Genomic DNA, 114,184 nt, shown 5'->3' with positions numbered 1-114,184 from the left:
GACGGGTTACACGGAAGAGGAACTGCTGGAGTTGCAGTTCCAGGACATAGTTGTTCCGGAGAAGCTGGCCCGGACTGCCGCCGCGTTCAAACGGGCGGCGACGGGTGAACCCCAGCATTACGAGTCTGCCCACCTGCGCAGGGACGGCCGCCGCGTGGATATCGCAGTGACCAACATGCCTATCGTCGTCGCCGGAGCCGTGGTTGGTGTATACGGGGTCGCGGAGGACATCGGCGAGCGCCGCCGGGCGGACGAAGCTCTGCGGGAAAGCGAACGGTACTACCGCAAGATCCTGGAAGAGATTGCCGAGGGCTATTTCGAGACCGACCTGGCCGGCAACATGGTTTTTGCCAACGATGCACTTTGCGGACTCTTTGGCGGTTCCCGCGACGAGGTCCTGACGCTGACTACCAAGGATTTTTGCGCGCCTGCCGAGGGCGACAGGATAGCGCGGCATTTCAGCAGGATACGCGCCGGCGGAGCTCCGGACCCTGGCTTTGAATGGACGCTGATACGCAAGGATGGTGAACGGCGCGTGGTGTCCACGTCTGCCTCGTTGATCCAGGACGCGGATGGAGAGCCGGCCGGTTTTCGGGGCATCACCCGCGATGTCACCGAACGCAGCCGCGCCCAGGAAGCGTTGAGGCGCAGCGAAGAGCGGTACCGCCTGGCCATGCGGGCTACCCAGGAGGTCCTATGGGACAGTGACCTGGAAACCGGCAGGACCGTGTGGCATGGCGCGGTCCGGTCGATGTTCGGAATTGTCGGACAGACCTTCGTGCAAGCTGGCGAATGGTGGGAGTCGAGACTCCACCCGGACGACAAGCATTCCCTCCTTGACTCCGTGGCCAGGCTATTTGGCTCCAAGGATGAGATGTGGAGCAGGGAGTACCGGTTCCGCCGCCAGGACGGCAGTTACATGGATGTCTTTGCCAGAGGGCATGTGGTCCGGAACCAGTCCGGCCAGGCCATCCGCTTTGTCGGGTCGATGATGGATATCAGTGCACAGAAACGCAGCGAGGCGGAGCTCGAACGGTTGGCCTTCATTGATCCGTTGACCGGCCTGGCGAACCGGAGCCGGCTGCTTGCGCAGCTTGATGACGCCTTGGCCAAAGCACACAGCTCGGGCAGTGCCGTGGCGGTCTTCTTCCTGGATCTGGACCGGTTCAAGCTCATCAATGACGGAATGGGGCATGCAGCAGGGGACAGCCTGCTCGCCCAGTTCGGCGCCCGGCTCACCGCAGTCATCCGGACCCAGGATGTTGCCTCGCGCTTCGCCGGGGACGAGTTTGTGGTCGTCTGCAGCGACACGGATGAGGAGAACGCCCGGAAAATAGCGGACAGGATAGCCTCGGCTGTCCAGGAGCCCTTTACCATCCAAGGTAACGAGTTGTTTGTCTCAGTGAGCATCGGAATCGTCCTCTCGGAGCCGGGCGACACAGCAGACTCCCTCCTCCACCGCTCCGACGCTGCCATGTACCACTCCAAGGCTGACGGGAAAGGGGCGGCGTTCCTGTTTGACGAGAAGATGCAGCACCAGGCCCTTGAGGTCATCAACATTGAGTCCCAGCTTTCCCGTGCCATAGAACGGAACGAACTGGAACTGTACTACCAGCCGGTCCTTGACCTGGAGGACTTCAGGCCGATCGGCCTTGAAGCCCTGGTCCGCTGGAACCGGCCAGGCGTTGGGATGGTGACTGCCGGGGAGTTTATCCCCATCGCGGAGAAGTCCGGGCTGATTCTCCGAATCGGCGCCTGGGTGCTGCAGGAGGCTCTGCAGCAGGCCCGAATCTGGCGTCAGTCGCTCCCCGGGGCGGAGGGTCTCGCCATCGGGGTGAATATCTCCGCCAGACAATTGCAGGACCCCTCGATCTTCGACGAAGTCCAGAAGGCAATAGCCGCAGTAGGAATCCAGCCGGACGCCGTCGTGCTTGAAATTACCGAGTCCGAACTGGTCGGTGACCTGGATGGCTCCGTCCAGGTCCTGGAGCGGCTGCGGAAACTGGGGGTGGGAATAGCTGTGGATGACTTCGGAACGGGATATTCCGCCCTCAGCTACCTCAGCCGCATTCCGGCCAACGTCATCAAAATCGACCGGTCTTTCATCAGGCCGCTGGGACGGGAAGGCGCTGCACGCGCACGCGCCCTCGTCGCCGCCATCATTTCCATGGCTGCCGCGCTGGACCTGGTAGTGGTAGCCGAGGGTGTTGAAACTGACGGCCAGGCGGCCGAGGTAGCAGGACTGAACGCTCGGCTGGGCCAGGGCTACCACTGGTGCCGGCCCCTTCCCGGCGCCGCAATCGAGGAGTGGCTGCGTACGCAGTACGCCTGGGTAGCCGCGGAGCGTGCACAGGGCCGTGACTGCCTTAGATTTGCTTCAGCGCCTGTTCAAGATCGCCGATAAGGTCGCTCACGTCCTCAAGGCCCACGGACAACCGGACCACTCCGTCAGTCAGCCCGATGGCCGCGCGTCCCTCCGGACCCATCGCGCGGTGCGTGGTGGTGGCAGGGTGCGTGATGAGCGACTTTGCGTCGCCCAGGTTGTTGGAAATGTCAATGATGCGCAGCCCGTCCAGCAGGGCGAACGCCGCGTCCTTGCCCGTCCGGCCGGCGCCCGCTGCCAGTTCGAACGTCAGCACTGTCCCTCCGGCCCGCATCTGCCTGGCCGCCAATTCGTACTGGGGATGTGATTTCAGCAGCGGGTACTTGACCCACTGGACTGCAGGCTGTTCCTCCAGCCACTTTGCCAGCCGCAGTGCTGTGGAGGAAGAGTGGTTCACCCTTAGTGCCATGGTCTCCAGGCCCTTGGTCAGCACCCAGGCGTTGAACGCCGACAGTGCGGGGCCGGTGTGCCGCATCAGCTGCTTCACGGGCCCCTCGATGAACTCCTTGGTGCCCAGGATCGCTCCGCCCAGCACCCGGCCCTGCCCGTCGATGTGCTTGGTGCCCGAGTAGACGATGACGTCGGCGCCCAGGCCGCCGCAGCGCTGCAGCAGGGGCGTGGCAAAGACATTGTCGACGACGACCGCGGCCCCGGCGGCATGCGCCAGGTCGCTGACCGCAGCAATGTCCACGATTTCCTGCATCGGGTTGGACGGGGATTCAAAGAAGACGGCAGTAGTGGGCTGCGACAGGGCCTCGCGCCACTGGTCCAGGTCCGGGCCGTCCACGAACACCGTCTCCACACCCCACCGGGGCAGGATTTCGTTGAGAATCACGAAGCAGGACCCGAACAGGGAACGGGCGGCAACCACGCGGTCACCGGCAGCCAGCAGGGCACCCAGGGCGGTGAATACCGCGGACATGCCGGACGCCGTCGCAAAGCACGCCTCGGTTCCCTCGAGGAGGCGCAGCCGTTCCTGGAAGGTGGCCACAGACGGGTTGCCGTAGCGGGAGTACACGAACCGCTCGTCTTCGCCGGTGAATGCGCGCTCGGCGGCGGCGGCGGATTCGTAGACGAAGCCGGAGTTCAGGAAGACGGCCTCGGACGTTTCCTGGAAGTTGGTGCGGTCCAGGCCGCCGCGGACAGCCTGGGTGTCAGCGCTCCAGGTGGCGGCATCCGGGTTGAACGTCACTCGGAGATCCCCAGGTTGGTGGGCAGGCCGCTGTTCTTCCAGCCGTTGACCGTCCGCTCACCGTGCCGGTCAGGGACGCCCTCGAACCCTTCAAGGATGTTGTACGACGTGAAACCGGCCTGCGTGGCAGCGATGGCGGCCGAGATGGAACGCTGGCCGGAGCGGCACAGGAAGAGCAACTCGGCGTGGGGGTCCTCCGGCGCCTGGCTCCGCAGGTCATTGATGAAGTCAGGGTTGGGAATCCCGCCGGGAAAGGTCCACTGGATGAACAGCGGGTCGTTGTCCGTGGCGTTCGTGTCCGGGATGCCGATGTGCGCCCATTCGCCTTCGGTGCGTACATCCACCAAGATGGCGCCCTGCTCCAGTTTGGCCCAGGCCTCGTGCGGCGTGAGGTCGCCTGCGTAGCTCACGCGTGTCCCTCGCCGTCGAACTCGAGGTCCGGAGATTCCAGGTCTTCGACGGCGGTGGCCACGGCGGCGTCTGCGGAGGCGATGGCGGACGGCAGGATCAGGGCCTGCGCCACGATGACTCCCGTGCCGTTGAACGTGGCCGCCGGGCTGCCGTGCAGGACGTAGCCCTCGGAGAGGGCGGTCGAAATACGCTCACAGAAGGCGCGGTCATCGGGGCCCGTAATCAGGCGGTAGGACAGTTTTTCTTCAGGGGCGGATGCGTCAGACACGACAGAACTCCTTCTCTCACGCTTGCAGCTCGAATGGGTCGATATGCCGAGTATTCACCTGAGGCACCCCGCCGCGAAAGGGAGGGTTGCCGACCGGCCAGTCAGGGCTTGGCGCCGGTTCTCATTACTCCCCCAAAACGTAACATCCGGGGCGCACCCCGGCACCGCCGTCGTCGTCATGTTCCGTAACTGAAATGTGCGCGCCGGCAAGGAAGACAGGGATCCCGCGTCTGCGGCGTGGCGGCGGAGCAGACGTGACGCATCCCATATACTGCAGCCTGCATGGCCTCTGGTAAGGTAACGCTAACCTTCCTTTTGTGTTCGTTTCGTGCGGCTTCGGCCGTTTCTTTCAGGAGTGCCTCCTCATGCATCGACCCAAGCTTCTTGCTGCCTGCGCCGCGTTGACGGTGTCCGCTTTGGCCTTGAGCGGCTGCGGCGTGCTGGGCATCGGCAAGGAGCCGGCGGACCTGCAGATCTATTCGGCCCGCCATTACGACCTTGAGGGCGCGTTCGGCGAGTTCACCAAGGAGACCGGCATTTCCGTCGAGTTCATCACCGGCGATGACGCGGAGCTGCTGGAGCGGGTCAAGGCCGAAGGAAAAGACACCCCCGCGGATATCTTCATGACCGTTGACGCGGGCAACTTGTGGAACGCCGGGCGGCAGGACGTGCTTGCCAGCGTTAAGTCGCCCGCCCTTGAACAGGCCGTACCGGCCGACCTGCGGGACCCCGACGGAAAGTGGTTCGGCCTCGCGATGCGCGCCCGCACCATCACCTACAACCCGGAGAAGGTGGATCCGGCCGAATTCGATACCAAAGACACCTACGCCGGCCTGGCCGACGCTAAGTGGAAGGGTCGCCTGTGCATGCGCGACGCCACCTCTTCCTACACCCAGTCACTGGTTGCCGGCCTGATCGACCTCCACGGCAAGGAAAAAGCCCTTGAGATCGTCAAGGGCTGGGTGGCGAACGACGTGGACATCATGAGCAACGACGTCCTGCTGCTCGAGGCGATCGACGCCGGCGCGTGCGACGTTGGCATTAACAACCACTACTACCTGGCCCGCAAGCTGGAATCAGACCCCAACTTCGGCGTTGACCTGTTCTGGGCCAGCCAGGCGGGTGCGGGAACTCACGTGAACATCTCCGGTGCGGGCGTGGTGGGGAACTCGGACAATCCTGAAAAGGCCCAGCAGCTCATTGAATGGCTGGCAACCAAGGGGCAGAATGCCTTCGTGGACGCGAACCACGAGTTCCCCGTGAACCCGTCCACCAAGCCCGAGCCGCTGATCGCAGGCTTCGGCGACTTCAAGCGCATGCCCCTGAACGCCGAGGCTTACGGCGACCTGAATGCCGAGGCCACCGAGCTGCTCGCCGAAGCGGGATATAAGTGAGCCGACCGGCTGTCCTGACCGCATCTGCCGCGCCGGCCAGGCGGCGGATGCTCGCCGGAAACGGGCGGCCGCTCTGGTCCGCGCTCGTCCTGCTGGTGGCCGCCCTGGTGGCAACGCCCGTTGTAGCCGTCCTCGTGGACGGTATCGGCACGCTGGGCAGCGGGACCGTGCCGCGCGACCTCGGCGCAATGGTGCTCACCACCGTGCTGCTGATGGTCGGCGTCGGTGCCGGAACGCTGCTGGTGGGGGGCGGACTCGCCTGGCTGGTCACCGCCTACACCTTTCCGCTCCGCAACGTCCTTTCCTGGGCCCTGGTGCTTCCGCTTGCGATGCCCGCCTACATCCTGGGCTTCGTGTTCCTTTCCACCTTCGACGTCGGCGGTCCGGTACAGGCCTTGCTGCGGTCAGTCTTCGGCCCCGGCGCCTGGCTTCCTGAGGTGCGGTCCCTGCCGGGCGCGATCCTGGTGATGTCGCTGACGCTCTACCCCTACGTCTACCTCCTGGCCCGCACGGCGTTCAGCGAGCAGGGTGCCGCCACCTACGATGCTGCCCGCACCCTGGGCGCCAGCCGTGGCCGGACCCTCTGGCGCGTCCTGGCGCCGCTCGCCCGGCCGTCCCTTGCCGCTGCCCTGGCGCTGGTGATGATGGAAACCCTCACGGACTTCGCCACCGTCCAGTACTTCAACGTCCAGACGGTCTCGGTGGGCGTGTACCTGGTGTGGAAGGGAAGCTTCGATTTCCATGCCGCCACCCAGCTCTCCGTCCTGGTCCTCCTCTTCGCCGTGGCGGTGCTCGCCGCTGAGCGCCTGTTCCGCGGCCGGTCCCGGTTCCACCAGAAAGCCGGCAGGGGAGAAGGGCTCCAGCCACGGAAACTGTCCGGCTGGGCCGGGTGGGCCGCAATGCTCGCGGGCGTGGCTGTCCTCTCCGCGGGCTTCCTGCTTCCCCTTGCCCGGCTGGCCGCCTGGGCGGTTGGCGAGGCCGTGTCGTCCGCCGCAGGACCGATGCTTGACCCGCGTTTCCAGGGCTACCTGCTGAACAGCATGGTGGTGGCGGCGATTGCGGCCCTGGCGTGTGCGGCCCTTGCCTTGGCCATCGGACACAGCGTGCGCCTGGGCGGCGGACGGGTGGTTGTTTCGGCAGCGCAGGCCACCACTTTCGGCTACGCCGTTCCCGGAGCCGTGATCGGCATCGGCGTCCTCATCGCCTTCGCCAAGCTCGACGAACTCGTGGAAGCTGCCGGCGTGCCCGGCGGTACCGGGCTGCTGGTGACCGGCTCGGTGGCCGGCATCCTTGCCGCGTACGTGGTCCGTTTCCTGGGGCCCGCCTACCAGGCCGTGGACGCGAGCTTCGCCAAGATCTCACCAGCCTTGACGGCGTCCGCGTTGAGCCTCGGCGCCACTCCGGGACGGCTGCTGGCCCGGATACACCTCCCCCTGGCCCGCCGCGGAGCGGCCGTGGCCGCCGCCCTCGTGGCCATCGACGCGGTTAAGGAACTGCCGATCGTCCTGCTCCTGAGGCCGTTCGGATTCACCACCGTTTCGGTGTGGGTGTATGAGCTGGCCCGCGAGAACTTCTGGGAAAAGGCGGCCCTGCCAGCCCTGGGCATCGTGGCCGTCGCCATCATTCCGGTGTATTTCCTCTTCCGGCGGACTGCCGGCCTGCGTACCGGGGCGGGGGCATCATGAGCAGTCTGACGAACAGCGCTATCGCCAACGGAACACCCTCCCTGGAGCTTGCGGGCGTCAGCATGAGTTACGGCAAGGTCGCCGCTGCGGCGTCCATTGACCTGACAGTGGCGCCCGGCGAGCTGGTCAGCGTCATCGGACCCTCAGGGTGTGGAAAATCCACCATGCTTCGGCTCATCGCCGGGCTGGAACGGCCCGATGCCGGCACCATCACCATTGCCGGCGAGACCGTTGCCGACCGGCGCCGGTTCCTGGAGCCGGAACACCGCCGCGTAGGCCTGGTGTTCCAGGAGCATGCGCTCTTCCCCAACATGACCGTGACCAAGAACGTCGCCTTCGGGCTGAACCGCATGCCTGCCGCGGAGCGCCGGAAGCGGGTTGCCGAGGTGCTGGACATCGTCCGCCTGGGGCACCTGGCCGGACGCTACCCGCACGAGCTTTCCGGCGGAGAACAACAGCGAGTGGCGCTGGCGCGCGCCCTGGCGCCCCGCCCCGCCGTCGTACTCTTGGATGAGCCGTTCTCCAGCCTGGACGAAACGCTCCGCGGCCGCGTGCGAGCCGACATCGTCACTGCGCTGCAGGAGAGCGGAACCACGGGCCTGTTCGTCACCCACGACCAGACCGAGGCGCTGTCCGTGGGGCAGCGCGTGGTGGTGATGCGCGCCGGAGCCATCGAGCAGAGCGACGTACCGGAGAAGGTCTTTGAACAGCCGGCCACGCGCTTTGTGGCTTCCTTCATGGGTGATGCCGACTTCCTTCCAGCTCATGTCCACAACGCGCTGCTGACCTGCGAGATCGGCGTCGTCTCCACCGTTCCCGGCTGGGGCGGGTGCGATGTCGACGTCGACGTGGTGCTGCGGCCCCACGAAGTGGCGCTCAGCCTTGATCCGGCCGGTACCGCCGAAGTGATATCGCTGGAATACAGGGGGGCGTTCGTCCTCCACCACGTCCGGCTGGCCTCCGGCCGCACCCTGCGCTCCTGGCAGCCGCACCAGGTGCGCCACGCCCCGGGCACCCGGGTCCAGGTTTCCGTCACTGCGGGAACGACGCCGACCCTCCTGGTCGGTGACCACGCGGTCACCGGTCCGCCGGCCGGCTCAGCCCGCTCCGCACAGCGGCCGCCGGCGCCTTCCCCTGCCACAACCCTGAGGTAATTTCCGTGACCATCGCACCACCCACCAGGCGCCTTGAGGCGTCGGCCCCCGCCGTTCCGTTTGCTGCGCAACTTGCCCGGTTCGGAAACCGGCCCGCGGTGCTCGCCGGCAAGGACACGCTCAGTTACGCGCAGCTGGCTGCACGCGTCCATGAGACCGCGGAACGGCTTGGCCCGGTGCGGCGGCTGGTGCTGCTGGCCGCGACGAACGGCGTCGATTCCCTGGTGGCGTACCTTGCCGCGCTGGCCGGCGGGCACCCCCTGGTGCTGGTGCCCGGTGACAACCCCGCAGCTGTGGAATCCATCAGGGCAGCGTTCGATCCCGACGTCGTAATGGGCGACGGCGGCGGGGACGGTGCCCCGCGCATCACGGAAGTCCGCACCGAAACCCGGCACCTGCTGCATCCCGACCTTGCCCTGATGCTCAGCACTTCCGGGTCAACCGGTTCACCCAAGCTGGTCCGGCTCTCGCACCGCAATGTCCAGGCAAACGCCGAGTCCATCGGCGAATACCTCCGGCTCAGTGCCGGTGACCGCGCCGCGACCACGCTGCCGATGTCCTACTGCTACGGCCTCTCGGTGATCAACAGCCACCTCGCTGTGGGAGCTTCGCTGGTCCTGACCGACCTTTCCGTGGTGGACCCGTGCTTCTGGGAAGTGTTCACCCGCACCGAAGCGACGGCCTTCGCCGCGGTGCCGTACACGTTCGAGCTGCTGGAGCGGATCGGATTCCAGGACATGGACCTTCCGCACCTCCGCTACGTCACCCAGGCCGGCGGGCGCCTCGCCCCTGAGCTGGTGCAGCGCTACGCCCGGCTAGGCCGGGAGCGGGGGTGGGAGCTGTTCGTCATGTACGGGCAAACAGAAGCGACCGCCCGGATGGCCTACCTGCCGCCGGAGCTCGCCGCAGAAAGCCCGGCGCGCATTGGCGTGCCGATACCCGGCGGGAAGTTCCGCATCGACCCCGTGGACGGGCTTGAGGACGGGGAACTGGTGTATACCGGACCCAACGTGATGCTGGGATATGCCGAGTCGCCTGCGGACCTGGCGGAAGGGCGAACCATCACTGAGCTGCGCACCGGCGACTTGGGCCGACGGCACCCGGACGGGCTGTACGAAGTAACGGGCCGGCGCAGCCGGTTCCTCAAGATCGCGGGGCTGCGGATCGACCTCGGCCGGGTGGAGCAGATCCTGGCTGACCTGGGCGTGCAGGCCTCCAGCGCCGGCACCGACGGCCAGCTGGTGGTGGCGCTGCAGGGCACCCACGACCCGGACCTGCTGCGTAAGATGCTGGCGGGAAGCCTGGGCATTCCGCGTGGATCCGTGCAGATGTTCTCCGTGGCGGAACTGCCGCGGCTGGCAAGCGGCAAGCCGGACTATCAGGCCGTGCTGGCCCTTGCGGCCCCGGCCCCGTCACCGGCAACGGATGAGCGCCCGGTCAAGGCCGAAGGTCCGCAGGACGTGCGGCGGATCATGGCGGAGCAGCTGGAGCTCGAGACCGTGCAGGCGGACAGCACGTTTGTTTCCTTGGGCGGGGACTCCCTGTCCTACGTGGCTACCTCAGTCCGGCTGGAAAAAGCCCTGGGCACCCTGCCATCCGACTGGCACCTCCGAACTGTCGCCGAACTGGAACAGGTGTCGCCGCCTCCCAAGCCGCGCAGGAAGCTGACGGCACGCATCGAGTCCAGCATCGTCCTGCGCGCGGTTGCCATTATCTTCATCATCAGCACCCACATCGGCCTGTTCCACTGGGAAGGGACCGCCCACGTGCTTCTCGCCGTTGCGGGCTATAACTTTGCCCGCTTCCAGCTTGGAGGGGAGCGGGCCCGTCGGCTCCGACGCCAGGCGGCGAGCCTGGCCCGGATCGTGGTACCCAGCATGGCGTTCATCGCCTTCGGCTATGTGGTCACCGACCACTACAGCGTGGCGAACATCTTCCTGCTGAACGCCTTAATCGGGCCGCAGGAAGTGACCACCGAATGGCACTTCTGGTTCGTGGAGGTCCTGACTTACCTTCTTGTCTGCATGACGGCCCTGCTGGCCGTCCCCGCCGTGAGCCGACTGGAACGGCGATTCCCGCTGGCGTTCCCGCTGGGTTTGACGGCTGCCGGGCTGCTGGGCAGGTCTGAAATCGTAGACCTTGGCGTGCCGAACACCGGCCCTGCCCTGTGGCTGTTCGCACTGGGGTGGACCGTCGCCCGGGCCCGGACGGTGCCGCACCGCCTGCTGGCGTCGGCCATTGCAGTGCTGTGCGTTCCGGGATTCTTCTACGGCGACCTCGTGCGCGAGGCCACGCTGCTGACCGGAATCCTGGTCCTCATCTGGGTGCGGACACTGCCGGTCCCGAAGGGCCTGCAGAAGGTCACCGTCCTGCTGGCCAGCGCCTCGCTGTACATCTACCTCACGCACTGGCTGGTGTTCCCCTACTTTGTTGCCCTGCACCCGTCCGTTGCCGTCGTCGCATCCCTCGTGGCCGGCGTCGGATACTGGGCCCTGGTCAGCTGGGTGCTGGGACTGAAGCGGCGCCGCACCCGCTCTGGCGTGGGCGCCCTTCAGGCCAGCCGCTCCTAGACCAGCCCCGGCGAGCTGGCGAGGATGTAATCCGCCGCGGCGGGCCCTTTCATGCTCAATCCGGCATGGTCCGGGTTGAGCCGCTGTTTCATGGCCGCCCAGAACGTGGTTTCCGGGCGGGGAGCTCTCTGGTTGATGAAACACCAGCTGGTGTACAGCCCGTAAAGGCGGTCACAGTCCACGGCAGACTCTGCGTCAGGGTCGAGGTGGGTGGCTTCCTGGAGGAAGAGATCAAACTGCGAATGTGCCATCACGGCTTCCCATCGCTAAGTGCGCGGTGCCGCCGTTCGGCTACAGCAGCGGACTCCCATGCCATGCACAAGTGCTTGGGAGCGTTGGGCGGCGCCATCGAGGAAGTCGGTGGACCGCTAAGCGATAGTTCGCTTGTCTACGATGTAGACTTTACCTGTAGACCAACCAAATAGGCAAGCGTCTGGACTATTACCCAGCGGCGCCCAGCCGAACCAATGGACGGAACAGTCAATGGCATCCCCGAAGAGCCCGGGCGCGCGAACGCGGACCGGCAAAGCTCCACTGACAAGGGATCTGGTCCTCAGCACAGCGCTGGAGATCGTGGATTCGGAGGGCCTGGACGCGCTCACCATGCGGCGCCTGGGCCTGGCGCTGGACCGGGACCCCATGAGCCTGTACCGCCATGCCGAAAACCGGGCCGCCCTTCTGGACGGTGTTTCGGAGCTGGTGCTGAATGAACTTTCCATTCACCCGGAAGATCCGGACTGGAAGACTCAGCTGCGCCATATTGCGCACGGCTTGCGGGCATTGGCACTGCAGCATCCGAACGTAGTTCCGCTCCTGGTGACCAGGCCGCTGTCCACTCCGCTGGGCCTCAGGCCGCTGGGAACATTGCGCCCGCTCGAGCAGATCCTCTCCCTGCTGGTGGGGGCCGGCTTTGCTCCGGACGACGCCCTCCACGTGTACCGCGCCTACTACGGCCTTCTGTACGGCCACATCCTCAACGAACTGCAGGAGTTCGTGGTGGACCCGGAGGAGAACGAGGTTCTCCTCCGGCTGGGGCTGCACCGCCTGCCGGCCAGGGAGTTCCCCCGGCTGCGCGCGCTGGCCCCCGCGCTGGCTGAATACGACGGCGCCGCCGAGCTCGACCAGGGCCTGACCATCCTGCTGTCCGGGCTGGAAGCACACCTGTCCCGGCAGTCGGAGGGCGTAGTGACCGCTTCCTGAAGGGTCGGACTACCGGGGGCTACTCGAACGAAGCCCTGCGGGGGTCCGAAGTCCGGGTGTTCCAGACATCCGGGCGGTTGACTTTGAAGCGCCGGCCGGTGAGGGTCCGGGCACTGAGCTGGACGTAGTTGTCCTTTTCGCCGGGCTGCCACGGCTCCAGCCGTTCTGCGTCCACCGCGTCCTTTTCCGCCTGGTCCTGCATCAGCGCCGTGTCACCGCGTGCCACCACGCTCCACGCCATCTCGGACTGCGGATCGTAGCCGTCGATCTCCAGGGCAGCCGGACGCTCCGTCATTGCACTCCAGAGCTTGGTGCCGCCGGCGGTCCGGAACACGATGCTCCGGCGGTGGAGCACATAGTTCACCGGAAAGATCTCCGGGTGGCCGTCCACCACGATGGCGATCCGGCCAACGGTGTCGTTGGCCAGCAGGTCCCAGCACTCGTCGAACGACAGCTGGTCGGTCCGGGGCGCGTCAGCGTTCATGGTCCCACCATACGGGGACCTGGCCCCGTCCCGAACGTGTTCTTAATCAATTCCTGCGAAGAGGGTGCTCAGCTCCGCGGTCAGTTCCTTCTGCAGGGCGGGGGTGCCGATTTCCTTGCCATCGATCCTGTTGACCGGCGCGAGGAGGCGCACGCTGGAGATCAGCCACACCGCGTCCGCGTCCAGGAGATCCTGCGGCTCCAGGGGACCATAGCCGAGTTCCCAGCCTGCCGCCCTGGCGGCGCCGAAAAGGGCGCCCTGGGAGGTGCCTGCGAGGATGCCACTGTCCAGCTGTGGGGTCACCAGCCGCTTGATCCGCGTGCCGTCGTCGGACTTTTCCACATGCGCCAGAAGCACCGTGGACGTGGGCCCCTCAAGCACCCGACCATCGGAGGAGACGAAGATGACGTCGTCAGCGCCCTGCTTGCGTGCGTATCGGAGGGCGGCCATGTTGACCGCGTAGGAGAGGGTCTTGGCGCCAAGGAGAAGCCACGGGGCACGTTCGCCCACTTCGCTGTCGTAGCCGCGCTCCAGGAGGATCACGTCCAGGCCCGTCTCGCGCTGCCGGCGGCCCAGGCTGCCGGCGGGGGACACCTGGACCCAGGCCGTGGGGCCGTCGCTGCCCTCCACACCGCGAGTGACCACCAGTTTCACCACCCGTTCGTCCCCGGACGAATCTGTGGCGGGGTTCTGGTGGAGGTGCTCCGACAGGGCCGTGTCGATGGCACGCCGCCACGCATCCTGGTCCGGGATCACCAGGTCCAGGGCCTCCGCGGAACCGCCCAAACGGTTCAGGTGCGCCTGCATCTTCCGGACCGAGCCGTCCACCGCCAGCATGGTTTCGAAGATTCCGTCGCCGCGGGTGGCGCCCTGGTCCGTGACCATCAGCTGCGGTTTCGCGGCGTCGGCCAGGCGGCCGTCCGGGAAGGAAGGATCAAGGAAGACGAGAACCACGGGAGCTGGAGAGGTCATGGCTCCAGCTTAGTGCCGCGCGCGCCGGATAAGCTGGGCGCAGCGCCCCGGCAGGAAACCGTCCGCCGGGAGCTCGTGTCCCGGGGGTTGTTCGCTTGTTGTGGCCGTTTTCGCTTGCCGGCACCGCGCCGATGTGGGTTGTGGTAGTACTTGCTGCCGCTGACCTGTTGATCAGGGTGCTTGCCGTGGGAATCATCCCCGGCAACCGGCGCCCTACCACGGCCATGGCCTGGCTGTTGGGCATCTTCTTCGTGCCGTTTGTGGGCCTTCTCCTGTTCCTGCTGTTCGGCAATTTCCAGCTCTCCAGTCGACGCCGCCAGCAGCAGGAGCTCGTCAACGACAGGGTCCGGGCCGGCATTTCGGCGATCGCGGACGCGGAGAGCCACTACCCGGGCCCCGAATGGGTCATTTCCGCTGCCGAGCTTAACCGCCGCCTGGGTTCGCTGCCGATGGTGGACGGGAACTCGGTGGACCTGATCCCGGGTTATCCGGACTCCATCCTGGCCATGACCGAGGCCGTGCGGAAGGCGAAGAAGTTCGTCAACGCGGAGTTCTACATCATGAGCACGGATCATGTTACCGACGACCTGCTCACGGCACTGGAGGAAGCTGCCGAACGCGGCGTGGAAGTCCGGGTGCTTTTCGACCACATCGGCACGTTGCGCGTCAAGGGCTACCGGAAACTCCTCAAGAGGCTGCGGGCGGGGAAGATCCAATGGAAAAGGATGCTTCCGCTGCTGCCGATCCACGGCCAGTGGCGTCGGCCCGACCTGCGGAACCACCGCAAGATCATGGTGGTGGACGGGGAGATAGCGTTTACGGGTTCCCAGAACCTGATCGAGCCCTCGTACAACAATCCGCGCCACCGGAAGGCCGGCCGCGAGTGGGTGGAGCTGATGGCGTGCCTGCGGGGCCCGATTGTCACCACCCTCAACGTCGTCTTCGCAACCGACTGGCTGAGCGAGACGGACGAGTCCCTGGAACATCAACTGCAGCTTCCGGGGAACCCCGAACCCGGGCACGTGACAGCGCAGGTGGTGCCCAGCGGTCCCGGATTCATTACCGAAAACAACTTGCGCCTTTTCAACACCCTGATCTACTCTGCGCAGCACCGCATCTCCATCTGCAGTCCATACTTTGTGCCGGACGATTCCCTGCTTTATGCCATCACCACCGCCGCCCAGCGGGGGGTGGACGTTGAGCTGTTCGTCTCCGAAAAGGGCGATCAATTCCTGGTCCACCACGCCCAGCGCTCCTACTACGAGGCGCTGCTCGAGGCGGGCGTCCGGATTTATCTCTACAAGGCACCGTTCGTGCTGCACGCGAAGCATTTCACCATCGACGATGAGGTGGCGGTCCTCGGGTCAAGCAACATGGACATGCGCTCCTTCTCGCTGAACCTCGAGGTTTCCGTAATGCTGCTTGGGGAGAAGATCGTGGACAAGATGCGGGCCGTCGAGGACACCTACCGGGACATCTCGCACGAACTCAAGCTCGCCGACTGGCTCAACCGGCCGCTGGCAGCACGGTACATCGACAACGTGGCCCGCCTCACCGCAACGGTCCAGTAGCCGCGGAGGGTTCAGTCCCGGGGGAAGTCTGAGCCCAGCGTGGAGAGGACGCCGTAGGCCTTGGTGCGGATTTCGTCGTATTCGTCGTCGGGAATGGAATCGGCCGTGATGGCGCCGCCGACGCCGAGGGACAGTTCCACTGGCCCCTCGCCGGGGTGGCTGATCACCAGGGTGCGGATCGCCACGGCGAGGTCCGTTGCCCCGTTCAATGAAAAGTAGCCGATCGCGCCCGAATATATTCCGCGCGGGCCATCCTCCAAGCTGTCCAGGATCGCCATGGTGCTGATCTTGGGCGCGCCGGTCATGGAGCCGGCGGGGAAGCACGCCGCCACGGCCTCGGCACGCGACGATCCAGGCAGCAGGCGGGCGTCGATGGTGCTGACCATCTGGTGTACGGTGGCGTAGCTTTCGATGGCGCACAGCCGGCTCACCGTCATGGTCCCGGGCACCGCGAAGTGGCTGAGGTCGTTGCGCAGCAGGTCAACGATCATGATGTTCTCGGCCCGGTCCTTCACCGACGTCGCCAGGTCGGTGCGCAACCAGGCATCCTCCTCCGGGTCGGCGGCCCTGCGGCGGGTGCCCTTGATGGGCTCCGCGCGCATCCCGCCGTCGGCAGCGATCTTCAGGAACCGCTCGGGCGATGTGCTGGCAACGGTCAAGCCACCGAGCCGCAGGTAACTGGCGAAGGGCGCCGGATTCCGATGGCGAAGGGCCAAGTAAGTCGCCCAGGGGTCGAACCCGCCGGCCGGGACCGCAGCAGTGAGCGTGGTGGTCAGGCAGACCTCATAGGAATTGCCCTCCGCGATCTGCGCTTGCGCTGCCCCGATCTTCCGCCGGTACTCCACGCCGCTGTCACGGCTGCGGAACGCGGGGGCAGGGCGCACGACGGCGGTGCCGGCGCCGGCTTCGGGAGGCAGGCCCGGGGCCCTGCCCCCTTCCAGGGAGTCATCAACCGCAGCCCTGGCTCGTGCGAACCAGGCATCCGCCTCCGGCTCGTCCAGTGCAAGCAGCCACACAGCGCCCGCGGTATGGTCAAGGACTATTGCGCGCCCAGCGAAGATCAGCGCAGCGTCCGGTGTGGGCGATTCGACGTCAGAGCCGCCGGTCTCCCGTTTCAGCTCGTATCCCAGGGTGCCCAGCCAGCCCAGCGTGAATCCGCAGGAGTAGTCCTCTGGAACAGTCACGGAGGGGGTGCCCCAGACCGTGTTGAGCCAGCGGAAGAACGGGCCGGTAACCTGCGCTGTGGCGGACCCGGAGCTCACCCGGGTCGCCCCGGAACTGTGGGTGGCCGACTGGCCGAACGCGCCGCCGTCGTCCGCCATGATGCTGAAGCGGCTGCGCCCGGCGGTACCCCCTTCGCCCCCTTCGGCGGACAATTCCCCCACGCGTTCCGCGGGGAATTGTCCGTCCTGGGGGGAGTGCTGGGAGCTGTCCAGCCAGACTGCCTGCGGGGAACCACCGTAAAGGGTGTGGAACAGGGCAGGGGCGTCCGGCCTGCACTCCAGTCGCTCGGCGCGGAGGGTGTAGGCGTGGCGGGCTGCCACTTCGGGGGCGAGCACCGTGGACAGCGCGGGCAGATGGGGGAGGAGGTGCAGTACGTCGGCGGGAGCCCCGCCGTCGGCCAGGTTATGGACGCACAGGTCGGCGTGGTCGGGAACGGGGTCGGCAGCGAGCCAAGCGGACTCCTGGGCCGCCCACTGGTCCCAGAACGGTTCATAGGTGCTGCCGTCGCGGTCCAGGGCCCGGGTGCGCCGGACGTCGTCCGGTGACTCGGCCCAGATCACCGCGCCCAGGAAGGGGCGGGCCGCGGCGGCCGCGGCCCCCACCCCCTCCACGATGACGATCTCGGCGGGAAGGGTGACCCGGGCGGGGCCGTCGTAATGGTTCTCCCAGTCCCAGCTGGTCCAAGTGGCAGCCTCGCCCCTGCTCAGCGGCTCCAGCACTGTGGCCACATACCGTTCGATGCCGGCGGCCAGGCCGTTCCAGCCCGGATAGATGTCCTCCAGGTGGAACAGTGATACCTTGTGGTGGGCACGGAGCCGGACCGCAAGCTCGACGGCGAGAGTAGTCTTCCCTGCGCCTGAACGCCCGTCGATAGCAACGATGACGGGGGCTGGGCTCATGGATTAGAGCGTACCGCTATCCCTGGCGCGCTTTCATCCGGGGGTTCTTCTTGTTGATGACGAATGTGCGTCCGCGCCGGCGGACAATCTGGGCGCCCGGGATCTTCTTCAGTGCCCGCAGTGAATTCCTGACCTTCATGGTGTCTCCTTGTAGTGGGTGGTTCTTGCGTGTTCAGCTGGCAGACGCCAGACCGAACGGATCCTGCAGTTCATGGCCCGAGGCCAGTTCCTCGTCCGTCAGCTGGCAGTGCAGCAGGAGTTCCGCGAACTCCGCCGGGTCAAGATCCTCGCCAGTGGCTTCGATGACAGTGCCGGCGTCCAGCCTTCCCCTGGCGGGGAGGACGGTTCCTACGTTTTCCAGCCACACCCGCGGGCCGATGCCTTGGATGGCGATCCGGCACTCCGGAGCCGATGCCACCCACAGATGGCCTCGCAGCACGCAGCAGCCCTCGGCCAGCGTGCCCAGGGCGAGGCGGAACCGGCCCGGATGCAGCGGCCGCTCCGCTGACTGCCTGACCGTGATAAACGGCGACGGCGTCGCGGCGGGTCCGTCAAGGCCAGGAGCGATGCGGATGTGCGGGGCGAGTTCGCGGATCAGGTGCAGGCCCCGTTCGCGGCCTGCCGGATGGGCGGGGACGATATCCGGCTCGGCCAGCACAACGAGGTCCGCGGACTCAAGTTCACCAACGAGGAATTCCCCGGGCGTGCGTTCGTCATCAGCCACCGGCGTGAATCCGGATTCGTAAAGGGTGTGCGAGTCCCAGATGTGGTCCTCCAAGGCGTCCGGCGCGCACGCGAGCATCTTTTCGTAGGTAATCGCTGTGCCCGTGGTCCGGTCGAGGCCGCGCTTGAGGGCAGTGACGGCCACCGTTCCGGGGACCGCCGGGGGCAGGCCAATGATGATCGTGCCGCCGGCGCCGGCAGCGAGGCGTTCGACGGCGGGTACCAGGTCCAGGCGGACAGCGCAGCTAAGGCAGCCGTGCTCAAGCAGGGTTTCCTCCCGCTCTACGAGGGTCCCGTTCCCAAAGACGCGGCGGATGACGACGCCGTTCTCCAAGAGGTCGTGCAGGATCACCAGGGAATTGGGGTGCCTTGCGGCCAGGTCTTCACAGGCCTGCTGGCGGCAGAGGGCGTCCAGGGAACCGACGACGATGAGGTGCATGCCGCCAGATTAGTTGAGAATGATTCTCAACTGCAAATTGATTCCCCGAGGGCGGCCGTCCGGACATGGTCAATAAGGCCGGGAATGGCGGCGTGGATCTGATGCCAGACGGCGTCGAAGTCGGCGTGGCCGCCGTACCAGGGGTCCTCGATGCCTTGGTCCAGCCGGTCGCGGCCGTCCATCGCGGGGTCGAAGCTTCGCAGCATGCGGACCTTGTCCAGCGACTCCTGGTCGGGGGCCGCTTCACTGAGCCAGGCGTAGTGGTCGATATCCAAGGCGAGGATGAGGTCACGGTCCCTGAACCACTGCGGTTCCCATTTTCTGGCCACATGGCCGGCCGAGAGGATTTGGGTGGCCGCGAGGCGGCGCGCTGCCCGCGGGTCGATGGGGCGGCCGGACTCGTATCCAGTGGTGCCGGCGGAATCCACAACCACCGCCCCGTCCAGCCCCTCGCGTTTCAAGGCCTCCCTGAGCATGAGCTCCACCATGGGGGACCGGCAGATGTTCCCGGTGCAGACGGCGATAACGCGGTATGGGCTCGACGCTGAGTTCATGACACTAAGCATGCGCGCATATCAGGGCCTTGGCTACCCGCAATTCATGTGGATTGACAGTTTTGTAAAGATGGGTGACTTAGGGCCAAGCGGGGTAGGACTCAGGGTTGGACCCGCTCCGCACGCCCGCACTCCCCTCCTGAGGCCTCAGTGCATGAGGGCGAGCAGGACTCCCACGGCTACGAAGAGGACGCCAAATACGCGGTTGAGTATCTGCTGGCCCCGCTCGTTTTGGGTGAGGCGCTGGAAGGAACGTGCTGCGGCGGCGAAGAAGAACCACATGACCAGGATGTCGATGGCCACCACGGTGGCCGTAAGAACCGCGTACTGCGGAAGCAGTGGCTGTTCGGCCCGGATGAACTGCGGCATGAAGGCGAGGAAAAAGACGATCGCCTTGGGGTTGAGCAGGTTTACCCACAGCCCGCGCCGGAAAATCGACCAGGCCGGCTCGTTGCGCAGGGCGGTGGCCTGTTCTTCTGCGACGGTGGGCTTTGCGAGGAACTGCCTGATGCCGAGGTAGACGAGGTAGGCGGCCCCGGCGTAACGGATCACGTTGAAGGCCACCGGTGAGCTGGCCACCAGGACCCCTACGCCCAGGGCCACGACCAGCACGTGGATGACCAGCGCGGCCTGTTGTCCCAAAATGCCCCAGATGGAGCGTCGGAACCCGGCATTGAGCGAGTTGCTCATGGTGTTGATGGCCCCTGCTCCAGGGGTGAAGCTGATCAGGGCGCCGGCGCCCGCAAGGGTGAGCCACAGGGAGAATTGCACCCCATAATCTTACGCGCCGACGGGCGGCGTTCCCCGGCGCTAAGCCCTTGCAATGACCTCACCGTTGGGAATCAGGAACCAGCCGTCGTCCGTGGAGCCCCAGCGGTGCCAGCCGGCGGAGATCCTGGCCAGGTCCGCCGGGTTGGCGAAACCATATTCCAGGGCCTGTTCCGCGAAGGCGGAGTGCAGCACCCGCTCGCCCCACACGCGCGCCTGCCAGCGGCGCTGTTGCCCGGTGGCGTACAGCCAGTTGCTGCTGGTGGGCGCGACGTCGGTGAATCCTGCTGCCTGGGCCCAGCTGACCAGCCGCCGCCCGGCGTCGGGCTCTGCTCCGTTCCGGCGCGCGATGCGCTGGTAAAGCTCCATCCACTCGTCCAGCTCCGGGATGGCGGGGTACCAGCTCATGCCGTGGAAATCGGCGTCGCGCACGGCGACGATGCCGCCCGGCTTCGCCACCCGGCGCATCTCGCGGAGGGCTTCCACCGGGTCGGTCAGGTGCTGCAGGACCTGGTGGGCGTGCACGACGTCGAACGTGTCGTCGTCGAACTCCAGGTCGTAAATGTTGCCGGTGACGAACTCAACGTTGGAAACTTCCCGTTCCCCGGCGAGCGCCTTGGCCTGCGCGATGATGTCAGGCGACCGGTCCAGCCCGGTGACCGTCCCCGGGGCAACCAGCCCCGCGAAGTCGCAGGTGATGCTCCCGGGTCCGCAGCCGACGTCGAGCATGTCCGTGCCCGGCTGCAGGTGGCGGAGTACGAAGGCGGCGGAATTTTCCGCCGTCCGGGCGGCATGGGCGCGGACCACGGATTCATGGTGGCCGTGCGTGTAGACATCGTCTTCGGGCTGCTGCGCACTCATAGCCAAACGCTACTCCTCCCGGGCGGCTACCGTCGCTTCCACCATGGCGGCCATGAAGCGCGCCGCCACCTCGAGCTCCTCCGGCGTGAAGGCCGCCAGTGCCTCCCCCATGTGGCGCGAGAGCGGGGCGAAGATGGCGTTGCCGTCCTGGTATGCCTTGGGTGTCATCTTCAATTCGACCTGGCGACGGTCGGTGCTGCCTCGCTCGCGGACCACGTGCCCGGACTGGTCCAGCCGGTCGATCAGGGCAGTTGTGGCAGGTGAGCTGAGATCGAGTTCCTTGCGGAGTACGCCGGGCGTGACTACGGCACCCCGGGCGGTGTGGCGCATGATCACCGCCAGGGCGTTGAGGTCGGTCCGGTGCATGTCCTTCCGCCCGCCGGCGGCATCCACGTACCGGTTGGCCTCCAGCGTGAATTCCTGCAGGAGGAGGACCAGGGGATGCGGTCCCTCGGTGGGTACCGTTCCGCTCACGCGCACCTCCTCTTGTGGTCAATAGTCCGAAGGGATCCTACCGCTCCCAAGTCCGCGCCAAATAAATCTAGTCTGTCACTTATCTCCATGGTGGAGATAATCTATGATGAGTCAAACATCCACCGGCCGGGGAAGGCAGCATGAAAGCGAAGCACGCAGGCTCACCATCAAACAAGGCGCCCTTCTGGCTGCGCTGGCTTGTCCCCACGGTTCTCATCCTTACGTGGCTCACGCTCGCGGGAATCGGCGGGCCCACCTTCGGCAGGCTTGAGGAGGTCTCTTCCAACGACCAGGCGTCCTTCCTGCCGGCCAGTGCCGAGGCGACCGCGGCCCAGGACTGGCAAGCCAAATTCCGGGACGCCGATGAGGTCCCGGCCGTCATCGTCATCGAAAGCCCGGAACGCTTCGCCCCGCCTCAGCTGCGCGAAGCCGCCGCGCTGAAAACAGAGCTCGAAGGCCTGGAGCTGGGCAGCGCCGTCATCGGACCCATCCCTTCCGAAGACGGGGAAGCGGTGCAGTTCATCGTTCCAATCAGCGAATCCCTCGAACTTGAGGAGGCCGTCCAGGAACTGCGGGACACCACTTCCGCGGGTACGCCGGAGGGTATGCAGTCGTACGTGACGGGCCCGGCCGGCCTCGCCGCGGACCTCACCGGCGCCTTCGCCGGCATCGACGGGCTCCTGCTCCTGGTGGCGCTGGCGGCAGTGCTGGTGATCCTCCTGATCGTCTACCGCTCCATCCTGCTGCCGGTCATGGTCCTGCTGACCTCCGTGTTCGCACTCTGCGCCGCCATCCTGCTGGTGTTCGGCATGGCCAAGGCGGGCTGGATCCAGCTCAACGGCCAGAGCCAGGGCATCCTCTCCATCCTCGTGATCGGCGCCGCCACGGACTACGCGCTCCTTTACGTGGCGCGGTTCCGCGAAGCGCTCACCCACACCACCGACCGCACGGCCGCCGCGCTCACCGCGTGGCGGGCATCCTTCGAGCCCATCCTGGCCTCCGGCGCCACCGTGATCATCGCCCTCCTGTGCCTCCTCTTCTCCGACTTGAACTCCAACAAGGCGCTCGGTCCCGTGGCTGCGGCCGGCATCCTCTGCGCCTTGTTCGCCGCGCTGACCCTCCTCCCCGCCCTGATGGCGCTCTCCGGGCGGGCCGCCTTCTGGCCCTTCCGCCCCAAGCTATTGCCCGACGACGAACGCGAACCCGAGCTGGTCACCGGACTTGAGGGGCAAAAGGGTCTGTGGCGGGCCACCGGGTCGCTGGTCCGGCGCCGGCCGCGAACCGTGTGGGTCGCCTCGGTCCTGCTGCTGCTTGTCGCGTCCGCCGGAGTTTTCCAGCTCAAGGCCAACGGCGTCCCACAGACCGACGTCATCCTCTCGGCCTCGACTGCGGTGGACGGCCAGGATGCGTTGGCGCGACATTTCGACGCCGGCAGCGGCAGCCCCGCCGTCGTGGTTGCGGACGAGGGCAAAGCGCGGGAGGTGCTGGAGGCAGTCAAGGCGGCCGACGGCGTCGGCGACGCTTACCTGCTGGCTGAGGGCAGCGTCCCCATCACCGGAGCCCCCGGGACTCCCAGCGCCCCGGACGTCCGGGACGGGAAGGTACTGATCAACGCCACGCTGGACGCCGCCGCCGACTCCCTCGAGGCCGAAGAGGCCGTCAAGGCCCTGCGCGCCGACGTGAGGGCGGAGGACCCCGGCGCCCTGGTGGGCGGCGTGACGGCCATCGCGCTGGACACCAACACCACGGCGCAGCGTGACCTGGTGATCATCATCCCGATCGTGCTGGTGGTCATCCTCTTCATCCTGATGCTGCTGCTCCGGTCTGTCATCGCGCCGGTGCTGTTGGTGCTCTCCGTGGTCCTCTCCTACGCGGCGGCGTTGGGGGTGGCGGCGTTCGTGTTCAACAACATCCTGGGCTTCCCGGGCGCGGACGCCACCGTACCGCTGTTCGGGTTCGTCTTCCTGGTGGCCCTGGGCGTGGACTACAACATCTTCCTGATGAGCCGGGTCCGCGAGGAATCCCTGAAGCACGGCACGCGTCCGGGCATCCTGCGCGGACTGGGCGTTACCGGGGGCGTCATCACCTCCGCCGGCGTGGTCCTGGCGGCAACGTTTGCCGCGCTCGGCGTCATCCCCATCATGTTCCTGGTCCAGCTGGCATTCATCGTGGCCTTCGGCGTGCTCCTGGACACCGTGCTGGTGCGCTCGCTCTTGGTGCCCGCGCTTGCCTACGACATCGGACCGACCATCTGGTGGCCGGGAAAGCTGGCCCGGGAGGGGCTCCGGCATCCCCGCGAACCGTTCTCCAATGGCGAAACCGGGACGCCGGCGTCGTTCGCGGACGCCGGGGAAATCCGCTAAACGGCGCGGAAGTCCGGCAGCGCGGGGCGGACCCGAATACAAAGTTGAGTCACCTTCGCTCAACTTCGGATTGACATCGATGACGCCCTGAGTAAAGTTGAGTGCAGAACGCTCAATCATGCGGGCGCCAGCAAGTTTCCAAGGAAAGAAGGAAGCAACACATGTCACGTGCAGTAGGTATCGACCTCGGAACCACCAACTCCGTCGTCTCCGTTCTCGAAGGTGGCGAGCCCACCGTTATTGCCAACGCCGAGGGTGGCCGCACCACGCCGTCCGTCGTTGCGTTCTCCAAGTCCGGCGAAGTCCTGGTGGGCGAAATCGCCAAGCGCCAGGCCGTCAACAACATCGACCGCACCATCGCCTCCGTCAAGCGCCACATGGGCACCGACTGGACCAAGGCCATCGATGACAAGAAGTACACCCCGCAGGAAATCTCCGCGCGTATCCTCATGAAGCTGAAGAACGACGCCGAGTCGTACCTGGGCGAAAAGGTCACCGACGCGGTGATCACCGTCCCCGCCTACTTCAACGACGCCGAGCGCCAGGCCACGAAGGAAGCCGGCGAAATCGCAGGCCTGAACGTCCTGCGCATCGTCAACGAGCCCACGGCAGCAGCTCTCGCCTACGGCCTGGACAAGGGCAAGGAAGATGAACTCATCCTGGTCTTCGACCTCGGTGGCGGCACCTTCGACGTCTCCCTGCTGGAAGTCGGCAAGGACGAAGACAACTTCTCCACCATCCAGGTCCGCGCCACCGCCGGTGATAACCGCCTCGGCGGCGACGACTGGGACCAGCGCGTCGTTGATTACCTGCTCAACCAGCTGAAGGTCAAGGGCATCGACCTGTCGAAGGACAAGATCGCCCTGCAGCGCCTCCGCGAAGCTGCCGAGCAGGCGAAGAAGGAACTGTCCTCCTCCACCAGCACCAACGTCTCGCTCCAGTACCTCTCCGTCACCCCCGACGGCCCGGTCCACCTGGACGAGCAGCTGACCCGCGCCAAGTTCCAGGACCTCACCAAGGATCTGCTGGAGCGCACCAAGAAGCCGTTCCACGACGTCATCAAGGAAGCCGGCATCAAGCTCTCCGACATTAACCACATCGTGCTGGTCGGTGGCTCCACCCGTATGCCTGCCGTCTACGACCTGGTCAAGGAACTGGCCGGCGGCAAGGAGCCGAACAAGGGCGTGAACCCGGACGAGGTTGTGGCCGTTGGTGCAGCCCTGCAGGCCGGCGTGCTGAAGGGTGAGCGCAAGGACGTCCTGCTGATCGACGTCACCCCGCTGTCCCTCGGCATCGAAACCAAGGGCGGCGTGATGACGCACCTGATCGAGCGCAACACGGCCATCCCGACCAAGCGGTCCGAGACCTTCACCACGGCTGACGACAACCAGCCGTCCGTGGCCATCCAGGTCTTCCAGGGCGAGCGCGAGTTCACCCGCGATAACAAGCCGCTGGGTACGTTCGAGCTGACCGGCATCGCGCCGGCTCCGCGCGGCGTCCCGCAGGTCGAGGTCACCTTCGACATCGACGCCAACGGCATCGTCCACGTCTCCGCGAAGGACAAGGGCACCGGCAAGGAACAGTCCATGACCATCACCGGCGGCACCGCGCTCTCCAAGGAAGACATTGACCGCATGGTCCGTGACGCCGAGGAGCACGCAGCCGAGGACAAGGCCCGCCGCGAAGCGACCGACACCCGCAACTCCGCAGAGCAGCTCGCCTACTCCGTGGACAAGCTGATCGCCGACAACGCCGACAAGCTGCCCGAGGAGGTCAAGACCGAGGTCCAGGCCGACGTCGACGCCCTGAAGAAGGCCCTGGAAGGCACCGACGACGCCGAGGTCAAGACCGCGTTCGAGAAGCTGCAGGCTTCCCAGACCAAGCTCGGCGAGGCCATCTACGCCCAGGCTGGTTCCCCGGACGGCGCCACCGGTGCTGCGGGTGCCGAAGGTGCCCCCGCCGGCGAGAAGGCTGACGAGGACATCGTTGACGCTGAAATCATCGACGAAGACGAAGCGAAGAAGTAGCCATGCCGCACCACGGTAACGAGGAAGAGCACAACTCATCCGAGCACCACGGCGGCGCCGGCCACCAGGAACCGGTGATCCGGGACAACCGCAAGGTTGACCCGGTCACCGGCCAGGCACGGCACCCGGAGGCGCAGGCTTCCGGTCAGGAAAGCAAGGATTCCGACGGCGACGCGCTCGCCCAGGCCGAGGAGATCCTTAACGGCGTGGACGTGCCGGCTGAGGAATCCGTGGCCCAGGGTGCGGCGGCAGCGGGAAGCGCCGAGGCGGCTGAGCTTCGGAACGACCTCCTCCGCCTCCAGGCCGAGTACGTCAACTACCGCAAGCGTGTTGAGCGTGACCGGGCCGTGGCAGGGGAGATGGCCGTCATCGGCGTCCTGAACTCCCTGCTCCCGGTCCTGGACGATGTTGACGCCGCCCGGCAGCACGGCGACCTGGCCGACGGCCCCTTCGCCGCGATCGCCGCCAAGCTGGAGAACGCGTTGAAGACCTACGGCCTGGTCCGCATCGACCAGACCGGCGTGGAGTTCGATCCCACGATCCACGAGGCACTGATCCAGCAGCCCGGCGAGGACATTGAGGTTGATACCGTCAGCCAGGTGCTCCGCTCCGGCTACAAGTCAGGCGAACGCGTCCTCCGCGCGGCCCAGGTCATCGTCGCGGTCCCCGCGTAGCATTACCCCACGCGAGATGGCAGTTCGCGGCAGTGTTGGGCAACCGCATTGCTGTGAACTGCCATCTCGGCAAAGATTCTTGAAAGGAAACGCCATTGGCTAGCCAGGATTGGGTGGACAAGGACTTTTACAAGATCCTTGGTGTCGCCAAGGACGCTTCCGACGCCGACATCAAGAAGGCCTACCGGAAGCTGGCCCGCGAGCACCACCCTGACACCAACGCCGGCAACACGGCTTCCGAGAAGAAGTTCAAGGACATCTCGGAGGCCTACTCTGTGTTGTCGGATCCGGAGGAGCGCCAGCAGTACGACGCTATCCGTGCCATGGGCGGCGGCGCCCGGTTCGCTCCGGGCGGTGCCGGTGCAGCCAACGGCGGCTTCGAGGACATGTTCGGCGGGCTCTTCACGGGCAACACCGGACGCCATGCGGGCGGCTTCAACCCGGCCGGCGGCGGCATTCCGCCCGAGTTCGCGGACCTGTTCGGCGGCTTCGGCGGCGCTGGCGGTTACCAGCGCGCCCCGCAGCGGGGCGCGGACCGGACGGCATCCACCACCATCTCCTTCGCCGGGTCCATCCGCGGCACCACCATCGGGCTGCGCGAACCGAACGGCGAGGTCATCGACGTCCGCGTGCCGGCCGGCATCAAGGACGGCCAGAAGATCCGCGTCCGCGGCAAGGGCCAGCCCAGCCCCGCGGGCAACGGCGACCTGATGGTTGCGGTGTCCGTGAAGCCCCACGATTTTTACACGCGCGACGGCGACAACCTCCGCATCCACGTCCCGGTCACCTTCCCGGAGGCTGCTATGGGCGCCGACATCGAAGTGCCCACCATCGACGGCGACAAGGTGCGGGTGCGCGTTCCGGCGGGAACGCCGTCGGGTCGAACGCTGCGGGTGAAGGGCAAAGGGGTGAAGACGTCGAAGGGGACCGGCGACCTGCTGGTGACCATCGACGTCGCCGTTCCCAAGAACCTGAACAAGGATGCCGAAGCCGCCGTCAAGGCGTTTGCCGAGGCCACCGCGGACGCAGATGTCCGAGAGGGCCTGGCCGCCAAGGCCCGTCTGTAACGGGTGGTCATTGCCGTGGACATCAACGCTGATCAGCCAATCTTCGTGATTTCGGTGGCGGCCGAGCTTGCGGATATGCATCCCCAAACGCTCCGGCAGTACGACCGGATGGGGATCGTTTCTCCGCGCCGCGCGCCGGGGAAGTCGCGGCGCTACTCGCAGCGGGACGTCAACATGCTCCGCGAGGTGCAGCGGCTGTCCCAGGAAGGTGTGTCCCTGGAGGGGATCAAGCGCATCCTGGAACTTGAAAACCAGGTGGCCGCACTCCGCAGCCGGGTGTCCGAGCTGACGGAAGAGCTGGCCCGGCGTCCTCAGTCGATCGACTCGCGCATCTTCGCAGCGGGCGCCGCTGGTGACGTGGTGAGCCTGGCCCGCGGCCAGCGCCCGCGTCCCCGTTCGCAGGCCGTGGTGGTCTGGCGGCCGCGCGCACTGGGACAGTAGGCATCCAAGTACTCGGCCGGCCTTCGCGGCGGGAAACTAGAGTACCCGGTACTGGTGACGGTCCAACCCCCAAAACCTTGAATTGAACCACCTGCTGGATCAGCAGCAGGCGGTTTCAAGGTTCTGGGGGTTTTTCCATGTTTGGTTCTCACTGCAAGGCCCGGCGATGAGCCCGGGAATGGAATCGGTGGCGGCGATCAGCGCGTCCCTTCCGGGTCTGGTCATCCTGTCCCTGGGGCAGGCCATGGTGGTGGTGTGCGTCTGCTTCGACATGGTGCGTGCACTGTCCGTGCCAGGGTCCCACAGCCGTTACGTGGCCAGCACCGTTTTCCGCACCCTGGCGGTGCCGTCCGTCATCTCGCTGGCCGTCAGCGTGCTGGTGGATCTGGTGATGGCCTCCATGTCGGGAGTGGGGATGGCCATGTTCGTCCTGGTGGCCATCATTTTCCGTCTGCACCACGACAAGGACGAAGACAACTGGTGGAAGGGCAAGGGCAAGAAACTCGCCCGTTGGGCCCGCCGCCGCTTCGCAGGACGTGTGTCCGGCCGGGCAGTCGCCGCCCCTGCCCTGGGGTAGGGGGCAGGACAGGGTCCTGGGAGAGGGTCCCTGGATAGGCCGGAGCGGCGGACAGCCTGCTAGCCGTTGATGACCTGCGGGACGCCGAGCGTCGTAGGTTTCCAACGGATACTCCACTTCGAGTAGGCGGTGCGCCAGCCGGATGGCCTGGCAGGTTGCTCTTCAGTGTTGCGCGCGGGCGGACGAAGTTCTTGTGTTTCGGTGCAGGACCCTTGACACTGAGGGCGCCAGATTCAGTAACCCTCTACAGCACCACAGACAGGCGGCGGAGATTGACCCATCACCATCACAGTTCCAAGGCGGAATCCGCGGGATCGGCCGGCGTACGGGGTGACGGGTCATTCGCCGGCCGGCTTCACGCCATGTGGCATTCCATTGCCGGGGTGGTGGGCCTGGTGATGGGGCTGCTCCCGCATGTGCTGCACCATGTGGGGCTGCTTGCCGGGACAGCCTTGGTGGCAGGGTCCGGCGGAACCGCACTGTTTGGGGCACTGGGGTTGATTGCCTCTATTCCCGTGCTGCTCCGGCTCTACCGCAGGTTCGGCAGCTGGATCGCGCCGGCCATTGGCCTGCTCGTGTTCGCCGCGATGTTCTCCCTTTCGGCCTTCGTCATCGGCCCGGCAGTCAGCGGCACGGGCAGGGACGTGGGGCCGTCCCCCGCGCCCACTGCCGACCACACCGACAACCACACGGGCGGCCATTGAGCCAACGGCCGCGGCGGCGGGCCGTTGGGCCCTACCGGGACGGTCTGCATCCGGCGACAGTGGATTCATGGCGGACCTTTGGCTTATGGCGCGCGTGTTGTTCCTGCGCGCCGCCTGGAAGCCGCGGGACCACTGGGATGCCGGGCGGATTTCGGAACACCAGGAGGGGTCCCTGCGGAGGCTGCGTGCGGCAGCCTATGCCGGCTCGGAGTTTTACCGGCGGCACCATGCCGGACTGCAAAACGCCCCTTTGGACCAGCTGCCGCCGGTCACCAAAGCCGACCTCATGGAGAACTTCGACCAGGCGGTCACCGCCCCGGGACTGAAGCTGGCCGACGTCGAAAACCACCTGCGCGCACTGACCGACGGCGGGGGCGATCCGGGAAAGCCCTGGCGGGGACGGTGGTGGGCGGCCGCAACCGCCGGAACCACCGGGCGGCGGGGAACCTTCGTCTGGAACCGGTCCGAATGGGCAACAGTCCTGGCTTCCTACGCCAGGGCGAATGACTGGGCGGGCATCGCCGCGGGCCCGGTGCGGCCGCTGAGGATGGCACTGGTCAGCTCCCGCGTGCCAACCCATCAGTCCGCTGGGGTCGGGGCATCGTTCCCCTCCCGCCTGGTCCCGACCCTGAGGCTGGATGTCACGGCACCCATGGCCGAGTCCGTGGCGGCGCTCAACAGCTTCCAGCCGAGGATACTGGTCGGGTACGCCTCGGCCCTCCAGCCACTGGCGGCCGAGCAGCTCGCAGGACGCCTCCGCATCGCACCGGAAGGCGTCATGTCCGCCTCCGAAGTCCTCAGCGGGCCGGCGGCGTCAGAGATGCGTGAAGCCTGGGGCAGTGCGCCGTTCGACGTGTACGCCGCAACGGAAACGGCGGGTATTGCTTCGCCGTGCGCCCATCGCAAGCGTCATGTCTACGAGGACCTTGTCATTGTTGAATCCGTGGACGCAAACGGTACTGCGGTGGAGCCGGGGACCACCGGGGCGAAGCTGCTGGCCACAGTGCTGTTCTCCCGGACCCTGCCCCTCATACGCTACGAGCTGTCCGACACCGTCAGGCTCGGCGGCCGCGGCTGCCCGTGCGGGCGCTCCTTCCGACTGCTCCAGGGCGTCGAAGGCCGCCTCGAAGACGTCCTTCAGCTGCCGGGCAGGACCGGCGCGGTCAGGGTTCACCCCATCATCTTCCACCACGCGCTGGACACCGTTGCCACCTCCGGCTGGCAGGTCATCCAGGAGCCCTCCCGCCTGCGGATCCTGGTAGCGGGCATCAAGCCCGGCCTGTCCGCCGACGGGATCCGCACGGCCGTTGCTGTTGCCCTTGCAGAGGCCGGCGCCGCGGAAATTCCCCTGGACGTCCAGCTGGTGGACCGGCTGGAGCGGACCCCGCTGGGCAAAGCGCCCTACGTGCGGAGGCTGCCCAGCGGCTGATCCGGGCTTCCGCCATGGGCGTTCAGTAGCTGGGGCGCGGGTCGCCGTCGGCCGGTTTGACGTCGGCTTTGGGGATGAACCGGGCGGCGAGGGCTTCGGAGCCCCGCGCGAGGAGCGCGACGTCGGCGCCCACCAGGATGAAATCCGCACCGTTGGCGAGGTAATGCTCCGCCGTGGCCGGGTTAAAGGCGTTGACGCCCGCGGGTTTGCCGGCCGCCTTCGCCGCTTCGAGGCAGCGTTCGACGGCGGCGCGGACCTCGGGGTGTTCCTGCTGTCCCAGCAGGCCCATCGAAGCGGCGAGGTCGGAGGGGCCGATGAAGATCGCGTCCACGCCGTCCACCTTCAGGATGTCCTGGACCGCGTCCACGGCGGCGGTGGATTCGATCTGGACAGTGACGCTGATGGTCTCGTTGGCGCGCGCCAGGTAGTCCGGCACCCGGTTCCAGCGGGCGGCGCGGGCCAGGGCCGAACCCACGCCGCGCACGCCGTGGGGCGGGTAGCGGGTGGCGGCCACCGCGGCCTCGGCTTCGGCCAGCGAGTTGACCATGGGGATCAGGAGGTTCTGGACGCCCAGGTCCAGGTACTGCTTGATGATTACGGTGTCGTTGACCGGCGGCCGGACCATGGCGTGGACCGGATAGCCGTGGATGGCCTGGAGCTGGGCAAGGATGGAATCCAGGCCGTTCGGGGAGTGCTCCGCGTCCACCAGGAGCCAGTCCAGGCCAGACCCGGCGCAGAGCTCGGCGATCAGCGGGCTGCCGGAGCACACCCACATGCCGGCCAGCGGCCGTTTGGTTCCGGCCAGCGCGGACCGGAAGGTGTCCTCTATTCGAAGTGGCATGTCACAACTCCCAGGGGTCCGTAGTCGGCGTGGACGGTATCACCCTTGTAGACCCAGGTGGGACGGGTGAAGGAACCGGCCAGGATGATGTCCCCGGCCTTCAGGGAGTCGCCGTGCGCGGCGATCTTGTTCGCGAGCCAGTGCACGCCGTTGGCCGGGTGGTCCAGGACACCGGCCGCGACACCTGTTTCCTCGACGGTCTGGTTCTTGTAGAGGATGGCCGAGACCCAACGGAGGTCCACGGCGTCCGGTTTGACCGGGTTGCCGCCGATCACCATGGCTCCCATCGCGGCGTTGTCCGAGATGGTGTCGACGATGGTGCGGCCTTCCATTTCGATCCTGGAGTCCAGGATCTCGAGGGCCGGAACCACGTAGTCGGTGGCCTTCAGGACATCGAAAATCGTGGCGCCGGGGCCTTTGATGCCGTCCTTCAGCACGAACGCCAGCTCCACCTCCACCCGCGGGTGGGTGTAGCGGTCCCATTCCACTGAGCAGCCGGTTTCGAGCACCATGTCATCAAAGATGGCGCCGTAGTCCGGTTCGGTGATGCCCGTGGCGGCCTGCATGGCCTTGGACGTGAGGCCGATCTTGCGCCCCACCAGGGTTCGGCCGGCCTCTTCGTTGCGGCGGCGCCACAGCCGCTGGACCGCGTAGGAGTCCTCCACCGTCATGTCCGGGTAGCGGGCAGTCAGGCGGGGCACGGGGGTGCGGGTCCGGCCGGCTTCGACCAGTTCGTCCGCGATGGCCTCAATCGTCTTGGCATCCAGCATGGCTACAGCTGCGCCCCCAGCTTGAACCCTTCAGGCTGCGCACCCTCGTCCGGCTTGCGGGTGTAGGAGAAGCCGTCGGCGCCTACGGTCACAGCCATTTCGGAAGCGTCGGTGCGCTCGATGACCGGCTGCGGGTTGCCGTCCAGGTCCAGGACCAGGGAGGCTTCGGTGTACCAGGAGGGGACCACGGGGTTCCCCCACCAGTCGCGGCGCTGGTTGTCGTGGACATCCCAGGTGATGGTGGGGTTATCCGGGTCGCCGGTGTAGTAGTCCTGGGTGTAGATCTCGATGCGGTGGCCGTCCGGGTCCAGAATGTAGAGGTAGAACGCGTTGGACACGCCGTGCCGGCCGGGACCGCGTTCGATCCGGTCGCTGATGCGCAGCGCGCCCATCTTGTCGCAGATCTGAATGATGTTGTGCTTCTCGTGCGTGGCGAACGCGACATGGTGCATGCGCGGGCCGTTGCCGCCGGTGAGGGCGGTGTCGTGGACCGTCTGCTTGCGGTGCATCCACGCGGCGTACGTGACGCCGTCGGAATCCTTGATGTCCTCGGAGACGCGGAAGCCCAAATCCTCCAAGTAGGCGCGGCCGCGCGGGACGTCCGGGGTGACCTGGTTGAAGTGGTCCAGGCGGACCAGCTCACCGGCGGAGTAGAGGTCATAGCGCTGGGTGAGCCGCTCCACGTGCTCCACGTCGTAGAAGAATTCGTACGGGAAGCCCAGCGGGTCCTCCACCCGGACGGAGTCGCCCACGCCCTTGGTAAAGCCTTCCTTGCGGCGCTCCACCCGGCAGCCGAGCTCCTTGTAGTAGGCCTCGGCGGCGTCCACCTCGGCCGGGGACTTCACCCGGTAGGCGAAGGCCGCGACGGCGGCGATGGGTCCCTTGCGCAGTACCAGGTTGTGGTGGATGAATTCCTCGAGGGACCGCAGGTAGATCGCGTTCTCGTCTTCCTCGGTAACGTGCAGGCCCAGGACGTCCACGTAGAACTCGCGGGACCTGGCGAGGTCGGTGACCACGATCTCCATGTAGGCGCAGCGGACGATGTCCGGGGCCGGGACCGTGGGGGTGGGAACGAAGTTGGTCATTGGATTCTCTCTTCTTTGAAAGGGGCTTGGTCAGGCGCCGAATTTGGGGGTATGTACGGAACCGAGGGTGATGTGCACGGCCTGCTGGTCCGTGTAGAAGTCGATGGAGCGGTAGCCGCCCTCGTGGCCCAGGCCGGAAGCCTTGACGCCTCCGAACGGGGTGCGCAGGTCGCGGACGTTGTGGCTGTTCAGCCACACCATCCCGGCCTCCACGTTCTGCGAGAAGTTGTGGGCCCGGGTGAGGTTCTGGGTCCAGATGTAGGCGGCCAGTCCGTATTTGGTGTTGTTGGCCAGGGCGAGGGCTTCGTCGTCGTTCTCGAACGGGGTGATGGCGACGACGGGTCCGAAGATCTCTTCCTGGAAGATGCGGGCGTCGGGGGCGACGTCGGCGAACACAGTAGGTGCGATGTAGTTGCCTTCGGGCAGGTGGTCGGGTCGGCCGCCGCCGGCCAGGAGCCGGCCTTCGGTTTTGCCGATCTCCACGTAGGATGCGACCTTCTCGTAGTGCTCCGGGTGGACCAGGGCGCCCACCTGGGTCTTCGGATCGTGGGGATCGCCCACCACGATGTTCCTGGCGCGGGCGGCGTACTTTTCGCAGAACTCGTCGTAGATCGCGCGCTCCACCAGGATGCGGGAGCCTGCCGTGCAGCGCTCGCCGTTGAGGGAGAAGACACCGAACAGGGCCGAGTCGATCGCGGCGTCCAGGTCGGCGTCGGCGAACACGACGCAGGGGGACTTGCCGCCGAGCTCCATGGAGAGGCCCTTGAGGTTGGCGGCCGCGTTCCGGAAAATTGTCTGGCCGGTGGTGGTCTCGCCGGTGAAGGAGATCAGCGGAACGTCCGGGTGCTTGACCAGGGCGTCGCCGGCTTCCTCGCCCAGGCCGTTGACCAGGTTGAAGACGCCGTCGGGCAGGCCCGCTTCCTTGAAGATGGTGGCCCACAGCGAGGCGGACAGCGGCGTGAACTCGGCCGGCTTCAGCACCACGGTGTTGCCGGTGGCCAGCGCGGGGGCGAGCTTCCAGGACTCGAGCATGAACGGCGTGTTCCACGGGGTGATCAGTCCCGCCACGCCGATTGGCTTGCGGTTCACGTAGTTGATCTGCGAGCCGGGGACCTTCATGGCGTCGTCGAACTGGGCCACGATCAGGTCCGCGAAGAAGCGGAAGTTCTCCGCGGCCCGCAGCGCCTGGCCCTTGGCCTGGGTGATCGGCAGGCCGGTATCGAAGGTTTCCAGTTCCGCGAGGCGGGCTTCCTGGGCTTCGACGGCGTCGGCAATTCTGTTCAGGACGCGGGCCCGCTCGCGGGGCTTCATCTTCGGCCACGGGCCGCTCACGAAAGCTTCGCGGGCGGCGGCCACGGCCAGGTCGATGTCCTCTTTCTGGCCGGCCGCGGCGGTGGCGTAGGTGCGGTTGGACACAGGATCCAGGACGTCGAAGGTCTTCCCGCCCACGGAGTCAACGAACTCGCCGTTGATGTAGTGCTGGATATGGGCGGGCAGGTCCTGGGGCACGTAGTGCTGGGTGGTTTCTGTCGAGGTCGTCATCGTTGAAGTCCTTACTGGTGCTTGGCTTGGGCGAGGTAGGTGTCCAGGGTGGTGGCGCGGTGCCGGCGGGCGGCCTGCTCGATCCGGTCCGCGGGGGCTCCGGTCTCAATCAGCCGGAGCAGTTCTTCGTGCTCCTCGACCGAATCCCGTGCCCTGCCCGGAACAAACCGGAACGTTGAGGACCGCAGCGCAGCGAGCCGGTTCCAGCCGCGGTGCACCAGATCGAGGATGTGCGGGTTGGGGCAGTGTTCAAACAGCACACTGTGGAAGTCCTGGTTCAGCTGGGTGAACCGAACGGGGTCGAAGTGGTCCAGGCATTCACGCATCTCCTCGTTTACCGCGCGGGCCCGGGCGATGGCCACGGCATCGATCAGGGGAGCGGACAGCGCGGTGGCCGCCCCCTCCACGATGCTGAGGGTCTGCATGGTGTACAGGTATTCTGTGGGGTCGATCCCTGCAACGGTGGCCCCGACATTGCGTTCGAACGTCACCAGGCCCTCGGCTTCCAGCCGGCGGATCGCTTCGCGGACGGGGACCACGCTGAAGCCCAGGTCTTTGGCAATGGAGCCGAGCACCAGCCGGTAGCCGGGGGTGTAGGTGCCTTCCACGATGCGGGCCTTCACGGCCTGGTAGGCCTGTTCGGACTTGCTGCCGGCTGACGTGCCGCCGGCGGCGCCTGCGGAAGCGGCCGCGCCCGGGGAAACCAGGGCGGATTCAGTCACTGGCCTGCCTCCCATTCCTTGTACCGGGCCTGCCATTCGGCGTTCATCGGGTAGAGGCCCTCCACGCTGTGGCCCTGCTTGACCATCTCGAAGATGAAGGTTTCCTCCTTCTCCTGCTGGATGCAGTCGTCAACGAGTTCTTCGGCGACAGCCGGCGGGATCACCAGGATGCCGTCGGAGTCGGCCACAATGATGTCTCCGGGCTGGACCGTGGCGCCGCCGCAGGCGATGGTGATGTCCGTGTCCCACGGGACGTGGCGCCGGCCGAGCACGGCCGGGTGCGGGTTGGCGAAGTAGGTGGGCATGTCCAGGCCCGCGACGGCCGAGTAGTCGCGGACGCCACCGTCGGTGATGATCGCGGCGGCGCCGCGGACCTGGGCGCGCAGGGCCAGGATGTCGCCCACGGTGCCGGTCCCCTTTTCACCGCGGGCCTCCATGACCAGGATTTCGCCTTCGTTCACGGAATCGATGGCGCGCTTCTGGGCGTTGAAGCCGCCGCCGTGCGTCTTGAACAGGTCTTCGCGGTTGGGGACGTAACGGAGGGTCCGGGCCAGGCCCACCACGCGGCGGTCCGGGCGGGTGGCCTGCAGCCCGTCGATGCTGACGTTGTTCAGCCCGCGCTTGCGCAGCTGGGAGGAGAGGGTGGCGGTGGCCACGGACTCAAGCTTGGCTTTCAGTTTGGGGGACAGGGAACGCACGACGGCGGCGCCTGCCCCGGGCGCGGATCCCGCCTCGGCGGGCAGGCCGGCAGCTTCCCGGGAACCGTACGCTTCCTCCCGCTGGGTGTCATCCACCCTGGGCTGGGCGCCAAAGTCCGCGAACGCCGTGGTGCCTTCCGTGACGGTGGTGGCCAGCCGGCCGGTGGTGAGCGGCGCGCCGCCGTCTGCTCCCGCCGTCGTACTTACCTCAACTTCGACGACGTCCCCGGGCTGCGCCACGGACGCGCCGGCGGGGGTACCGGTGAGGATGATGTCGCCTTCCTCAAGGGTTAGCAGCTGGGAGAGGTCCGCAACCAGCCGGGCGAACGGGAAAAGGAGGTCTTCGGTGGTGTCATCCTGGACGATTTCGCCGTTGAGCCAGGTGCGGATGCGCAGCAGGGAGGGGTCGACGGCGTCTGCCGGGATCAGTGCTGTGCCAACAGGGGTGAACCCGTCGCCGCCCTTGGAACGGAGGTTGGATCCCTTGTCCGCGTAGCGCAGGTCGTAGACGCCGAAGTCGTTGCTGGCCGTGACCGCGGCGACGTGGCTCCAGGCGTCCTCGAGGCTCACACGGCGGGCTGCCTTGCCGATGACCAGGGCGACCTCGCCCTCGAAGCCGAGAAGCTCGCACCCTGCCGGGCGCTCCACCGTGCCGCCGGTGAGGGCGAGGGAGCTGGACGGCTTGAGGAAGTAGGAGGGCTGGGCCGGGGTCCGGCCGCGCTGGGCGGCTCGGCTGGGGTAGTTGATGTGGACCGCGATGACCTTGCGCGCTGCTGCCAAGGTGTCGCCGTTGACCTGCTCCAAAACCGTCTCCTCATCAGGTACGAAATCGTATACGATCACTATCACGCATCGCCGATGGCCCGTCAACCCCTGCTGATGCGCTAATTCCGGGGGTTTCCGAAGGCACTTGTCGCCCGCATCACATCCGGCGTACAGTGGAAAACTACCCCCTGAATTTCAAATATCGAACCTTCCGTTCTGATATCGAACAAGTGCCGCCACAACGAAGTGAGGAAAAGCCTGTGCAGTTCCACCACCACGGCTATGTATCCGGCGACCCGCGCATCAAGCCTGCCGCCGGCGTCGGACTTAACCGCCCTGAAGAGCTTCCTGACGAGGTGGATGTGCTGATCGTCGGCACGGGCCCGGCCGGCATGCTCGCCGCCGCGCAGCTCGCCCAGTTCCCCAACATCACCACCCGCATCGTGGAACGCCGTCCCGGACGGCTCGCCATCGGCCAGGCAGACGGCATCCAGGCGCGCAGCGTGGAAACGTTCCAGGCCTTCGGGTTCGCCGAGCGGATCATCGCCGAGGCCTACCGCATCACGGAGATGGCGTTCTGGAAGCCGGACCCGGCCAACCACGCCAACATCGTCCGCGCCGCCCGTGCAGTGGATGACGAAATGGGCATCAGCGAGTTCCCGCACCTGATCGTGAACCAGGCCCGGGTGCTGGACTACTTCGCCGAGTGCATGGCGAACGCCCCCACCCGGATGAAGCCGGACTACGGTTACGATTTCCAGGGCCTGGAGGTTGCGTCCGACGGTGAGTACCCCGTAACTGTTCGGCTGCTCCGCACCGCCGGGCCGGACGAGGGCCACGAGCGCGTTGTCCGCGCCAAGTACGTGATAGGGGCCGACGGCGCCCGGAGCAAGGTCCGCCAGTCCATCGGCTGCACCCTCGCCGGCGACCAGGCAAACCACGCGTGGGGCGTCATGGACGTCCTGGCCGTCACGGACTTCCCGGACATCCGCACCAAGTGCGCCATCCAGGGCGCCGAGGGCAGCATTCTCCTGATTCCGCGGGAGGGCGGCCACCTGTTCCGGATGTACGTGGACCTGGGCGAGGTGGACCCTGCCAGTCACCACGCGGTGCGGAACACCTCGATCGAGCAGATCATCGCCAAGGCGAACGCCATCATCCACCCGTACACCCTTGAGGTGCGGAACGTGGCGTGGAGCAGCGTGTACGAGGTGGGGCACCGGCTGACGGACAGGTTCGACGACGTCCTGCCGGAGGACCGCGGCACCCGCACCCCGCGGGTGTTCATCACCGGCGACGCCTGCCACACCCACAGCGCCAAGGCCGGCCAGGGCATGAACGTCTCCATGCAGGACGGGTTCAACATCGCCTGGAAGCTGGGCCACGTCCTGGAGGGCCGCAGCCCGGAAGGCCTCCTCTCCACCTACTCCGAGGAGCGCCAGGTGGTGGCCCGAAACCTGATCGACTTCGACAAGGAATGGTCCTCCATGATGGCCAAGAAGCCGGAGGAGTTCGACGATCCCTCGGAGCTGGAAGACTTCTACGTCCGCACCGCGGAGTTCCCTGCCGGCTTCATGACCCAGTACGCGCCCTCCCTGGTGATGGGTACGGACGCCCATCAGGACCTGGCGACCGGCTTCCCCGTGGGCAAGCGCTTCAAGTCCGCCCAGGTGGTCCGCGTATGCGACACCAACCCGATGCACCTGGGGCACCACGCCACGGCGGACGGCCGCTGGCGGATCTATGCGTTCGCGGACGCCGCACTGCCGGGAACAGGCTCAGCCACCGACAAATTTGCCGAGTGGCTCGCGAACTCGGCGGATTCGCCGCTGGCCGCGACGCCGTCGGACGCTGATCCTGACGCATGGTTCGACGCCAAGGTGATCTACCAGCAGGACCACCCGAGCATCGACATCAACGCTGTTCCGTCGGTGTTCAAACCGTCCGTGGGCCCGTTCAAGCTGACCGACTACGAGAAGGTGTACGGCGTCGATCCCAAGGCGGACATCTTCGACGAACGCGGACTGGACCGGGGCGGCGTGGTGGTGGTGGTCCGCCCGGACCAGTACGTGGCGAACGTCCTGCCGCTAACTGCCACGGCGGAGCTCGGTGCGTTCTTCGCGCCGCTGCTGGCGGGCCGCCACCTCCCCGTCAGCTAGTTCGGAGCCTTAGCGGCGGGCGGTGCGGTAGTCCGCTGCCGGGTACACGCCCAGGATCCGCACCTCGGTGGTGAAGAAGTCCAGCTCCTCGAGGGCCAGCTTCAACGGCAGGTCCTCGGGGTGGCCTTCGACGTCGGCCATGAACATGGTGGCCGCGAATTCGTTGCCTACCATGTAGCTCTCCAGCCGCGTCATGTTCACGCCGTTCGTGGCGAACCCGCCCAGCGCCTTGTACAGGGCCGAGGGAACGTTGCGGACGCGGAACACAAAGCTCGTGACTGCCGGTCCGGGAAGTTCAGCCCGGGCCGGCAGTTCCTTTTCCCGGGCCAGGACCACGAACCGGGTGGTGTTGGACGGATCGTCCTCCACCCGGGACGCGAGGACTTCGAGGCCGTAGATCTGCGCGGCGAACGGCGGAGCGAGGGAGAGTTTGCGGGGATCGTTCCACTCGGCGACCTCGCGCGCGGAGCCCGCGGTGTCGCCGGCGATGACGGGTTTGAGGCCGTGCTCGCGGATGAGCTTCCGGCACTGCCCCAGGGCGTGGATGTGGCTGTGCACCTCGGTGGCACCCCCGATGGTGCTGCCCGGGATGCCCAGCAGGTCGAAGTGGATGGGCAGGAAGTACTCGCCGACGATCTGCAGGTTGGACTGCGGCAGGAGGAGATGGATGTCCGCCACCCGTCCCGCGATCGAGTTCTCGATGGGGATCATGCCCAGCTCGGCCTCGCCACTGGACACCAGTTCAAAGGCGTCCTCGAAGCTGGCGCACGGGACGCTTTCCATGTCCGGAAACATCTGCCGGCACGCGATATTGGAGTTGGCGCCGGGCTCGCCCTGGTATGCAATCTTGGAGGCCATGGTCCGTATGGTTTCACGCTCCCGCCCTGCCCGCCCAACTGAGTAGCGCTATGTGCCGTTTTCGGGGTTCAAAACGGCACGTAGCGCGACCTAGTGGGGATGGGGGAGGTCAGAGGGGAGTGACGCGCAGCCAGACCGACTGCCGGGGCAGCAGGGTGATGCCCTCGTCCAGGTGCAGCGCGGCTTCGGAGAGCAGGTCGACGGCGGCAGGCGAGAATCCAGCGAAGGTTTCCGCGGGCAGGGCCTCGGGGGAGTCGCTGAAGTTGGCCAGGACCAGTACCGTGCTGCTTTCTCCGGGCCGCTGGTAGGCGAGGACGGCGCGGTCGCCGGTGTGGAAGTCCACCAGCCGGGTTCCCGCCAGCTCCGGCGTGGCCGCCCGCACGGCGATCATCCGCTTAAGCCCGGCGAAAACCGCACCCTCGGGCGTGGCAGGGTCGCTGCGACGGGCGTAGTGGCGCGCCGGATAGTGGGGCCGGTGCACCCAGCGGCTGTCGGCGTCGTGCCCTTCCTCCATGGCGTAGTTGTAATCGTTGAGCTGTGCCACCTCATCGCCCAGGTACAGCAGCGGGATGCCGCCGGTGCTGAAAGGCACGGAATGGGCCAGGAGGATCCGTTCCACCGCCTCAGCCGGGTTGACCTCCATGCCGCAGAGGGACGCCGTCGTGCCTGAAATGCGGCAGTCCCCGGTCTTGGGGTTGTCCTGGAACGGGACGCCGCGGGCGAAGCTGCCCGGGAAGCGGTTGACGTAGAAGGAGTTCAGGAAGCGGCGGTGGTCGAACCCATTGATCCCGAGCTCGGCCGCGTCCTCGTCCGCAAAGGTCCAGCCGATGTCGTCGTGGCTGCGGACGTAGTTCACCCAGGCAGTGCCATCGGGGATGTTGTGCCGCCGCTCCAGGGCCTGGGCCAGCAAGGAAACATCGCGGGTGGCCAGGGATTCCCAGATCAGCGCCATCTGGAGGGGGTTGTAGGAAAGCTGGCATTCGGCGGGATCGATGTAGCGCGCCACCTCGTCCGGGTGCACGATGGCCTCGGACTTGAACAGCAGCGACGGCGCCGCCAGCCGGCACACCGAGTTGAAGGCCTGCAGCAGCGAGTGGGCCTCGGGCAGGTTCTCGCAGGTGGTCCCGAGCTGCTTCCAGATGAAAGCCACCGCGTCCATGCGCAGGATGTCCACGCCCTGGTTGGCAAGAAAGAGCATCTCGCCCGCCATGGCGCGGAAGACGTCAGGGTTGGAGTAGTTCAGGTCCCACTGGTAGGTGTGGAAGGTGGCCCAGACCCAGCGCCCGTCCGGCATCTGGATGAACGAGCCGGGGTGGTTCTCCGGGAAGATCTCCCGGACGTTCTCCTCGAAGGCGTCCGGCATGGTGCGGTCGGGGAAGATCCAGTAGTAGTCGCTGTATTCGGGGTCGCCGGCCGCCGCCTTTTGCGCCCAGTCGTGCTCATCGGAGGTGTGGTTGAAGATGAAGTCCACCACCAGGCTGATGCCGTTCCGCCGGAGTTCGGCGGCCAGCGACTTGAGCTGCTCCATGGTTCCCAGCTTCGGGTTGACCTGCCGGTAGCTGGAGACGGCATAGCCGCCGTCCGAGTGCGGTTCGGGGGCCAGGAACAGCGGCATGAGGTGCAGGTAGGTCAGCCCCAGCTCCTTGAAGTAAGGAATGCGGGCGCGGACCCCCTCCAGGCTTTCGGCGTAGCGGTCCACGTAGCAGACGCCGCCAAGCATGGCGTTGGACTGGAACCAGCCGGTGTTGGTTTCCCGCTCCGTGTCCAGGGCTTTGAGGTCCGCGGAGCGCTCCTGCCAGGACCGGGCGCTCTGGACCACCAGCGCCGCGAGCTGGTCCAGCCAGTCCTGCCGCGACCCGTACAGGGAGTGGAACAGCCCGCGCAGGGTGGGGAAGTGCTGGTCCAGGCGGCGGCGGAAGTCCGGGTCCGGGGTCAGGCCTTCCGCGCCGTCCAGGGCGGCCAGGACGTGCTGCTGCGAGTTGTCATCCACGCTGACGGATTCGTGCATGGCTCTGGACCTTTCCGGCGCGCCGGCGGGTCCGGCGGAAACCTGTACCGGCAGTATTTCACGCCGCGTCAGAGGCTGGGCCAGAGCCGATTGTCATATCCAACAGCGCCCACCGGGGAGGGGGCGGGAGGCCGGTTCAGAGCACGCTGCGGATGGCCTCTTCGAAGCTGGTCACGTGCTCCAGGGCGAGCGTTGCCGCCCGGTCCGCCTGCCCGTCGGCGATTGCTTCCAGCAGGGCCACGTGCTCGGCGACGTGCCCGGCCACGGACGGGACCTTTTCCAGGACCATGCACCAGATCCGGGTGGCGAGGTTGTCGTAGCGGATCAGGACGTCCTCGAGGTGCGTGTTGGCAGCGGCCCGGTAGATCAGGCGGTGTACCTCGATGTCGTAGCGCATGAGCTCGTACGGGTCGTCGCCCTCCTGCATCCGGGCGATGGCGGCGGCGGTATCGCGCAGTTCCGCGCGCAGCGCGGGGGTGGCCAGCTTCGCGGCGCGTCGGGCCGCCAGGGGTTCCAGCGCCTCCCGTAGTTCGGAGACGTCCGCGAGTTCGGTGATGTCGACGACGGTGGCGAACGTTCCGCGGCGCGGGTACGAGATCACGAGGTGGTCGGTTTCCAGCCTCTTGAGTGCCTCGCGCAGCGGCGTCCGCCCAATGCCCAATTCGGTGGCCAGCTTGCCGTCGTTGATGGCCTCGCCGGGCCGGATCTCCAGCATGATGAGCCGGTCCCGCAGGGTGCGATAGGCCTGCTCGGACAGGGAGAGCTCCGGGCTTTCCGTCAGCTGGTGCCCAGTCGCCAGGCTCATGTGCGTCTCCCAAAAATTGTCTGTTGACGGTGGCGTGATCTACAACATACTATTGCGTCAGTTCTAATATATCAGTCGCAGATCAGTTGTTGATCAGCTTCCGGAAAAAGCTTCTGTAAGGAGAAACATGCAGAACGTACTCAACGCCCCGCTCGCAACGGTGGACGCCGACGTCGCCGCCGCCGTTGCGCAGGAACTGCACCGCCAGCAGTCCACGCTGGAAATGATCGCCTCGGAAAACTTCGCCCCGTCCGCCGTCATGGAGGCCCAGGGCTCGGTCCTGACCAACAAGTACGCCGAGGGCTACCCCGGCAAGCGCTACTACGGCGGCTGCGAGCACGTGGACGTGGTGGAGCAGCTCGCCATCGACCGCGTGAAGGCCCTGTTCGGCGCGGAATTCGCCAACGTGCAGCCGCACTCCGGCGCGCAGGCCAACGCCGCCGCCATGTTCGCCCTGCTGAACCCGGGCGACACCATCCTGGGGCTCTCCCTGGCCCACGGCGGCCACCTCACCCACGGTATGAAGATCAACTTCTCCGGCAAGCTCTACAACGTGGTCCCGTACCACGTCCGCGAGGAAGACCTCCGGATCGATATGGCAGAGGTGGAGGCTCTGGCACTGGAGCACAAGCCCAAGCTGATCGTTGCCGGCTGGTCCGCCTACTCCCGCCAGCTGGACTTCGCCGAATTCCGCCGGATCGCAGACCTCGTCGGTGCCTACCTGATGGTGGACATGGCCCACTTCGCCGGCCTGGTGGCAGCAGGGCTGCACCCCAACCCCGTCCCGTTCGCGGACGTGGTGACCACCACCACCCACAAGACCCTGGGTGGTCCCCGCGGCGGCGTCATCCTGGCGAAGGAGGAATACGCCAGGAAGATCAACAGTGCCGTCTTCCCCGGCCAGCAGGGCGGCCCGCTGGAACACGTCATTGCCGCCAAGGCTGTGGCCTTCAAACTCGCAGGCACTCCCGAATTCGCCGAACGCCAGGCACGCGTCCTGCAGGGTGCGCAGCTGCTGGCCGAACGCCTCCTGCAGCCGGACGTCCAGGCTGCCGGCATCTCCGTGGTCAACGGCGGCACCGATGTGCACCTGGTCCTGGTGGACCTGCGCCACTCCGAGCTTGACGGACAGCAGGGCGAGGACGTCCTGCACCGCATCGGCATCACCGTCAACCGCAACGCCGTCCCCTTCGACCCGCGCCCGCCGATGGTCTCCTCCGGCCTCCGCGTCGGAACCCCGGCGCTCGCCACCCGCGGCTTCGGCCCCGCCGAATTCACCGAGGTGGCGGACATCATCGCGACGGCGTTGATCGCCTCCGCCGGCAACGGCACCAGCGGCGCCGGAATCCTCCCGGAGGACACCGCCGCCGAACTCCGCGCCCGCGTCACGGCCCTGGCCGAACGCTTCCCCCTGTACCCGCACCTCAGTGACGACGCCACCCTGGCCGCCGCCGAAGCAGACCTGATTGGAGCCGCCCAGTGAGCGCACCGCACCTTCCTGAGCACCCGGAGTTCCTCTGGCGGAACCCGGAACCCAAGTCCTCCTACGACGCAGTGATTGTCGGCGGTGGCGGACACGGCCTGGCCACCGCCTACTTCCTGGCCAAGAACCACGGCATGACCAACATCGCCGTCCTGGAAAAGGGCTGGCTGGCCGGCGGAAACATGGCACGGAACACCACCATCATCCGCTCCAACTACCTTTGGGACGAGAGTGCGGCCATCTACGAGCACGCCCTCAAGCTCTGGGAAATCCTGCCCGAGGAACTCGAATACGACTTTCTCTTCAGCCAGCGCGGCGTGATGAACCTGGCCCACACCCTGGGCGACGTACGCGAGAGCGTGCGCCGCGTTGGTGCCAACAAGCTCAACGGCGTGGACGCGGAATGGCTGGACCCCAAGCAGGTCAAGGAACTCTGCCCCATCCTGAACATCAGCGACAACATCCGCTACCCCGTCATGGGGGCCACCTACCAGCCGCGCGCGGGCATCGCCAAGCACGACCACGTGGCCTGGGCCTTCGCGCGCAAGTGCGACGAGATGGGCGTGGACATCATCCAGAACTGCGAAGTCACCGGGTTCATCAAGGACGGCAACCGCGTCACCGGCGTCAAGACCAACCGCGGCACGATCAACACCGAAAAGGTTGGCCTCTGCGCCGCCGGCCACAGCTCGGTGCTGGCAGAGATGGCGGGCTTCGAACTGCCCATCCAGTCCCACCCGCTGCAGGCGCTGGTCTCCGAGCTCCACGAGCCGGTCCACCCCACGGTGGTCATGTCCAACCACGTGCACGTTTACGTTTCCCAGGCCCACAAGGGCGAACTGGTCATGGGCGCCGGAGTGGACTCCTATAACGGTTATGGCCAGCGCGGCTCGTTCCACGTGATCGAGCAGCAGATGGCAGCCGCCGTCGAGCTCTTCCCCATTTTCGCCCGTGCGCACGTGCTCCGGACTTGGGGCGGCATCGTGGACACCACGCTGGACGCCTCCCCGATCGTCGGCACCACTCCGGTGGACAACATGTTCGTGAACTGCGGCTGGGGCACCGGCGGATTCAAGGGAACCCCCGCGGCCGGCATGACCTTCGCCTACACCATCGCCACCGGAACCCCGCACAAGCTGAACCAGCCGTTCTCGCTGGAGCGCTTCGAGACCGGCGCCCTCATCGACGAACACGGCGCCGCCGCCGTCGCCCACTAGTCGGCACCAGAAAAGGACAACGCACATGCTGCTGATCTCATGCCCCAACTGCGGCCCCCGGGATGAAACCGAATTCCACTACGGCGGCCAGGCCCACGTGGCCTACCCGGAAAATCCCAACGAACTGAACGACACGGAGTGGTCCCGGTACCTCTTCTACCGCGCGAACCCGAAGGGCACCTTCGCCGAGCGCTGGGTCCACAGCACCGGCTGCCGCCAGTGGTTCAACATGCTGCGCGACACCGCCAGCTACGACATCAAGGCCGTGTACCGCATGGGCACGCCCCGCCCCGACGCCGGCGATTCCCGCCTGGACACCACCCCCGCAGCCCCGGAAGGAGCAACCAAGTGACTTCCCAGAACGCCCGCCTGACCACCGGCGGCCGCATCGACCGCACCATCTCCTGGCGTTTCACCGTTGACGGCGAGGAATTCACCGGCCACCCCGGCGACACGCTGGCCTCCGCACTGCTGGCCAACGGCCACATCGCCGCCGGCAACTCCCTCTACGAGGACCGCCCCCGCGGCATCATGTCCGCCGGTGTGGAAGAGTCCAACGCCATGGTTAAGGTGTCCGCACGCTTCCCGGGCCACGTGGCCGAATCCATGCTCCCCGCCACCACCGTTTCCCTGGTGGACGGGCTCGACGCTGAACTGCTCAGCGGACTGGGCAAGCTTGACCCGGCCGAGGATCACGCCGAGTACGACAAGAAGTACGTCCACACGGATGTCCTGGTGGTAGGCGGCGGCCCCGCCGGCCTGGCCGCTGCCCGCGAAGCTGTCCGCACCGGCGCCCGCGTCATGCTGCTGGATGACCAGCCCGAACTTGGGGGCTCCCTGCTTTCCGGTTCCACCGCCGCGGACCTGGCCGAGACCATCGAAGGCAAGCCGGCGCTGGAATGGGTGGCCGACGTAGAGGCTGAACTGGTTTCCACCGAAGAGTGCACGGTCCTGAACCGCACCACCGCCTTTGGTGCCTACGACGCCAACTACATCATCGCCGTCCAGAGCCGCACCGACCACCTGACCAGCCCCGCCGCTCCCGGGGTCTCCCGCCAGCGGATTTGGCACATCCGTGCCAACCAGGTGGTCCTCGCTCCCGGCGCGCACGAGCGCCCGCTGGTGTTCGAGAACAACGACCGGCCCGGCATCATGCTCGCCTCCGCCGTCCGTACCTACCTGAACCGCTATGCAGTGGCGGCCGGGCAGCGCGTAGTCATCAGCACCACCAACGACAGCGCCTACGCCCTGGCCGCCGACCTTCGCGCCGCCGGGGTCAAGATTGCCGCCGTGGTGGATGCCCGTCCGCAGCTCACCGACGTGGCTGCCGCTGCCGTCGAAGCAGGCACGCGGGTGCTGATCGGCAGCGCCGTGGCCAACACCTCAGCAGACGCGGGGCGGCTGGACGGCGTCACCGTCCGCAGCATCAACGACGACGGCGAGCTCACCTCGGGCGTCGAACGGATCGCCTGCGACCTGCTGGCCGTCTCGGGTGGCTGGAGCCCGCTGGTGCACCTGCACTCCCAGCGCCAGGGCAAGCTGCGCTGGGACGAGGACCTCGCCGCGTTCGTGCCGAGCACCGTCGTCCCCAACCAGCAGACCATCGGCTCCGGCCGCGGCTCGTTCGGGACCGCCGACTGCCTCGCGGAGGGAATCTCCGCCGGCGCAAAGGCGGCCATCGCTGCCGGGTTCGCATCCGCCGTCGTACCTTCCCCGCTGGGCGAGCCGAAGGCCTCCGCCCCAACCCGCCAGCTGTGGCTGGTGCCCGGCGAAACCGGCACGCCGGACGACTGGCACCACCACTTCGTGGACTTCCAGCGCGACCAGTCCGTGGCGGACGTCCTGCGTTCCACCGGCGCCGGCATGCGCTCGGTGGAACACATTAAGCGCTACACCTCCATCAGCACCGCCAACGACCAGGGCAAGACCTCCGGCGTCAACGCGATCGGCGTGATCGCCGCGGCCCTCCGCACGGCAGGTGAAGCATCCCGGGGCATCGGCGAGATCGGCACCACCACCTACCGCGCGCCGTTCACCCCCGTGGCCTTCGCGGCACTGGCAGGACGCCAGCGCGGGGAGCTCTTCGACCCGGCCCGCATCACCTCCATCCACCCCTGGCACGTTGCCAAGGGCGCCCTGTTCGAGGACGTGGGGCAGTGGAAGCGGCCCTGGTACTACCCGCAGGCCGGCGAAGACATGGACGCGGCCGTGCTGCGCGAATGCGCCGCGGTCCGTGAATCGGTCGGCTTCATGGACGCCACCACGCTGGGCAAGATCGAGATCCGCGGCAAGGATGCGGGGGAGTTCCTGAACCGGATGTACACCAACGCGTTCAAGAAGCTCGCCCCCGGCTCCGCCCGTTACGGGGTTATGTGCCTGGCTGATGGCATGATCTTCGACGACGGCGTGACCCTCCGGCTGGACGAGGACACCTTCTTCATGACCACCACCACCGGCGGCGCCGCCAAGGTGCTGGACCACCTCGAGGAATGGCTGCAGACCGAGTGGCCCGAACTCGACGTGCACTGCACCTCGGTGACGGAACAGTGGAACACCATTGCCGTCGTCGGGCCCAAGTCCCGCGAGGTCCTCGCCAAAGTGGCGCCGGAACTGGCTGCCGACGGCGGACTGGACGCAGAAGCGTTCCCGTTCATGACCTTTCGCGAAACCACGCTGGCTTCGGGGGTCCGCGCCCGGATCTGCCGGATCTCGTTCTCCGGTGAGCTGGCCTACGAAATCAACGTTCCGGCCTGGTATGGGCTCAACACCTGGGAGGCGGTGGCCGCGGCAGGTGCCGAGTTCAACATCACCCCGTACGGCACCGAAACCATGCATGTGCTCCGCGCCGAAAAGGGCTACCCGATCGTGGGGCAGGACACCGACGGCACCGTCACGCCGCAGGATGCCGGCATGGAGTGGATCGTCTCCAAGGCCAAGGACTTCCTGGGCAAGCGCTCCTACTCCCGGGTGGATGCTCAACGTGAAGACCGCAAGCACCTGGTGAGCGTCCTTCCCGTGGACGGCTCGCTCCGCCTGCCGGAAGGCACCCAGCTGGTGGAAAAGGGACGCTCCACCAACCCGGCCTACGGGCCGGTACCGATGGAAGGCTTCGTCACCTCCAGCTACCACAGCGCAGCACTGGGCCGGTCGTTCGGCCTGGCCCTGATCAAGAACGGCCGCAACCGCATCGGCGAGACCCTCGTGGCCGCCGCCGGCGACCAGCTGGTTGACGTTGTCGTCGCAGAAACCGTGCTTTTTGACCCCGAAGGGACCCGCAAAGATGGCTGAGACAGCAGCATCCCCCACTGCCCCGCAGGACTCGGCAGACAAGAACCTGGCCGCCCGTGTGAGCCCCGCCGCCAGCCTGAAGGACGCCTTCACGGCAGGATCCCTGGCCGGAACCGTGGAACTCACGGAACTGCCATACCTGACCATGGTGGGCCTCCGGGCCGACGTCCGCAGTGACACCGCGCAGCGGCTGGCCGCCGTTACCGGCGGGCTGCCCGGCGGCTCCGGTTCCGTGGTGGTCCACGGTGACACTTCGGTGCTCTGGCTGGGGCCGGCCGAGTTCCTGGTGGTGGCGCCCGCCGAAGTCCACGAATCCCTGGGCGGGAACCTCCTCCCGGCCCTCCGGGAAGCCCTGGGCGGGGACTCAGGCCAGGTGGTGGACCTCTCCGCCAACCGCACCACGTTCGAACTGACCGGCCCCCGGGCCCGGGCCGTGCTGGAAAAGGGCTGCTCGCTGGACCTGCACCCGCGGGTCTTCAAGGCAGGCACCGCCTTCTCGACGGAGGTTGCGAAGATCCCGGTGGTCCTGTGGAAGACCGGTGAGGAGACGTACCGCATCTTCCCCCGGGCTTCGTTCGCCGAGTTTTTGGGCCGCTGGCTCCTGGACGCCATGCGGGAGTACGCCTCACCCGAGGTTCCCTGATGGCGCTGAGCGTCCTTGATCTGTTCTCTGTCGGCATCGGGCCCTCCTCCTCACACACGGTGGGCCCGATGCGGGCGGCGAAGCTCTTCGCGGACGGCCTCAAGGCGGACGGCCTGCTGGCCGCCACGGCGAGGGTCCAGTCGGAGCTGTTCGGCTCCCTGGGTGCTACCGGACGGGGACACGGCTCGGACAAGGCCGTGGTCCTCGGGCTGCAGGGGCTGGAACCGGAAACTGTGAACACCTTCACGGCCGATGACCAGGTGGCAGCCGCAGCCCTGGACGCCGAACTCCATATCGCCGCCACCCACCGGGTGGACTTCAACTGGGAAGAGGATGTGGTGCTCCATCGGCGCAAGTCCCTCCCGGCGCACCCGAACGGCATGACCTTCCGGGCGCTGGACCACGCCGGAGCCGTACTGAGCGAGCGGAGCTTTTACTCCATCGGCGGCGGCTTCGTGGTGGACGGAGACGCGGAAGGGGCGGACAAGGTAGTGGCCGATGACACCGTGCTGCCCTATCCCTTCTCCACGGCGGACGAACTGCTGGAGGTGTGCCGCCGCGAAGGCATGTCCATTTCGGACGTCATGCTGGCCAACGAACTCACCTGGCGCAGTGAAGCGGAACTCCGCAAGGAGCTGCTGGGGCTCTGGGCCGTAATGCGCCAGTGCGTGGAGAACGGCTGCAACGCGGAAGGCATCCTGCCCGGCGGCCTGAAAGTGACCCGGCGCGCACCCGCGCTGTTCCGCACCCTGACGGCCTCGGCCGCCACAGCCGAAGCCGCGGCAGCATCGCCGTCGCCCGTTAAAGCGCCGGCCGATCCGCTGCTGGCGATGGAATGGGTGAACCTGTTCGCGCTCGCGGTCAACGAGGAAAACGCCGCCGGCGGGCGGATTGTCACCGCGCCCACCAACGGCGCGGCCGGGATCGTGCCTGCCGTGCTGCACTACTACGTGAAGTTTGTCCCGGGGGCGGACGACGACGGCGTGATCCGCTTCCTGCTGGCGGCAGCCGCCGTCGGAATACTTTTCAAGACGAACGCCTCCATCTCCGGCGCCGAAGTGGGCTGCCAGGGTGAGGTGGGCTCGGCCTGTTCGATGGCTGCGGCCGGGCTCTGTGAAGTGCTCGGCGGGACGCCCGGTCAGGTGGAGAACGCCGCCGAGGTGGGCATCGAGCACAACCTGGGCCTGACCTGCGATCCGGTGGGCGGGCTGGTGCAGATTCCCTGCATCGAGCGGAACGCGATTGCCAGCGTGAAGGCCATCAACGCGGCCCGGCTGGCCCTGCACGGGGACGGCAGCCACAAGGTCTCGCTGGACAAGGCCATTAAGACCATGCGTGACACCGGAGCCGACATGAAAACCAAGTACAAGGAAACCTCCCGAGGAGGACTCGCCGTGAATGTGATCGAGTGCTGAACCATGACCGCCACTGAAACCCACATCCCCGCACCCCAAGCCCTCACCACCGTGGAGCACGTCCTCACGCTGGACTGCCCGGAAGGCCCGGGCATCGTGCATGCCGTTTCCGGCTTCCTGCTGGAACACGGCTGCGACATCATCGACAACAAACAGTTCGGTGAGCGGTCCGAAGGGCACTTCTTCATGCGGGTGCATTTCGCGTCTGAAGGGGATGAGTCCACGCTCGAGGTCCTGCGGGACTCGTTCGCCCCCGTGGCCGAGAAGTTCGGCATGCGGTGGCAGCTGGAACGCCAGGGATCCAAGCGCCGCGTTCTGATCATGGTGTCCAAGTTCGGGCACTGCCTCAACGACCTGCTGTTCCGCGCCCGGATCGGCGAGCTGCCCGTGGACGTCGTGGCCGTGGTCTCCAACCACCGGGACCACCAGGCCCTGGTGGAGTGGCACGGCATCCCGTTCCACCACGTGCCGGTCACCGCCGAAACGAAACCGGCGGCGGAAGCTGCACTGATGGCACTGGTGGACGGGCTGGACGTTGAGCTGGTGGTGCTGGCGCGCTACATGCAGGTGCTCAGCGACGACCTGACCCGCAAGCTGGACGGACGGGCCATCAACATCCACCACTCGTTCCTGCCCAGCTTCAAGGGTGCCAAGCCGTACCACCAGGCCTACGCCCGCGGCGTGAAGACCGTCGGCGCCACGGCCCACTATGTCAATGCGGAACTCGACGAGGGGCCGATCATCTCGCAGCAGGTGGTGGACGTGGACCACACCTACGGTCCCGAGGACCTGGTGGCCGCGGGCCGCGACACCGAATGCAAGGCCCTCTCCAACGCTGTGAAGTGGCACTGCGAGGGACGCGTCATCCTCCACGGCAACCGGACCGTGGTGCTGCGGTAAGTTGCCGGACACGCAAAGGGACTGCGGCTACGGAAATGGTCCGGGGACACGTGGATCCACGCGTCCCCGGACCGTTTGCGCGTCCGGTTACGAAAGCTGACGCTGCGGGCGTCGGCCTGGCTACTGCCCGGCGAGCTGATCCAGGACCGCGAACGGGTTCTGGGCCCCGCCATTCGCTGCTACCACGATCCTGCGGTCCAGGACATGGCTGCCGCCGGCCGGGATCTCCACCTGGAACTTGCTCATGATCCAGTTACGGAGACCGTACCCGCTGAAGGATCCGCTGTCAGCCGTGTAGACCAGGCCGTACGTCTGCTGGTCCGCGCCCGTTCCGGCTTGGCCGATCCACCGGCCGTTGGGCTCGTAGCTGGCGGCGGTGCCCGTGTCGATGACCGGGTGGCCCGCCACGCCGCTGCGCTGCCCCGCGCCGTCGTAATCCATGGCGTCACCCACCCAAAGGGCGAGTGCGGCGGGGGAGGTGTTCCGGAATTCGGTTTTTGCCGTGATCCACGGGTCCTCCGCATTGGCTGAGTAGGTGGTGGTCACCGTGAGGCCCGGATGTTCGGCCGAGGTGCCCGATGCGCGGACGACAGCCCGTTCACCGGTGTTCTCGACGATCTCCACCGACTCCGTACGAACCTGGGTCTGCGCCCAGGCGTTTCCGCCGGTTGGTTCCGAGGATGTCACGTACGGCAGGTTGATCCAGTCCAGCTGGTCGGGCTGCCCCGTGAGGGCCATGTCCAGTGGCTTGCCCGTGGTCGACTGGTCCAGCTGGGGATCGTTGAAGACCTTGGAGATGGCGAGGGCCAGCTTCTTGTTCTCGATCACGATGTCCTGGACGCCGCCCTCAACGAGGCCGCCGGCCAGTCGTTTCCCTGTGCTGGCGTCCACGCTGACCGGGCGCAGTTCGAGGTCGACGGTGGGGGATTGCCCCGCAGCCACCTGGATCTCCCGGGTGGCCGTGGCGGAGCCGAGCCGTGCCGCCTGCACCGTGTACGTTCCCGGCCCCTGTTCAAGGCCGAGCTGGTAGGTCCCGTCAGACGCCGTGGTGGTGGTGCCCGCCAAGGCGCCGTCCTGCATCAGCTGGACACCAACGCCCGACGCCGGAGCTCCGCTGGCAGCGTCGGTCACAGTTCCCGAAACGGAGGACCAGCGCGCGGCGGCGGTCCCGCCGGGCGTGAAGGCGTACAGGTTGCCGTCCAAGGCCCCTGCCACGACAGTATTGCCGCTCACCGCAGGGCCCGCGGCTACCCAGGTCCCGATATTGTGCTGCCAGAGCGGTTGTCCCGTCCGGGAGTCCAGTGCGTAGAAGTTGCCGTTGTTGGCGCCGACGAAGAGGGTTTCACCGCTCAGCGCTGGAGAGGTATGCACGCCGCCGCGGTACTTCTCTCCGGGCAACAGACGATCCCACAGCACCGCGCCGGTGGTGGCATCCAGCGCGGTGACAGCGCCGGAGGGGAAGCCCATGTAGATGGTGTTCCCGGCAATGGTGGGAGCCGCCGGTGTGGCGTTGCCGTTCACCAGGGACGGGTGCTGGCTCCTGTAGGTCCAGAGGGTCTGGCCCGTAGCGCCGTCCCGGGCAATGATTCCGTTGCCGGAGCCGATGTAGACGCGGCCGTTGCCTGCAGACGGAATTCCGTCCTGCCATCCGCCCAGCGTGGCGGCGCCGGTCCACAGCGCCTTCCCGGTGGCCAGATCGTAGGCCATGACGCGGTCCGCCGTTTGGTTGCCCACATACACGCGGCCGTCAGCCACTGCGGGCGTCCCGTCGCTCATGGTGCTGCCGCTCATCGGCGAAGCCCATACGCGGTTGCCGGTCTTCACGTCCAGCGCGATCAACAGCCCCTGCTTCGCCTCACCGTGGCGGGTCTGGTAGGGGTAGAGGACCTTGCCGTCGGCCACGGTGACGCCGTAGTAGCCGTAGGTGCGCTGGTTGTAGTTTTCGGGTGCGGGCTCGGGATTGTGCTGCCACCTCAGCTGCCCGGAGGCAGCGTCGACGGCAAAGAGGCTGCCGCGGAGCGTGGGAACGAAAACGAGGCCATCGGACACGGCGATGCTTCCGTGCACCGATGACGGCACCTCATAGGTCCAAAGCTGCTTGCCCGTGGCCTGGTCCACTGCGTGGACGGCGCTGTTGCCGTCCCCGTTTTCGTCACGGGTCCCGGCGTACACCACGCCGTTGACGATGGCGGGTGAACCTGTCAGGAAGGTCCCTTCCGTCCGGTAGGACCACGCGAGCCGCTGTCCGGCATCGATGCGGTCTGCCGCCACGCCTGTGTGCCCCTGGTCGCCATGGTGCTGCGACCAGTCCGCACCCTTCACCGGGATGATCGCCTTGTCGGCAGTGAAGGTGAAGGTTGAGGTCTTGGTCCAGGACGCGCCGGTGGCGTCTGTGGCCCGTACCTCGACCGTGTGCTTGCCGGGCTTCCTCAGGTCACCCTGCAGTTCGGAGTGCCAGGTGAAATGGCCGGTCGCCGCCAGCGGGCGCCAGTTGCCGCCGTCGAGCCTGAACTCAGCCTTCACCGGGGCATCCGTCGTGTCATAGGCGTTGGCCTGGATTCCCGGGAATCTGTCCAGCGGGATGCTGCTGCCGTCCGCCGGGCTGGTGATGGTGAGGTTCTTTTCCGCACCATACATGCGGAAGGGGTTCTCGAAGGACTCGTCCGTCATGGAAACGTAGCGGAAACCGCGGGGCGAGTTATCGATGGAGTACGAGCTCGACGTCGTCTGGATGTGCTTCGCCGTGCCCGCGAAGGCACTGTCCGGCTCGACGTCGTTGGAGTGTTCATGGCCCACGAGGATGAGCTGCGCCTTGTACTGCTCCAGCAGGGCGCCGTACTGGTCGTAGATGTTCTGCGAGCCGAAGGGAACGTTCATCGGCTGGTGGGTCAGAACCACCAGCTCCTTGTCCCCGACGTTCTTCGCCAGGTCTTCCTTTGCCCACGCGAGCTGCTCGTCGAAGGGTGCGCTGCCGTTGTTTTCCAGCACGATGAAGTGGCGGTTCCCGTAGTCGAAGGAATACCACTCCGGGCCCACATGGTTCCGGTAGTTGTTGATGCGGTTGGCGTACCCCGTTCCGGCGGAGTATTCATGGTTGCCGACGGCGGGCCACACCGGAACCTTGGACAGGGATGTTGCCGCCTTGAACGCTTTGAATTCCGCGTCCGTTGCGTTATTCGTGAGGTCACCGCTGACCTGGATGAAGCCAACGTCCTGACCGGTGGCGTTGATTTCCTGGATCTGCTCCGGCAGATCGGCATTGACGTGGGGATCGGCGATGTTGCCGAAGGTGAAGTTGCTGCGCGCCGCGTCCGCGTCCTTCGTCAGGGCGAAGTCGGCGGTTTTCTGCTCGTCGGCAGCAAGCGTGCCGAGGTTGCGGTAGAAGTGGGGCGCCATGAATTCGTCGGTGCCCACGGAGTATCCGGCGGGCTGGCTGACGAACACCAGGTCAGTGTTCCGGCGCTCGGTACGCGTTTCCAGGCTGTAGCGGCCATCGGCGTCCGTCACCACGATGGTGGCACCGTCCGATACCGAGACGCCGGGGAGAACAGGCTCGCCGGGGTCGAAGGCGTCGTTTCCGTTGCGGTCCTCGAAGACCGTACCGGAAACCATGGCGGTGGCTGGATTAAGGGCTTCGTCGACGGCGGAGCTCACCGGGGCGGCGACGACCAGGCCGCCAAGAGCGGCTGTGCCGGCATACAGGGCCAGCCGCAGGCGGCGCGTGCCGGAACCCGTGCGGGGACAGGGCGCCGGGGGTGTGGGTTTCATGCGAGTAAGAACCTTTCAATGAACCAGAAGAGGCCAACAGCTGCGACCGTGGCGGTCGCCCCACGCAGCGCCGGAGCAGACCATCTGGCCCGACGTACGAGCAGGATCAGGGGAAACGCAACGAGGAGCAGGAGGGCCTGGCCTGCCTCGATGCCGATGTTGAAGCTGATCAGGGACGTGACCAGGCTCCAGCTGAACTCATCGGTGACACGGAGGGAACCGGCGAACCCCAGCCCGTGCAGCAGGCCGAAGACAAACACCGCCGGCAGCCTTCGCCGTGTGGCACCCAGCAGGTTTTCGGCGGCGACGAATGCTATCGACAACGCAATCAGCGGCTCTACGACTTCGGCCGGAACGCGGATCCACCCGAGGAGGGCGCTGATCAGGGTGATGCTGTGCGCCAGTGTGAACATGGAGACCACCCCGAGCAGGCTCCGCACGTTCGCGGCGCCCAGGGCCAGCGCGACGACGAACAGCACGTGGTCCAGGCCGGACAGGATATGTTCTACGCCCATGGTGCCGAACCGCGCAGCTGCCGCTGCCGCTGACCCCTCGCCGATGGCGAGTTCAGCGTTGCTGCCATCCAGGACGGCCTGCCCTTCGACGCCGCCCAGGCGGTAGTCCACGATGTTTGAGTGGTCGTCCGCCACCGCATCCGTTTCCCGGAAGACACCGTATTTAAGCAGGTAGGAACCAGCCGTGGCGCCGCAGCTGTACTCCAGTTTCAGTTCGGCGTACGGGACGCCGTCCCGGCTTCTGATGTCGGTGCCGGCCAGCTCCCCCTGGCATGCCGCGCCGTCGAGGAAGAGGGTTATCCGGTTGGTCAGGTAGGCCTGGAGATTGCCGCTGCCTGCGGCCAGGGCAGCCTTTTGGCGAGGCGCATCGCTGGCGGAGACCGCATCCGGGCCGAGGTCGACTGCGCGCGCCAGCATCCCGAATTCGAGGCTGAGATCGTAGGAAACTGAGGGTCCGTCGGCGGTGATGCGTGAGTACCCCGTTGAGTCCCGGACGTGGGCCGACGCGGGAAGGACCCCGGCCCCCAGGAAAGCAACGATCAACAAAAGGAGTCCGGCGCTTTGGCGCAGCAGCGGCAGGGGTGACACGGGGATGCTCAATTCGCGGGGCAGGGTGATGGGTATGCCCAGTCCATACCTGTTGGTTGACCGGCCTGCGAATAGCGGGTGAACTCCAGGGAACCGGCCACGAAAGCATGGCCGCGTCTATTCCCCGAACGGGCCTACTCCTTGAACAGCGCGGCGCCGACTTTCCCCACCTTTGAAGGAGGACGACGGCGTGTCCCGGCGACACGCCGTCGTTCTTCACCTCTTGGGGCTGAAAGGTGGGGAAAGCGCCCCGACCTTCATTGCTGGTCCTGTTCCTGGAGTTCTCCTTCTTCAATGCCGGGTACAACACCCTGACCAACGTCTACCCGGGCGAGGTGCTGCCCACAAAGATCCGCGGCATCGGAACGGGTTTTGCCGCCGCAGTCAGCCGTGTGGGGGCAGGCATCGGCACATTCCTGCTGCCGGTCTCCATGGAGAACCTCGGTCCCGGCCCGACGATGCTCATGGCTGCCGGCGTGGCCTTCGCGGGGGCCGCGCTCTCGCAGTGGCTTGCCCCGGAGACCAAGGGCAAGTCACTGACTGAGGCCGCCGCGGGGTATGCGCGCTGACCCACGCCTGCTGCATTTTCGACGCCCATATGTGGTCCCGACCGGGATAACCGCAGGCGCACCTCATATCTGGGGTGCGCCTGCCGCGTTGCGCCTCGGAAATGAATATGCGCGTCGAAACCGCCGCGACTGCGCTGACGGACAACAACTGATCGCTGGCGGACAAGAGCCTTCGGGGACCCGCTGCCAAGCTGGATTCCACAGAGATTCCCCGCTCATGACTGGTGGCGGAGCTGCAGAGCTGTTGCTGGTGATCGCGCTGGAACTGGCCACCGGCCTGCTCGCTGCCACGCTGCTGGCACGGCTGCGGCGGCTGCCCGGCCCCGGGTGAGATTTTCGACGCGCATAATCATTTCCGACCGGGACCGGCATTGGCGCACCTCATATCTGGGGCGCGCCGGCGCATATGCGCATCGAAAACCAGTTTGCGCGTCGAAAACGCGCCGCGCGAAAACCGCCCTACTCCTTGAACAGCCCCGCCAGGTCCTCGGCTGTGATCGATCCGCCGGCCAGGGCATCGCCCTCCATCACGTCCGCGAACAGCTGCGACTTCCGGGCCTTCAGGGCCATGACCTTCTCTTCGATGGTGTCCTTGGCCACGAGCCGGTACACCATGACGTTCCGGGCCTGCCCGATCCGGTGTGTCCGGTCCACGGCCTGCGCCTCGGAAGCCGGGTTCCACCAGGGGTCCAGCAGGAAGACGTAGTCCGCCTCGGTCAGGTTCAGCCCGAACCCGCCGGCCTTCAACGAAATAAGGAACACCGGCGCGGTACCGTTCTTGAACTCGCTGACCACGTCGGCGCGGTTTCGGGTGCTGCCGTCCAGGTAGCAGTACTCCACGTTCTCGGCGTCCAGCCGTTCGCGGACCTTGCCCAAAAACCCGGTGAACTGGCTGAAGATGAGGGCGCGGTGCCCCTCCGCCACCAGGTCCTCGAGCTGCTCGAACAGCACGTCCAGCTTGGAGGACCGCACGGCAGCCAGGGACGGATCCACCAGGGACACGTCCAGGCTCAGCTGCCGCAGCAGGGTCAGCGACTGGAAAATCGTGAACCGGTTCTTGTTCACGTCCTCGATCAGGCCCAGGATCTTCTGCCGTTCCCGCTGCAGGTGCGTCTGGTACACCTTCTGGTGCCGCGGGTTCAGCACTACCTCCAGGATCTGTTCCTGCTTGGGCGGCAGGTCCTTGATCACCTGGTCCTTGGTGCGGCGCATCATCAGGGGACGGACCCGACGGCGCAGCTTCTCCAGCTGGGCCTTGTCGCCGTTCTTTTCCACCGGCTTCTGGTAGTACTCGGCGAACCGTTTGGGGCTGGCGAACAGGCCGGGTGCCACGATGGAGGTCAGCGCCCAGAACTCCATCAGGTTGTTCTCCAGCGGGGTGCCGGTGATGGCCAGCTTGAAGGCGGCCGGGAGTTTCCGGGCGCACTGGTACGCCTTGGACTGGTGGTTCTTCACGAACTGCGCCTCGTCCAGCACGAGCCCGGACCAGGTGCGGGAAGCGTAGGCGTCGTAGTCGATGCGGAACAGGGCGTAGGAGGTGATGACGACGTCCGCCCCCTCCAGCGCCTCCGCTACGTCCTGCCCGTTCTTCGCGAACGTCTCGCCCACCGTTCGCACCGTCAGGCCCGGGGCGAATCTCGCAGTTTCCGCGGCCCAGTTCCCCACCACGCTGGTGGGGGCCACCACCAGGAAAGGCGCGACGGCGGCCGGCCGGGAGGCGGGCAAAGGCACCGTGGCGGCGGCAGCAGCGCCGTCGGCCGCGGCGCTGCTGGCCGCTTCAGCGAGTTCCTTCGCCGCGCACATCAGGGCGAGTGCCTGCACCGTCTTACCCAGGCCCATGTCGTCGGCGAGGACGCCGCCCAGGCTGTGCCGGTACAGGAACGTGAGCCAGTTGAAGCCCTCCAGCTGGTACGGGCGCAGTTCAGCGTTCAAGGAAGAAGGCAGCGGCAGCCCGTCCACGCCGCCCTCCAGCAGTCCGCCCACGGCCGAACGCCACGCAGCGGCCTGCTCGTCCACGATCCCCAGCTGCGCCAGCTCGTCCCACAGCCCGGCCTGGAACCGGCTGATCTGCAGCGGCGCGTCCTTGTTGTCCTGCAGGGACCGGGCTTCCTCAATCAGTGCCCGCAGCTGGTGCAGCTCCGGCAGGTCCAGCGAGAAGTAGGCTCCGCTGGGCAGCAGCATCTTGGTCTGGCCGGCAGCCAGCGCGGAGAACACCGCAGCGAAGGAGACCGGCTCGCCTTCGAGGGAAATCTGGATGCCCAGGTCGAACCAGTCCCGCTGCTCGGTGGCTTTGGTGGAAATCGAGACCACGGGCGCTTCCTCGGCCTCGCGGTAGTCCGCGATCTCGCCGGTGGTGTCAATGTCCACGTCGGGCGCCCGGCGCAGCTGCGGCAGCACCTCTTCGGTGAACGCGAGCGTGTCCAGGCCGGTGAGCTCGGCGGTGGCCGCCAGCCGGGGCGTGCCCCAACCGCCCGTGGCCGATTCCGCCAGCGCCGGCACCGTCTCCCATGGCCGCCCGACGCCCTCCAGGATGCGGGCCTCAGCGGCGTCGTCCCGGTAGCCGGGGTCGCCGGGGTGGCGCCAGAGCGGCTGGGCGGTCACCAGGCTGCCCGACTTGTAATGCCATTCCCAGTGCAACCGGACCCGGTGGTCCGCCCCGTAGTTGGCCAGCAGGGACAGCGTGGGGACGGCCAGCGCGGGCAGATCCACGGACTCGTCCCGCGCCGTGACCCGGGCCGTCTGCTTCAGCTTGGGGTAGAAGCCGGTGAGGAAACGCGATTCGTCCTTGGCCGGGATGTGCAGCGTGCTGCCGGCGGTCACGAACGCCAGCAGTTCCTCGCTCAGGCCCTCTTCCAGTGGAGCCAGGGTGATGACGTCCGCATCGCCCGCGCCGGGCAGTGCGTCGCCGGCGCCGGTATAGAAAATGCCGTGCGCGGGGCGGCCGATCGTCCCCACCGCACCGGGGCTGACCTCGGCTCCCTCCACGGTGATGGTGGGCGCGAGCTCCAGCCCGCCGTCCTCGGCCGCCTGCCCGGTACTTTCCGCAGCAGGTGCGCCGTAGCGCCCCAGATTAAGCCCGACGGCGGCGGGGGACTCAACGAGCCGCACCGGTTCGGTGCCGCGTGAGTGAATCAGTGCGAGCCCGATCTTTTTGGCCTCCGCCAGCAGCCGCCACATGTCCTTGCCGGCATACGAATTAAGGCCGAGCCACACCAGGCCGGATGGGTTGTAGGTCCGGCTGCTGGACGTGCTGAACCCGGCCAGGAAGTCCTGCAGCCAGCGGACATGCTCCTCGTTGCAGTCGCGCCTGAAGCCCATATAGCTGAGCGTGTTCCACGAGACGTCGCCGCGGATCCACTTGCCGCGGGCACCCATGATTACCGGCCGGGCCTTGAGCTGGCGGACGCTGCGGAGCGGGTCCCGGCGGCCTGTGTAGGAAAAGTGCGGCGCCGGCTCCTCCACTTCGAACTGGAGCGCCAGCGGTGTGCCGCCAGACTTCTGCGCCGGGTCGGTGCGCGAGATCAGCGGGCTGAGGGCCTGCTCCCAGTCGGCGAGGGCGGCCGCCGGTCCGCGGGAGAGCTGCGGCGCCATGCCGGGGGAGAGCAGCTGGACGCGGATGGCCGGGTTGTCCTCGGCCGCGAACAGTAGGGCGGCGACGTGCTTGCAGTCCTTCCGGACCGGGCAGCTGCAAACGCCCACCGTGCAGCTCCAGCCTCCACCGCGGCGGACGAGCTTGGCCGTGGTGGAGTAGGGCACTTCCGCGCCGCCCCGGACCTTGCCGAGCATGAGCCCGGTGCCGGCGTCGAACGATATCCCGGACACACGACTTCCCATGGCATAAGCCAGCCCGGCCGCCAGGGAGCGGTCGTTGATGGCTGGAGTCTGGATTGCCAGGGCCGCACTCTCGTCCGGTTGGGATGGCATGGGGGAGCTACTTTCAGCAGGCCGCGGCGGGGCCGGGTCCGGTGGGTGGTTATCTGATCCATCTTAGTTCCGGCACGGGACGGCGCCGAACCGGAAGACCGGCCCGAACCGGAAGACCGGCCCGGACCCCCTGGTCCGGCCGCGGCACCCAAGGCGGCAGGCCGCCGTCGGCCGTTCCCTGCACTTTGCGGCCCTGAAAACTTCGCTTGACGTTCACTTCCTCCTCGGCGGACCCGATGCCTGCCGCACGTAGCGTGAAAAGCGTTCCCCAGCCTCCACAACAAGAACAGTGAGGATCCCATGATCACCACCCCGCAGCCCGTCGTCCTGACCAGCACCAGCATTGATGGCACCGATGAGGAGGTGGTGGAGTCGAACGTCAGCGTCGTCGACGCCATGCACACCGCCCTGCTCCGCCCGGAGGAGATGTCGCCCGTCGCCATCCGCAGCTACTACGTGGACTTCTACCTCACGCAGGCGCTGGAGGGCGGCTTCGCGCAGTACGTCTTCATGAGCCTGGACCGTGAACGCACCGACGCCCTCATCCGCGAAGGCATGGCCGGCATGGGTGCCGCCGCCCACCTGGACCTGTTCAACCGTGCCGCCGCCGCGTTTGACGCCCTCTCCGAAGACGACAGCGAACACTACCTGGACGGCGCCCTGGACGACATGGCGGAAACCCCCGAAGCCGTCCTCCAAATGGAAGAGCTCGACGGCGAGTTCGAGGAACTGCTGGAGCGCGAGAACATCACCGCCCTCAACGCTGCATGGCTGCGCGGCCAGGGCGACCTGCTGGTCCTCAACGACGAGGACGTGGCCGGACACATCGAACAGCTCGTGGCCCAGATTCCGGATCTGCCCGAGCGCCAGGCGCAGGCCGACGCAGAAGCGCTCGCCGACGCCCCCGACTTCGAGGTCATCATCCGCGAACTCTGCGACATCGCCGGCTACAGCCTCGAGAAGATCACCATGGGCGACCCCAACTACCTGCATGAGGGCGAGAAGACCCTCGCCTGGCACTTCAGCACCGACCACGGCGACTTCCTCATGGTCGAGGAAGAGGACGAGGCGTTCATGATCAACCCGGAAACCCTGGAGATCGTGGCGGCCGTGGAGTTCGAGGAAGAGGACGAGTTCGAGGCCACTGAGCTGGCACACTCCTAGCGGACCCGGCGCTGGCTCAGCTGTTTTGAGCCAGCGCCTCGGCCAGGACGGCGAGGAGTTCGTCGTCCACCTGGTCCGGGGAAGTCAGCCGGACCCGCAGCGTGAACGGGTCGTCAGCCCTGGTCCGTACCCGTTCCAGCCGTCCGCCCACCGTGGCGTCGAGCCGCAGGTTCACATCCACGGCGCTGTTGGTGGTGCGGGTGACCTGCGCGAACTTCCGACGGGGCCCCTGGAGTGAGACGTAGCCCTTGCGCAGCTGGACCGCCACGCCGTCGGTGGCTGTGGCCCAGGCGAGGAGGGCATCGGCGATGGGACGCAGGTGCGGGTGCGCGGCGTACTGCCCGTCCAGCAGTTCATCCGCGTCGCGCAGCATGAACTCCGGGTAACCGAACATCTCCCACGACACCGCATACTGCGCATAGCCCGTTACGCCGAAACCGTCACGCAACCACTCGCGGAGCCCGGCGTCGTCCTCAATTCCGGCCGCGTGTGCCTGCTCCACCCAGTACCGCACGTCCTGTCCTGTCTTTCGGAGCAGGAGCTCCTGGTTGCTGGCCACCATGGACTGCCAGGTGCCGGCGTTCTTGGGGGTGCTCATGGACCGATCGTAGCGGCCGGAAAAAGAATTTCGGCAGGCGCGTAACTTTTCCGGCAGCCCGGGCGATGTAGGAAGTGATGGGCCCGCCGGGCGGGCCCGATCGGACCAGTCTTCTACGCAATCTGGAGTTCCTTTATGTCTTTCTTCACTGTTCTCGCCACCAGCAAGGTCGCCGCCGGAGTCCTGGCTGCAGGCACCCTGGCCGTCGGCGGAACCGGCGTTGCTGCCGCTTCCGGTGTCCTCCCGGGCCAGGCCCAGCAGACCGCCCACGAGGTTTTCGGCGCTCCGGCCCCGGAGCTGGCGGAGGCCGCTGAGGCGCAGTCCGGCCTTGCCGCCGAGGGTTCCGCTGACGCCGAGGCTGCCGGGAACGCCGAGGTTTCGGACAGCAAGGTGGCCGCTCAGGCTTCCGCTTCCGGCGAGGGTGCGGGCGCTGTTGACGCCGCCGGCGCCGCTGCGCTGGGCCTCTGCACCGCGTACACCAGCGGTGGCCTGAACGCCTCCTCCGAAGGCTTCTCCTCGCTGGTGATCGCCGCTGAAGGCGAAGCCAACATCGAGAGCTTCTGCACCGAGGTCGCTGCCCAGGTCGACGCAGCGGCCGAGGCCCGCGGTGAGGCTGCAGGTTCGGGCGCCGTCGAGGTAGAGCTGCCCGAGGCCCCTGAAGCACCGGCTGCCCCTGCCGTTCCCGGCGTTGACGGTGAGCCCGCAGTTCCGGCCGTGCCCGCTGTTCCTGCCGCAAGCGGCGACGCCGTGGAGTCTGCCGCAGTTTCCGTTCGCTAAGCGGACTTAGCTAGTCTGGACGACTGGCTCACCTGCGGGGCCGGCCCGGAGCCGGCCCCGCAGGCAACCCGCCGCCTTCCGGAAGGAACCGCTGGTGCTGGACACTTTGGCCCAGGAAGAGACCGACATATACGACAACGCAGCCGGGACGGATCCGGCCGCGCTCTTCGCTGTTGCCTACCGGTCCTTCGCCGGGCCGGTGCTCGGCTACCTGAAAGCCCGCGGTGTGGACGACCCCGAAGCGGTCACCCAGGACGTCTTCATGGCGTTCTACCCGATGGTCGAGGACCTCACGGGAGGGCTGCCGGGGGCGAGATCGCTGCTCTTTTCCATCGCCCACGCGCGCCTCGTGGACCATTACCGGCGCGTTGACCGGCGGCCACGGCTCAGTCCGTACCATCCGCAGGACGACCACCGGACCTCGCCCTCGGCCGAGGAACAGGCCGTGGAGCTCGACGGCGGCGCAGCGGACCTGTTGCGGGGGCTCAGCACGGAACACCAGGAAGTGCTGGCACTGCGGGTCGTGGCGGACCTGTCCATCGAGCAGGTGGCCGGCATCATGGGCAAGAGCACCGGAGCCATCAAGCAGCTCCAGCGCCGGGCCCTCCAGAACCTCAAAGAACAAACGCTGACCAATAAGACGCTGACAAATTCAACGCTGACCAGAAACCGGGCGAACCATGAGTGACACCGCAGGAAACCGCCGCGACGGCGTGGTGGACCAGCTGCTGCTGGAGGCCGGGCTGGATGACGACTCCCAGCTGCGCCCCGCGCTGCTGGAGCTCCGCGCCCTGGCGGGCACCGCGCCTGAGCCCTCTGCCGCCATTGCCGCACTGATGGCCGGGCACGCGACGCAGGAGCGCACCGTTTCTGGCGGGCCTTCCAACGAAGGCCGGCCCGCCGCCGTCGTCCGCTCCGCAGCGGCCGGGGGCGGACCGCACGCAGACGAACTCGCCGCGCGCCGCCGATTCAAGCGCCGCGCCACCCTGACTGCACTGTCCGTTGCCGTTTCGCTGACTGCCGGGGGCGCCGTGGCCGCCGCGTCGGACCAGGGAATCCGCCAGTCCATCAGCGACCTGAACGTGGCAGTAACGTCCTTCGTGACCGGCGGCAGCCCGGCGGACGACGTGGCAGGCGGCCCCGGCAACCAGGACGCACCGCTTCCCGCAGGTCCCGCACCGTCGCCGGCGGCCACGTCCGCCGCGCCCGACGGCGGCACCTCCTCGGCACCGGCCGTCCCGGGAGCCTCCGGAACAGCACCCGCAAGGGAACCCGGCAACGGGAGGGCAGACGGCTCGCCGGGGCGGATCCTGCCGTCCGAGCTCCCCGGCGGTCTGACCGGCGGAGTGGAGCAGCCGCCGCGGGTTCCGGTGCAGGGATCCCCGGACGTTCCCCTGCCGGACGAGCTTCCGGATCCCCCGCTGCCCTAAGCTTCCTGCTAGTCCATCCGGGCCAAGCGGGCCCGGACCATCATGTACACGCCGTAGCAGACCAGCCCTGCGCCCACGGCTGCGAGCAGGTAGACGCCGAAAGGCTGGTCGCGGAGGGCGCGAAGCCCGCCGTCCAGGCCGGTCGAGTCCTCGGGGTGCGCCTGCAGCGTAGCCACGACGATGAGCAGGCCGGCCAGCAGCAGGACGATGCCCTTGGCCACGTAGCCGGTGACGCCAAGGATCCGGACGGCCTTCCGGACCCGCGGGTCGGACGGCATCACCAGGTGCTTCTCGAAGGATTTACGCAGGCCGCGGATGCCATAGACCACGCCGGCGACGGCGATGCCTGCACCGATCAGGACCAGCAGTGCCACCCCGCCGGGTGCCTGCACCATCCTGATGGTGAAGTCCGAGGCGCTGCGCTGGTTGTCTGCGCCGGAGCCGGTTCCCATCGCGAACGAAAGCAGCGTCAGGGCAAGACCAGCGTAGACCACCGCCTGTGCGGCGGCCTTGCCTTTTCTAGCTGCCTTCTTCTTGCCCGGGAGGCTGTTGTAGTCGAAAACCGCGTCGCCCGCCTGCCAGAGCGCCAGCGCGGCGCAGGCAACGAAGCTGGCCCAGAGCAGGAACGGGCCGGCCGGCTGGGTGGACAGCTCCGCCACCGCGCCGCTGAAATCCGCGTTACCGGTGCCGCCCATCGCCAGCCGGATGGCTATCGCCCCCACCAGCAGGTGCAGGATCCCGCTGGCGGCGAACCCTGCCCTCGCCAGCATTTCCACGGTCCGCGAGTTCGTCACGTTCTCCGCCGCATTGGCGGCCTGCCTCAGTTCTCTTTTGATGACTAATCCTTTACGCAAAGCGCATGATGCGCGGGTGCCCGTTTCCCCCACCCAAGGCCCATCGTGCCACTACTGTCCTGCGAAGGACAGCAGGCGTGGAATCAGCGCCGGCGGTAGCAGAGGTCGAAGATCAGCCGGCCGGCCTCGTGCGCCTTGGCCTCGAAGCTGGTGCGGATCCGGCCCTCGAAGCGGGGCGCCCAGCCGCCGGTTTCGTCGATGCCCTCGTTCGGGCCCGTGTGCTCGGTGCTGACGGGCGCACGGCCTTCGCGGACCGGAGCACCGCCCACCACGGTTTCGACGCCGGTCTGCCACACCTGCGTGAGGGGACTTTCCGGGCCGCGGCGCTCACCGGTGTGCAGGTTCTCGAAGTCGGGGGATCCGGCCAGGACGTCGCGGACGTGGACGGCGTAGTTGGACCAGTCGGTGGCGATCCGCCAGAGCCCGCCCGGCTTCAGCGCACGGGCAGCCAAGGCAGCGAACTCCGGCTGGATGAGACGGCGCTTGTGGTGGCGGGACTTGTGCCAAGGGTCCGGGAAGAAGACCCAGAGTTCGCTGACCGAGCCTTCCGGGAGCATGGTGGCCAGTACCTCGGGGGCGTTGGCCTCCACCACCCGGACGTTCTGCAGGCCGCGGCTGTTGATCTTGATGATGGTATTCGCCAGCCCTGGGGTGTAGACCTCCACGGCCAGGAAGTCGGTGTCCGGGTTCTGTTCCGCGGCGTGGCAGATGGCGTCCCCGAGTCCTGAGCCGATTTCCACCACCAGGGGAGCCTTGCGCCCAAACTCCGCTTCGGCGTCGAACGTGTAATCCGGGTGCACCGAGGTGTTGGCGACGTGCCGGGGGATGTCAACCGCCCACCGTTCGGCGTGCTCTTCCCAGGCTGCCTGGCGGCGGCCCTGCAAACGGGTGCCGCGGCGGACGAAGCTGACCGGCCGGCCGCCGTAGGTGCCGAACGAGGCCTGGGTCCCGGGCGTAACGGGCCTCGGGACATGCGGCTGCTGGGGGTCTTCTGGGGATTCGCTCATCCTTTCAAGGATAACGGGGACCAACCTGCGGACGATCGGGGCTTCCAGCCGCCGCACGGGCCCGCCGCGGCACGGGCCCCCCGTCAGTACGGGGCCAGGAACCGCAGGACCGTGACGAGCGCGAGGAGCACCACGAGGCCGCAAATAGCGATGGCCGCGACTGCTGCTTTCCAGTCCCCGGACCTTCGCGGGGAATTCCTGACTCCACGTATGGCAAGCACAACCGAGATCAGGGCAAAGAGCGCTGGAGCGCTGTAAAACAACAGTGCGACCGCCCATGGAAAGGCAGGCGGTCCGTTGTCGGGAGTGGTCATAAACATCAGGATCATCGCGCCCGGTGCTGTGAAGTTCATGCTGGCCACGCACAGGCAGGCCACGACCAGGCTGGACAGGCCATTCGCTCCCAGCGGACCTCCAGAAGGCTTCTTCCTGCCGGCAGCAGAGTCACGGTCGGACGGGTTTCCCCGGGCGGGTTGAAGATGGTGGCGTTCCGGAAGCGGTGTGGGACCCATGTTTCTCCTGGCGTGTTGAAGGCGTACCGGCCTCTGCTCGGGTGTCACCACTTTATGAAGGCCCTCCGGGACGGTCGAGGGCTTTCCCGGCCCCTGTGGATAACCTCGGCTGTTCCTGCTGAGAGAATGGCCGGATGACGGAAACGACAAGGGCATGGGCGGGGAGGCGACGAAACGCAGGAACGGAAGGCCAGCAGTCCCTGCCCGGCACCCTCGTGGACGCCGAAGCGGACGAGGTTCCGCCGCCGGCACCCACGCAGGTGGGAAGCCGGCGGCAACTCGCCTACCTGGGCGTCTGCCTGGTGCTCATCGGCCTCAACCTGCGGACCGTCTTCTCCAGCTTCTCGGCCGTACTGCCCGAAATCACGGCACAGACTGCCCTGCCCGGCTGGGCCGTGGTGGTCCTGACCACGGCTCCCGTCACCCTTCTGGGCGTGTTCGCACCGCTGGCCCCTGTCCTTGCCCGGCGCTTTGGGGCCGAGCGGGTGCTGCTGGGTGCCATGGCAGTGCTGACCGTCGGGCTCCTGCTGCGGCCCGCGGACCTGGGCGGCCACCTTCCCGCGCTCCTGGCGGGGACTGCAGCGTGCGGAGCCGCCATCGCCCTCTGCAACGTCCTGCTGCCGGGCGTGGTGAAGCGCGATTTCCCGCAACGGCTGGGCTTGATGGGCGGGCTGTACACCACGGCCATCTGCGCGTCCGCGGCACTCGGGGCAGGCTTTACCTACCCCGTCTACACGGCGACGGGGGAGTGGACCCTGGCGTTGTGGTCCTGGGCGGTGCCGGCCGCCGTCGTACTTTTCCTGTTCCTGCCCATAGCCGTACGCCAGCGCTCCGTGCGGCACCAGTCCGTCCATAAAGGCGTCAGTGTATGGCGGTCCGCGGTGGCGTGGCAGGTGACCCTCTTCATGGTGCTGCAGGCAATGATGTCCTTCAGTGTCTTCGCCTGGCTGGCGCCGATCCTGCGTGAACGCGGCGTGGACGGCGGAACGGCGGGGCTGATCGTGTCCGCCAGCATTGTGCTGCAGATGCTGGGTTCCCTGTTTGCGCCCGCCCTCGCCGCCCGGTTTAGGGACCAGCGCGCCATTAATACCGTGGTGGCGCTGATGACCGGGGCCGGTTTTTCGCTGAGCATCTTCGGGCCGCTGGAGCTCGTGTGGGTGTGGGCCGGACTGCTGGGACTGGGCCAGGGAAGCCTCACCGCGGTGGCGCTGACCATGATCATGCTGCGCACCCGCGACGGGCACACGGCCGCGCACCTGTCCGGGATGATGCAGGGCGTGGGCTACGGGCTCGGCTCCACGGGGACGCTCCTGGTGGGGCAGCTGCAGCAGCGCACAGGTTCCTTCGAAGCCGCCGGGGTTCTGTTCCTGGTGGTCGGGACCCTGGCGGCAGTGTTCGGGTACCGCGCCGGACGGGACCGGTTCGTTGGCTGAGGTGCGGTCGGAGCCTGACACCCAGTCCGCCGGCAGCGTCCTCCGGCGGCCCTTCCTCTGGGTAACCATCGGCACGTGTGCGCTGGTGTTCCTCGCCGCCTTTGAATCCCTCGCCGTGACCACCATCATGCCGCTGGTCAGCCGTGAACTGGACGGCGCCGGCCTGTATGCGCTCGCGTTCGCCGGTCCCATGGCCACCGGCGTGATCGGCATGGTGGGCGCGGGCAACTGGTCCGACCGCCGCGGGCCGGCAACCCCGCTCTATACCTCGGTGGCCTTGTTCTCGCTCGGCCTGCTCATCGCGGGCACCGCCGCCACCATGCCCCAGCTGGTCGCGGGCCGGCTGGTGCAGGGCCTCGGCGGCGGCGCGCTGACCGTTGCCCTGTACGTGCTGGTGGCCAGGATCTACCCGCCGCAGCTGCACCCCCGGATCTTCGCTGCGTTTTCGGCGGCCTGGGTCATTCCGTCATTGGTGGGCCCGTTCGCGGCAGGAATCGTGGCGCAGGTGTTCAGCTGGCACTGGGTTTTCCTCGGCGTGGTGGGCCTTGTCATTCCCGCGCTGGTGATGGTGGCGCCGGTGCTGCGCGGCCACGGCGGGACGCCAAGCACCCCGTGGGTGCCGGCCCGGCTCGCCTGGGCCGCGCTGGCCGCCGTCGCGGTCCTTGCACTGAATCTCTCCGCGGAAGTCAGGATCCCGGGGTTCCCGCCCGCCACCGCACTCCTGGCCGCGGCCGCCGTCGTCCTCGCGTTGGCGGCGGTGCGCCCGCTCGTCCCGCGGGGCACCCTTACCGCCCGCAGGGGCCTGCCCAGCGTGATCCTGTCCCGCGGAATGGTGTCGGCGGCGTTCTTCGGTGCCGAGGTCTACCTGCCGTACCTCCTGATTGAGCAGTACGGTTTCCTACCCACGTTCGCGGGCCTGACGCTGACCCTCGGGGCGCTGGCGTGGGCCGCTGCCGCCGCGGTACAGGGGCGGCTCGGCGACCGGCTTCCGCATCGGACTGCCGTGCGGGCCGGCTCGCTCATGGTTCTCGGCGCGGTGACCCTCGCACTGGCGACCGCCGCGCTGCACTGGCCCGCCGCCGTCGTAATTTCCGGGTGGGTGTTTGCCGGCGGTGGCATGGGAATGCTCTATCCGCGCCTGAGCGTCATGACCCTGGGACTTTCCAGCAAGGACGACGAAGGGTTCAACAGCTCGGCCATGTCCATCGCGGATTCGCTGGGCGGGGCGCTGGCGCTCGCGGCCACGGGCATCGTCTTCGCCGCGTTTACGACGACGGCGGGATCCTTCGCCGGGGTCTTCGCGCTGACCGCCGTGGTGGCCTTCGCCGCGGCGTTCGTAGCGCCGAGGGTGGCCTCCGACACGTCCTGACGCGCTTAGGGCAGTCTCGTGGCGCGGACCACTACATCGCCGATGACCGCTTCCTGCCCGTCCGGGCCAGCCACGGGTCGCTCGCGGGTAGTGGCAACCTCGAGCTGCCAGCCGGGATCTTCCAGCGCGAGTTCGCGGACGAGTTCGCGGCCGTTGTAGAACCTGTCGCGGGGCGCCTCCCCGTCCCGCCACGGCGGAAGATGGTCCGGGTGGTGGCCGACGATGAGCAGGGTCCCGCCCGGTTTGACCGCAGACGCCGCCATCCGAAGGGGTCCCCTCCAGTCCCGGTTGTCGGCGTGCAGGTACTGCGCGGTCACGAGATCGAAGGCTGATCCCGGCTGCCATTGCCCAAGGTCGGCCTGCTGCCAGGTAATACGGCTCGGGGTGGAACCGTCGTGCGCGTGTACGCCTTCCCGGTCCAGAGCCGCTTTTTCGTGGGCGCGCGCCCGTTCAAGCGCGACGGCGGACACATCCACGGCGGTGACGGTCCACCCATGCTGTGCCAGCCAGATCGCGTCGGCACCCTCTCCGCAGCCGAGATCCAAGGCCTTCCCGGGTTTCAGTCCCCCGGCTTCCCGGACGAGCTGCGGGTTGGGTTTCCCGCTCCAGATGCGGGGTTTGCTCCGGTAGAGCTCGTCCCATACTTCAGCGGCGCTGCGCACCGTTCCGCCTGGCAGGTGCTGGCCGCCGTCGTGCTTTTCATGCTGGTTCTCCGCCTGTTCGCTCATGCTCCAAGACTGCCCTGCGCCCAGGGTCAGGGCAACGCCCCCCCACCATCCATCAGGGGAGGACGGGGGCGCCGGAATGAGCCAGCCCGGCAGGATGCTAGACTGGTGGAACTTGATGTGCAGTGATGCCCGGGTTTCCCTTCATAAAAGGGTCTGGGCTTTTTTCATGTGAGAGGCACATCCTGCGTCGATGAACGCGTTCCATTTGGTCCCGGCCGCCGCTTTGAATAGGCGGCAGCAGGCTGGTTGACCACCTGAATTTTCTTCGGCGAACCCCCTGTGCCAACCGGCGTCGGGGGCCGATGTCCGCACGGACACCGCCTGAAAGACCTTTGATTACATGACTACTTTCGCTGCCCTCGGCACGCCCAAAGCCCTCGCCGACACCCTCACCGCGCAGGGGATCGTTGAGCCGTTCCCCATCCAGGTGAAGACCCTCCCGGACACCCTCGCAGGCCGCGACGTCCTGGGCCGCGGCCGCACCGGCTCCGGCAAGACCATCGCTTTCGCCATCCCGCTTGTAGCACGACTCGCTGAGCGGGAAGCCAAGCACTTCCGCAAGCCCGGCCGTCCCATGGGCCTGGTCCTCGCACCGACCCGTGAGCTCGCCACCCAGATCAACGCCACCATCGAGCCGCTGGCCAAGGCCGCCGGCCTGAACACCACCGTGATCTACGGCGGCATCTCCCAGGCGCGTCAGGAAAAGGCGCTGCGTGCCGGCGTCGACATTGTCATCGCCTGCCCGGGGCGCCTGGAGGACCTGATCCGCCAGCGCATCCTCACCCTGGAAGCCGTGGAGATCACGGTCCTGGATGAGGCGGACCACATGGCCGACCTCGGCTTCCTGCCCGTGGTGAAGAAGCTCATGGACATGACCCCCAGCGAAGGCCAGCGCCTGCTCTTCTCCGCCACCCTGGACAACGGCGTGGACAAGATCGTCCAGCGCTACCTGTCCAACCCGCTGACCCACTCCGTGGATGATCCGCAGGCAGCGGTGACCACCATGGAGCACCACGTGCTGGTGGTCAACGACCAGACCGTCAAGAAGCAGCTGATCGTTGAGCTTGCCTCCGGTGCAGGCCGCCGCGTACTTTTCATGCGGACCAAGCACCATGCCCGCAAGCTGGCCAAGACCCTGACCGACGCCGGCATCCCCGCCGTCGACCTGCACGGCAACCTCTCGCAGAACGCCCGTGACCGCAACCTCGCCGAGTTCTCCAACGGCGACGTGCGTGTCCTGGTGGCCACCGACGTCGCAGCCCGCGGTGTCCACGTGGACGACGTCGAGCTGGTCATCCACGTTGACCCGCCCACCGAGCACAAGGCGTACCTTCACCGCTCGGGCCGTACCGCCCGCGCCGGTTCGGACGGAACTGTGGTCACCCTGACGCTCCCCGAGCAGCAGAGCGACGTCAAGAAGCTCATGAAGGCCGCCGGCGTCGAGGTCAACTTCGAGCGCGTCACCGCCAACTCCCCGCTGGTTGCAGAACTCGTGGGTGAAATGGCCGAGAAGATCGACCCCCGCACCCGTGCTGCGCTGCTGGCCGCCAAGGCTGCCAAGCAGGGCGGCGGAACCTCCACCGGTGCCAACGCCGAGCGGAAACGCGCACGCCGCCAGGCTGCACCGACCACCGGTGGACGCGGTGGCCGTGGCGGCCGCGGCAAGGTCTCGGCTGAGCCGGTCCGCACCGACGTCCCCCGCGCCGAGCGCCGGGCGGCAGCTTTTGAAGGCCGCGCCGAAGCCCGCGCAGCCTTCGACCGTGTGGCTGAGCAGAATGAGGACCGCGCGATTGCGGCAGCTGCGGCCCGCCGAAACGGCCGTGGCCGCGGCATCGCAAGCACGCACCGCAACGACGTCCCCGCAGCAGGTGGCCGCTCATCGGCTGGCCGCGGTTCGGACGGGCGCGCAGCTGAAGGCCGCACGGATTCACGCATCACCCGCAGCGACGCCCCCCGCGGCGGAACCGGACGCCCGGCTTCCTCCGGCGGACAGCGCAGCGGCCGCCCGGCAACGGGCCAGCGTGCCGCAGCAGGTGCCCGTACCGGCGGCGGCCAGCGTTCCGGCGAGCAGCGTTCGGGCGGACAGCGCACCGGCAACGGTGGCAACTCCGGCAGCAAGGCCGTCTGGTCCTCCACCACCGGCGGAGCCTCGGGCGGCTCGTACGCAGGCGGCGGCAACGGCGGCTCAGGCCGTCCGGCCCGCAGCGGCCCGCGCCGCGCGTCAGCTCCGGCGTCGAACGAACGCCGCAGCCGCTAACGTTACGGATTTCCGCTCCTGAAACGGACAGCCGCTACCCGGGTCCCGGGCGCGGCTGTCCGAATCTGTAGCGGAAACGCAGGGCTTCACCAGCCCCGGGCGCGCCACTCTTCAAGGTGCGGGCGTTCGGCACCGAGCGTTGTCGGCTTGCCATGGCCGGGATGCACGACGGCGGCATCCGGGTACGTGCCGAACAGCCGGTCCGTGACGTCATCCAGCAGTGAGTTAAACCGCTCGGGATCCTTTTGCGTGTTTCCCACACCACCGGGGAACAGCGAATCGCCGGAGAAGATGTGCGGCGGCCCGTCCGGATCGCGGTACACGAACGCGGTGGAGCCCGGCGTGTGGCCGCGCAGGTGGACGGCCTCCAACTCGAATCCGGTCACGGCCACCCGGTCCCCGTGCTCCAGGTGCCGGTCCACCGGAACGGACAGCGCGTCGGCGTCGTCCGCTCCCGCAGCGGTGGGCGCACCCGTGGCGGCAACCAGGTCCGGCAGCGCCCGGACGTGGTCCCAGTGCTGGTGGGTGGTGGCGATCAGCGCGAGCTTCGGCTCCGCAGCGGTGTCTCGGGCAGCGTCCGCGAGCAGCTGCCGGATGGCCGGAAGGTCATCCGCGGCATCGATCAGCACCTGTTCGCCGGAGGACTTCGCGGTCAGCAGGTACACGTTGTTGTCCATCTCGCTGACGGAAATGCTGCGGATGGTCAGGGCGGGCAGGTCGTAGATCAGGGTATCCATGGTGCCCACCCTATTCCCGCCCCTGCGACACCCAGTTGGGGTCCGCGGACCGGGAGCCGACGACGGCGTCCGAGGCTGCGTCCAAGGCCTCCAGTTGCGCGGGGGTCAGCTCCAGGGCTAGCGCGCCCAGGTTCTCGTCGATCCGGGCGGACTTGCGCGTGCCGGGGATGGGGACCACGGGCAACTCCAGCCGCTTGCCCTGCGCGAGCAGCCAGGCCAGGGCGACCTGCGCCGGGGTGGCTCCCAGCTGCTCCGCAACGGCCTGGACGGTATCGACCACGGCCTGGTTGGCGTCGGCGGCGTCCGGGGCGAACCGCGGGATCTTGCGGCGGAAGTCGTTGGAACCCAGGGCGGAGGCGTCAACTGTGCCGGTGAGGAATCCCCGGCCCAGCGGCGAATACGGCACGAACCCCACTCCCAGGGCGGCCGCGGCAGGAACAACGTTGCGTTCCACGTCGCGGCTCCAGATGGACCATTCGCTCTGCACGGCTGCAATGGGGTGCACGGAGCAGGCTTCCTCCAGCTCCTGGGCCGTTACCTCGGACAGGCCCAGGTGCAGGACCTTCCCCTGCTGCACCAGCTCCGCCATGGCCTCCACGGTTTCCACAATCGGAACGCGGAGGTCGCGGCGGTGCATGTAGTAGAGGTCGATCACGTCTGTGCCCAGCCGCTGCAGGCTGCGGTCCACGGCCTGCCGGACATACGCGGCGTCGCCCCGGATGTCGGTGTAACCGTCTGAGGGCGTGCCCACCAGCCCGAACTTTGTGGCCAGCTGGACCTCATGGCGCCGCTCCTTCAGCAGCCGGGAAATGAGTTCCTCGTTGCTGCCCCCGCCGTAGATGTCCGCGGTATCGATGAAGCTGACACCGGAATCCACCGCGTGGTGCAGCGTTTCCAGGGCTTCCGCCGGATCCACCTCGCCGTACACGGGGGTGAGTGCCATGCCGCCGAAGCCGAGCGGGCTGACGTCAAAGCCGTCGCCCAGGGGGACTGTTTGTGCCATGGGTTCTCCTGTTTCGTTGTTAAAGCCAAGGGATGATGCGGTCTGCCCCGGCCTTGGTGGCCAGGATGATGCGGGCGTTGGCTTCGTCCGGTCCGGTGGCCCAGGCGCGGGCTGACTCCGGCTCCATGCCGAACCCTATGTGCCGGGCTATAAGCCGGCTCATTCGAAGATCCTGCGGTGTGTCGATAAACCAGGTCTCCTCCAGCTCGGCCCGGACGTCTTTCCACGGGTCCTGTTCCGCCAGCAGGTAGTTGCCTTCGGTGATGACCAGAGGGACGGCGGCGGGAACGGCGATCGCGGCGGCCACAGGTTCATCGATGGTGCGCCGGAACTCCGGTGCGTACACCACGTCCTCGTCCCGGCTCACCAGGCGCCGAAGCAGCGCGAGGTACCCGCCGGCGTCGAACGTGTCCATGGCACCCTTGCGCTGGCGCAGCGGGGTGCCGTCAATGACCGAGTTGGCCAGGTGGAAGCCGTCCATGGGCACCACCACGGCCGATCCCGGCGGGAACTGCTGCTGCAGCCAGGCCGCGAACGTCGATTTGCCCGAGCCGGGGGCGCCTGCGATGCCCAGGATGACGCGGCGGCCGTCCGCCAGGCGCCCGCGCAGGGCGTCGACGGCCTCGGTGACCTCAGGGGAGTCCATGGCAAAAGCCTAAACCGGGCGGGGAGGCTCCGCCGCCGGGTTTCCCCACCTCCGGGAGCCGGCAGGCCGCGTACGACGGCGGTTCTCGGGGACACGCCGTCATGCGGCGGCAAAGATGGGGAGAGTCAGCGGGGGTTGGCCGGGAGCCTCTTCAAACCGGCCGCACAGCCCACAATCCCGGCAATGAACAGCAGTCTAAGCAGGCTGAACGGCTCGGCGCCGGTACCCATCGCCCAGACAACGGTCAGCGCCGCGCCGATGCCCACCCACACGGCGTAGGCGGTTCCCAGCGGAATATGGCGGGTAGCGTAGCCCAGGCCCCACAGGCTCAGGCCGGCAGCCACCACAAAGACCAGCGTGGGCCACGGTTCGCTGAAGCCGTTGGACAGGCCAAGGGCAGTGGCCCAGACGGCTTCGAGGACCGCGGAAGCCAGCAGTACCGGCCAGGCAAGGAGACCCGCGCGCATCACGCCACCACCTTCAACCCGGCCACGCAGGCGGCGATGCCCGCGAGCAGGAGTAGGCGGGCCGTCGTCGGGCGCTCCACCTTGGTGGCGATCGCGTAGGCGGAGGTCAGCACCACACCGACGCCCACCCACACCGAGTAGGCCGTGCCGGTGGGAATGGACCGCATGGCGAAGGCGAGGCCGCCGGTGCTGGCCGCCGCGGCCGCCAGGAAAAGCGCGGCCGGGGCAACGCGGCGCCGGCCCTGCAGGGTGGAGGCGCGGTGCAGGGCAGCGGCCCAGACGGCTTCAAGCGCGCCGGAAAGAATCAGGACTAACCACGACATGGGAGCTCCAGTGGCCAGTCTTGTCGCGTGCCGGGTACTGAACCGTCGTCCGGAGGCCGGGGAATGGGCCTTGGTCCCAGCCTAGCAACGCCCGACGGCAGGTGGGCGGGTTGGTGGCGAACCTCACCGGATCCTCCCCGCCACCCAGTTGGGCGGGGAGGGCTAGAGGGTGCCGCCCGCCGCCTCGGGAGCTGCGGAGTCCCGGCCGCCGTCGCCAACGGTTTCGCGGGCGATGAAGTTCTCGATGTCGAACAGGTTGTCCGCGCGCTCGGCGATGTTCAGCAGCGTGGTCATGGCCGCCACCTCTTCCACCTGCTCCTTGAGGAACCAGAGCATGAACTGCTCACCCAGCGCGTCGTTTTCGCCGCGGGCCGCACGGAAGAGGTCCTCGATGTTGCGCGTGACTTCCCTTTCCTGTTCGAGTGCAAGGGCCAGCGGTTCCGTCACAGAGGCGAAGTCATTCCGTACGGCGGGAACGCCCGGAATGGTGAACGGGATGTCCCGGTCCAGCATGTACTGGACCATCATCATGGCGTGGTTGCGTTCCTCCACGGACTGCCGGTAGAAGTACCGTGCCAGCTGCGGAAGGTCCTGGTTTGCGAACCACGTGGCCACCGCGATGTACTGCTGCGAGGCCGTGAATTCGTTACCGATCTGGGTGGACAGAAGCGAGTTGAACGATGAAGTGGTCATAGCCCGAGTCTAGGAGCGCCCACCGGTAACAGCCAGTGTGGAAAGGCTCTGCTTGGCGAGGGAAGGCTGGCCTATCGGCCGTTACTGGTCCGCTACTGCGTCGATCGAGACGACGGCCAGGAATCCGCGCCCCAGGATCTCCGGCGTTGCGGCGTCGGAGCCGGCGACGGCGTCATACCGGCTAAGCGCTTCGGCACTATCGCCCTCGCCACCATGCGTTACCGTGGCCTGTCCCTGCAGCAGGATCCCGAACTGGCCGGCAAAGACCGGGTGGGCGCGCTTCTTGGAGAGCTCGATGATGGACGTGTAGCCCTTGAAAACACCCGCCCGGGTGATGACGTTCAAGTCGCGGATGTCACCCGTGGGCAGGGCGCCTGAGGCGGGTGCGTCGCCGGGGAAACGGAACGGCCGGTACTTCTCCAGAGGGTGTTCCGCGCCGTCCACGGTGAGAAGGAACAGCTCTCCGTCGATCACCGTGAGGACCCGCTCCATGCCGGGGAAGGCCGAGAACCCGCCCGCCTTTCCCACTTCCGCGATGCTGACCCGCCAGTCCCAGCCGGCGGAATCTGCGGCCGGAGTCCCGACGGTGGAATTCCCGGCAACTCCGCAGGCGATTTCCCGCGTCACCCCGCCGCCGTTGCGCCACGGTTGGGCCTTCAGGTCTGAGTACCGGATGATCTCCATTTGCCCAGCCTAGTTGCCCCGGCACTGCCACGGGCGCCGCGTCCCTGCTACTGTCCTCCGGGGGGACACCTACAAACCTGAAGGAGCCGGGAATGTTCGTCAAAGTGTGCGGTCTCAGCACGCCCGAATCGGTACGCGAGGCGGTGGGCGCCGGAGCGGACGCGGTTGGCTTCGTCCTGACCGCCAGCCCACGGGTCGTCTCGCCGGCCCAGGCGAAGGCCCTGCTCGCGGACGTTCCGGAAGGCGTGACGCCCATCGGCGTCTTCCGTGACGAACCGGTTGCCGACGCCATCGCCATCGCCCGCGCGGCGGGCCTCGAATGGGTCCAGCTGCACGGCCAGCGTTCCCGGGAGGACGTCGCCACCGCGCACGATGCCGGCATGAAGGTCATCCGGGCTGTCACCATGGGTGCCGGGCTGGCTGAGTTCGCGGACTGGGGCGAGGACCTCCTCCTCATCGACGCCGCCGTGCCCGGCTCGGGCGAAGAGTGGGACTACTCCGCCATGGCGGGGATCCCCGAACTCGAGGGCCGGAACTGGCTGCTTGCCGGCGGCCTGCACCCGGACAATGTGGGCCGGTCCGCGGCAGCGGCACGGGCCTGGGGCGTGGATGTATCGTCGGGCGTCGAGTCCTCCCGCGGGGTCAAGGACCTGGCCAAGATCCGGGCTTTCGTGCACGCGGCGAAGTCCGCGGCCAGGGTCTAGGATTCGTGGCATGAAGACACTCCTCAATATCATCTGGCTGGTTTTCGGCGGTTTCTGGCTTGCGCTGGGTTATTTCGCCGCCGGCGTCATCTGCTGCCTGCTGATCGTCACCATTCCCTGGGGCATTGCGTCCTTCCGGATTGCGGCCTACACGTTGTGGCCCTTTGGCCGGATGGTGGTGGATAAGCCGGGCGGGACGGGCGTCTTCCCGATGCTGGGCAATGTCATCTGGCTGGTGGTGGCCGGTATCTGGATCGCCATCGGCCATGTCGTGACGGCGGTGGCCATGGCCATGACCATCATCGGGATTCCGCTGGCCATCGCCAACCTGAAGCTCATCCCGGTATCCCTGATGCCGCTGGGCAAGCAGATCGTTCCCACGGACGCACCGTTCGTCAGCACGTACCGCTGATAACACCGCCGGCTGCTGGTCTAGGGCGGACGGATCAGAGCGGCCCGCCTAGAGCGGCCGGAAGCTGCCGTTTCGAAGGAGTGCCACGGAATCGCTGTCATCGAGCTCGGCGGCGATGTCGATATCTCCGGCATACCCCGCGCCGGCCAGTTCGCGGCCGCTGGAGCAGCCGTGCAGCATCTCGCGCAGGCGCGGTTCCGCCGCCTCGAACACCGCGGCGGCCGCCAACGCTTCGGGGGAGTAGGCCGGCTTGCCGTCCTCAGCCTCGTAGCCGCCCCGGCCGGCCGCCAGCAGTCCGGCGATGAACGCCCCTGCGCCGATCTGGTCCTCCACCGCGGGGCGAAGCGAGCCGTCCGGCCAGCGTTCGCCGGCGGCAACCACCGCGATCACTGCGTGCTCCGGGAGGTTGGTGGCCACCCAGTCTGCGGTTGCGGCGGCGTTGCGGAGGGACACCGCTGCTACCAGCGGCGCCTCCTGCGCCAGCCGGTGGCACAGTGCCGATCCGTTCGGCGACGGCAGCACCATCCGTTCCAGCGCGGGCGCGCTGCGGAGGGAGGCGGGGGACAGGCTTAGCCCGCCGCCGCCCCGCGGGCCTGCGAGGACCGCATGGTGGCTGGCCGCGAACGACTCCGCCTGGGTGTCCTTCCAAGGGAAGGGAAACACCTCCGCGCCGCGGTCCAGGGCGACGCTGACGCATGTGCCGAACGAGAGGACGTCGGCCACCACCACGAGGTCCGCCCCGGGCGCTATGGTCGCACCGCCGTCGGCCGCCCATTCGAAGCGGACCGCGTACGGAAGCTGACGGTGCGCGGCGTTGGCCGAATACACGTGGGTCACCTTGGGATCCGGGGCGTTCATGCGAGTTCTCCGTTGAGGTTGCGCCGGGCCGCGGCCCGCCACAGGTCGCGGGCCCTCGCGGTGTGGAAGAGCGGGTCGAGGTCCAGCAGGCGGCGGACGACGGTGGCGCGCCCGGAAGCGAAGTTCGCGTCGCCGATGTGCGCGTAATCTTTCCGGACGGCGGCGACGTAGCGGGCGTATTCGTCGGGTTCGCCACCCAGGACGGAGAGGTCGGCGTCGCAGAGGAGGGCGCCGTCGTCGTCCCCAGGGTCAGGGCGGTGGTCCGAGGTCAGCCGCACCAGGCGCGCCACCTCCGCCACCTCGTCCTCCGGAAGACCCTCAGCGGTGAGCCGTTCTTCGGCCAGCCGCGCCGACTCTTCCTCATCCTGGCCTGCGATGCCGCGGTAGACGGCGTCATGGAACCAAGCGGCCAGGAGCACAGTCCGCGGCGGATCGGCCGGATCGGTGAGCAGGTCCAGGGACTCCAGTACCGAGAGCAGGTGGGTGCAGCCGTGGTAGTGGCGGTGCTCCTCGCTCCAGCGGTCCAGGAGGTCAAGGAACAGGGCATCGTGGCCCGGCATGATGGTGTTCCAGCGGTTCAGCAGCGGAACCTTGAGGGACTTGTTGCGCCGCCGGGCGGGGATGCGGAGGCCGCTGGCGATGAGTTTCCGGACCAACACCCGGCCCTCCACTTGAACGGCGCCCGCGGCCACCAGCTCCGGCAGGCGGCGCTCGGGGACGTCGTAGTGGTCGCCGTCGAACGCGCGGTCCGGGATGCCGGCGGCCGCCGCGAACGCATGCAGCTCCTCGAGGGACGTGTCCGAGACCATGTGTGAGAAGTGCGTTCCGTGTGCAGGCCAGAGCGGCGGGTCCAGGTAGATGGCCATGGTGGAAGTCTAGTGCTGGCGCCCGCGCGTACGCTCCCGCCCAATTGGCGCATGCGCGGGCGGTCCGGTTCCGCGCGAACCCGGGGTTGTAACCAACCCCGGATTACCTCGTGGGGAGGCAACGGGGCGGGAACGTACAACCGCATTTGCGGTCTAGAATGGCCGAATGGCACTTATCCGCGTCTCCGAAGCTGCCCGTTTTCTGGGCGTCAGTGACGACACCGTCCGCCGCTGGACCGAGAACGGGTCCCTCACGCCCCGTAAGGACGATTCCGGGCGCCTCGCGGTGGAGGGCCTGGAGCTGGCGCAGCACGCTCAACGCCTGGCGCAGCTGCCGGAGGATCCGCGCCGGACCGGGAGTTCCGCGCGGAACAGATTCGTGGGCCTGGTTACCGCCATTACCGCGGACAAGGTCATGGCCCAGGTCGAGCTCCAGTGCGGGCCGTTCCGGGTGGTGTCCCTGATGAGCAGCGAGGCCGTCCGCGACTTGGGCCTCGAGCCGGGGTCGGTGGCGACGGCCGTCGTGAAGGCCACCACCGTGATCATCGAAACGCCGCAGGGCAAGGGGGCGGCGTGATGCGCGGCCATCGGCGCCGCGCTTCCAAGGCGACCGGCGCCGGGCGGGTGCTGGCCGCCGCCGTGCTTCTCCTGGGGCTGGCGGGCTGCGCCCCGGCGGCCTCCTCAAACACCGGCGAAACCTTGACGGTGTTTGCCGCTGCCTCATTGAAAGCCAGCTTCACCGAGCTCGCGGCAAAGTACGAGGAGCAGCACCCCGGTACCCGCGTCCGGCTGAGCTTCGCCGGCTCCTCGGACCTCGCCACCCAGATCACCCAGGGTGCGCCCGCGGACGTGTTCGCCTCCGCGGATACGGCCACCATGGAGCGGGTCACTCAGGCAGGAATGGCCGACGGCGGCGCCCGGGTTTTCGCGGCGAACACCCTGGCGCTGGCGGTTCCGCCGGGAAACCCGGCTGGCATCCGCACCTTCGCGGACCTGGCCCGGCCCGGGACGCGGCTCGTTGCCTGTGCACCGCAGGTGCCGTGCGGGGCGGCGGCGGCTGCAGTGGCCCGGCGGACCGGCACGGACCTGCAGCCCGTCAGCGAGGAAAATTCGGTGACGGACGTGCTGGGCAAGGTGATCTCCGGGGAGGCTGACGCCGGGCTGGTGTATCAGACAGATGTCCGCGCCGCCGACGGGAAAGTGGACAGCGTGCCCTTCCCGGAAGCCGCGGACGCACCCGCCGCGTACCCCATCGTGACGCTCGCCGGAGCGGCGGACATGGCTGCTGCGGCGGCTTTCGTTGAGCTGGTCGCTGGCCCGGAAGGCCAGCGTGTCCTGGAGGAGGCGGGTTTCCGGGCCGGCGGGGAAGCGGGCGGCTCATGACCCGCCAGGCCTACCCCGGCATGCCGCGCTGGATTCCCGGCGTGGCGGTCCTGGCTGCCCTGGTAGTGGTCCTGCCGCTGGCTGCGATGGTGGCCCGGGTGGACTGGGCCAACTTCGTTCCGCTGGTCACGTCGCCGTCCGCGCTGGACGCCCTGGGTCTGAGCCTGCGAACGTCCGCGGCCAGCACAGTGCTCTGCATCGTGCTCGGCGTGCCGCTGGCCCTGGTCCTGGCCCGGGGGAGGTTCCCGCTGCAGGGGCTGCTGCGGTCGCTGGTGCTGTTGCCGCTGGTGCTGCCGCCGGTGGTTGGCGGTATCGCCCTGCTTTATACGTTCGGCCGCCAGGGGCTCCTGGGCGGCGCGCTCGAGGTGCTGGGCCTGCAGGTCGCGTTCTCCACGGCCGCAGTGGTCCTGGCGCAGACCTTCGTGGCGCTGCCGTTCCTGGTGGTGAGTCTTGAGGGGGCGCTGCGCACCGGCGGCCAGCGGTACGAGGCCGTGGCCGCGACCCTCGGCGCCGCCCCCGGCGTCGTCTTTCGCCGGGTCACACTTCCGCTGGTCCTGCCGGGGCTCGCGTCCGGCGCGGTTCTCGCGTTTGCGCGCAGCCTCGGCGAGTTTGGCGCCACCCTCACGTTCGCCGGCAGCCTGCAGGGGGTGACCCGGACTCTGCCGCTGGAAATCTACCTGCAGCGGGAGACCGACCCGGATGCCGCCGTCGCGCTTTCCCTGGTGCTGGTCGCTGTAGCCGTCGCCGTGGTGGCGCTCGCTTACCGGCGCCCGGGTGCCGGCCCTCGCATCGGGGGGCGTACGACGCCGGAGCCCGCCCCGAGCGGGAGCGTCCAGTGACGTTCCGGGTCGAGGCGGCCGTGGCCGGGCGGGGCCTGGACGTGGCACTTCGCGTGGGGGCCGCGGAAACTGTGGCGGTGATGGGGCCAAATGGTGCGGGGAAGTCGACGCTGCTGGATGTGATCGCCGGGCTGCTGCGGCCGGAGCATGGGGAGGCCGAGCTCAACGGCCGGTCGCTGTTCCATACGGCTGATGGAACCTGGCTGCCGCCGCATCAGCGCGGGACGGCGCTGCTGGCGCAGGAGCCCTTGCTGTTCCCGCACCTCAGTGCGGTGGACAATGTGGCGTTCGGGCCCCGGAGTGCTGGTTTGGCGCGGAGCGCTGCCCGGGAGCAGGCAATGCGGTGGCTGGCCGAGGTGGAGGCGGCCGACCTTGTGGAGCGCCGGCCGGCTGAACTGTCCGGCGGCCAGGCGCAGCGGGTGGCCATCGCCCGGGCGCTCGCGGCCGACCCCGCCCTGCTCCTCCTGGACGAGCCCATGGCCGCGCTGGATGTCCAGTCGGCACCGTTGCTGCGCCGTTTGCTCAAGCGCGTCCTCGCGGACCGGCCGGCCATCATCATCACGCACGACGCACTCGACGCCCTGATGCTCGCGGACCGGGTGGTGGTCCTGGAGGGTGGCCGCATCGTGGAGGAAGGACCCACCCGCGAGGTGCTGGAACGGCCGCGCAGCGCGTTCGCAGCCGGACTGGCGGGGCTGAACTTCGTGCCGGGAACCCTGCGCGGGGACGGGGTACTCGCCGGCGAACTCACTGTTCACGGTCCGGGGGAGGGACTGGCGCACCAGGACCGGAAGCGCGCTGAGCTCAAGCACCCCGAACTGCAGCCGGACCGGCCCGGCGTGGCCGTGTTCCCGCCGTCGGCCGTTTCCGTGTATCTGACGGACGCGCACGGCAGCCCGCGCAATTCCTTCCCGGTGACCATCACGGACCTGGAGCCGCACGGCGACGGCATCCGGGTGCGCGGCGGGGGCCTGGCGGCGGACATCACGACGGCGGCATCCGCGGACCTGGGCCTGGCGCCGGGGATGCGGGTGTATTTCGTGGTCAAGGCATCCGCGGTGGCGATCTACGCGGCGTAGCCTCCTTTGTTTCTGGGGCAGCAGTAGGCTAGGGCAACACGACAGTTCTGCTTGGGGGAGTAATGGCGAAACGTGGACGTTTGCTAAAGGTTGCCGTAGCGACGTTTCTGGTTGCGGTCCCGCTCACGGCGTGTGCGCCGCAGGCCGAATCGCAAGGCGAGAACTTACGCACGTTCAGCTCGATCGACGAGGCCTACGCTGCGGTTGATGGCATCCTTAGCTGTGAACCGGATCCTGCTGGCGAACCGATTGTTCCTATGGGCGATGGTGTTCCACTCACGTCAGCACAGAAACTGTGCTTTCAAGATGTCCAGTTGGACTTTTACCCCGACCAAAGCGCCCTGAAGGAAAGCTACCAACTCTTGTCTGACTCCAACCAGGGCAAGATTCATCTCGTATATGGCAAGAATTGGATGGTCGTCGACTTCAGTGGCACGACAAGCGGGCAACCCTTCACGTGGAACACTGAACGACTGGCCAAGGAACTGAACGGGGAATACACCAGCGTGGGCTCATAGGGGAAACATCGTGAAGACGGGCTCCGTTTCCTTGAACCGCTAGAGTGCCTTCATGACATTGGGGGATGCCACGCCTAAATCTGATCGGGGTCCGTGGACCTTCGCCGCGGTGTGCGTCATGGTCCCCGCTCTGACGCTGATGGTGTTCAACCTGGCCGATCCGGTGATCCGAATGCTGCCCTGGTATGTGGCGACCTACCTACTGATCGGGACCTGCATCTTTGGCCCAACCCGAAAGCTCCCGTCCCCCCGGCAGGCCATGGCGTTCCTGCTTCCCGGTGCCCTCCTCGTGCCACTGGCGCTGACGAACGTCGGCTGGTGGTGCGGCGGCTGGCTGTTAGGGCTGCCGGCCTGGGGCTTGCTCCTGAGCCGGTGGACGCCGGAAAGCCCGCTCCCGGTAATGCGGGTGCTGAGATTCCTGGGGCTGTTACTGCTGGGCATGACGATCTACACGTTATCGCCGCTCAATGGCCCGGGCACCCTACGCGCCGGGCACCCAATCGGCCGGGCATGACGCGCTGCTTCCTGCCCTCAACGCCGAAAGCATGGCATCAAAACCTCCTCCCGGCGCGGGCCAACAAAGCACACAAAACCCCGCAGGACCTACGGCTCTGGACAGCAGTTTCGCCATGGGCAAACATGGCAAGGGAACGGTGCTCCGCAAAGTTGAGCGTAGTACACTCAACTTAGGAAAACTGCCCCCGAAAGGAGCTCTCTTTGGACGTCAAATTCACCACCAAGAGCCAGGAGGCTCTTTCGGCCGCGGCCATGAATGCCTCCACCGCCGGAAACCCCCAGGTTGAACCGGCTCACCTGCTCAAGGCGCTGATGGACCAGCGCGAGGGCGTGGCCGTCGCGCTCCTTCGCGCCACCGGAGCGGATCCGGATGCCGTCAGCGTCCAGGCCAGCAGTGCCATTAAGGCCCTGCCCGCCACCTCCGGCGGCTCCACGCAGCAAGCGCAGCTCTCGCGGCCTGCCCTGCAGGCCATCCAAAACGCCAAGGAGGAGGCCGACCGCCTCGGCGACACCTTCGTCTCAACCGAAGTGCTGCTGCTGGGCCTCTCCTCCGGAAGCGACGCCGTCGGGCGCTTAATGCGCGACGCCGGCGCCTCCCATGAGGCGCTGCTCGCCGCCCTGCCGGGTGTCCGCGGCGACCGCAAGGTGGACAGCCCTGACCCGGAAAACACCTTCCAGGCCCTCGAAAAGTACGGCACGGACCTGACGGCCATGGCGCGGGCGGGCAAGCTGGACCCGGTGATCGGCCGCGATTCCGAGATCCGGCGCGTCGTCCAGGTACTCAGCCGCCGCACCAAGAACAACCCGGTGCTGATCGGCGAACCCGGCGTTGGCAAGACGGCCGTCGTCGAAGGGCTGGCGCAGCGGATGGTCGCCGGCGACGTCCCCGAAAGCCTGCGCGGCAAGACCCTGGTCTCACTGGACCTTGGCTCGATGGTGGCCGGGGCAAAATACCGCGGCGAATTCGAGGAGCGGCTGAAGGCGGTCCTCGAGGAAATCAAGGGTTCCGAGGGCCAGATCGTCACCTTCATCGACGAAATCCACACGGTAGTGGGGGCCGGTGCCACCGGTGACTCATCCATGGACGCCGGCAACATGCTCAAGCCAATGCTGGCCCGCGGTGAGCTCCGGCTGATCGGCGCGACCACCCTGGATGAGTACCGCGAAAACATCGAGAAGGATGCGGCACTCGAACGCCGTTTCCAGCAGGTGTACGTGGGTGAACCGAGCGTCGAGGACACCATCGGCATCCTCCGCGGCCTGAAGGAACGCTACGAGGCGCACCACAAGGTGTCCATCGCGGACTCCGCCCTGGTGGCCGCCGCCACGCTGTCCAACCGCTACATCTCGGGCCGGCAGCTGCCGGACAAGGCCATCGACCTGGTGGATGAGGCCGCATCCCGGCTGCGCATGGAGATCGACTCGGCACCGGAGGAGATCGACCAGCTCCAGCGCCTGGTGGACAGGCTCACCATGGAGGAGCTGGCCCTGCAGGACGAGAAGGATGAGGCGTCCGTGGAACGGCTGGCCACCCTCCGTGCGGACAAGGCTGATAAGGAAGAGGAGCTCAACGGACTGAAGGCCCGCTGGGAGGCCGAAAAGGCCGGGCTCAACCGGGTCGGCGACCTGAAGGCGAAGCTGGATGAGCTGCGGTCCGCCGCGGACAGGGCACAGCGCGAAGGCGACCTGGAAACGGCGTCGCGCGTCCTCTACGGCGAAATTCCCGCACTGGAACGCGAGCTCAACGCGGCCGCCGAAGCCGAGGCCGCCGTCTCGGACAAGTCCGGGCAGATGGTGGCCGAGGAAGTCACCGCCGATGACATCGCCGAGGTAATCTCCGCCTGGACCGGGATTCCCGCCGGCCGCATGCTGCAGGGCGAAAGCCAGAAGCTGCTCCACATGGAGGAGGAGCTGGGCAAGCGGCTCATCGGCCAGACCAAGGCGGTCGCCGCGGTCTCGGATGCGGTCCGGCGCGCCCGTGCTGGGATCAGCGACCCCAACCGGCCCACCGGTTCGTTCCTGTTCCTCGGCCCCACCGGCGTGGGCAAGACCGAGCTGGCCAAGGCACTGGCGGACTTCCTGTTCGACGACGAACGCGCCATGGTGCGCATCGACATGTCCGAGTACGGCGAGAAGCACTCCGTCGCCCGCCTGGTCGGAGCGCCTCCCGGGTACATCGGGTACGAGGAGGGCGGCCAGCTGACCGAGGCCGTCCGCCGTCGTCCGTACTCCGTGGTGCTGCTCGACGAAGTGGAGAAGGCCCACCCGGAGGTCTTCGACATCCTCCTCCAGGTGCTCGACGACGGCCGGCTCACCGACGGCCAGGGCCGCACCGTTGATTTCCGCAACGTGATCCTGGTGCTGACCTCCAACCTCGGCAGCCAGTTCCTGGTGGATCCGTCGCTGGATCCGGAGGCCAAGCGGAACGCCGTCATGGCCACCGTCAACGCCTCCTTCAAGCCGGAATTCCTGAACCGGCTGGACGAAGTGGTGCTGTTCGATACCCTCACGGTCGAAGAGCTGGCGCACATCGTGGAGCTGCACGTGGCCGAGCTGGGCCGACGCCTCCACGAACGCCGCCTGACGCTGGAAGTCACGGACGGAGCGCGGGCCTGGCTGGCGCTCACCGGCTTCGATCCCGCCTACGGTGCCCGGCCGCTCCGCCGCCTGGTGCAGCGCGAGATCGGCGACCGGCTGGCCAAGGCCATCCTCGCCGGCGAGATCGCGGACGGGGACACAGTGTTGGTGGATACAGCGCCCGACGTCGGCGCGCTCGCGGCTGCGGACGCTGCGGCGGGTGCCGGGTCAGGGGAGTCCGCGGCGCGCGGCCTGTCGGTCCGGCGCAAGGGCTAACGCGCGGAAATTAGGGGAGAACGCTCGCCTTGATGACGTTGCCGCCGGGTGCTGTGACGTAGCAGTCCACCCGGCGGTCCCCTGACTCCCAGCTGGTGGTGCTTGGGTAACTGCGTTCGTAATTGAGGGTGTACTTGTCCGCGGCGGGTCCGAGCTTGGTGGCCTGGCAGGCCTCGAGCGCCTTGGCCTTGAGCACCTCCGCGCCCGGGTATGACTCCTTCTCCGGATAGCGGAAAACAGCCACGAGCTGTGCGGAGTGGCTGGTGTTGCAGGCCACCACGGTGGATTTCAGCGCCTCGGGATCGAAGTCCTTGAAGCAGTCGCCCAGAGCGTAATCGCCGGGGTTCACGTTGGTCCGGGGGAGGGGCAGCGGCGTGGCCGGCGCAGTGGCAACGGTCTCCAGTACGCCGGGGATATCCTTGGCGGAGCTGCTGTCCGCGTTGGAGTTCAGCCAGATGGCCAACCACACCAGCGAGCCAATGACGGCCGCGAGGACGACCACGAAGAACACCTTCCAGAACGTCTGCTGGGCGCTGCCCGGCCTGTGGGGCGCAGGCTTCTCGGGCAAGGGCCCGTCCGCTGGAGTATGCGGGGGCGACGGCGTCTCGGGCGTGGGCGGGACGTCCTGGTGGTCCAAGGGTGAATCCTCCTTCGGCATGTTAAGCGACTCTACCGAAGAAAAATGCGGGAATCCCGCGTGCGCGTCCGGAAATGGTAACGCAGACCACCGCCCGAGGGCCTTCACCGGCAAGCAGTGCCCGCCGAAAGCATGTAATCTAGGTGTACGACAAATTGACCAAACATTCCGGGGCCTCACCTATCGCCTAGGTGACCACCTCCGGTCCAAGTACAAAAGGGGGTCACGCCATGGGGCGCGGCCGTCAAAAGGCAAAAGCTACCAAGCAGGCTCGGGACATTAAGTACTATTCCCCGAACACTGACTATTCGGCACTTCAGCGTGAGCTGACGGGCCCGGGAAGTCGTGCCACGAGCCGTTTCGCCAATGATCCGGTTGAGCCGGACTATTCGGCTTATGTGGACAAGTACGCGGATGATTTGGAAGAAGACGACGACGAGGTAGACACCCGTCGCATCGGCTAGCCTTCGCGGGCTACCCCGTCTGGGCGCCTTGTGGCGCCGCCCAGCACATAGAACTACAACGAACGGATACAGCATGCTGTATCCGTTCGTTGTGCTGTGCCCTGAAAACAGTCTCTAAAGCCCGCCCTGACCCGGACCTTGACTTAATGCGTTAGTGGTCACTAACGTATTAGCCATGCTCGACCCCCTGGAAGTAGCCGCTGAGCCCAACCGGCGGCGACTGCTGCAGCTCCTGGCCGGCGGGGAGCGGACGGTGACGGACCTTGCCGGCTCGTTCACTGTTAGCCGGTCGGCCATCTCGCAGCACCTGCTCCTGTTGGAACAGGCCGGCCTGGTGACTGCCCGCAAGGAAGGCCGCAACCGGTTCTATGCCGTCAATCCGGACGGCATGGCCAGGCTTCGCCGGCTCTTCGAACAGTTCTGGACCAGCGAACTGGACCAGCTCGTCGCCGACGCCACCACCTACCGCCGCACCTGACCCCACAAAGGATCCATCATGATTTTCGACAAGACTGTCCTCCTTCCCCTCGGCCTCGACGACGCGTTCGCCCTGGTCACCGAACCCGCACGGTTGCGCCGCTGGCAGACCGTTGCTGCCCGCGTCGACCTCAAGGTCGGCGGCGAATACCGTTGGACCATAACGCCCGGCCATCACGCCTCCGGCACCTTCACTGAGGTCGACCCCGGCAAACGCGTCGTTTTCACCTGGGGCTGGGAGCAGCCGGGTGCTCCGGCGGACAACGTTTCCACTGTGTCCGTCACCTTCGAACCGGCCGACGGCGGCACGAACGTCCGCTTGGTCCACGAGGGTCTGCCCTCGGCTGAGGCAGCTGCGGCACACGCCGAGGGCTGGAACCACTACCTCGACCGGCTGCTGGCCGAAGCATCCACCGGCGATGCGGGCGCCGATGAGTGGGCGGCAGCGCCGCAGGACCTCACTGAACTGACCGCCGCCGACGCCACTCTGGCCATCCTGCAGCGTGTCCTCCGCGGCATCACGGCCGCGGATCTGGACCAGGCCACGCCCTGCAGCGACTTCAACGTGGCCCAGTTGCTCGACCACCTGGCCGCCTCGGTGGGCAACATCGGCAAGGCGCTGGGCGCCACGGTAGCGGACGACGCCGGGAAGTCGCCTGAGGAGCGCATCGCAGACCTCGCGCAGCCCACCCTGGAGGCCTTTGCCCGCCGCGGCCTCGAAGGCACCGTGGACATGGGCTTCGCCCAGCTGCCCGCCACCATGGTGGCATCCATCCTGAACCTCGAGTTCCTGGTCCACGCCTGGGACTTCTCCCGGGCGCTTGGCCGCGACCTCGCCGTAGCCGACGAACTGACCGACTACGTCGAAGTGCTGGCGCAGCAGACCATCAGCGAGCAGGTCCGCGCCGGCGGAAGCTTCGCTGCACCGGCCCCGGTGGGCGAATCGGCGTCGAGCCTTGACCGGCTGGTGGCGTTCACGGGACGCACCGTCTCCGCCTGACCTGGTGCCACGCGACCCGCCATCACCCGGCATTGCGGAAACCCTGTAGCCTGACCGCATGACTCTCCCGAAGACCTACGCCCACGGTGAGCCCTGCTGGGCGGACCTGCAGACCCGCGACGTCACCTCGGCGAAGGAGTTCTACGCGGCGCTGTTCGGCTGGACGTACGAAGACCTGCCCACGCCGGACGGCCGCAGCTACGCGCAGGCCTTCGTTGGCGGGAAGCTGGTGGCCGTGATTGCTCCGCAAAGCACGCTGCAGGAAGCGTCGGGGACGCACGCGAAGTGGAACGTCTACTTCGCTGCCACGGACGCGGCGGCGCTGGTACGGGATGCGGAATTCGCCGGCGGGACGGCCGAGTTCGGACCGGAAGCCGTCGCCGACACCGGAGTCCTCGCCTTTGTGGCACCTCCCGGCGGGGGCACCACGGGCGTCTGGCAGCCCGGAACGCACACGGGAAGCCAGCTGTTCAACGTTCCGGGCGCGCTGGCATGGGCGGAGCTGTCGACGCCCGAGCCGGCTGCCGCCGTCGGATTTTTCCAGGAGCTTTTCGGCCACGAGGTCACCGAATATCCCCAGGACGACGGCGGCACCTACAGCACGCTGATGGTCAACGGAGCGGAAGTGGCCGGCGTCGTTCCTGCCGACGAGGGCGCGCAGGCGGGCTGGGACGTGTACTTCGGCGTCGCCAGCATCGACGACGCCCTCCGGGCTGCGGTGGCAGCCGGCGGCGAGGTGCTGGTGCAACCCGAGGGCGGTGCCGGCGGCGGCGCCCTGGCCACTATCCGCGACCCGCAGGGCGGAATCCTCAGCCTTCTGGAGGTCTAAAGCCCGCCGTGTCCACACTCTGCGGTATACAGGGAAGGGCTGGACACAGGGAAAGGCTCCCGCCAAGGCGGGAGCCTTTCCGTGGAACGTGCTAGTTGTTGACGATCTTCACAGGGCCGGTTTCCGTCTCGCAGACCGTCACCTCGTTGCCGGACGAGTCCACGGCCTCGCCAAGGACGGCTACTGATCCGATATCTGCGACGTCGCACAGTGAGGCGGCGACTGATGCCGCGACGTTGACGTCAACAGCGTCCTTCACCGTCACATCACCGACAGTGACATTGACCAGGCCGTCGTTGAGGGTGGTGTTGTCCGCGGCGTGTGAGGGCCCGGCGGCAGCGCCCACCAGGAAGAGGGTTCCGGCTGCTGCAGCGGTGGCTTTCTTCAAAACTGACATTATTTTCGCTCCCTTGAGTCCGGCCCGGTGCGCCACACATCCGGCCGCCGTGGCGTACCTCGATGGGTGGGTGAGCCGCGCAGATACTGCGCGACGCGAATTTCCGGGCGTCTTGTGGATGCTTCTTGTGCCTCCGCGGACCGATATCGATACGGTCAGCGGGGAAGGCGGTCCGGCTGGGCCAGCGACCTAGCGCTGTGTTGGCGCGGGCTTGATTCTCAAGCTCCGTATGTAACCTCAGACGGACATCTGTGGTGCACTTCCACGTACAAGCCTAAAGGTAAGCATACTTAGCAGTCAAGGGCGGGATGAGTTTTAGGCGTAGGCGTTGACCATGCGGACCGCGCCGCCGTCCACACCCTTGGCGCCCTGGACATAGTCGGGGCCGGTCTTGATGATGGCGTCCGAATCATCCGTGACGGTGCCCATGACCCAGGACGGCAGCCCGCGTTCGTTGAGGCGGGCCACTGCTGCGTCCGCGGCCTCGGGGGACACGATGGCCACCATGCCCACGCCCAGGTTCAGGGTGCGTTCGAGGTCTGCCAGCGGGACGTTGCCCAGCTCGGACACCAGCTTGAAGATGGCAGGCAGTTCCCAGGTGGCGCGGTCAACCGTGGCCACCAGGCCCTGCGGGAGGACGCGGGCCAGGTTGGCTGCAAGGCCGCCGCCCGTGACGTGGCTGAAGCTGTGGACGGCCGAGGGGCCGCTGAGCGGGAACGCGCGGGCGAGGTCCAGGCAGTCGGCGGCGTACACGCGGGTGGGCTCCAGGAGCTCCTCGCCCAGGGTGCGGCCCAGCTCGGAAACCTGGCGGTCCAGTGCCCAGCCGGCGTGGTTGATGACGCGGCGTACCAGGGAATAGCCGTTGGAGTGCAGGCCGGAGGAGGCCATGCCAATCACCACGTCGCCGGCGCGGACACGTTCCGGGCCCAGCAGGTTGTCGGCCTCGATGACGCCGGTGGCTGCGCCGGCAACGTCGTACTCGTGCTCGCCCAGCAGGCCGGGGTGCTCGGCGGTTTCGCCACCCACCAGCGCGGTTCCGGCGACGGAGCAAGCGGCCGCGATGCCACGGACGATGTCCGCGATGCGCTCCGGAACCACCTTGCCGCAGGCGATGTAGTCAGTCATGAACAGCGGTTCGGCGCCCACCACCACGATGTCGTCCACCACCATGCCCACCAGGTCGAAGCCGATGGTGTCGTGGATGTCCATGGCCTGCGCGATGGCCACCTTGGTGCCAACGCCGTCGGTGGAGGTGGCCAGCAGCGGCTTCTTGTAGGTCAGCAGCCTGGAAACGTCATACAGGCCGGCGAAACCGCCCACCCCGCCCAGCACCGACGCGTTGTGGGTCGCCTTGATGGCGCCCTTCATGAGTTCGACGGCGCGGTCCCCGGCTTCAACGTCCACGCCGGCGGAAGCGTAGGTGATGCCGGCAGAGTTGGGGGTGGTGCCAGGGGCAGGGGCAGCGGAAGTCATACGGACTCTTTCTTGTCAGCGTCGGTCAGCAGATTTTCAAACTCGGCGTCGGGTCCCGGATCGCAGCCCGTTGCACCCGGCTTCTCAGCCGGGTCTTCCGAGCCGGGAACGGCCGACGGCGTGAGCCCGCCAAGGTCGGTGCGCTCCAGCAGGTTCTTCCCCAGTTTTTCCGATCCGGGCAGTTCGATGGGGTACTTGCCGGTGAAGCAGGCAGTGCAGAGGCGTTCGCGGGGCTGCTGGGTGGCGCCGATCATCCCGTCTTCGGAGATGTAGGCCAGGGAGTCGGCACCGATGGCCTGCGAGATTTCCTCGATGGTGGCGCCGTTGGCGATCAGTTCGGCGCGGGAGGCGAAATCGATGCCGTAGAAGCAGGGCCACTGCACCGGAGGGGAGGAGATTTTCACATGGACGGCAGCTGCGCCGGCTTCGCGGAGCATCCGCACGATGGCGCGCTGCGTGTTGCCGCGGACGATCGAGTCATCCACCACCACCACGCGCTTGCCACGGATGACGGACTCCAGGGCGTTGAGCTTCAGCCGGATACCCAGCTGGCGTAGCGTCTGGGAGGGCTGGATGAAAGTACGGCCCACGTAGGAGTTCTTGACGAAGCCGTGGGCGAAGGGGATGCCGGATTCCTCGGCGTAGCCCACGGCGGCCGGGGTGCCCGACTCCGGCACGGGGATGACGATGTCCGCTTCCTGGGTGTTTTCGCGGGCCAGCTGGCGGCCCATCTCCACGCGGGACTCGTACACGGAACGGCCCGCGATGGAGGCATCCGGACGCGCAAGGTAAACGTATTCGAAAACGCAACCGGCCGGCGTCGGCTCCGCAAAACGCTGGGACCGTACGCCCTGTTCGTCGATGGCGATGAATTCGCCCGGCTCGATTTCGCGGATGAAGCTCGCGCCCACGGTGGCCAGGGCAGATTGCTCGGAGGCGACCACCCAGCCGCGCGCCAGCCGCCCGAGGACCAGCGGACGGATGCCGAAGGTGTCGCGGGCGGCATAGAGGGTGCCCTCGTCCATGAAGACGAAGCAGAAGCCGCCGCGGATCTTGGGAAGGAGCTCGATGGCGGTCTGCTCGAGGGTCTTGCCTTCTTCACCCTCCAGCAGTGCCGTGACCAGGGCGGTGTCAGAGGTGTTGCCTTGCTTCATCTCGCCGGTGAGGTTGCCGCCGTTGCGCTCCAGGATCATGGCGTTCAGCTCGGCGGTGTTGGTCAGGTTGCCGTTGTGCGCCAGGGCAACCGTGCCGGTGCTGGTGGCGCCGAGCGTGGGCTGGGCGTTGGCCCAGTGGCTCGCGCCGGTGGTGGAGTAACGGCAGTGGCCCACGGCCAGGTGCCCGGTCAGGGTGTTGAGCGTGGTCTCGTCGAAGACCTGGGACACCAGGCCCATGTCCTTGTAGACGTTGATTCGCTTGCCATCGCTGGTGGCTATGCCAGCCGACTCCTGGCCACGGTGCTGCAGTGCATACAGCCCGTAGTAGGTAAGTTTTGCTACCTCTTCGCCGGGTGCCCAGACACCGAAGACGCCACAGGCGTCCTGGGGTCCCTTTTCGCCGGGAAGAAGATCATGGGAAAGTTTGCCATCGCCGCGTGCCACTGGTCGATTATCTCACGATATGCGGTATGACTTTTCCCCGGCTGCGATTATGACCGCTGTCCGTTTTCCGGCTCGTCGCCGGGGGTGTCGTCCTGCTCTTCCTCCGGAACGGCCTCGACGACGGCACGCTGCTGTTTCCGGACGCTGCGCCGGTCCAAGAGCAGGGCGAGGATGGCGCCGAGGATGGCACCGCCGCCGGCGAACATGACCAGGAAGAATCCGAACACAGCTCCGGGGTCGAAACTGTCGCTGCCCGGGAGGGCGTAAGCCACCACCGCTGCAGCGAGGATGCCCACCACTGCGCCCAGCACCAGGAACGGAACGTACTTGGGGGCGCGGCGGACCGTGACTTCGCGGCGCTCGGCAGGGGAGGGTTCGGCAGGCATGCCATCCAGCCTACATTTCGCGGAGCGGAGGCGCGCGCCGGGAACAGTCCGGGGACGTCCGCGCGCTGATATATCTCTTGACACGGCCGTGTGGACGCTGCCATATTCGCGTAAGCATAACGCGCAGCTTGTTGTGCATTGCGCAACAAGCGCAGCACTTCCCCCGGCTCATTTCATCGGGCGCGGCTACGCAGACCGGATCCGGCCCCGGTTCCACGAAAGGAACACGAAGACATGGTTCACAAAGTTCAAGCCGTCATTGCCCGGGAGAAGGACGCCCCGGTCACACTGGAGACCATCCTGGTACCGGACCCGGGGCCAGGCGAAGCGCTGGTGGACATCCTCACCTGCGGCGTCTGCCACACCGACCTGCATTACAAGCAGGGCGGGATCGGCAACGATTTTCCCTATCTGCTGGGCCATGAGGCCACGGGTGTGGTGAGCGCTGTGGGCACGGGTGTCAGCAATGTGGTCCCCGGGGACCGGGTGATCCTGAACTGGCGCGCGGTCTGCGGGCAGTGCCGCGCGTGCGCGAAGGGCGCGCCGCAATACTGCTTTAACACTGCCAATGCCACACAGAAGATGACCCTCGAGGACGGCACTGAGCTTTCGCCCGCCCTGGGCATTGGCGCGTTCGCGGAGAAAACGCTGGTGGCGGCCGGGCAGTGCACCAAGGTGGACCCGGACGCTGATGCAGCCGCCGTCGGCCTGCTGGGCTGCGGTGTGATGGCCGGCATCGGCGCCGCCATCAACACCGGCGAGGTCAAGCGCGGTGAATCCGTGGCCGTGATCGGTTGCGGCGGCGTGGGCATTGCGGCGATTGCCGGGGCGAAGCTGGCAGGAGCGACGACGATCATCGCCGTGGACATCGATGACAACAAGATCGGCATGGCCACAGCCCTCGGCGCAACCCAGGGTGTGAACTCCAGCCGGGAAGACGCGGTGGAGGCCATCCGTGCCCTCACCGGAGGCAATGGAGCAGACGTGGTGATTGACGCCGTCGGCCGTCCTGAAACCTACAAGCAGGCCTTCTACGCCCGCGACCTCGCCGGCCGCGTGGTCCTGGTCGGCGTACCGACGCCCGAGATGACGCTCGAACTTCCGCTGCTGGATGTCTTCGGCCGCGGCGGGTCGCTGAAATCCTCTTGGTACGGCGACTGCCTGCCCTCCCGCGACTTCCCCATGCTGGTCAGCCACTACCAGCAGGGCAACCTGGATCTGGATGCCTTTGTCTCTGAACGGATTACCATCGACCAGGTGGAGGAAGCCTTCCACAAGATGCACGAGGGCAAAGTCCTGCGTTCGGTAGTGGAGATCTGAGGAAGTTGGAACGATGAAGTTCGGTAAGCAGCCCGCCCCCGTAGCGGACATCAACGAGGACGAACTCGTCGTCCGCAAGCCCAAGACCGAAGCGGCCGGGGTCAAGGCCGTCATGGTGGCGCTCGAACGGGCAGTGGCCCAAGCGGGTGTGGCCCGGACCGCCCACTCGCTGCTGCGGTTGAACCAGCGCGGCGGTTTCGACTGCCCGGGCTGCGCCTGGCCGGAGTCGGATAAGAAGCGCAAGACCGCGGAGTTCTGCGAAAACGGTGCCAAGGCCGTGGCCGAGGAGAACACGCTCCGGACCGTCGGCGCAGAGTTCTGGGCCAAGCACTCGATTGCCGAGCTGTCCACCAAGACGGAGTACTGGCTGGGCAACCAGGGCCGTCTTTCCGAGCCTGTGGTGATCCGGGAGGGAGAGACGCACTACTCGCCGATCTCCTGGAATGACGCGTTCGAGCTGATCGGGGAGCGCGTCCGGGCCAGCACCCCGGACCGCTGCGTGTTCTACACCTCCGGCCGCACGGCGAACGAGACGGCGTTCCTGTACCAGCTGTTCGCCCGGTCCATAGGGACGAACAACCTGCCGGACTGCTCCAACATGTGCCACGAGTCCTCCGGATCGGCACTGAACCCGACCATCGGCATCGGCAAGGGCACCGTGTCCCTGGACGACATTCACGACGCGGAACTCATCTTCGTTGTCGGGCAGAACCCCGGCACTAACCACCCGCGCATGCTGTCAGCGCTGAAGGAGTGCAAGGACAAGGGTGGCAAGGTGGTGGCCGTGAACCCGCTGCCCGAGGCCGGCCTGTTCAACTTCAGGGACCCGCAGACTGTCTCCGGCGTGGTGGGCGGCGGCACGCCGCTCGCTGACGAGTACCTGCAGATCAAGGTGGGCGGCGACCTGGCCCTGTTCCAGGCACTCGGCCACCTCCTGCTGGAAGCCGAGGAGAAAAACCCGGGGACCGTCGTCGACCATTCCTTCATTGCTGCCCAGACCGACGGGTTTGACGCCTACCGCGAGGCCCGCCGAACCCTCGATTGGGATGAGACCGAGAAGGCCACGGGCCTGTCCCGGGAACAGATCGAAACCGTGGCCGGGATGCTCATCAAGTCCAAGGCGTCCATTTTCTGCTGGGCGCTGGGCGTGACGCAGCAGCCGCACTCCGTGGACACCATCAAGGAAATGGTCAACGTCCTGCTGCTGCAGGGCAACTTTGGCAAGCCGGGCGCCGGCGCCTGCCCCGTCCGGGGCCACTCCAACGTGCAGGGCGACCGGACCATGGGCATCTGGGAAAAGCCCAAGGAATGGCTCCTGGCCGCGCTGGATAACGAGTTCGGCATCACCTCGCCCCGGCAGCACGGTTACGACGCCGTGGAGTCGATGGAGGCGTTTGAGCGCGACGAAGTGGACGTTTTCGTCTCCATGGGCGGCAACTTCTCGCTCGCCTGCTCCGACACCGAAGCCCTGGAAGCGGGCATGCAGCGGATCGGGCTGACGGTGCACATCTCCACCAAGCCGAACCGGTCCCACATCGTCCACGGGCGCACGTCGCTGATCCTGCCCACCCTGGGCCGGACAGATAAGGACGACAAGCACCCCAAAGGCGCACAGTTCCTGTCCGTGGAGGATTCCATGTCCGTTGTCCACTCCACCCAGGGGCGGCTGACCCCCGTGTCCGAGCACCTGCTGGCCGAACCTGTGATCGTGGCCCGGATGGCCGAGGCGACCTTCGGCCCGGGCCACCCCGTGGACTGGCGGGGCATGGCCGAGGACTACGACGTGATCCGCGACCATATCGCCCGCGTCCTGCCCGGCTTCGAGGACTTCAACGCCCGGGTCCGGACCAAGAACGGCTTCGTTCTGCCCAACCCGCCGCGCGACACCCGGTCCTTCGCCACGGACATCGGCCGCGGCCGGTTCACCGTCAGCCCGCTGGAGTACCTGACCCCGCCGCCCGGGCACCTGGTGCTGCAGACCATCCGCAGCCACGACCAGTACAACACCACCTTCTACGGCCTGGACGACCGTTACCGCGGCATCTCCGACGGCCGCCGGGTGATCCTGATCCACCCGGACGACCTCGCGGAATCCGGCTTCCAGGACCGGGACCTTGTGGACGTGGTGAGCACCTTCCAGGGTGTGGACCGCCGGGCGGACAAGTTCCGCCTGGTGGCCTACCCCACCGCGAAGGGCTGCGCTGCCGCGTACTTCCCGGAGGCCAACGCACTGGTCCACAAGGAGAACGTGGCCCGTGTGTCCAACACGCCCGGATTCAAAGCCATGTTCGTCCGCTTTGAGCCGCACCAGGCCGTGGTGGCGGCTGCCCAGGCGTCCGCAGGGGAGCTGGCAGGGACGCCGGCTTAGCCGTGCGGGTGCATCGACGATAAAAGGCCCGCGACGGCGGCACACCGGTTGCCCGGTGTGCCGCCGTTTTGTTGCTGGAGGGACGGCGCTTGTTACGGCGTGGGGCGCCGCGAATCCATGCTTTTTCGTCATATCCGAAATTCATTGACACCGGGACGTGGCAGGCATCACACTGTTGCATATGGTGATCGCTGTTGCGTTAGATGCTTCCAGATTTCCTCTGGATTCATCGCTTCTGTTGGTGTTGGACCTCCCCACATTCACGAACAGAACGTCCCGGACGCCTCCTGGTGGCCCGCCTGCTCCGTCATCACTTCATTTCGCTCAAGACCAGCCCTATCGGGAGGAAAACACATGACTACTTCAGTGAACGTGCCGCTCAGCGCACGCGGAAAGCTCGCGTCAACATTGCCTGCCGAGCAGCTTGCTGAAATTACGGAGTTGTTCGCCCTGCGGCGCACCGGCTACTCCCTCGATGCCCCCTTCTACACCGACCCGACGATCTTCAAGCTCGATATGGAGGCCATCTTCGGCCAGCACTGGATCTTTGCCGGCAGCGTTGCCGAGCTGCCGGAGCCGGGCGACTACATCACGGTGGACTACGGCCCCTACTCCCTGATTGTGCTGCGCACCGACGAGGGTAACGTCAACGTCCTGCACAACGTCTGCCGCCACCGCGGTGCGCGTGTCCTGACCGAAGCCGCCGGCTCCACCGGAAACCTGGTCTGCGGCTACCACTCCTGGACCTACTCGCCCGAGGGCAACCTGATCCACGCCTCCGCCCCCGGCGAAGCCAAATTCGACAAGAACTGCTTTGCCCTCAAGCGCGCCCACAGCCGCGAGGTCGCCGGGCTCATCTTCGTCTGCATCGCAGATGAACCGCCCGCAGACTTCGACGAGACCTCCAAGATCTTCGAGCCCTACCTCGCACCCCACGACCTGTCCAAGACGAAGATTGCCTACCAGCAGAACATCATCGAAGAGGGCAACTGGAAGCTTGTCATGGAGAACAACCGGGAGTGCTACCACTGCGACGGGCACCCGGAACTCGCCTGCTCGCTCTTCCCCACGTGGGGCCTGACCGAGGGATTGATCCCGGCCCACCTCGAAGAGGTCTGGGACCGCAACAAGGAAGCCCAGTCCTCCCTCGAGGAGCGGTGCCGCCGTTACGGCCTGCCTTACGAGGTGGTTGAGGAGCTCGATACGCGCATTGCCGGTATCCGTATTTCACGCGAATCCCTGGACGGGGAGGGCGAATCCTTCTCGGCGGACGGCCGCAGGCTCTCCAAGAAGCTGCTCGGCGACCTGCCGGACTTCCGCCTGGGCCGCTGCTCGATGCACCTGCAGCCCAACAGCTGGTTCCATTTCCTGGGCGACCACGTCATCACCTTCGGCGTCTTCCCCATCAACGAGCACCAGTCCCTGGTCCGCACCACCTGGCTGGTGGCTGACGACGCCGAAGAAGGCGTTGACTATGACCTCGACAAGCTCACCTACACCTGGAAGCAGACCAACCTCCAGGACAAGGCATTCGTGGAACTGTGCCAGCAGGGCGCTGCCAGCCCCGCGTACGAGCCCGGCCCGTACATGAAGAGCGAGTACCAGGTGGAGGCCTTCATTAACTGGTACGTCCAGCGCGTGCAGGAGCACCTGGCATGATTGACGTCCTCACCAAGACGCCCGTCCGGGAACCACAGCGCATCCGCGGCCTTGAAATGCCGTGGAACCGGGTGATGGGCACCATCGAGGGACCGGCCAGCGCAGCCAAGGCCCTGGGCCCGTGGCATCCGCAGGAGTTCATGGCCGAATGCGTCGAGACCGTTCCCGAAGCAGGCGGCATGATGACGTTCGTGTTCCGCCGCTGCGACGGTGCGCCCCTTGCGTTCCGCGCGGGGCAGTACGTCAACATCGCCTTCCCTGTGAACGGCGATGACCACGAACCGGTGGACCGCAGCTACTCGCTGTCCAGTTCACCCACGGAACCGTGGACCTTCAGCGTCACCGTCAAGCGTGACCCCGGCGGGCTGGTTTCACCGTGGGTGCACGAGAATGTCAGGCCCGGCACCGTCCTGGACATGCTGGGACCCGTGGGGGCCTTCCACCTGCCGGACGCCGACCGTCGCGCGCGCTACCTTTTCCTGGCGGCGGGCGCGGGCATCACCCCCATCATGTCGATGCTGCGGACGATCCATTCGCTGCCCGGCACTGCCAACGTGGTGGTGCTCTACCACGGTGCGGAAGCGGGCGGCTTTGCCTTCCACCGGGAGTTGGCCTACATCGCGTCCGTGGACTCCCGCATCAAGGTCTTCTACGCCCTGGGCGACCGCGGCAGGCCCGAGGACTGGGAAGGCTTCACCGGGCGGCTGACGGCGGCCATGATCGATGAGGTGGCTCCCGACGCCAACGGACGCCAGGTCTACGCCTGTGGCCCTGAGGGTTACCTGAACACGGCTACTGAGCTGCTCACGAAGGTGGGCGTCGACGACACCTCCATCTACATGGAGTTCTTCTCCGGTGACCGCCAGACGCTCCTTGAATACCAGGCCGAGCTCGCCCTGGCGGCGGACATCGCCGAGGAGATCGCTGAGGAAATCGCGGAGTCCGCCGAGGACTACTTCGAAGGCCAGCCCGCGGCGTTCGGGATCTACGAGCCCGGCTACGACGCTGACGGAACCCTCCAGGCCGCGGGACTCGCCCTGGAAGCCGCAAACCTCGAAGCCGCGAACCCGGAAGCCGCTGCCGGCGCCGCGGCTGCGGCCCCGGAGGCGCAGGCCCCCGACGCCTCAAGCTTCGACACCGTCGGAACCGGCAGCCTCACGCTGTCCTTCATGCGAACCGGGATCAATGTGCGGATCGATCCGGAGGAGCCCATCCTCGGGGTGGCACAGCGTGCAGGTGTCCGGATCGGCGCCAACTGCAAGGAGGGCATGTGCGGCTCCTGCAAGGTGGTCAAGCTGTCCGGGGAGATCGACATGAACCACCAGGGCGGAATCCGCAAACGGGAAATTGATGCCGGCAAGTTCCTTCCTTGCTGTTCCACTGCGCGCACCGACATGGTGATCGACGCTTAGCCAGAACCAAACGCCAACCATAGGAGCCATGCCCATGTCAGGTAACAAAGCTGTTGCGTACAAGGAGCCCGGAGTTGTCGAGGTCATCGACACCCCCTATCCCTCGTTTGAATTGAAAGCCGGCCCCGGCGTCAACCCCGCTAATGTTGGCCGGAAGGTCCCCCACGGCGTCATCCTGCGCACCGTGAGCACCAACATCTGCGGGTCTGACCAGCACATGGTCCGCGGCCGGACCACCGCCCCCGCCGGCCTCGTGCTGGGGCACGAGATCACCGGCGAAGTCATCGAGACCGGGCCCGACGTCGAGTTCATCAAGGTGGGGGACATCGTCTCGGTCCCCTTTAACATTTCCTGCGGCCGCTGCCGGAACTGCAAAGAGCGCAAGACCGGAATCTGCCTGAACGTGAACCCGGACCGTCCCGGCTCTGCCTACGGCTACGTCGACATGGGCGGCTGGGTCGGTGGCCAGGCGGAGTACGTCCTGGTTCCGTACGCCGACTGGAACCTGTTGCGGTTCCCGGACCGGGATCAGGCCCTTGAGAAGATCATGGACCTGACCATGCTCTCCGACATCCTCCCCACGGGCTTCCACGGCGCAGTCACCGCAGGGGCCGGCGTTGGGTCCACCGTCTATGTCGCCGGTGCCGGGCCCGTGGGTCTTGCAGCGGCAGCCAGTGCCCAGCTGCTGGGAGCGGCAGTGGTCATCGTGGGCGATCTCAATGAAGACCGCCTGGCCCAGGCCCGCTCCTTCGGCTGCGAAACCGTCAATGTCGCCAACGGCGACCCCGCCGACCAGATCGAGCAGATACTCGGTGTCCGGGAAGTCGACGCCGGTATCGATGCCGTCGGTTTCGAGGCCCGCGGACACGGCCATGGGGCCCAGGAAGCGCCGGCCACCGTGCTCAATTCACTGATGGACCTCACCACTGCCGGCGGCTCCGTGGGCATTCCCGGCCTTTACGTGACAGGCGATCCTGGGGCCGCTGACGAGGCAGCCAAGAAAGGCAGCCTGTCCCTCTCCTTGGGCACTGGCTGGGCCAAGTCCCTGTCCTTTACCACAGGCCAGTGCCCGGTGATGAAGTACAACCGGCAGCTGATGATGGCGATTTTGCACGACAGGATCCAGATCGCCAAGGCAGTCAACGCTACGGCCATTTCGCTCGGCGATGCCCCGCGCGGGTACGCGGAGTTCGACGCCGGGGCTGCCACGAAGTACGTCCTGGACCCGAACGGTTACCTCAATAACTGATGCCTGGTTTCCGTTTGTAAAGAACGGCAAAGCTAAATGGCGGCACCCCGTGGGGGGTGCCGCCATTGTCATGGCTGGTGTGATTGGGGCGGATCAGCCGCGGAGGCGCTCCATGCCGGGATCCACCAGAGGCTCCGCGGAAACGGTGGCCGCCACGCGCCGCCCGAAGTACTCGATCTCCACGGCATCCCCGACGCCGACGGCGGAGGGCAGCCAGGCGTAGGCGATGGGCTTGCGGACCGTGTAGCCGTAGGCCGCGCTGGTGACGTACCCAACGGCTTCACCGGCCACGAACACCGGTTCCTTGCCCAACACCACTGGCGTGCCGTCGTCGACCGTCAGGCAGCGCAGCGTCTTGGCTGCGGGCTGTTCGCGGAGCGCAGCGAGTGCCTCGGCGCCCACGAACCCGGTCTTGTCCTTGGCCACGGAGAAGCCCAGCCCGGCCTGGTAGGGGTGGTGCTCGGACGTCATATCCGTGCCCCACAGCCGGTAGCCCTTCTCCAGCCGCATGCTGTTGAACGCGCCGCGGCCTGCGGCGATGATGCCGTGCTCCTGGCCGGCCTCGAACAGCAGGTCCCACAGCTTCAGCCCGTACTCGGCGGTGGTGTACAGCTCCCAGCCGAGTTCGCCGACGTAGGACAGGCGCATGGCGGTAACAGGGATGCCGCCCACGGAGATTTCCTTGGTGCGGAAGTACTTCAGGCCGTCGTTGGTGAGATCATCGGTGCTGACCTTGCCAATGACCTCGCGGGCCAGCGGACCCCACAGGCCGATGCAGCAGGTGCTGCCGGTGATGTCCGAGACGTGCACCCACTGGGCGGGATCGGCGGCCGACTGCCTGCGCGCCTCCACCCGGAGGTAGTCGAAGTCCACGTTGCTGTTGACGCCCAGCTGGAAGTCTTCCTCCGCCAGCCGCGCGACGGTCACGTCACTGCGGATGCCGCCGTCGGGCTCCAGCAGCAGGCAGTACGTCACGGCACCCGGCTTCTTGGCGATGTTTCCCGTGCTGAGCCGGTGCAACAGCGCCTGCGCGCCCGGACCCACTACAGAGAGCCGCTTCAGCGGCGTCATGTCGAAAAGTCCGACGGCGGTACGCGTCTTCCACGCCTCGGCGGCGGAAATGGGGGAAGAGAACAGGGCGGACCAGGAGTCCCGCTCCGGAGTCTTCCACTCCTCCGGCAGCTCCTCCAGCAGGCCACGGTTGGCCTCGAACCAGTGCGGCCGCTCCCAGCCGGCCGACTCCAGGAAGAACGCTCCCAGTTCCTTCTGCCGGACGTTGAACGGGCTGACGCGCAGGTCGCGCGGGGATTCCCGGGGCTGCAGCGGGTGCATGACATCGTAGATCTCCACGAAGTTCTGCTGGGAGGTCTCGCTGACGTACGCGTCGGAGGTCTGGACCTTTTCGAAGCGGGAAAGCTCGCAGCCGTGCAGGTCGGTTTGCGGCTGGCCGTCGATGATCAGCTCCGCCATGGCCTTCGCAACGCCGGCGGAGTGCGTGACCCAGACGGCCTCGGCCACGAAGAACCCCTCAAGATCCGGTGCCTCGCCCATGAGCGGGCCGCCGTCCGGGGTGAAGGAGAAAATGCCGTTGAAACCGTCCTGGATTTCGGTGCTGCGCAGCGCCGGCAGCAGGTCCTGGCTGTCCTCCCAGGCGGGCGCGAAGTCCTCGAGGGTGAAGTCCAGGCGGGAAGGCATGCGGTGGTCGGACATCTCTTCGGCCGGGACGTCCGGTAGTGCGGACATGTCCACCGGCATCGGGCGGTGGGCGTAGCTGCCGATGCCGATCCGGTCTCCCCATTCGCGGTAGTACAGGTCCCTGTCCTGGTAGCGCAGGATGGGCTTGCTGGCGCCCTTCGGCAGCTCGTTGACACCCTCGAGTTCGGCCAGCGGCGTGGTGACAACGTATTGGTGGGCGAGCGGCAGCAGCGGTACCTCCAGGCCCACCATCCTGCCCAGCTCACGGCCCCAGAAGCCTGCGCAGGACACCACGATGTCGGCAGGGATCAGTCCTGAGGAGGTCTCCACGCCGGTGACCTTGCCGCCCTCCTGGGCGATACCGGTGACGGTAGTGCAGCCGCGGTAGGTGACGCCGCGTTCGCGCGTGCGCTCGATCAGCAGCTGCACAGCGCGGGCCGCCAGGGCGAGCCCGTCCGTGGGGATAAGCAGGCCGCCCAGGACTTCGCGGCCGCCGGAAAGCGTGCCGGTGTTCAACAGCGGGTAGATTTTTTCGCATTCGTCGGCGTCGATGATCCGGCTTTCGACGCCCCAGGAGGTCATCACGCCCATCTTGCGCTTGAGGTCGGCCAGCCGCTCCGGCGTGGTGGCCAGCTCCAGTCCGCCGACTTGGTTGAAGCAGGACTCGCCGTCCTTGCTCAGCGCCAGGAGCTTGTTCACCGTGTAGGTGGCGAACTCCGTCATAGTCCTGGAGGGATTGTTCTGGAACACGAGGCCCGGAGCGTGAGACGTGGAGCCGCCAGCGAGCTCCAGCGGACCCTGCTCGACGACGGTGATGTCGTTCCAGCCGCGGCTTGCCAGCTCGTCGGCGAGGTTGGTACCGACGATGCCGGCTCCGATGATGACGACGCGTGGTGATGCGCTCATGATTCTTGGTTCTCCTGGTTGGTGCTGGAATCCGCCGTGCCGGCGTGCCGGGATTCGCTTCGCTATGAGCAACGCGCATCACTATATGCAACAGGGTGGCGCAGCTCACAGGGGATGTCAAGGGTGCCCTCCTTTGTTGCGGGCACGGCACCAACGTGTTGAAGGCAGCAAAGAAGCCTCCGCCGCTGGTGCGGCGAAGGCCTCTTGCATGTCATCCCGTTTTCCGAAAGCGGTGCTTCGATGAGGAATACCTCCCCAGGTTTTAGGCCCACCGAAGCACCTCTCACGGAAAACGGGACATCCGTTGCTGACGCTGTGCCTTCCTAGCCCGTCGGTTCCAGGACCTGGGACTCCACGGCTTCGGTTGGCAGCGGAACGGAGGACGATTGCCGGCGTGCAGCCTCCACGGTGTGCAGCAGCAGCAACGCGGTGGTCACGGAGCCGACGCCGCCCGGAACCGGAGTGAGCCCCGCTACGGTCCCGGTGACGCTGGCTTCGTCCACATCACCCACCAGCGAGCCGTCGGCAAGGACGTTCGTGCCGACGTCGACCACCACCGTTTGGGAGGAGACGTGGCTGCCGGTCAGCAGCCCGGCGCGGCCGGCAGCAACCACCACTACATCCGCATTCTTCGTGTACCGCTCCAGCGGGCCTGACCTGGAATGGCAGACCGTCACCGCGGCATCGCGTGCCAGCAGCAGGAGGGACAGCGGCTTGCCTACGACGGCGGACCGGCCCACCACCACCACCGCCTTGCCCGCCACGGGAACCTGGTAGTGGTCAAGGATTTCGACGACGGAGCGGGCGGTAGCGGGTGCAAAGGCCGGCTGCCCCACGGCAAGGCGTCCCAGGCTCAGCGGATTGGCGCCGTCAATGTCTTTTTCCGGGGCGATGAGGCCCACCAGGTTGTCCGTCCGGACACCGGGCGGCAGCGGGGCTTGCAGGATGATGCCGTTCACGGACGGTTCGGCGCTCAGGTCCCGCAGGACGCTGGCCAACACCGATTCCGTTGCGTCGTGGCCCAGGTCGATGACCCGGCAGCCGACCCCCGCGCGCTCCGCCGCCCGCTCGATGGAACGGACATACCAGTGCGTCGATTCATCGGCGGTCGCCATGACCACCGCCACGACCGGGCGGATGCCGTCCAGTCCAAGCGACCGGACCTGGTCCTGAACCTCCTGCTGGAACAAAGCCGCCAACGGCTTTCCGGAAAGTATTGAGGTACTCAACCAAGGATCCTTTCCCGAACCCGGGCCGACAGGGCATCTGCCGCCAGGACCACTTTTTCCTCAATCCCGTCCGTCTGCTGGGCCAGGAGCGCGCGAGCCTCCGGGTCCTTGACCGCGACGACATTGATATCGATATTGACGCGCGCTGTTGTGGCGGCCGCACGGGCGGCATCGGCGGCCGCTGCCACGTCGCTGATGACGTTAGCGTTGGCGACGTCGAACAGCTCGGTGGCGAGGTCCAAGATGCCGCCTGACAGCTTGACGAGCTGGGCGGGCGTTTGTGCCGCCTGGATCAGTGCGGCCTGGATCCCGGCAGTACGGGCGGCCTTGAGTTCAGCGGTACCGGACGGGAGCTTGTAGGAGTCGATGACTGCCTGGAAGGCATGTTCATCCGCTTCAGCCAGGCTCAGTGCCTCGGCGACAAGGTCGTCGGCTGCCTGGGTGATCCGCTGCACCAGCGGTGCGTGCTGCTCAAATTTGGCGCCGGTGGTGTAACGCGCCACCATGGCCACCAGGGCGGCGCCCTGCGCCGCATGCAGCGCAGCAGCGGCGCCGCCGCCAGGCGTCGGCTGCTTAGCGGCCAGCCGGGTGAGGTAGCTGCTCACTGTCTCTGAACTGATCATGGTGCTAGCCGCGGAGCCGGGTCATAGTGGGGTCGTACAGCGGATCCTGGGTGACCGTGGCGACGATCCTGCGTCCAAAGTACTCGATCTCCACGGAGTCGCCGACGGAGACTTCGGCGGGCAGGTAGGAGTAGGCGATCGGCTTCTTCACCGTGTAGCCGTAGGCGGCGCTGGTGACGTAACCGACGGCCTGGTCCTTGTAGAACACCGGTTCCTTGCCCAGCACCAGGCTGCGGCCGTCGTCGACCGTGAGGCACCGCAGGCGCCGACCGGAGTTCTCCTCGGTGCGGCCTTCCAGGGCCGCCTTTCCGACAAAGTTGTCCTTGGCCATCTTCACGGCGAAGCCCAGGCCGGCCTCGAAGGGGTCGTGCTCGGTGGTCATGTCCGTGCCCCAGGAGCGGTAGCCCTTCTCCAGGCGGAGCGAACTGAACGCGGCCCGCCCGGCGGCGATGACGCCGAACGGCTGGCCGGCCTTCCAGAGTGCATCCCAGAGGCGCTGGCCGTTGTCGGCGCTGGTGTACAGTTCCCAGCCCAGCTCACCGACGTAGGACAGGCGCATGGCCGTCACGGGGACGCCGCCGATGACCACGTTCTTGGATCGGAAGTACTTCAGGCCGTCGTTGGAAAAGTCATCGCTGCTGACCGTGCTGACCAAGTCGCGGGCGAGCGGGCCCCACAGCCCGATGCAGCAGGTGCCGCCGGTGGTGTCGCGGACCTGGACCCATTCGTTGGCCGTTCCTCTTTCGGTCTGGTGGCGGGCGGCGCGTTCGAAATAGGCGGTGTCGATGTTGCCGTTGGCGCCGAGCTGGAAGGTGTCCTCCGTGAGGCGGGCAACGGTGATGTCGCTGCGGATCCCGCCTTCGTGGTCCAGCAGCAGCGTGTAGGTGACGGCTCCCGGCTTCTTGTTCAGGTCCGCGGTGGTCAGTTCCTGCAGCAGCTTCAGGGCGCCGGGGCCGGAGATTTCGAGGCGCTTCAGGGGCGTCATGTCGTACATCGCGACGGCGGTTCGCGTCTTCCATGCCTCGGCTGCGGCAATCGGGGAGCTGAACATACCGGACCAGGCATCCCGGGCCGGCGGCTGCCATTCGGCAGGCATTTCCTTGAGCAGTTCGGCGTTGGCCTCGAACCAGTAGGGCCGTTCCCAGCCGGCGCCTTCGAGGAAGTAGCCGCCCAGTTCCCTGTGGCGGGCGTGGAAGGGGGACACGCGCAGGTTGCGCGGTGAGAGCTTGGGCTGGAGCGGGTGCAGCACGTCGTAGATCTCGACGAAGTTCTGTTGGGAGGTCTCGCTGACGTATTCGGGAGTCAGTTGGACGTTTTCGAAGCGGTGGATGTCGCAGTCGCCCAGGTCGATGCTGGACTTGCCGTCCACGAGGAGTTCAGCGACGGCACGGGCGATGCCTGCCGAGTGGGTGACCCAGACGGCTTCGGCGACGAAGAAGCCATCAAGTTCCTTGGACTCGCCAACGAGGGAGCCGCCGTCGGGGGTGAAGGAGAAGATGCCGTTGAAGCCGTCCTCGATCTCGCTTTCGCGCAGGGCGGGGAGCAGCCGCTTGGTGGCTTCCCAGGCCGGGAGGAAGTCCTCCACGGTGAAGTCCAGCCGGGACGGCATGTTGTGCTCGCTGATCTCGTTCGGCTTGAAGCTGCCGAGTTCGTCCAGGTCCACAGGCATGGGCTTGTGGGCGTAGGAGCCAATGCCGTAGCGGTCGCCGTGCTCGCGGTAGTAGAGGTCCTGGTCCTGGTGCCGGAGGATGGGCAGCTGCGCGCCGTTCGGCAGTTCGTTCCTGCCCTGCTGTGCGGGAACCGGGGTGGTTTTGACGTACTGGTGCGCCAGCGGGAGCAACGGCACGGACATACCGATCATTTCGCCGATCTTCGCGCCCCAGAACCCGGCGCAGGAGACCACGATGTCTGCCGGGATCACGCCGTCGGGCGTCTGGACGCCGGTGACCTGCCGGCCGGACCGTTCGATGCCGGTGACCGTGGTGTTGCCGAGGTACTTTACGCCCGCGGCCTCGGTGCGCTTGATCAGCAGCTGCACCGCGCGTGCGGCGCTGGCGAGGCCGTCGCTGGGGACGTGGAGGCCGCCCAGGATGTCCTCCTCGTTCAGGAGGGGGTAAAGCTCCTTGCATTCGGCGGGGGAAAGGAGGGAGCCTTCGATGCCCCACGCTGCGGCGTAGCCGAGCTTGCGCTTCAGGTCGGCGAGGCGGGTTTCGGTGGTGGCGACTTCCAGGCCTCCGACCTGGTTGAAGCAGCTAGTGCCGCCTTCGGTCAGCGACAGCAGCTTTTCCACGGTGTACTTGGCGAACAGGGCCATGGACTTCGAGGGGTTGGTCTGGAATACCAGTCCCGGAGCGTGCGAGGTGGAGCCTCCGGGCATGTTGAGGGGTCCCTGGTCCAGGACAGTGATGTTGTTCCAGCCCCGGGTGACGAGTTCATCCGCGAGGTTGGTGCCGACGATGCCGGCTCCGATGATGACAATGCGTGGTGACGATTCCAAGGGGTCTCTCCTGCTGCTTACGGGTTATGTCTGCGGACGATGGGTGCTTACCGGAACACCACGGTGCTGGTCTGGTCCAGGAGCACGCGGTGCTGGCAGTGCCAGCGGACGGCGCGGGAGAGGGCCAGTGCTTCGGCGTCCTGGCCGACGGTGGACAGCTGCGCCGGGCCATAGGTGTGGTCCACCCGGATGACCTCCTGCTCGATGATTGGCCCCTCGTCCAGGTCTGCGGTGACGTAGTGGGCGGTGGCACCCACCAGCTTGACTCCGCGGTCGTAGGCCTGGTGGTAGGGGCGTGCGCCCTTGAACCCAGGCAGGAAGGAGTGGTGGATGTTGATGGCGCGGCCCTCCAGTGCCCGGCAGAGGTCGTCCGAGAGCACCTGCATGTAACGGGCCAGGACCACGAGGTCGGCCTCGTACTCATCCACCAGCTCCAGCAGCCGGCGTTCTGCGTCGGCCTTGGTCTCCGGGGTGACCGGGACGTAAATGAAGGGGAGTCCGGCGGCTTCAGCCATCGCGCGGTGGGTCTCATGGTTGGACACGACGGCCACCAGTTCGCCGCCCAGGCTCCCGCCCCGCCAGCGGAAGATGAGGTCGTTGAGGCAGTGGCCGAACTTGGACACCATCACCAAGACGCGCTTGGCGGTCTGGTCGTGGAAGCTGAACTTCATGTCGAACCGGCTGGCGATGCCTGCGAACTCTTCCTCGAGCATGGCAGGCGTGTAGGTGGGTGAGCCGGAGAAAGCGGTGCGCAGGTGGAGGGTCTCGCGCAGGCTGTCGTCGAACTGCTGGTGCTCGTCGATATTGAAGCCGCGCTCGAACAGGAACGTGGTGACTGCCTGCATAATCCCTGCCTGCTCCTTGCAGGTCAGGGTCAGTACGAACTTCTGCGCGGGCTCATCCTTGAGCGCCGGCAGGGTGATGGTTGCTGATGCTGCTTCCATGAGGGTCATACCCTCCTCCTTCTAGATATATTCCAAAGTGGCAAACTGATATATTAGATTGGCTGCCAGCGTATACTGGTCCACAGTCGGGGTCAATAGTTTTTTTCTGGTTGCCAAGAAGGGGCTCAGCATGGCATTCGAAGCTTTGGCCGTGACGGAGGGCGCGGGGAAGAAGTCCCTCGCGGACGTCGCCTATGGGAGCATCCGCGACTGGTTGCTGACCCTGGAAATTAAGCCCGGTGAGCTGCTGAACGACGAGCTTCTGGCAAAGAAGCTGGGTATCGGCCGGACCCCTGTGCGCGAAGCACTCAAGCGCCTGGAACTGGACCGGCTGGTCAAGACCTATCCCCGCCGTGGCACCTTCGCCACCCGCGTGGATGTTACGGACCTTTCCTACATCTCTGAGATCAGGGCCCAGCTGGAACCCCTTGCTGCGGCCAGGGCGGCACGGGTGGCAACGCCGACGGTCCGCGCCCAGCTGCGTGAAACACTTGAAACGGTCGAGGCTTTTGACGTCGCGGCGGCCACGGTAACGGAAACGCTGCAGTTGGACGCGCGCGTCCACCAAGGTCTCTATGCTGCAGCAGCCAACCCCCACCTGGAAGACATACTGATCCGCTATGACAACCTTGCGACCAGGATCTGGTGCATGGTCATTGACCGGCTGCCGGACCTTTCCCGCCATGTCCACGAACACGTTGACCTGCTGCGTGCCGTCATTGACGGCGATGAGGAGCGGGCTGCCGAGCTTGCCACGGTTCATGTGAGCGGCTTTGAGCAGGCCGTCCGGGAAGCCCTGTTCAAGGCCTGACCGGCGAACCCTTACGCCTGTGGCCCCCGGTGCGTTACGCGCCGGGGGCCACAGCTGTCCGCGCCTATCGTCCTGGCGCGCTTTCCACGTCTGGGCCGGCGCCGGGGCAGGGGCTGTCGTCGGCGCATCCTTCTGCGCATTCGTGCTTCGTTACCAGCTCGAACTGGACACCGCGGTGCTGCTCGACCCCTGTACGGACGGCCCGCTCCACCATGGAGTCGGCAAGCCGGCGCCGCAGGGCAAGGGGATCCCGGCGCAGGTCCTTGGCCAGCGCGAAGCAGAGCAGCAGCATGACGATGATGAAAGGCAGCGCCGCGACGATAGTGATCCGCTGCAGGCCGGACAAGGCCTCGGCAGGCTCATCACCGCCCGCCAGCAGCATGACCGCTGCTACCGCCCCGGTCAGCGTTCCCCAGAAGACGATCACGCCGCGGTTCGGCTCGCTGGAGCCATTGGAACTGAGCGAACCCATAACGAGGGAGGCGGAGTCCCCGCTCGTGACGAAGAAGATCGTGATCAGCAGCATGGCCAGCGCGATGACGACCGGGATGACCCAGGCCGGCAGGGGAAGGACCTTGATCAGTTCAAACAAGCTGCCGTTGAAATCGACGGTGGGTGAGCCGTCGACAAGCTTGGCAACGGCACCGTCCGGGTTGCCGGTCGCGGCTGCTGTTTGCTGGAAATTGATGGCTGTCCCGCCAAAGATGCCGAACCAGACAATGCTGACGACGCTCGGCACCAGGATCACGCCGGTGACGAACTGCCGAATGGTTCGGCCGCGGCTGATCCTGGCGACGAAAAGGCCCACGAAGGGCGTCCAGGAGATCCACCATGCCCAGTAGAAGATGGTCCAGCCGGACATCCAGGCGCGCAGGGCTTCATCGCCCACGGCTTCCGTGCGCGATGACATCTCGGCCAGGTCGCGGACGTAGTCACCGATGGCGGACGGGATGAGGTTCAGGATGAACAGCGTGGGACCGGCGACGAACACGATGAGTGCCAGGATGACGGCCAGGATCATGTTGATGTTGGAGAGCCACTGGATTCCGCGGCTGACGCCGGATACGGCGGAGGCTACGAAGCAGAAGGTCAGGATGGCCACGATCACCACAAGGATCGGGGTACCGATCTCGCCGGCCCAGCCGTTGGACGTGAGGCCGCTGCCGATCTGCAGCGCACCCAGGCCAAGGGACGCGGCGGTCCCGAAGAGGGTGGCGAAGATCGCGAGGATGTTGATGAATTTGCCGACCGGCCCTTCAACGGCGCGCACCCCGAAGATCGACGTGAAGGCCGCGGAGATGAGTTGGCGGCGGCCCAGGCGGTAGGTGCCGTAGGCGAGGGCGATGCCGACAACGGCGTACATGGACCAGGGGTGCAGGGTCCAGTGGAAGATGGAGGTCGCCATGGCTGTCTGGATGGCTGCGGGGGTTTGTCCGTCCACAGTGCCCGGCGGGGGAGAGATGAAGTGGTAGAGCGGTTCGGCCACGCCGTAGAACATCAGGCCGATGCCGGTGCCGGCGGCGAACATCATGGAGATCCAGGAAATCGTGCGGAACTCCGGCTTCTCGCCGTCCTTGCCCAGTGGGATGTTGCCGAACTTGCCCAGTGCCAGCCACAGGACGAAGACCACAAAGAGCGAGGCCAGGAGCATGAAGAGCCAGCCCGTGTACTCCATGACCCAGTTCAGGGCGGCCGTGGACGTGGCGGACAGGCCGTCCCGGTCTGCGAACCCCCAGACCACGAAGGCTACAGCTGCCGCGCCGGTGATTCCGAAGGTGACCTTGTCCAGGCTGAGTTTGCGGTTCCGGCGCTGCGAGACAGCCTGCTCGGTCTGCGTAAGCCGCAACTCCTCCATGATCTGCTCGTGGTCGTCGACGGCATGTGGAACGGGTGGTTCGACCGTCGGCTCATCGTCGAGCCGGGTCTCGTTGGTTACGTCGTCCTTTGACGGCGGAACCTTGGGCTTGCGGGAAGTCAGTTCACTATTAATGGCCATGAAAGCGGGTCCTTTGGCTAGTCCATGGGCTTGCTTTTTAGATGCAGGGCCAGCGGCTGTCCAATCCCCTAAGGATGATTGGGGCAGCCGTTGGCCAACGGAGGCAGGGTCGTGAGCCCTATGGGGGAGGTGTTCCGCAAAGATCAACAGAGTTCGCGCTAAGCAACAAGAGTGGGCTACGTCACTGTCAAAGTCAAGAATGCGTCATCCCATGAAACTCTTGACCCCGCACATGACGACGGCCCACAGTATGTTGCATAGTGTGATTCATGTTGCGCGATAAGCGGACCCGGAAAAGGTACCTGTAGCCGGAAACTGCCTAACGGACGGTGTAGCCCTGTGATGAGTCGAGACATCCTTCACGGATGAGTCGGGTCATCGGTTACACCCCGGTCTTCGGACCGGGGTGTTTTTCTTTGTCCGGATGTTCTGG

The 114,184-nt window shown here is 66.9% G+C and carries 100 protein-coding genes and 2 riboswitches (1 of these 102 cut by a window edge); of the genes, 50 read left to right on the top strand and 50 right to left on the bottom strand.

Annotated features, from left to right (window positions below; genetic code table 11):
* Positions 1-2,404: the 3' portion of an EAL domain-containing protein gene (locus ACIQC0_RS14220; protein ID WP_400535832.1), read on the top strand. 125 nt of this gene lie to the left of the window's left edge; only the last 2,404 of its 2,529 coding nucleotides appear in the window; its start codon lies off the left edge, out of view; it ends in the stop codon at positions 2,402-2,404.
* Here ACIQC0_RS14220 and ACIQC0_RS14215 read toward each other — a convergent pair.
* The 3 genes from ACIQC0_RS14215 to ACIQC0_RS14205 are packed head-to-tail and all read right to left on the bottom strand — an operon-like array spanning position 2,367 to position 4,254.
* Positions 2,367-3,575 carry an O-succinylhomoserine sulfhydrylase gene (locus tag ACIQC0_RS14215; protein WP_400535829.1) on the bottom strand — a complete coding sequence of 403 codons (1,209 nt, stop codon included), beginning with the start codon at positions 3,573-3,575 and terminating at the stop codon, positions 2,367-2,369. The two genes, ACIQC0_RS14220 and ACIQC0_RS14215, sit on opposite strands and share 38 nt — an antisense overlap.
* Complete coding sequence (locus tag ACIQC0_RS14210; RefSeq protein ID WP_377214106.1) at positions 3,572-3,985, bottom strand: rhodanese-like domain-containing protein; 414 nt, start codon at positions 3,983-3,985, stop codon at positions 3,572-3,574. The genes ACIQC0_RS14215 and ACIQC0_RS14210 overlap by 4 nt, the downstream gene beginning before the upstream one ends.
* Complete coding sequence (locus ACIQC0_RS14205; RefSeq protein ID WP_377214107.1) at positions 3,982-4,254, bottom strand: DUF1737 domain-containing protein; 273 nt, start codon at positions 4,252-4,254, stop codon at positions 3,982-3,984. Before ACIQC0_RS14205 ends, ACIQC0_RS14210 begins: the two co-directional genes overlap by 4 nt.
* A 13-nt stretch (positions 4,255-4,267) precedes the next feature.
* Positions 4,268-4,383: riboswitch (SAM riboswitch) on the bottom strand.
* Between the two features lie 236 nt (positions 4,384-4,619).
* Here ACIQC0_RS14205 and ACIQC0_RS14200 point away from each other — a divergent pair.
* From ACIQC0_RS14200 to ACIQC0_RS14185, 4 genes are read left to right on the top strand one after another with little or no spacing between them, the layout of a single operon-like run.
* Positions 4,620-5,648, top strand: coding sequence for an extracellular solute-binding protein (locus ACIQC0_RS14200; RefSeq protein WP_377214108.1), 1,029 nt, complete (start codon positions 4,620-4,622; stop codon positions 5,646-5,648).
* Positions 5,645-7,333 carry an ABC transporter permease gene (locus ACIQC0_RS14195; RefSeq protein ID WP_377214109.1) on the top strand — a complete coding sequence of 563 codons (1,689 nt, stop codon included), beginning with the start codon at positions 5,645-5,647 and terminating at the stop codon, positions 7,331-7,333. The genes ACIQC0_RS14200 and ACIQC0_RS14195 overlap by 4 nt, the downstream gene beginning before the upstream one ends.
* The gene (locus ACIQC0_RS14190) at positions 7,330-8,487 is read left to right on the top strand and encodes an ABC transporter ATP-binding protein (RefSeq protein ID WP_400535824.1); all 1,158 of its coding nucleotides are present in this window, start codon (positions 7,330-7,332) and stop codon (positions 8,485-8,487) included. Before ACIQC0_RS14195 ends, ACIQC0_RS14190 begins: the two co-directional genes overlap by 4 nt.
* A gap of 5 nt (positions 8,488-8,492) precedes the next feature.
* Positions 8,493-11,057 carry an AMP-binding protein gene (locus ACIQC0_RS14185; protein WP_400535821.1) on the top strand — a complete coding sequence of 855 codons (2,565 nt, stop codon included), beginning with the start codon at positions 8,493-8,495 and terminating at the stop codon, positions 11,055-11,057.
* Here ACIQC0_RS14185 and ACIQC0_RS14180 read toward each other — a convergent pair.
* On the bottom strand, positions 11,054-11,308 hold the full coding sequence (locus ACIQC0_RS14180; RefSeq protein ID WP_400535818.1) for a hypothetical protein: 255 nt from the start codon (positions 11,306-11,308) through the stop codon (positions 11,054-11,056). The genes ACIQC0_RS14185 and ACIQC0_RS14180 overlap by 4 nt on opposite strands.
* 232 nt (positions 11,309-11,540) lie before the next feature.
* Between ACIQC0_RS14180 and ACIQC0_RS14175 the strand changes: the two genes are divergently transcribed.
* On the top strand, positions 11,541-12,257 hold the full coding sequence (locus tag ACIQC0_RS14175) for a TetR/AcrR family transcriptional regulator C-terminal domain-containing protein (protein WP_400535815.1): 717 nt from the start codon (positions 11,541-11,543) through the stop codon (positions 12,255-12,257).
* Positions 12,258-12,276: 19 nt separating this feature from the next.
* On the opposite strand, the gene ACIQC0_RS14170 is transcribed toward ACIQC0_RS14175, so the two are convergent.
* Positions 12,277-12,741 (bottom strand): pyridoxamine 5'-phosphate oxidase family protein, encoded by a 465-nt coding sequence (locus ACIQC0_RS14170; RefSeq protein ID WP_400535812.1) that lies wholly within the window; start codon positions 12,739-12,741, stop codon positions 12,277-12,279.
* A 42-nt stretch (positions 12,742-12,783) separates the two neighbouring features.
* A complete protein-coding gene (locus tag ACIQC0_RS14165; RefSeq protein ID WP_400535809.1) occupies positions 12,784-13,713 on the bottom strand; it encodes an aminodeoxychorismate lyase in 930 nt (309 codons plus the stop codon).
* Between the two features lie 131 nt (positions 13,714-13,844).
* Here ACIQC0_RS14165 and cls point away from each other — a divergent pair, with 131 nt between their 5' ends.
* Positions 13,845-15,284, top strand: coding sequence for a cardiolipin synthase (gene cls / locus ACIQC0_RS14160; protein WP_377214899.1), 1,440 nt, complete (start codon positions 13,845-13,847; stop codon positions 15,282-15,284).
* An 11-nt stretch (positions 15,285-15,295) separates the two neighbouring features.
* Here the strand turns inward: cls and ACIQC0_RS14155 are convergent, their stop codons facing one another.
* The 7 genes from ACIQC0_RS14155 to ACIQC0_RS14125 all read right to left on the bottom strand — a co-directional run bounded on the left by ACIQC0_RS14155 (position 15,296) and on the right by ACIQC0_RS14125 (position 21,226).
* Positions 15,296-17,407, bottom strand: coding sequence for a chorismate-binding protein (locus ACIQC0_RS14155; RefSeq protein WP_400535806.1), 2,112 nt, complete (start codon positions 17,405-17,407; stop codon positions 15,296-15,298).
* Between the two features lie 16 nt (positions 17,408-17,423).
* On the bottom strand, positions 17,424-17,546 hold the full coding sequence (gene ykgO / locus ACIQC0_RS14150; RefSeq protein ID WP_011693081.1) for a type B 50S ribosomal protein L36: 123 nt from the start codon (positions 17,544-17,546) through the stop codon (positions 17,424-17,426).
* Positions 17,547-17,579: 33 nt separating this feature from the next.
* Complete coding sequence (locus ACIQC0_RS14145) at positions 17,580-18,569, bottom strand: GTP-binding protein (protein ID WP_377214117.1); 990 nt, start codon at positions 18,567-18,569, stop codon at positions 17,580-17,582.
* Positions 18,570-18,595: 26 nt separating this feature from the next.
* A complete protein-coding gene (locus ACIQC0_RS14140; protein ID WP_400535803.1) occupies positions 18,596-19,123 on the bottom strand; it encodes a low molecular weight protein-tyrosine-phosphatase in 528 nt (175 codons plus the stop codon).
* 147 nt (positions 19,124-19,270) lie between these two features.
* Positions 19,271-19,894 (bottom strand): LysE family transporter, encoded by a 624-nt coding sequence (locus ACIQC0_RS14135; RefSeq protein WP_400535800.1) that lies wholly within the window; start codon positions 19,892-19,894, stop codon positions 19,271-19,273.
* A gap of 39 nt (positions 19,895-19,933) precedes the next feature.
* Positions 19,934-20,752: a methyltransferase domain-containing protein gene (locus tag ACIQC0_RS14130; RefSeq protein ID WP_400535797.1), complete on the bottom strand. Its 819-nt coding sequence runs from the start codon at positions 20,750-20,752 to the stop codon at positions 19,934-19,936.
* Between the two features lie 9 nt (positions 20,753-20,761).
* Positions 20,762-21,226 carry a MarR family winged helix-turn-helix transcriptional regulator gene (locus tag ACIQC0_RS14125; protein WP_400535795.1) on the bottom strand — a complete coding sequence of 155 codons (465 nt, stop codon included), beginning with the start codon at positions 21,224-21,226 and terminating at the stop codon, positions 20,762-20,764.
* Positions 21,227-21,366: 140 nt separating this feature from the next.
* Between ACIQC0_RS14125 and ACIQC0_RS14120 the strand changes: the two genes are divergently transcribed.
* The 8 genes from ACIQC0_RS14120 to ACIQC0_RS14085 all read left to right on the top strand — a co-directional run bounded on the left by ACIQC0_RS14120 (position 21,367) and on the right by ACIQC0_RS14085 (position 30,508).
* Positions 21,367-23,589, top strand: coding sequence for an MMPL family transporter (locus ACIQC0_RS14120; RefSeq protein ID WP_400535792.1), 2,223 nt, complete (start codon positions 21,367-21,369; stop codon positions 23,587-23,589).
* A gap of 161 nt (positions 23,590-23,750) precedes the next feature.
* Entirely contained in the window at positions 23,751-25,616 is a 1,866-nt protein-coding gene (gene dnaK, locus ACIQC0_RS14115) for a molecular chaperone DnaK (protein ID WP_377214123.1), read from the top strand.
* Positions 25,617-25,618: 2 nt separating this feature from the next.
* Positions 25,619-26,290 carry a nucleotide exchange factor GrpE gene (locus ACIQC0_RS14110; RefSeq protein ID WP_400535789.1) on the top strand — a complete coding sequence of 224 codons (672 nt, stop codon included), beginning with the start codon at positions 25,619-25,621 and terminating at the stop codon, positions 26,288-26,290.
* A 95-nt stretch (positions 26,291-26,385) separates the two neighbouring features.
* Positions 26,386-27,357: a DnaJ C-terminal domain-containing protein gene (locus tag ACIQC0_RS14105; protein ID WP_377214125.1), complete on the top strand. Its 972-nt coding sequence runs from the start codon at positions 26,386-26,388 to the stop codon at positions 27,355-27,357.
* A gap of 15 nt (positions 27,358-27,372) precedes the next feature.
* Positions 27,373-27,798, top strand: a complete 426-nt coding sequence (locus ACIQC0_RS14100) for a heat shock protein transcriptional repressor HspR (protein ID WP_400535785.1) — start codon at positions 27,373-27,375, stop codon at positions 27,796-27,798.
* Between the two features lie 178 nt (positions 27,799-27,976).
* Positions 27,977-28,375 carry a hypothetical protein gene (locus ACIQC0_RS14095; RefSeq protein WP_377214900.1) on the top strand — a complete coding sequence of 133 codons (399 nt, stop codon included), beginning with the start codon at positions 27,977-27,979 and terminating at the stop codon, positions 28,373-28,375.
* A 272-nt stretch (positions 28,376-28,647) separates the two neighbouring features.
* Entirely contained in the window at positions 28,648-29,079 is a 432-nt protein-coding gene (locus tag ACIQC0_RS14090; protein WP_400535783.1) for a hypothetical protein, read from the top strand.
* Between the two features lie 67 nt (positions 29,080-29,146).
* Complete coding sequence (locus ACIQC0_RS14085) at positions 29,147-30,508, top strand: phenylacetate--CoA ligase family protein (protein ID WP_400535780.1); 1,362 nt, start codon at positions 29,147-29,149, stop codon at positions 30,506-30,508.
* A 22-nt stretch (positions 30,509-30,530) separates the two neighbouring features.
* Here ACIQC0_RS14085 and ACIQC0_RS14080 read toward each other — a convergent pair whose 3' ends face one another.
* From ACIQC0_RS14080 to ACIQC0_RS14055, 6 genes are read right to left on the bottom strand one after another with little or no spacing between them, the layout of a single operon-like run.
* On the bottom strand, positions 30,531-31,349 hold the full coding sequence (locus ACIQC0_RS14080) for an aldolase/citrate lyase family protein (RefSeq protein WP_400535777.1): 819 nt from the start codon (positions 31,347-31,349) through the stop codon (positions 30,531-30,533).
* Entirely contained in the window at positions 31,334-32,119 is a 786-nt protein-coding gene (gene hpaH / locus ACIQC0_RS14075; RefSeq protein ID WP_377214130.1) for a 2-oxo-hept-4-ene-1,7-dioate hydratase, read from the bottom strand. The genes ACIQC0_RS14080 and hpaH overlap by 16 nt, the downstream gene beginning before the upstream one ends.
* A gap of 2 nt (positions 32,120-32,121) precedes the next feature.
* Positions 32,122-33,204, bottom strand: a complete 1,083-nt coding sequence (hpaD, locus tag ACIQC0_RS14070; RefSeq protein WP_400535774.1) for a 3,4-dihydroxyphenylacetate 2,3-dioxygenase — start codon at positions 33,202-33,204, stop codon at positions 32,122-32,124.
* Between the two features lie 30 nt (positions 33,205-33,234).
* Positions 33,235-34,746: a 5-carboxymethyl-2-hydroxymuconate semialdehyde dehydrogenase gene (gene hpaE, locus ACIQC0_RS14065; protein ID WP_400535771.1), complete on the bottom strand. Its 1,512-nt coding sequence runs from the start codon at positions 34,744-34,746 to the stop codon at positions 33,235-33,237.
* An 11-nt stretch (positions 34,747-34,757) separates the two neighbouring features.
* The gene (locus ACIQC0_RS14060; RefSeq protein ID WP_400535927.1) at positions 34,758-35,453 is read right to left on the bottom strand and encodes a GntR family transcriptional regulator; all 696 of its coding nucleotides are present in this window, start codon (positions 35,451-35,453) and stop codon (positions 34,758-34,760) included.
* Between the two features lie 11 nt (positions 35,454-35,464).
* Positions 35,465-36,970, bottom strand: a complete 1,506-nt coding sequence (locus ACIQC0_RS14055) for a fumarylacetoacetate hydrolase family protein (RefSeq protein WP_400535925.1) — start codon at positions 36,968-36,970, stop codon at positions 35,465-35,467.
* 221 nt (positions 36,971-37,191) lie between these two features.
* On the opposite strand from ACIQC0_RS14055, the gene ACIQC0_RS14050 reads away from it, so the two are divergent.
* The gene (locus tag ACIQC0_RS14050) at positions 37,192-39,090 is read left to right on the top strand and encodes an FAD-binding monooxygenase (protein WP_400535768.1); all 1,899 of its coding nucleotides are present in this window, start codon (positions 37,192-37,194) and stop codon (positions 39,088-39,090) included.
* A 9-nt stretch (positions 39,091-39,099) separates the two neighbouring features.
* On the opposite strand, the gene ACIQC0_RS14045 is transcribed toward ACIQC0_RS14050, so the two are convergent.
* The 3 genes from ACIQC0_RS14045 to ACIQC0_RS14035 all read right to left on the bottom strand — a co-directional run bounded on the left by ACIQC0_RS14045 (position 39,100) and on the right by ACIQC0_RS14035 (position 42,761).
* A complete protein-coding gene (locus ACIQC0_RS14045) occupies positions 39,100-39,948 on the bottom strand; it encodes a prephenate dehydratase (protein ID WP_400535765.1) in 849 nt (282 codons plus the stop codon).
* A 109-nt stretch (positions 39,949-40,057) separates the two neighbouring features.
* The gene (locus ACIQC0_RS14040; RefSeq protein ID WP_400535762.1) at positions 40,058-41,956 is read right to left on the bottom strand and encodes an alpha-amylase family glycosyl hydrolase; all 1,899 of its coding nucleotides are present in this window, start codon (positions 41,954-41,956) and stop codon (positions 40,058-40,060) included.
* Between the two features lie 136 nt (positions 41,957-42,092).
* Positions 42,093-42,761, bottom strand: coding sequence for a GntR family transcriptional regulator (locus ACIQC0_RS14035; protein ID WP_377214136.1), 669 nt, complete (start codon positions 42,759-42,761; stop codon positions 42,093-42,095).
* 127 nt (positions 42,762-42,888) lie between these two features.
* Between ACIQC0_RS14035 and glyA the strand changes: the two genes are divergently transcribed.
* Genes glyA through purU (ACIQC0_RS14000) form a run of 7 tightly spaced genes read left to right on the top strand, consistent with a single transcriptional unit; the run spans position 42,889 to position 51,707 of the window.
* Entirely contained in the window at positions 42,889-44,244 is a 1,356-nt protein-coding gene (gene glyA, locus ACIQC0_RS14030; RefSeq protein WP_400535758.1) for a serine hydroxymethyltransferase, read from the top strand.
* Positions 44,241-45,461 (top strand): sarcosine oxidase subunit beta family protein, encoded by a 1,221-nt coding sequence (locus ACIQC0_RS14025; RefSeq protein WP_400535755.1) that lies wholly within the window; start codon positions 44,241-44,243, stop codon positions 45,459-45,461. The genes glyA and ACIQC0_RS14025 overlap by 4 nt, the downstream gene beginning before the upstream one ends.
* A 25-nt stretch (positions 45,462-45,486) precedes the next feature.
* Complete coding sequence (locus tag ACIQC0_RS14020; protein WP_400535752.1) at positions 45,487-45,813, top strand: sarcosine oxidase subunit delta; 327 nt, start codon at positions 45,487-45,489, stop codon at positions 45,811-45,813.
* Entirely contained in the window at positions 45,810-48,749 is a 2,940-nt protein-coding gene (locus ACIQC0_RS14015) for a sarcosine oxidase subunit alpha family protein (RefSeq protein WP_400535749.1), read from the top strand. Before ACIQC0_RS14020 ends, ACIQC0_RS14015 begins: the two co-directional genes overlap by 4 nt.
* The gene (locus tag ACIQC0_RS14010) at positions 48,742-49,392 is read left to right on the top strand and encodes a sarcosine oxidase subunit gamma (RefSeq protein ID WP_400535746.1); all 651 of its coding nucleotides are present in this window, start codon (positions 48,742-48,744) and stop codon (positions 49,390-49,392) included. The genes ACIQC0_RS14015 and ACIQC0_RS14010 overlap by 8 nt, the downstream gene beginning before the upstream one ends.
* Positions 49,392-50,807, top strand: coding sequence for an L-serine ammonia-lyase (locus tag ACIQC0_RS14005; RefSeq protein ID WP_400535743.1), 1,416 nt, complete (start codon positions 49,392-49,394; stop codon positions 50,805-50,807). Before ACIQC0_RS14010 ends, ACIQC0_RS14005 begins: the two co-directional genes overlap by 1 nt.
* 3 nt (positions 50,808-50,810) lie before the next feature.
* A complete protein-coding gene (gene purU, locus ACIQC0_RS14000) occupies positions 50,811-51,707 on the top strand; it encodes a formyltetrahydrofolate deformylase (RefSeq protein ID WP_400535740.1) in 897 nt (298 codons plus the stop codon).
* A 120-nt stretch (positions 51,708-51,827) separates the two neighbouring features.
* On the opposite strand, the gene ACIQC0_RS13995 is transcribed toward purU (ACIQC0_RS14000), so the two are convergent.
* Positions 51,828-55,475, bottom strand: coding sequence for a PQQ-binding-like beta-propeller repeat protein (locus tag ACIQC0_RS13995; protein WP_400535737.1), 3,648 nt, complete (start codon positions 55,473-55,475; stop codon positions 51,828-51,830).
* A complete protein-coding gene (locus ACIQC0_RS13990) occupies positions 55,472-56,590 on the bottom strand; it encodes a HupE/UreJ family protein (RefSeq protein WP_400535734.1) in 1,119 nt (372 codons plus the stop codon). The genes ACIQC0_RS13995 and ACIQC0_RS13990 overlap by 4 nt, the downstream gene beginning before the upstream one ends.
* Before the next feature lie 224 nt (positions 56,591-56,814).
* Between ACIQC0_RS13990 and ACIQC0_RS13985 the strand changes: the two genes are divergently transcribed.
* Entirely contained in the window at positions 56,815-57,147 is a 333-nt protein-coding gene (locus ACIQC0_RS13985) for an MFS transporter (protein ID WP_400535731.1), read from the top strand.
* Between the two features lie 459 nt (positions 57,148-57,606).
* Here ACIQC0_RS13985 and ACIQC0_RS13980 read toward each other — a convergent pair whose 3' ends face one another.
* Positions 57,607-61,071, bottom strand: coding sequence for an SNF2-related protein (locus tag ACIQC0_RS13980; RefSeq protein ID WP_400535728.1), 3,465 nt, complete (start codon positions 61,069-61,071; stop codon positions 57,607-57,609).
* A gap of 300 nt (positions 61,072-61,371) precedes the next feature.
* Between ACIQC0_RS13980 and ACIQC0_RS13975 the strand changes: the two genes are divergently transcribed.
* Positions 61,372-62,235: a hypothetical protein gene (locus ACIQC0_RS13975; protein WP_400535725.1), complete on the top strand. Its 864-nt coding sequence runs from the start codon at positions 61,372-61,374 to the stop codon at positions 62,233-62,235.
* Positions 62,236-62,251: 16 nt separating this feature from the next.
* Here ACIQC0_RS13975 and ACIQC0_RS13970 read toward each other — a convergent pair whose 3' ends face one another.
* Positions 62,252-62,833, bottom strand: coding sequence for a DUF5655 domain-containing protein (locus ACIQC0_RS13970; RefSeq protein ID WP_400535722.1), 582 nt, complete (start codon positions 62,831-62,833; stop codon positions 62,252-62,254).
* Positions 62,834-62,968: 135 nt separating this feature from the next.
* On the opposite strand from ACIQC0_RS13970, the gene ACIQC0_RS13965 reads away from it, so the two are divergent.
* The 3 genes from ACIQC0_RS13965 to ACIQC0_RS13955 all read left to right on the top strand — a co-directional run bounded on the left by ACIQC0_RS13965 (position 62,969) and on the right by ACIQC0_RS13955 (position 65,040).
* The gene (locus tag ACIQC0_RS13965) at positions 62,969-63,610 is read left to right on the top strand and encodes a protein tyrosine phosphatase (protein ID WP_400535719.1); all 642 of its coding nucleotides are present in this window, start codon (positions 62,969-62,971) and stop codon (positions 63,608-63,610) included.
* Between the two features lie 94 nt (positions 63,611-63,704).
* Positions 63,705-64,298 carry an RNA polymerase sigma factor gene (locus ACIQC0_RS13960; RefSeq protein ID WP_400535716.1) on the top strand — a complete coding sequence of 198 codons (594 nt, stop codon included), beginning with the start codon at positions 63,705-63,707 and terminating at the stop codon, positions 64,296-64,298.
* Complete coding sequence (locus tag ACIQC0_RS13955; protein ID WP_400535713.1) at positions 64,291-65,040, top strand: hypothetical protein; 750 nt, start codon at positions 64,291-64,293, stop codon at positions 65,038-65,040. The genes ACIQC0_RS13960 and ACIQC0_RS13955 overlap by 8 nt, the downstream gene beginning before the upstream one ends.
* Positions 65,041-65,048: 8 nt before the next feature.
* Here ACIQC0_RS13955 and ACIQC0_RS13950 read toward each other — a convergent pair whose 3' ends face one another.
* The 3 genes from ACIQC0_RS13950 to ACIQC0_RS13940 form a co-directional block, all read right to left on the bottom strand.
* Complete coding sequence (locus ACIQC0_RS13950) at positions 65,049-65,894, bottom strand: DUF1206 domain-containing protein (RefSeq protein ID WP_400535711.1); 846 nt, start codon at positions 65,892-65,894, stop codon at positions 65,049-65,051.
* An 83-nt stretch (positions 65,895-65,977) separates the two neighbouring features.
* Positions 65,978-66,901 (bottom strand): tRNA (guanosine(46)-N7)-methyltransferase TrmB, encoded by a 924-nt coding sequence (gene trmB / locus ACIQC0_RS13945; RefSeq protein WP_400535708.1) that lies wholly within the window; start codon positions 66,899-66,901, stop codon positions 65,978-65,980.
* 83 nt (positions 66,902-66,984) lie between these two features.
* A complete protein-coding gene (locus ACIQC0_RS13940) occupies positions 66,985-67,413 on the bottom strand; it encodes a hypothetical protein (RefSeq protein ID WP_377214155.1) in 429 nt (142 codons plus the stop codon).
* A 134-nt stretch (positions 67,414-67,547) separates the two neighbouring features.
* Here ACIQC0_RS13940 and ACIQC0_RS13935 point away from each other — a divergent pair, with 134 nt between their 5' ends.
* Both ACIQC0_RS13935 and ACIQC0_RS13930 read left to right on the top strand, forming a co-directional pair.
* Positions 67,548-68,846: a CynX/NimT family MFS transporter gene (locus ACIQC0_RS13935; RefSeq protein ID WP_400535704.1), complete on the top strand. Its 1,299-nt coding sequence runs from the start codon at positions 67,548-67,550 to the stop codon at positions 68,844-68,846.
* 1 nt (position 68,847) lies between these two features.
* Positions 68,848-70,215: an MFS transporter gene (locus ACIQC0_RS13930; protein ID WP_400535701.1), complete on the top strand. Its 1,368-nt coding sequence runs from the start codon at positions 68,848-68,850 to the stop codon at positions 70,213-70,215.
* Between the two features lie 5 nt (positions 70,216-70,220).
* Here ACIQC0_RS13930 and ACIQC0_RS13925 read toward each other — a convergent pair whose 3' ends face one another.
* Positions 70,221-70,943, bottom strand: coding sequence for a class I SAM-dependent methyltransferase (locus tag ACIQC0_RS13925; protein ID WP_400535699.1), 723 nt, complete (start codon positions 70,941-70,943; stop codon positions 70,221-70,223).
* Between the two features lie 340 nt (positions 70,944-71,283).
* Here ACIQC0_RS13925 and ACIQC0_RS13920 point away from each other — a divergent pair, with 340 nt between their 5' ends.
* Positions 71,284-73,200: a DEAD/DEAH box helicase gene (locus ACIQC0_RS13920; RefSeq protein WP_400535696.1), complete on the top strand. Its 1,917-nt coding sequence runs from the start codon at positions 71,284-71,286 to the stop codon at positions 73,198-73,200.
* 86 nt (positions 73,201-73,286) lie between these two features.
* On the opposite strand, the gene ACIQC0_RS13915 is transcribed toward ACIQC0_RS13920, so the two are convergent.
* The 7 genes from ACIQC0_RS13915 to ACIQC0_RS13885 all read right to left on the bottom strand — a co-directional run bounded on the left by ACIQC0_RS13915 (position 73,287) and on the right by ACIQC0_RS13885 (position 77,753).
* On the bottom strand, positions 73,287-73,937 hold the full coding sequence (locus ACIQC0_RS13915; RefSeq protein WP_400535693.1) for an MBL fold metallo-hydrolase: 651 nt from the start codon (positions 73,935-73,937) through the stop codon (positions 73,287-73,289).
* 10 nt (positions 73,938-73,947) lie between these two features.
* Positions 73,948-74,940, bottom strand: a complete 993-nt coding sequence (locus ACIQC0_RS13910) for an aldo/keto reductase (protein ID WP_400535690.1) — start codon at positions 74,938-74,940, stop codon at positions 73,948-73,950.
* A gap of 19 nt (positions 74,941-74,959) precedes the next feature.
* Positions 74,960-75,586 (bottom strand): nucleoside/nucleotide kinase family protein, encoded by a 627-nt coding sequence (locus ACIQC0_RS13905; protein WP_400535687.1) that lies wholly within the window; start codon positions 75,584-75,586, stop codon positions 74,960-74,962.
* 125 nt (positions 75,587-75,711) lie between these two features.
* Positions 75,712-76,053 carry a DMT family transporter gene (locus ACIQC0_RS13900; RefSeq protein ID WP_400535684.1) on the bottom strand — a complete coding sequence of 114 codons (342 nt, stop codon included), beginning with the start codon at positions 76,051-76,053 and terminating at the stop codon, positions 75,712-75,714.
* Complete coding sequence (locus ACIQC0_RS13895; RefSeq protein WP_400535681.1) at positions 76,053-76,376, bottom strand: DMT family transporter; 324 nt, start codon at positions 76,374-76,376, stop codon at positions 76,053-76,055. The genes ACIQC0_RS13900 and ACIQC0_RS13895 overlap by 1 nt, the downstream gene beginning before the upstream one ends.
* A gap of 9 nt (positions 76,377-76,385) precedes the next feature.
* Positions 76,386-76,450: riboswitch (guanidine-III (ykkC-III) riboswitch) on the bottom strand.
* An 88-nt stretch (positions 76,451-76,538) separates the two neighbouring features.
* The gene (locus ACIQC0_RS13890) at positions 76,539-77,069 is read right to left on the bottom strand and encodes a ferritin (protein ID WP_377214165.1); all 531 of its coding nucleotides are present in this window, start codon (positions 77,067-77,069) and stop codon (positions 76,539-76,541) included.
* Between the two features lie 81 nt (positions 77,070-77,150).
* A complete protein-coding gene (locus ACIQC0_RS13885; protein WP_400535678.1) occupies positions 77,151-77,753 on the bottom strand; it encodes a HutD family protein in 603 nt (200 codons plus the stop codon).
* Between the two features lie 92 nt (positions 77,754-77,845).
* On the opposite strand from ACIQC0_RS13885, the gene ACIQC0_RS13880 reads away from it, so the two are divergent.
* Together ACIQC0_RS13880 and ACIQC0_RS13875 are read left to right on the top strand one after the other, a co-directional pair.
* Positions 77,846-78,457, top strand: coding sequence for a phosphoribosylanthranilate isomerase (locus ACIQC0_RS13880; protein ID WP_400535675.1), 612 nt, complete (start codon positions 77,846-77,848; stop codon positions 78,455-78,457).
* A 10-nt stretch (positions 78,458-78,467) separates the two neighbouring features.
* The gene (locus tag ACIQC0_RS13875; protein WP_377214168.1) at positions 78,468-78,869 is read left to right on the top strand and encodes a YccF domain-containing protein; all 402 of its coding nucleotides are present in this window, start codon (positions 78,468-78,470) and stop codon (positions 78,867-78,869) included.
* Positions 78,870-78,917: 48 nt separating this feature from the next.
* Here the strand turns inward: ACIQC0_RS13875 and ACIQC0_RS13870 are convergent, their stop codons facing one another.
* Together ACIQC0_RS13870 and ACIQC0_RS13865 are read right to left on the bottom strand one after the other, a co-directional pair.
* Complete coding sequence (locus ACIQC0_RS13870) at positions 78,918-79,727, bottom strand: 2-phosphosulfolactate phosphatase (RefSeq protein WP_400535672.1); 810 nt, start codon at positions 79,725-79,727, stop codon at positions 78,918-78,920.
* A complete protein-coding gene (locus ACIQC0_RS13865) occupies positions 79,724-80,593 on the bottom strand; it encodes a DUF4031 domain-containing protein (RefSeq protein WP_400535670.1) in 870 nt (289 codons plus the stop codon). The genes ACIQC0_RS13870 and ACIQC0_RS13865 overlap by 4 nt, the downstream gene beginning before the upstream one ends.
* A gap of 166 nt (positions 80,594-80,759) precedes the next feature.
* On the opposite strand from ACIQC0_RS13865, the gene ACIQC0_RS13860 reads away from it, so the two are divergent.
* The 7 genes from ACIQC0_RS13860 to clpB all read left to right on the top strand — a co-directional run bounded on the left by ACIQC0_RS13860 (position 80,760) and on the right by clpB (position 87,781).
* Complete coding sequence (locus ACIQC0_RS13860; RefSeq protein ID WP_377214171.1) at positions 80,760-81,170, top strand: molybdopterin-binding protein; 411 nt, start codon at positions 80,760-80,762, stop codon at positions 81,168-81,170.
* Positions 81,170-81,976: a molybdate ABC transporter substrate-binding protein gene (gene modA / locus ACIQC0_RS13855; RefSeq protein ID WP_377214903.1), complete on the top strand. Its 807-nt coding sequence runs from the start codon at positions 81,170-81,172 to the stop codon at positions 81,974-81,976. The genes ACIQC0_RS13860 and modA overlap by 1 nt, the downstream gene beginning before the upstream one ends.
* Positions 81,973-82,815, top strand: a complete 843-nt coding sequence (locus tag ACIQC0_RS13850; protein ID WP_400535667.1) for an ABC transporter permease — start codon at positions 81,973-81,975, stop codon at positions 82,813-82,815. The genes modA and ACIQC0_RS13850 overlap by 4 nt, the downstream gene beginning before the upstream one ends.
* The gene (locus ACIQC0_RS13845; protein WP_400535665.1) at positions 82,812-83,894 is read left to right on the top strand and encodes a sulfate/molybdate ABC transporter ATP-binding protein; all 1,083 of its coding nucleotides are present in this window, start codon (positions 82,812-82,814) and stop codon (positions 83,892-83,894) included. The genes ACIQC0_RS13850 and ACIQC0_RS13845 overlap by 4 nt, the downstream gene beginning before the upstream one ends.
* Positions 83,895-83,956: 62 nt before the next feature.
* Positions 83,957-84,412, top strand: coding sequence for a hypothetical protein (locus tag ACIQC0_RS13840; protein ID WP_400535662.1), 456 nt, complete (start codon positions 83,957-83,959; stop codon positions 84,410-84,412).
* Positions 84,413-84,464: 52 nt separating this feature from the next.
* Positions 84,465-84,926 (top strand): hypothetical protein, encoded by a 462-nt coding sequence (locus tag ACIQC0_RS13835; protein WP_400535660.1) that lies wholly within the window; start codon positions 84,465-84,467, stop codon positions 84,924-84,926.
* Between the two features lie 203 nt (positions 84,927-85,129).
* Positions 85,130-87,781, top strand: a complete 2,652-nt coding sequence (gene clpB, locus ACIQC0_RS13830) for an ATP-dependent chaperone ClpB (protein ID WP_400535657.1) — start codon at positions 85,130-85,132, stop codon at positions 87,779-87,781.
* A gap of 10 nt (positions 87,782-87,791) precedes the next feature.
* Here the strand turns inward: clpB and ACIQC0_RS13825 are convergent, their stop codons facing one another.
* Entirely contained in the window at positions 87,792-88,439 is a 648-nt protein-coding gene (locus ACIQC0_RS13825) for a septum formation family protein (RefSeq protein ID WP_400535654.1), read from the bottom strand.
* Positions 88,440-88,648: 209 nt separating this feature from the next.
* Between ACIQC0_RS13825 and ACIQC0_RS13820 the strand changes: the two genes are divergently transcribed.
* The 4 genes from ACIQC0_RS13820 to ACIQC0_RS13805 all read left to right on the top strand — a co-directional run bounded on the left by ACIQC0_RS13820 (position 88,649) and on the right by ACIQC0_RS13805 (position 91,188).
* On the top strand, positions 88,649-88,882 hold the full coding sequence (locus tag ACIQC0_RS13820) for a DUF3073 domain-containing protein (protein WP_377214178.1): 234 nt from the start codon (positions 88,649-88,651) through the stop codon (positions 88,880-88,882).
* Positions 88,883-89,057: 175 nt separating this feature from the next.
* Positions 89,058-89,360, top strand: a complete 303-nt coding sequence (locus ACIQC0_RS13815; RefSeq protein WP_400535651.1) for an ArsR/SmtB family transcription factor — start codon at positions 89,058-89,060, stop codon at positions 89,358-89,360.
* Positions 89,361-89,378: 18 nt separating this feature from the next.
* The gene (locus ACIQC0_RS13810) at positions 89,379-90,359 is read left to right on the top strand and encodes a TIGR03086 family metal-binding protein (RefSeq protein ID WP_377214180.1); all 981 of its coding nucleotides are present in this window, start codon (positions 89,379-89,381) and stop codon (positions 90,357-90,359) included.
* Positions 90,360-90,417: 58 nt separating this feature from the next.
* Positions 90,418-91,188: a VOC family protein gene (locus ACIQC0_RS13805; protein WP_400535647.1), complete on the top strand. Its 771-nt coding sequence runs from the start codon at positions 90,418-90,420 to the stop codon at positions 91,186-91,188.
* A gap of 91 nt (positions 91,189-91,279) precedes the next feature.
* Here the strand turns inward: ACIQC0_RS13805 and ACIQC0_RS13800 are convergent, their stop codons facing one another.
* The 4 genes from ACIQC0_RS13800 to ACIQC0_RS13785 form a co-directional block, all read right to left on the bottom strand.
* Positions 91,280-91,585 (bottom strand): hypothetical protein, encoded by a 306-nt coding sequence (locus ACIQC0_RS13800; RefSeq protein WP_377214182.1) that lies wholly within the window; start codon positions 91,583-91,585, stop codon positions 91,280-91,282.
* A gap of 315 nt (positions 91,586-91,900) precedes the next feature.
* A complete protein-coding gene (gene purM, locus ACIQC0_RS13795; protein ID WP_377214183.1) occupies positions 91,901-93,058 on the bottom strand; it encodes a phosphoribosylformylglycinamidine cyclo-ligase in 1,158 nt (385 codons plus the stop codon).
* Positions 93,055-94,656: an amidophosphoribosyltransferase gene (gene purF, locus ACIQC0_RS13790; RefSeq protein ID WP_400535643.1), complete on the bottom strand. Its 1,602-nt coding sequence runs from the start codon at positions 94,654-94,656 to the stop codon at positions 93,055-93,057. Before purF ends, purM begins: the two co-directional genes overlap by 4 nt.
* Positions 94,657-94,703: 47 nt before the next feature.
* Positions 94,704-95,042 (bottom strand): hypothetical protein, encoded by a 339-nt coding sequence (locus ACIQC0_RS13785; protein ID WP_377214185.1) that lies wholly within the window; start codon positions 95,040-95,042, stop codon positions 94,704-94,706.
* A gap of 234 nt (positions 95,043-95,276) precedes the next feature.
* Between ACIQC0_RS13785 and ACIQC0_RS13780 the strand changes: the two genes are divergently transcribed.
* The 5 genes from ACIQC0_RS13780 (at position 95,277) to fdhA (ending at position 103,050) form a co-directional block, all read left to right on the top strand.
* Positions 95,277-96,362 carry an S-(hydroxymethyl)mycothiol dehydrogenase gene (locus ACIQC0_RS13780; RefSeq protein WP_377214186.1) on the top strand — a complete coding sequence of 362 codons (1,086 nt, stop codon included), beginning with the start codon at positions 95,277-95,279 and terminating at the stop codon, positions 96,360-96,362.
* 13 nt (positions 96,363-96,375) lie between these two features.
* Entirely contained in the window at positions 96,376-98,730 is a 2,355-nt protein-coding gene (locus tag ACIQC0_RS13775) for an FdhF/YdeP family oxidoreductase (RefSeq protein ID WP_400535639.1), read from the top strand.
* Between the two features lie 354 nt (positions 98,731-99,084).
* Positions 99,085-100,389 carry an SRPBCC family protein gene (locus tag ACIQC0_RS13770; RefSeq protein WP_377214188.1) on the top strand — a complete coding sequence of 435 codons (1,305 nt, stop codon included), beginning with the start codon at positions 99,085-99,087 and terminating at the stop codon, positions 100,387-100,389.
* A complete protein-coding gene (locus ACIQC0_RS13765) occupies positions 100,386-101,801 on the top strand; it encodes a ferredoxin reductase (RefSeq protein ID WP_377214189.1) in 1,416 nt (471 codons plus the stop codon). The genes ACIQC0_RS13770 and ACIQC0_RS13765 overlap by 4 nt, the downstream gene beginning before the upstream one ends.
* A gap of 34 nt (positions 101,802-101,835) precedes the next feature.
* Positions 101,836-103,050, top strand: coding sequence for a formaldehyde dehydrogenase, glutathione-independent (gene fdhA / locus ACIQC0_RS13760; RefSeq protein WP_400535634.1), 1,215 nt, complete (start codon positions 101,836-101,838; stop codon positions 103,048-103,050).
* A gap of 93 nt (positions 103,051-103,143) precedes the next feature.
* On the opposite strand, the gene ACIQC0_RS13755 is transcribed toward fdhA, so the two are convergent.
* The 5 genes from ACIQC0_RS13755 to purU (ACIQC0_RS13735) form a co-directional block, all read right to left on the bottom strand.
* Positions 103,144-105,651, bottom strand: coding sequence for an FAD-dependent oxidoreductase (locus tag ACIQC0_RS13755; protein WP_400535632.1), 2,508 nt, complete (start codon positions 105,649-105,651; stop codon positions 103,144-103,146).
* A 323-nt stretch (positions 105,652-105,974) separates the two neighbouring features.
* On the bottom strand, positions 105,975-106,880 hold the full coding sequence (locus tag ACIQC0_RS13750; protein WP_400535629.1) for a bifunctional 5,10-methylenetetrahydrofolate dehydrogenase/5,10-methenyltetrahydrofolate cyclohydrolase: 906 nt from the start codon (positions 106,878-106,880) through the stop codon (positions 105,975-105,977).
* A complete protein-coding gene (locus ACIQC0_RS13745; protein ID WP_400535626.1) occupies positions 106,877-107,503 on the bottom strand; it encodes a cyclodeaminase/cyclohydrolase family protein in 627 nt (208 codons plus the stop codon). The genes ACIQC0_RS13750 and ACIQC0_RS13745 overlap by 4 nt, the downstream gene beginning before the upstream one ends.
* 4 nt (positions 107,504-107,507) lie before the next feature.
* On the bottom strand, positions 107,508-110,000 hold the full coding sequence (locus tag ACIQC0_RS13740; RefSeq protein WP_400535623.1) for an FAD-dependent oxidoreductase: 2,493 nt from the start codon (positions 109,998-110,000) through the stop codon (positions 107,508-107,510).
* 47 nt (positions 110,001-110,047) lie between these two features.
* Positions 110,048-110,953 carry a formyltetrahydrofolate deformylase gene (purU, locus tag ACIQC0_RS13735; protein WP_400535620.1) on the bottom strand — a complete coding sequence of 302 codons (906 nt, stop codon included), beginning with the start codon at positions 110,951-110,953 and terminating at the stop codon, positions 110,048-110,050.
* Between the two features lie 121 nt (positions 110,954-111,074).
* Here purU (ACIQC0_RS13735) and ACIQC0_RS13730 point away from each other — a divergent pair, with 121 nt between their 5' ends.
* A complete protein-coding gene (locus ACIQC0_RS13730; RefSeq protein ID WP_400535617.1) occupies positions 111,075-111,755 on the top strand; it encodes a GntR family transcriptional regulator in 681 nt (226 codons plus the stop codon).
* Between the two features lie 64 nt (positions 111,756-111,819).
* On the opposite strand, the gene ACIQC0_RS13725 is transcribed toward ACIQC0_RS13730, so the two are convergent.
* Entirely contained in the window at positions 111,820-113,751 is a 1,932-nt protein-coding gene (locus tag ACIQC0_RS13725) for a BCCT family transporter (RefSeq protein ID WP_400535614.1), read from the bottom strand.
* Between the last annotated feature and the right edge of the window lie 433 nt (positions 113,752-114,184).

This window comes from Pseudarthrobacter sp. NPDC092419 (assembly GCF_044755045.1).
Taxonomy (GTDB): Bacteria; Actinomycetota; Actinomycetes; order Actinomycetales; family Micrococcaceae; genus Arthrobacter.
Note: the sequence above shows the minus strand (reverse complement) of the source record. Positions and strands in the feature narration are given on the sequence as shown.

Coding starts and splice junctions, on each gene's coding strand:
- fdhA (WP_400535634.1), top strand. CDS start 101,836: ATGTCAGGTAACAAAGCTGTTGCGTACAAGGAGCCCGGAGTTGTCGAG.
- hpaE (WP_400535771.1), bottom strand. CDS start 34,746: ATGACGACCTCGACAGAAACCACCCAGCACTACGTGCCCCAGGACCTG.
- ACIQC0_RS13935 (WP_400535704.1), top strand. CDS start 67,548: ATGACGGAAACGACAAGGGCATGGGCGGGGAGGCGACGAAACGCAGGA.
- dnaK (WP_377214123.1), top strand. CDS start 23,751: ATGTCACGTGCAGTAGGTATCGACCTCGGAACCACCAACTCCGTCGTC.
- ACIQC0_RS13975 (WP_400535725.1), top strand. CDS start 61,372: ATGATCACCACCCCGCAGCCCGTCGTCCTGACCAGCACCAGCATTGAT.
- ACIQC0_RS13730 (WP_400535617.1), top strand. CDS start 111,075: ATGGCATTCGAAGCTTTGGCCGTGACGGAGGGCGCGGGGAAGAAGTCC.
- purU (WP_400535620.1), bottom strand. CDS start 110,953: ATGACCCTCATGGAAGCAGCATCAGCAACCATCACCCTGCCGGCGCTC.
- purU (WP_400535740.1), top strand. CDS start 50,811: ATGACCGCCACTGAAACCCACATCCCCGCACCCCAAGCCCTCACCACC.
- ACIQC0_RS14140 (WP_400535803.1), bottom strand. CDS start 19,123: ATGAACTCAGCGTCGAGCCCATACCGCGTTATCGCCGTCTGCACCGGG.
- ACIQC0_RS13860 (WP_377214171.1), top strand. CDS start 80,760: ATGGCACTTATCCGCGTCTCCGAAGCTGCCCGTTTTCTGGGCGTCAGT.
- ACIQC0_RS13820 (WP_377214178.1), top strand. CDS start 88,649: ATGGGGCGCGGCCGTCAAAAGGCAAAAGCTACCAAGCAGGCTCGGGAC.
- ACIQC0_RS13880 (WP_400535675.1), top strand. CDS start 77,846: ATGTTCGTCAAAGTGTGCGGTCTCAGCACGCCCGAATCGGTACGCGAG.
- ACIQC0_RS13970 (WP_400535722.1), bottom strand. CDS start 62,833: ATGAGCACCCCCAAGAACGCCGGCACCTGGCAGTCCATGGTGGCCAGC.
- glyA (WP_400535758.1), top strand. CDS start 42,889: ATGCAGAACGTACTCAACGCCCCGCTCGCAACGGTGGACGCCGACGTC.
- ACIQC0_RS13765 (WP_377214189.1), top strand. CDS start 100,386: ATGATTGACGTCCTCACCAAGACGCCCGTCCGGGAACCACAGCGCATC.
- ACIQC0_RS13895 (WP_400535681.1), bottom strand. CDS start 76,376: ATGTCGTGGTTAGTCCTGATTCTTTCCGGCGCGCTTGAAGCCGTCTGG.
- ACIQC0_RS13825 (WP_400535654.1), bottom strand. CDS start 88,439: ATGCCGAAGGAGGATTCACCCTTGGACCACCAGGACGTCCCGCCCACG.
- ACIQC0_RS14005 (WP_400535743.1), top strand. CDS start 49,392: ATGGCGCTGAGCGTCCTTGATCTGTTCTCTGTCGGCATCGGGCCCTCC.
- ACIQC0_RS13920 (WP_400535696.1), top strand. CDS start 71,284: ATGACTACTTTCGCTGCCCTCGGCACGCCCAAAGCCCTCGCCGACACC.
- ACIQC0_RS13910 (WP_400535690.1), bottom strand. CDS start 74,940: ATGGCACAAACAGTCCCCCTGGGCGACGGCTTTGACGTCAGCCCGCTC.
- ACIQC0_RS14035 (WP_377214136.1), bottom strand. CDS start 42,761: ATGAGCCTGGCGACTGGGCACCAGCTGACGGAAAGCCCGGAGCTCTCC.
- hpaD (WP_400535774.1), bottom strand. CDS start 33,204: ATGACCAACTTCGTTCCCACCCCCACGGTCCCGGCCCCGGACATCGTC.
- ACIQC0_RS14085 (WP_400535780.1), top strand. CDS start 29,147: ATGGCGGACCTTTGGCTTATGGCGCGCGTGTTGTTCCTGCGCGCCGCC.
- ACIQC0_RS13780 (WP_377214186.1), top strand. CDS start 95,277: ATGGTTCACAAAGTTCAAGCCGTCATTGCCCGGGAGAAGGACGCCCCG.
- ACIQC0_RS14080 (WP_400535777.1), bottom strand. CDS start 31,349: ATGCCACTTCGAATAGAGGACACCTTCCGGTCCGCGCTGGCCGGAACC.
- ACIQC0_RS13995 (WP_400535737.1), bottom strand. CDS start 55,475: ATGAAACCCACACCCCCGGCGCCCTGTCCCCGCACGGGTTCCGGCACG.
- ACIQC0_RS13980 (WP_400535728.1), bottom strand. CDS start 61,071: ATGCCATCCCAACCGGACGAGAGTGCGGCCCTGGCAATCCAGACTCCA.
- ACIQC0_RS13890 (WP_377214165.1), bottom strand. CDS start 77,069: ATGACCACTTCATCGTTCAACTCGCTTCTGTCCACCCAGATCGGTAAC.
- ACIQC0_RS14145 (WP_377214117.1), bottom strand. CDS start 18,569: ATGCACCTCATCGTCGTCGGTTCCCTGGACGCCCTCTGCCGCCAGCAG.
- cls (WP_377214899.1), top strand. CDS start 13,845: ATGTGGGTTGTGGTAGTACTTGCTGCCGCTGACCTGTTGATCAGGGTG.
- ACIQC0_RS13885 (WP_400535678.1), bottom strand. CDS start 77,753: ATGGAGATCATCCGGTACTCAGACCTGAAGGCCCAACCGTGGCGCAAC.
- modA (WP_377214903.1), top strand. CDS start 81,170: ATGCGCGGCCATCGGCGCCGCGCTTCCAAGGCGACCGGCGCCGGGCGG.
- purM (WP_377214183.1), bottom strand. CDS start 93,058: ATGACTTCCGCTGCCCCTGCCCCTGGCACCACCCCCAACTCTGCCGGC.
- ACIQC0_RS14190 (WP_400535824.1), top strand. CDS start 7,330: ATGAGCAGTCTGACGAACAGCGCTATCGCCAACGGAACACCCTCCCTG.
- hpaH (WP_377214130.1), bottom strand. CDS start 32,119: ATGCTGGATGCCAAGACGATTGAGGCCATCGCGGACGAACTGGTCGAA.
- trmB (WP_400535708.1), bottom strand. CDS start 66,901: ATGAGCGAATCCCCAGAAGACCCCCAGCAGCCGCATGTCCCGAGGCCC.
- ACIQC0_RS13805 (WP_400535647.1), top strand. CDS start 90,418: ATGACTCTCCCGAAGACCTACGCCCACGGTGAGCCCTGCTGGGCGGAC.
- ACIQC0_RS13770 (WP_377214188.1), top strand. CDS start 99,085: ATGACTACTTCAGTGAACGTGCCGCTCAGCGCACGCGGAAAGCTCGCG.
- ACIQC0_RS14130 (WP_400535797.1), bottom strand. CDS start 20,752: ATGAGTGCGCAGCAGCCCGAAGACGATGTCTACACGCACGGCCACCAT.
- ACIQC0_RS14180 (WP_400535818.1), bottom strand. CDS start 11,308: ATGGCACATTCGCAGTTTGATCTCTTCCTCCAGGAAGCCACCCACCTC.
- ACIQC0_RS13965 (WP_400535719.1), top strand. CDS start 62,969: ATGTCTTTCTTCACTGTTCTCGCCACCAGCAAGGTCGCCGCCGGAGTC.
- ACIQC0_RS14120 (WP_400535792.1), top strand. CDS start 21,367: ATGAAAGCGAAGCACGCAGGCTCACCATCAAACAAGGCGCCCTTCTGG.
- ACIQC0_RS13785 (WP_377214185.1), bottom strand. CDS start 95,042: ATGCCTGCCGAACCCTCCCCTGCCGAGCGCCGCGAAGTCACGGTCCGC.
- ACIQC0_RS13875 (WP_377214168.1), top strand. CDS start 78,468: ATGAAGACACTCCTCAATATCATCTGGCTGGTTTTCGGCGGTTTCTGG.
- ACIQC0_RS14045 (WP_400535765.1), bottom strand. CDS start 39,948: ATGGCCTCCAAGATTGCATACCAGGGCGAGCCCGGCGCCAACTCCAAT.
- ACIQC0_RS13775 (WP_400535639.1), top strand. CDS start 96,376: ATGAAGTTCGGTAAGCAGCCCGCCCCCGTAGCGGACATCAACGAGGAC.
- ACIQC0_RS14200 (WP_377214108.1), top strand. CDS start 4,620: ATGCATCGACCCAAGCTTCTTGCTGCCTGCGCCGCGTTGACGGTGTCC.
- ACIQC0_RS13800 (WP_377214182.1), bottom strand. CDS start 91,585: ATGTCAGTTTTGAAGAAAGCCACCGCTGCAGCAGCCGGAACCCTCTTC.
- ACIQC0_RS14110 (WP_400535789.1), top strand. CDS start 25,619: ATGCCGCACCACGGTAACGAGGAAGAGCACAACTCATCCGAGCACCAC.
- ACIQC0_RS14170 (WP_400535812.1), bottom strand. CDS start 12,741: ATGAACGCTGACGCGCCCCGGACCGACCAGCTGTCGTTCGACGAGTGC.
- ACIQC0_RS13840 (WP_400535662.1), top strand. CDS start 83,957: ATGGCGAAACGTGGACGTTTGCTAAAGGTTGCCGTAGCGACGTTTCTG.
- ACIQC0_RS13850 (WP_400535667.1), top strand. CDS start 81,973: ATGACCCGCCAGGCCTACCCCGGCATGCCGCGCTGGATTCCCGGCGTG.
- ACIQC0_RS13810 (WP_377214180.1), top strand. CDS start 89,379: ATGATTTTCGACAAGACTGTCCTCCTTCCCCTCGGCCTCGACGACGCG.
- ACIQC0_RS13915 (WP_400535693.1), bottom strand. CDS start 73,937: ATGGATACCCTGATCTACGACCTGCCCGCCCTGACCATCCGCAGCATT.
- ACIQC0_RS14155 (WP_400535806.1), bottom strand. CDS start 17,407: ATGAGCCCAGCCCCCGTCATCGTTGCTATCGACGGGCGTTCAGGCGCA.
- ACIQC0_RS13835 (WP_400535660.1), top strand. CDS start 84,465: ATGACATTGGGGGATGCCACGCCTAAATCTGATCGGGGTCCGTGGACC.
- ACIQC0_RS13870 (WP_400535672.1), bottom strand. CDS start 79,727: ATGAACGCCCCGGATCCCAAGGTGACCCACGTGTATTCGGCCAACGCC.
- ACIQC0_RS14165 (WP_400535809.1), bottom strand. CDS start 13,713: ATGACCTCTCCAGCTCCCGTGGTTCTCGTCTTCCTTGATCCTTCCTTC.
- ACIQC0_RS13865 (WP_400535670.1), bottom strand. CDS start 80,593: ATGGCCATCTACCTGGACCCGCCGCTCTGGCCTGCACACGGAACGCAC.
- ACIQC0_RS13955 (WP_400535713.1), top strand. CDS start 64,291: ATGAGTGACACCGCAGGAAACCGCCGCGACGGCGTGGTGGACCAGCTG.
- ACIQC0_RS13745 (WP_400535626.1), bottom strand. CDS start 107,503: ATGATCAGTTCAGAGACAGTGAGCAGCTACCTCACCCGGCTGGCCGCT.
- ACIQC0_RS13725 (WP_400535614.1), bottom strand. CDS start 113,751: ATGGCCATTAATAGTGAACTGACTTCCCGCAAGCCCAAGGTTCCGCCG.
- ACIQC0_RS14095 (WP_377214900.1), top strand. CDS start 27,977: ATGGAATCGGTGGCGGCGATCAGCGCGTCCCTTCCGGGTCTGGTCATC.
- ACIQC0_RS14020 (WP_400535752.1), top strand. CDS start 45,487: ATGCTGCTGATCTCATGCCCCAACTGCGGCCCCCGGGATGAAACCGAA.
- ACIQC0_RS13925 (WP_400535699.1), bottom strand. CDS start 70,943: ATGAGCGAACAGGCGGAGAACCAGCATGAAAAGCACGACGGCGGCCAG.
- ykgO (WP_011693081.1), bottom strand. CDS start 17,546: ATGAAGGTCAGGAATTCACTGCGGGCACTGAAGAAGATCCCGGGCGCC.
- ACIQC0_RS13905 (WP_400535687.1), bottom strand. CDS start 75,586: ATGGACTCCCCTGAGGTCACCGAGGCCGTCGACGCCCTGCGCGGGCGC.
- ACIQC0_RS14040 (WP_400535762.1), bottom strand. CDS start 41,956: ATGCACGAATCCGTCAGCGTGGATGACAACTCGCAGCAGCACGTCCTG.
- ACIQC0_RS13755 (WP_400535632.1), bottom strand. CDS start 105,651: ATGAGCGCATCACCACGCGTCGTCATCATCGGAGCCGGCATCGTCGGT.
- ACIQC0_RS13815 (WP_400535651.1), top strand. CDS start 89,058: ATGCTCGACCCCCTGGAAGTAGCCGCTGAGCCCAACCGGCGGCGACTG.
- ACIQC0_RS13940 (WP_377214155.1), bottom strand. CDS start 67,413: ATGGGTCCCACACCGCTTCCGGAACGCCACCATCTTCAACCCGCCCGG.
- ACIQC0_RS14175 (WP_400535815.1), top strand. CDS start 11,541: ATGGCATCCCCGAAGAGCCCGGGCGCGCGAACGCGGACCGGCAAAGCT.
- ACIQC0_RS14010 (WP_400535746.1), top strand. CDS start 48,742: ATGGCTGAGACAGCAGCATCCCCCACTGCCCCGCAGGACTCGGCAGAC.
- ACIQC0_RS13900 (WP_400535684.1), bottom strand. CDS start 76,053: ATGCGCGCGGGTCTCCTTGCCTGGCCGGTACTGCTGGCTTCCGCGGTC.